Source organism: Agromyces sp. NPDC056523 (assembly GCF_042794545.1).
In the GTDB taxonomy this organism is placed as follows: Bacteria; Actinomycetota; Actinomycetes; order Actinomycetales; family Microbacteriaceae; genus Agromyces.
The window spans coordinates 166,682-279,782 of the sequence record NZ_JBHTTM010000005.1; the positions used below are offsets into that span (position 1 = coordinate 166,682).

The 113,101-nt window shown below is 71.8% G+C and carries 102 protein-coding genes and 1 tRNA gene (2 of these 103 cut by a window edge); 73 read left to right on the forward strand and 30 right to left on the reverse strand.

Going from position 1 to position 113,101, the window contains the following annotated elements; genetic code table 11:
- Positions 1-551 carry the start of a DEAD/DEAH box helicase gene (locus tag ACFQ58_RS16165; RefSeq protein ID WP_376952190.1) on the reverse strand. It extends 952 nt beyond the left edge of the window, so the window shows 551 of its 1,503 coding nt (coding positions 1-551); the start codon lies at positions 549-551; its stop codon lies beyond the left edge, outside the window.
- Positions 552-718: 167 nt separating this feature from the next.
- Here ACFQ58_RS16165 and ACFQ58_RS16170 point away from each other — a divergent pair, with 167 nt between their 5' ends.
- Positions 719-1,435: a ferritin-like fold-containing protein gene (locus tag ACFQ58_RS16170; RefSeq protein ID WP_376952191.1), complete on the forward strand. Its 717-nt coding sequence runs from the start codon at positions 719-721 to the stop codon at positions 1,433-1,435.
- A gap of 51 nt (positions 1,436-1,486) precedes the next feature.
- Here the strand turns inward: ACFQ58_RS16170 and ACFQ58_RS16175 are convergent, their stop codons facing one another.
- The gene (locus ACFQ58_RS16175) at positions 1,487-1,792 is read right to left on the reverse strand and encodes a hypothetical protein (RefSeq protein WP_376952192.1); all 306 of its coding nucleotides are present in this window, start codon (positions 1,790-1,792) and stop codon (positions 1,487-1,489) included.
- Positions 1,792-2,016 (reverse strand): DUF3107 domain-containing protein, encoded by a 225-nt coding sequence (locus tag ACFQ58_RS16180; protein WP_376952193.1) that lies wholly within the window; start codon positions 2,014-2,016, stop codon positions 1,792-1,794. Before ACFQ58_RS16180 ends, ACFQ58_RS16175 begins: the two co-directional genes overlap by 1 nt.
- 93 nt (positions 2,017-2,109) lie before the next feature.
- On the opposite strand from ACFQ58_RS16180, the gene ACFQ58_RS16185 reads away from it, so the two are divergent.
- Both ACFQ58_RS16185 and ACFQ58_RS16190 read left to right on the forward strand, forming a co-directional pair.
- On the forward strand, positions 2,110-5,199 hold the full coding sequence (locus tag ACFQ58_RS16185; protein ID WP_376952194.1) for a PD-(D/E)XK nuclease family protein: 3,090 nt from the start codon (positions 2,110-2,112) through the stop codon (positions 5,197-5,199).
- Entirely contained in the window at positions 5,196-8,570 is a 3,375-nt protein-coding gene (locus tag ACFQ58_RS16190) for an ATP-dependent DNA helicase (RefSeq protein WP_376952195.1), read from the forward strand. Before ACFQ58_RS16185 ends, ACFQ58_RS16190 begins: the two co-directional genes overlap by 4 nt.
- Before the next feature lie 13 nt (positions 8,571-8,583).
- Here ACFQ58_RS16190 and ACFQ58_RS16195 read toward each other — a convergent pair whose 3' ends face one another.
- A complete protein-coding gene (locus tag ACFQ58_RS16195) occupies positions 8,584-9,786 on the reverse strand; it encodes a phosphotransferase (protein ID WP_376952196.1) in 1,203 nt (400 codons plus the stop codon).
- 85 nt (positions 9,787-9,871) lie between these two features.
- Here ACFQ58_RS16195 and nudC point away from each other — a divergent pair, with 85 nt between their 5' ends.
- Both nudC and ACFQ58_RS16205 read left to right on the forward strand, forming a co-directional pair.
- Positions 9,872-10,840: an NAD(+) diphosphatase gene (nudC, locus tag ACFQ58_RS16200; protein ID WP_376952197.1), complete on the forward strand. Its 969-nt coding sequence runs from the start codon at positions 9,872-9,874 to the stop codon at positions 10,838-10,840.
- Positions 10,837-12,645 (forward strand): ATP-dependent helicase, encoded by a 1,809-nt coding sequence (locus tag ACFQ58_RS16205; protein WP_376952291.1) that lies wholly within the window; start codon positions 10,837-10,839, stop codon positions 12,643-12,645. Before nudC ends, ACFQ58_RS16205 begins: the two co-directional genes overlap by 4 nt.
- 772 nt (positions 12,646-13,417) lie before the next feature.
- On the opposite strand, the gene ACFQ58_RS16210 is transcribed toward ACFQ58_RS16205, so the two are convergent.
- Complete coding sequence (locus ACFQ58_RS16210) at positions 13,418-14,818, reverse strand: zinc-dependent metalloprotease (protein ID WP_376952292.1); 1,401 nt, start codon at positions 14,816-14,818, stop codon at positions 13,418-13,420.
- Positions 14,819-15,031: 213 nt separating this feature from the next.
- On the opposite strand from ACFQ58_RS16210, the gene ACFQ58_RS16215 reads away from it, so the two are divergent.
- From ACFQ58_RS16215 to ACFQ58_RS16235, 5 genes are all read left to right on the forward strand, one after another.
- On the forward strand, positions 15,032-16,165 hold the full coding sequence (locus tag ACFQ58_RS16215; protein WP_376952198.1) for a PDZ domain-containing protein: 1,134 nt from the start codon (positions 15,032-15,034) through the stop codon (positions 16,163-16,165).
- A gap of 130 nt (positions 16,166-16,295) precedes the next feature.
- On the forward strand, positions 16,296-19,205 hold the full coding sequence (locus tag ACFQ58_RS16220; protein ID WP_376952199.1) for a UPF0182 family protein: 2,910 nt from the start codon (positions 16,296-16,298) through the stop codon (positions 19,203-19,205).
- 13 nt (positions 19,206-19,218) lie between these two features.
- Positions 19,219-20,088: a class I SAM-dependent methyltransferase gene (locus tag ACFQ58_RS16225; protein WP_376952200.1), complete on the forward strand. Its 870-nt coding sequence runs from the start codon at positions 19,219-19,221 to the stop codon at positions 20,086-20,088.
- Between the two features lie 48 nt (positions 20,089-20,136).
- A tRNA-Met gene (locus tag ACFQ58_RS16230) sits at positions 20,137-20,213 on the forward strand.
- A gap of 94 nt (positions 20,214-20,307) precedes the next feature.
- Complete coding sequence (locus ACFQ58_RS16235; protein WP_376952201.1) at positions 20,308-20,940, forward strand: cyclodeaminase/cyclohydrolase family protein; 633 nt, start codon at positions 20,308-20,310, stop codon at positions 20,938-20,940.
- Between the two features lie 61 nt (positions 20,941-21,001).
- Here the strand turns inward: ACFQ58_RS16235 and ACFQ58_RS16240 are convergent, their stop codons facing one another.
- On the reverse strand, positions 21,002-22,084 hold the full coding sequence (locus tag ACFQ58_RS16240; RefSeq protein WP_376952202.1) for a DUF2652 domain-containing protein: 1,083 nt from the start codon (positions 22,082-22,084) through the stop codon (positions 21,002-21,004).
- Between the two features lie 143 nt (positions 22,085-22,227).
- Here ACFQ58_RS16240 and ACFQ58_RS16245 point away from each other — a divergent pair, with 143 nt between their 5' ends.
- Complete coding sequence (locus ACFQ58_RS16245) at positions 22,228-23,064, forward strand: carbon-nitrogen hydrolase family protein (RefSeq protein ID WP_376952203.1); 837 nt, start codon at positions 22,228-22,230, stop codon at positions 23,062-23,064.
- Here ACFQ58_RS16245 and ACFQ58_RS16250 read toward each other — a convergent pair.
- Positions 23,030-24,265: an aminotransferase class I/II-fold pyridoxal phosphate-dependent enzyme gene (locus ACFQ58_RS16250; RefSeq protein ID WP_376952204.1), complete on the reverse strand. Its 1,236-nt coding sequence runs from the start codon at positions 24,263-24,265 to the stop codon at positions 23,030-23,032. The genes ACFQ58_RS16245 and ACFQ58_RS16250 overlap by 35 nt on opposite strands.
- A gap of 144 nt (positions 24,266-24,409) precedes the next feature.
- Between ACFQ58_RS16250 and ACFQ58_RS16255 the strand changes: the two genes are divergently transcribed.
- The 5 genes from ACFQ58_RS16255 (at position 24,410) to ACFQ58_RS16275 (ending at position 30,357) form a co-directional block, all read left to right on the forward strand.
- Positions 24,410-26,092, forward strand: coding sequence for a trypsin-like peptidase domain-containing protein (locus ACFQ58_RS16255; protein WP_376952205.1), 1,683 nt, complete (start codon positions 24,410-24,412; stop codon positions 26,090-26,092).
- Positions 26,093-26,254: 162 nt separating this feature from the next.
- On the forward strand, positions 26,255-27,310 hold the full coding sequence (locus tag ACFQ58_RS16260) for a glycosyltransferase family 2 protein (RefSeq protein WP_376952206.1): 1,056 nt from the start codon (positions 26,255-26,257) through the stop codon (positions 27,308-27,310).
- Positions 27,311-27,312: 2 nt separating this feature from the next.
- Positions 27,313-28,125, forward strand: coding sequence for a CDP-alcohol phosphatidyltransferase family protein (locus ACFQ58_RS16265; RefSeq protein WP_376952207.1), 813 nt, complete (start codon positions 27,313-27,315; stop codon positions 28,123-28,125).
- Positions 28,126-28,177: 52 nt separating this feature from the next.
- A complete protein-coding gene (locus ACFQ58_RS16270) occupies positions 28,178-29,023 on the forward strand; it encodes a glycosyltransferase family 2 protein (RefSeq protein ID WP_376952293.1) in 846 nt (281 codons plus the stop codon).
- A 41-nt stretch (positions 29,024-29,064) separates the two neighbouring features.
- Entirely contained in the window at positions 29,065-30,357 is a 1,293-nt protein-coding gene (locus ACFQ58_RS16275; RefSeq protein WP_376952209.1) for a CDP-glycerol glycerophosphotransferase family protein, read from the forward strand.
- 1 nt (position 30,358) lies between these two features.
- Here the strand turns inward: ACFQ58_RS16275 and ACFQ58_RS16280 are convergent, their stop codons facing one another.
- From ACFQ58_RS16280 to ACFQ58_RS16295, 4 genes are all read right to left on the reverse strand, one after another.
- Positions 30,359-31,315: a hypothetical protein gene (locus ACFQ58_RS16280; RefSeq protein WP_376952210.1), complete on the reverse strand. Its 957-nt coding sequence runs from the start codon at positions 31,313-31,315 to the stop codon at positions 30,359-30,361.
- Between the two features lie 82 nt (positions 31,316-31,397).
- Positions 31,398-32,138, reverse strand: coding sequence for an ABC transporter ATP-binding protein (locus ACFQ58_RS16285; RefSeq protein ID WP_376952211.1), 741 nt, complete (start codon positions 32,136-32,138; stop codon positions 31,398-31,400).
- Positions 32,138-32,935 carry an ABC transporter permease gene (locus ACFQ58_RS16290; protein WP_376952294.1) on the reverse strand — a complete coding sequence of 266 codons (798 nt, stop codon included), beginning with the start codon at positions 32,933-32,935 and terminating at the stop codon, positions 32,138-32,140. Before ACFQ58_RS16290 ends, ACFQ58_RS16285 begins: the two co-directional genes overlap by 1 nt.
- Before the next feature lie 97 nt (positions 32,936-33,032).
- Positions 33,033-33,725, reverse strand: a complete 693-nt coding sequence (locus ACFQ58_RS16295) for an NTP transferase domain-containing protein (protein ID WP_376952212.1) — start codon at positions 33,723-33,725, stop codon at positions 33,033-33,035.
- A 574-nt stretch (positions 33,726-34,299) separates the two neighbouring features.
- On the opposite strand from ACFQ58_RS16295, the gene ACFQ58_RS16300 reads away from it, so the two are divergent.
- The 3 genes from ACFQ58_RS16300 to ACFQ58_RS16310 are packed head-to-tail and all read left to right on the forward strand — an operon-like array spanning position 34,300 to position 37,794.
- Positions 34,300-35,934, forward strand: coding sequence for an ATP-binding cassette domain-containing protein (locus ACFQ58_RS16300; protein WP_376952213.1), 1,635 nt, complete (start codon positions 34,300-34,302; stop codon positions 35,932-35,934).
- A complete protein-coding gene (locus ACFQ58_RS16305) occupies positions 35,910-37,484 on the forward strand; it encodes a hypothetical protein (RefSeq protein ID WP_376952214.1) in 1,575 nt (524 codons plus the stop codon). Before ACFQ58_RS16300 ends, ACFQ58_RS16305 begins: the two co-directional genes overlap by 25 nt.
- Before the next feature lie 22 nt (positions 37,485-37,506).
- Positions 37,507-37,794, forward strand: a complete 288-nt coding sequence (locus ACFQ58_RS16310; protein WP_376952215.1) for a DUF3039 domain-containing protein — start codon at positions 37,507-37,509, stop codon at positions 37,792-37,794.
- A gap of 16 nt (positions 37,795-37,810) precedes the next feature.
- Here ACFQ58_RS16310 and ACFQ58_RS16315 read toward each other — a convergent pair whose 3' ends face one another.
- On the reverse strand, positions 37,811-39,130 hold the full coding sequence (locus ACFQ58_RS16315) for a nicotinate phosphoribosyltransferase (RefSeq protein WP_376952216.1): 1,320 nt from the start codon (positions 39,128-39,130) through the stop codon (positions 37,811-37,813).
- A gap of 10 nt (positions 39,131-39,140) precedes the next feature.
- Positions 39,141-40,055, reverse strand: coding sequence for a DMT family transporter (locus tag ACFQ58_RS16320; protein ID WP_376952217.1), 915 nt, complete (start codon positions 40,053-40,055; stop codon positions 39,141-39,143).
- A 67-nt stretch (positions 40,056-40,122) separates the two neighbouring features.
- On the opposite strand from ACFQ58_RS16320, the gene ACFQ58_RS16325 reads away from it, so the two are divergent.
- The 8 genes from ACFQ58_RS16325 to ACFQ58_RS16360 all read left to right on the forward strand — a co-directional run bounded on the left by ACFQ58_RS16325 (position 40,123) and on the right by ACFQ58_RS16360 (position 47,267).
- Positions 40,123-40,998 (forward strand): LysR family transcriptional regulator, encoded by an 876-nt coding sequence (locus ACFQ58_RS16325; protein WP_376952218.1) that lies wholly within the window; start codon positions 40,123-40,125, stop codon positions 40,996-40,998.
- A gap of 16 nt (positions 40,999-41,014) precedes the next feature.
- Positions 41,015-41,869 carry a glutamate racemase gene (gene murI / locus ACFQ58_RS16330; protein ID WP_376952219.1) on the forward strand — a complete coding sequence of 285 codons (855 nt, stop codon included), beginning with the start codon at positions 41,015-41,017 and terminating at the stop codon, positions 41,867-41,869.
- On the forward strand, positions 41,866-42,630 hold the full coding sequence (gene rph / locus ACFQ58_RS16335) for a ribonuclease PH (protein WP_376952220.1): 765 nt from the start codon (positions 41,866-41,868) through the stop codon (positions 42,628-42,630). Before murI ends, rph begins: the two co-directional genes overlap by 4 nt.
- An 11-nt stretch (positions 42,631-42,641) precedes the next feature.
- Complete coding sequence (gene rdgB, locus ACFQ58_RS16340; protein WP_376952221.1) at positions 42,642-43,274, forward strand: RdgB/HAM1 family non-canonical purine NTP pyrophosphatase; 633 nt, start codon at positions 42,642-42,644, stop codon at positions 43,272-43,274.
- Positions 43,275-43,401: 127 nt separating this feature from the next.
- The gene (locus tag ACFQ58_RS16345; RefSeq protein ID WP_376952222.1) at positions 43,402-44,316 is read left to right on the forward strand and encodes an ABC transporter ATP-binding protein; all 915 of its coding nucleotides are present in this window, start codon (positions 43,402-43,404) and stop codon (positions 44,314-44,316) included.
- Between the two features lie 29 nt (positions 44,317-44,345).
- Positions 44,346-45,188 carry an ABC transporter permease subunit gene (locus ACFQ58_RS16350; RefSeq protein WP_376952223.1) on the forward strand — a complete coding sequence of 281 codons (843 nt, stop codon included), beginning with the start codon at positions 44,346-44,348 and terminating at the stop codon, positions 45,186-45,188.
- Entirely contained in the window at positions 45,188-46,528 is a 1,341-nt protein-coding gene (locus tag ACFQ58_RS16355; protein WP_376952224.1) for a sensor histidine kinase, read from the forward strand. The genes ACFQ58_RS16350 and ACFQ58_RS16355 overlap by 1 nt, the downstream gene beginning before the upstream one ends.
- Positions 46,521-47,267 carry a response regulator gene (locus ACFQ58_RS16360; protein WP_376952225.1) on the forward strand — a complete coding sequence of 249 codons (747 nt, stop codon included), beginning with the start codon at positions 46,521-46,523 and terminating at the stop codon, positions 47,265-47,267. Before ACFQ58_RS16355 ends, ACFQ58_RS16360 begins: the two co-directional genes overlap by 8 nt.
- Here the strand turns inward: ACFQ58_RS16360 and sigJ are convergent.
- Entirely contained in the window at positions 47,231-48,178 is a 948-nt protein-coding gene (gene sigJ / locus ACFQ58_RS16365; protein WP_376952226.1) for an RNA polymerase sigma factor SigJ, read from the reverse strand. The two genes, ACFQ58_RS16360 and sigJ, sit on opposite strands and share 37 nt — an antisense overlap.
- A 77-nt stretch (positions 48,179-48,255) precedes the next feature.
- On the opposite strand from sigJ, the gene ACFQ58_RS16370 reads away from it, so the two are divergent.
- Together ACFQ58_RS16370 and ACFQ58_RS16375 are read left to right on the forward strand one after the other, a co-directional pair.
- Positions 48,256-49,191, forward strand: a complete 936-nt coding sequence (locus tag ACFQ58_RS16370) for an NAD-dependent epimerase/dehydratase family protein (protein WP_376952227.1) — start codon at positions 48,256-48,258, stop codon at positions 49,189-49,191.
- Positions 49,192-49,251: 60 nt separating this feature from the next.
- Positions 49,252-50,175 carry a cation diffusion facilitator family transporter gene (locus ACFQ58_RS16375; protein ID WP_376952228.1) on the forward strand — a complete coding sequence of 308 codons (924 nt, stop codon included), beginning with the start codon at positions 49,252-49,254 and terminating at the stop codon, positions 50,173-50,175.
- A gap of 12 nt (positions 50,176-50,187) precedes the next feature.
- Here ACFQ58_RS16375 and ACFQ58_RS16380 read toward each other — a convergent pair whose 3' ends face one another.
- The 5 genes from ACFQ58_RS16380 to ACFQ58_RS16400 all read right to left on the reverse strand — a co-directional run bounded on the left by ACFQ58_RS16380 (position 50,188) and on the right by ACFQ58_RS16400 (position 55,548).
- Positions 50,188-51,357 (reverse strand): epoxide hydrolase family protein, encoded by a 1,170-nt coding sequence (locus ACFQ58_RS16380; protein ID WP_376952229.1) that lies wholly within the window; start codon positions 51,355-51,357, stop codon positions 50,188-50,190.
- 128 nt (positions 51,358-51,485) lie between these two features.
- Entirely contained in the window at positions 51,486-52,166 is a 681-nt protein-coding gene (locus tag ACFQ58_RS16385; protein ID WP_376952230.1) for a helix-turn-helix domain-containing protein, read from the reverse strand.
- Positions 52,167-52,214: 48 nt separating this feature from the next.
- Positions 52,215-53,039, reverse strand: coding sequence for a DedA family protein (locus ACFQ58_RS16390; protein WP_376952295.1), 825 nt, complete (start codon positions 53,037-53,039; stop codon positions 52,215-52,217).
- Positions 53,040-53,192: 153 nt separating this feature from the next.
- Positions 53,193-53,897, reverse strand: a complete 705-nt coding sequence (locus ACFQ58_RS16395) for a response regulator (protein WP_376952231.1) — start codon at positions 53,895-53,897, stop codon at positions 53,193-53,195.
- Positions 53,890-55,548, reverse strand: coding sequence for an ATP-binding protein (locus tag ACFQ58_RS16400; protein ID WP_376952232.1), 1,659 nt, complete (start codon positions 55,546-55,548; stop codon positions 53,890-53,892). Before ACFQ58_RS16400 ends, ACFQ58_RS16395 begins: the two co-directional genes overlap by 8 nt.
- A 178-nt stretch (positions 55,549-55,726) precedes the next feature.
- Between ACFQ58_RS16400 and ACFQ58_RS16405 the strand changes: the two genes are divergently transcribed.
- The 4 genes from ACFQ58_RS16405 to merB all read left to right on the forward strand — a co-directional run bounded on the left by ACFQ58_RS16405 (position 55,727) and on the right by merB (position 59,714).
- On the forward strand, positions 55,727-57,148 hold the full coding sequence (locus ACFQ58_RS16405) for a cation:dicarboxylate symporter family transporter (RefSeq protein WP_376952233.1): 1,422 nt from the start codon (positions 55,727-55,729) through the stop codon (positions 57,146-57,148).
- A gap of 135 nt (positions 57,149-57,283) precedes the next feature.
- Positions 57,284-58,153, forward strand: a complete 870-nt coding sequence (locus ACFQ58_RS16410) for a M23 family metallopeptidase (protein ID WP_376952234.1) — start codon at positions 57,284-57,286, stop codon at positions 58,151-58,153.
- 48 nt (positions 58,154-58,201) lie between these two features.
- Entirely contained in the window at positions 58,202-58,993 is a 792-nt protein-coding gene (locus ACFQ58_RS16415; protein ID WP_376952235.1) for a ZIP family metal transporter, read from the forward strand.
- Positions 58,994-59,048: 55 nt separating this feature from the next.
- Positions 59,049-59,714, forward strand: a complete 666-nt coding sequence (merB, locus tag ACFQ58_RS16420) for an organomercurial lyase (RefSeq protein WP_376952236.1) — start codon at positions 59,049-59,051, stop codon at positions 59,712-59,714.
- A gap of 113 nt (positions 59,715-59,827) precedes the next feature.
- Here the strand turns inward: merB and ACFQ58_RS16425 are convergent, their stop codons facing one another.
- Entirely contained in the window at positions 59,828-60,850 is a 1,023-nt protein-coding gene (locus tag ACFQ58_RS16425; RefSeq protein WP_376952237.1) for a VOC family protein, read from the reverse strand.
- Between the two features lie 158 nt (positions 60,851-61,008).
- Between ACFQ58_RS16425 and ACFQ58_RS16430 the strand changes: the two genes are divergently transcribed.
- From ACFQ58_RS16430 to ACFQ58_RS16475, 10 genes are all read left to right on the forward strand, one after another.
- Positions 61,009-61,773, forward strand: coding sequence for an IclR family transcriptional regulator (locus ACFQ58_RS16430; protein WP_376952238.1), 765 nt, complete (start codon positions 61,009-61,011; stop codon positions 61,771-61,773).
- Between the two features lie 106 nt (positions 61,774-61,879).
- Positions 61,880-63,073 carry a 4-hydroxybenzoate 3-monooxygenase gene (locus ACFQ58_RS16435; protein ID WP_376952239.1) on the forward strand — a complete coding sequence of 398 codons (1,194 nt, stop codon included), beginning with the start codon at positions 61,880-61,882 and terminating at the stop codon, positions 63,071-63,073.
- A 2-nt stretch (positions 63,074-63,075) separates the two neighbouring features.
- Positions 63,076-63,873 (forward strand): protocatechuate 3,4-dioxygenase subunit beta, encoded by a 798-nt coding sequence (gene pcaH, locus ACFQ58_RS16440; protein WP_376952240.1) that lies wholly within the window; start codon positions 63,076-63,078, stop codon positions 63,871-63,873.
- Complete coding sequence (gene pcaG / locus ACFQ58_RS16445) at positions 63,866-64,531, forward strand: protocatechuate 3,4-dioxygenase subunit alpha (RefSeq protein ID WP_376952241.1); 666 nt, start codon at positions 63,866-63,868, stop codon at positions 64,529-64,531. Before pcaH ends, pcaG begins: the two co-directional genes overlap by 8 nt.
- 13 nt (positions 64,532-64,544) lie before the next feature.
- Positions 64,545-65,726: a lyase family protein gene (locus tag ACFQ58_RS16450; RefSeq protein WP_376952242.1), complete on the forward strand. Its 1,182-nt coding sequence runs from the start codon at positions 64,545-64,547 to the stop codon at positions 65,724-65,726.
- Entirely contained in the window at positions 65,723-66,964 is a 1,242-nt protein-coding gene (pcaC, locus tag ACFQ58_RS16455; protein WP_376952243.1) for a 4-carboxymuconolactone decarboxylase, read from the forward strand. Before ACFQ58_RS16450 ends, pcaC begins: the two co-directional genes overlap by 4 nt.
- Positions 66,965-66,977: 13 nt before the next feature.
- Positions 66,978-67,757 (forward strand): CoA transferase subunit A, encoded by a 780-nt coding sequence (locus ACFQ58_RS16460; RefSeq protein WP_376952244.1) that lies wholly within the window; start codon positions 66,978-66,980, stop codon positions 67,755-67,757.
- On the forward strand, positions 67,757-68,413 hold the full coding sequence (locus ACFQ58_RS16465) for a CoA transferase subunit B (RefSeq protein WP_376952245.1): 657 nt from the start codon (positions 67,757-67,759) through the stop codon (positions 68,411-68,413). Before ACFQ58_RS16460 ends, ACFQ58_RS16465 begins: the two co-directional genes overlap by 1 nt.
- Positions 68,410-69,624 (forward strand): acetyl-CoA C-acetyltransferase, encoded by a 1,215-nt coding sequence (locus tag ACFQ58_RS16470; RefSeq protein ID WP_376952246.1) that lies wholly within the window; start codon positions 68,410-68,412, stop codon positions 69,622-69,624. The genes ACFQ58_RS16465 and ACFQ58_RS16470 overlap by 4 nt, the downstream gene beginning before the upstream one ends.
- Before the next feature lie 104 nt (positions 69,625-69,728).
- Positions 69,729-70,739, forward strand: coding sequence for a hypothetical protein (locus tag ACFQ58_RS16475; RefSeq protein ID WP_376952247.1), 1,011 nt, complete (start codon positions 69,729-69,731; stop codon positions 70,737-70,739).
- 21 nt (positions 70,740-70,760) lie between these two features.
- Here the strand turns inward: ACFQ58_RS16475 and ACFQ58_RS16480 are convergent, their stop codons facing one another.
- Positions 70,761-71,273, reverse strand: a complete 513-nt coding sequence (locus ACFQ58_RS16480) for a TetR/AcrR family transcriptional regulator (protein ID WP_376952248.1) — start codon at positions 71,271-71,273, stop codon at positions 70,761-70,763.
- A 60-nt stretch (positions 71,274-71,333) separates the two neighbouring features.
- Between ACFQ58_RS16480 and ACFQ58_RS16485 the strand changes: the two genes are divergently transcribed.
- A complete protein-coding gene (locus ACFQ58_RS16485; protein ID WP_376952249.1) occupies positions 71,334-71,684 on the forward strand; it encodes a VOC family protein in 351 nt (116 codons plus the stop codon).
- A gap of 64 nt (positions 71,685-71,748) precedes the next feature.
- On the opposite strand, the gene ACFQ58_RS16490 is transcribed toward ACFQ58_RS16485, so the two are convergent.
- Positions 71,749-72,096 (reverse strand): cupin, encoded by a 348-nt coding sequence (locus tag ACFQ58_RS16490; protein ID WP_376952250.1) that lies wholly within the window; start codon positions 72,094-72,096, stop codon positions 71,749-71,751.
- A gap of 222 nt (positions 72,097-72,318) precedes the next feature.
- Between ACFQ58_RS16490 and ACFQ58_RS16495 the strand changes: the two genes are divergently transcribed.
- The 7 genes from ACFQ58_RS16495 (at position 72,319) to ACFQ58_RS16525 (ending at position 80,037) form a co-directional block, all read left to right on the forward strand.
- Positions 72,319-73,077 (forward strand): SDR family oxidoreductase, encoded by a 759-nt coding sequence (locus ACFQ58_RS16495; protein WP_376952251.1) that lies wholly within the window; start codon positions 72,319-72,321, stop codon positions 73,075-73,077.
- 45 nt (positions 73,078-73,122) lie between these two features.
- A complete protein-coding gene (locus tag ACFQ58_RS16500) occupies positions 73,123-74,649 on the forward strand; it encodes an MFS transporter (RefSeq protein ID WP_376952252.1) in 1,527 nt (508 codons plus the stop codon).
- A 115-nt stretch (positions 74,650-74,764) separates the two neighbouring features.
- A complete protein-coding gene (locus ACFQ58_RS16505; protein WP_376952253.1) occupies positions 74,765-75,763 on the forward strand; it encodes a fumarylacetoacetate hydrolase family protein in 999 nt (332 codons plus the stop codon).
- Complete coding sequence (locus tag ACFQ58_RS16510) at positions 75,760-76,827, forward strand: cyclase family protein (RefSeq protein ID WP_376952254.1); 1,068 nt, start codon at positions 75,760-75,762, stop codon at positions 76,825-76,827. The genes ACFQ58_RS16505 and ACFQ58_RS16510 overlap by 4 nt, the downstream gene beginning before the upstream one ends.
- 29 nt (positions 76,828-76,856) lie before the next feature.
- Entirely contained in the window at positions 76,857-77,990 is a 1,134-nt protein-coding gene (locus tag ACFQ58_RS16515; protein WP_376952255.1) for an FAD-dependent oxidoreductase, read from the forward strand.
- Positions 77,987-79,057, forward strand: a complete 1,071-nt coding sequence (locus tag ACFQ58_RS16520) for an amidohydrolase family protein (RefSeq protein WP_376952256.1) — start codon at positions 77,987-77,989, stop codon at positions 79,055-79,057. Before ACFQ58_RS16515 ends, ACFQ58_RS16520 begins: the two co-directional genes overlap by 4 nt.
- Positions 79,054-80,037, forward strand: coding sequence for a fumarylacetoacetate hydrolase family protein (locus ACFQ58_RS16525; RefSeq protein ID WP_376952257.1), 984 nt, complete (start codon positions 79,054-79,056; stop codon positions 80,035-80,037). The genes ACFQ58_RS16520 and ACFQ58_RS16525 overlap by 4 nt, the downstream gene beginning before the upstream one ends.
- Before the next feature lie 23 nt (positions 80,038-80,060).
- On the opposite strand, the gene ACFQ58_RS16530 is transcribed toward ACFQ58_RS16525, so the two are convergent.
- The 3 genes from ACFQ58_RS16530 to ACFQ58_RS16540 all read right to left on the reverse strand — a co-directional run bounded on the left by ACFQ58_RS16530 (position 80,061) and on the right by ACFQ58_RS16540 (position 83,885).
- Entirely contained in the window at positions 80,061-80,996 is a 936-nt protein-coding gene (locus tag ACFQ58_RS16530; RefSeq protein ID WP_376952258.1) for a LysR family transcriptional regulator, read from the reverse strand.
- 94 nt (positions 80,997-81,090) lie between these two features.
- Entirely contained in the window at positions 81,091-82,542 is a 1,452-nt protein-coding gene (locus tag ACFQ58_RS16535; RefSeq protein WP_376952259.1) for a hypothetical protein, read from the reverse strand.
- 74 nt (positions 82,543-82,616) lie between these two features.
- The gene (locus ACFQ58_RS16540; protein ID WP_376952260.1) at positions 82,617-83,885 is read right to left on the reverse strand and encodes an ROK family protein; all 1,269 of its coding nucleotides are present in this window, start codon (positions 83,883-83,885) and stop codon (positions 82,617-82,619) included.
- A 121-nt stretch (positions 83,886-84,006) separates the two neighbouring features.
- On the opposite strand from ACFQ58_RS16540, the gene ACFQ58_RS16545 reads away from it, so the two are divergent.
- From ACFQ58_RS16545 to ACFQ58_RS16585, 9 genes are all read left to right on the forward strand, one after another.
- Positions 84,007-85,044, forward strand: a complete 1,038-nt coding sequence (locus tag ACFQ58_RS16545) for a Gfo/Idh/MocA family protein (protein ID WP_376952261.1) — start codon at positions 84,007-84,009, stop codon at positions 85,042-85,044.
- Positions 85,041-85,841 (forward strand): hypothetical protein, encoded by an 801-nt coding sequence (locus tag ACFQ58_RS16550; RefSeq protein WP_376952262.1) that lies wholly within the window; start codon positions 85,041-85,043, stop codon positions 85,839-85,841. Before ACFQ58_RS16545 ends, ACFQ58_RS16550 begins: the two co-directional genes overlap by 4 nt.
- A gap of 129 nt (positions 85,842-85,970) precedes the next feature.
- Entirely contained in the window at positions 85,971-87,464 is a 1,494-nt protein-coding gene (locus ACFQ58_RS16555) for an MFS transporter (protein ID WP_376952263.1), read from the forward strand.
- A gap of 20 nt (positions 87,465-87,484) precedes the next feature.
- Positions 87,485-89,080, forward strand: a complete 1,596-nt coding sequence (locus ACFQ58_RS16560) for a GMC oxidoreductase (RefSeq protein WP_376952264.1) — start codon at positions 87,485-87,487, stop codon at positions 89,078-89,080.
- 35 nt (positions 89,081-89,115) lie between these two features.
- A complete protein-coding gene (locus tag ACFQ58_RS16565) occupies positions 89,116-90,417 on the forward strand; it encodes a DUF6379 domain-containing protein (RefSeq protein WP_376952265.1) in 1,302 nt (433 codons plus the stop codon).
- Positions 90,418-90,462: 45 nt separating this feature from the next.
- Positions 90,463-91,938: a DUF6379 domain-containing protein gene (locus tag ACFQ58_RS16570; RefSeq protein ID WP_376952266.1), complete on the forward strand. Its 1,476-nt coding sequence runs from the start codon at positions 90,463-90,465 to the stop codon at positions 91,936-91,938.
- Positions 91,935-92,870 carry an alpha/beta hydrolase gene (locus ACFQ58_RS16575; RefSeq protein ID WP_376952267.1) on the forward strand — a complete coding sequence of 312 codons (936 nt, stop codon included), beginning with the start codon at positions 91,935-91,937 and terminating at the stop codon, positions 92,868-92,870. The genes ACFQ58_RS16570 and ACFQ58_RS16575 overlap by 4 nt, the downstream gene beginning before the upstream one ends.
- Entirely contained in the window at positions 92,867-94,333 is a 1,467-nt protein-coding gene (locus tag ACFQ58_RS16580; protein ID WP_376952268.1) for a family 43 glycosylhydrolase, read from the forward strand. Before ACFQ58_RS16575 ends, ACFQ58_RS16580 begins: the two co-directional genes overlap by 4 nt.
- 153 nt (positions 94,334-94,486) lie before the next feature.
- Positions 94,487-94,765 carry an arginase family protein gene (locus ACFQ58_RS16585; protein WP_376952269.1) on the forward strand — a complete coding sequence of 93 codons (279 nt, stop codon included), beginning with the start codon at positions 94,487-94,489 and terminating at the stop codon, positions 94,763-94,765.
- 108 nt (positions 94,766-94,873) lie between these two features.
- On the opposite strand, the gene ACFQ58_RS16590 is transcribed toward ACFQ58_RS16585, so the two are convergent.
- Complete coding sequence (locus ACFQ58_RS16590; protein WP_376952270.1) at positions 94,874-96,184, reverse strand: ABC transporter substrate-binding protein; 1,311 nt, start codon at positions 96,182-96,184, stop codon at positions 94,874-94,876.
- A gap of 144 nt (positions 96,185-96,328) precedes the next feature.
- The gene (locus ACFQ58_RS16595; protein WP_376952271.1) at positions 96,329-99,565 is read right to left on the reverse strand and encodes a glycosyl hydrolase; all 3,237 of its coding nucleotides are present in this window, start codon (positions 99,563-99,565) and stop codon (positions 96,329-96,331) included.
- A 155-nt stretch (positions 99,566-99,720) separates the two neighbouring features.
- On the opposite strand from ACFQ58_RS16595, the gene ACFQ58_RS16600 reads away from it, so the two are divergent.
- The 12 genes from ACFQ58_RS16600 (at position 99,721) to ACFQ58_RS16655 (ending at position 110,937) form a co-directional block, all read left to right on the forward strand.
- Positions 99,721-100,683, forward strand: a complete 963-nt coding sequence (locus tag ACFQ58_RS16600; RefSeq protein WP_376952272.1) for a carbohydrate ABC transporter permease — start codon at positions 99,721-99,723, stop codon at positions 100,681-100,683.
- Positions 100,684-100,687: 4 nt separating this feature from the next.
- Entirely contained in the window at positions 100,688-101,524 is an 837-nt protein-coding gene (locus ACFQ58_RS16605) for a carbohydrate ABC transporter permease (protein ID WP_376952273.1), read from the forward strand.
- Between the two features lie 134 nt (positions 101,525-101,658).
- Positions 101,659-102,453: a TIM barrel protein gene (locus ACFQ58_RS16610; protein ID WP_376952274.1), complete on the forward strand. Its 795-nt coding sequence runs from the start codon at positions 101,659-101,661 to the stop codon at positions 102,451-102,453.
- Entirely contained in the window at positions 102,450-104,015 is a 1,566-nt protein-coding gene (locus tag ACFQ58_RS16615; protein ID WP_376952275.1) for a GMC oxidoreductase, read from the forward strand. Before ACFQ58_RS16610 ends, ACFQ58_RS16615 begins: the two co-directional genes overlap by 4 nt.
- A gap of 38 nt (positions 104,016-104,053) precedes the next feature.
- A complete protein-coding gene (locus ACFQ58_RS16620) occupies positions 104,054-104,461 on the forward strand; it encodes a DUF6379 domain-containing protein (RefSeq protein WP_376952276.1) in 408 nt (135 codons plus the stop codon).
- Positions 104,458-105,561 carry a sugar phosphate isomerase/epimerase family protein gene (locus tag ACFQ58_RS16625; protein ID WP_376952277.1) on the forward strand — a complete coding sequence of 368 codons (1,104 nt, stop codon included), beginning with the start codon at positions 104,458-104,460 and terminating at the stop codon, positions 105,559-105,561. The genes ACFQ58_RS16620 and ACFQ58_RS16625 overlap by 4 nt, the downstream gene beginning before the upstream one ends.
- Positions 105,558-106,592 carry a sugar phosphate isomerase/epimerase family protein gene (locus ACFQ58_RS16630; RefSeq protein WP_376952278.1) on the forward strand — a complete coding sequence of 345 codons (1,035 nt, stop codon included), beginning with the start codon at positions 105,558-105,560 and terminating at the stop codon, positions 106,590-106,592. The genes ACFQ58_RS16625 and ACFQ58_RS16630 overlap by 4 nt, the downstream gene beginning before the upstream one ends.
- Positions 106,585-107,367 (forward strand): nuclear transport factor 2 family protein, encoded by a 783-nt coding sequence (locus ACFQ58_RS16635; RefSeq protein ID WP_376952279.1) that lies wholly within the window; start codon positions 106,585-106,587, stop codon positions 107,365-107,367. The genes ACFQ58_RS16630 and ACFQ58_RS16635 overlap by 8 nt, the downstream gene beginning before the upstream one ends.
- A gap of 13 nt (positions 107,368-107,380) precedes the next feature.
- The gene (locus ACFQ58_RS16640) at positions 107,381-107,797 is read left to right on the forward strand and encodes a DUF6379 domain-containing protein (RefSeq protein ID WP_376952280.1); all 417 of its coding nucleotides are present in this window, start codon (positions 107,381-107,383) and stop codon (positions 107,795-107,797) included.
- Positions 107,798-107,835: 38 nt separating this feature from the next.
- Complete coding sequence (locus ACFQ58_RS16645; protein WP_376952296.1) at positions 107,836-109,002, forward strand: Gfo/Idh/MocA family protein; 1,167 nt, start codon at positions 107,836-107,838, stop codon at positions 109,000-109,002.
- Between the two features lie 10 nt (positions 109,003-109,012).
- The gene (locus tag ACFQ58_RS16650; RefSeq protein ID WP_376952281.1) at positions 109,013-110,020 is read left to right on the forward strand and encodes a sugar phosphate isomerase/epimerase family protein; all 1,008 of its coding nucleotides are present in this window, start codon (positions 109,013-109,015) and stop codon (positions 110,018-110,020) included.
- A 47-nt stretch (positions 110,021-110,067) separates the two neighbouring features.
- Positions 110,068-110,937 (forward strand): ThuA domain-containing protein, encoded by an 870-nt coding sequence (locus tag ACFQ58_RS16655; protein WP_376952282.1) that lies wholly within the window; start codon positions 110,068-110,070, stop codon positions 110,935-110,937.
- Between the two features lie 6 nt (positions 110,938-110,943).
- On the opposite strand, the gene ACFQ58_RS16660 is transcribed toward ACFQ58_RS16655, so the two are convergent.
- Complete coding sequence (locus tag ACFQ58_RS16660) at positions 110,944-111,411, reverse strand: MarR family winged helix-turn-helix transcriptional regulator (RefSeq protein ID WP_376952283.1); 468 nt, start codon at positions 111,409-111,411, stop codon at positions 110,944-110,946.
- 21 nt (positions 111,412-111,432) lie between these two features.
- Here ACFQ58_RS16660 and ACFQ58_RS16665 point away from each other — a divergent pair, with 21 nt between their 5' ends.
- Entirely contained in the window at positions 111,433-111,699 is a 267-nt protein-coding gene (locus ACFQ58_RS16665; RefSeq protein ID WP_376952284.1) for a hypothetical protein, read from the forward strand.
- A 39-nt stretch (positions 111,700-111,738) separates the two neighbouring features.
- On the opposite strand, the gene ACFQ58_RS16670 is transcribed toward ACFQ58_RS16665, so the two are convergent.
- Positions 111,739-112,854 carry an alpha/beta hydrolase fold domain-containing protein gene (locus ACFQ58_RS16670; RefSeq protein ID WP_376952285.1) on the reverse strand — a complete coding sequence of 372 codons (1,116 nt, stop codon included), beginning with the start codon at positions 112,852-112,854 and terminating at the stop codon, positions 111,739-111,741.
- Positions 112,855-112,967: 113 nt separating this feature from the next.
- Positions 112,968-113,101 carry the 3' portion of an ASCH domain-containing protein gene (locus ACFQ58_RS16675; protein ID WP_376952286.1) on the reverse strand. The gene runs 403 nt beyond the window's last position, so 134 of the gene's 537 nt are visible here — the last part of the coding sequence; its start codon lies beyond the right edge, outside the window; it ends in the stop codon at positions 112,968-112,970.

Below are 113,101 nucleotides of genomic sequence, written 5' to 3' on the forward strand. Positions count from 1 at the left end.
GCCGAGAACAGCATCGTGTGCCGGATCGCGGGGATCTTGGAGAAGATCTTCTCGATGTCGGGCAGGAAGCCCAGGTCGAGCATCTTGTCGGCCTCGTCGAGCACGACTTCGCGCACACCCGCGAGCGAGAGGACGCGCTGGTTCGCGAGGTCGATGAGCCGGCCGGGCGTGCCGACCACGATCTGGGCGCCGGCCTTCAGCTGCTCGATCTGGCCCTCGTACGCCTTGCCACCATAGATCGACACGACCGTGGTGGGGCGGTTGGATGTCGCGAGTTCGAGGTCCTCGGTGACCTGGACGCACAGCTCGCGCGTCGGCACCACGACGAGCGCCTGCACTCCGGGCTCGGGCGCGTCGCCCAGGCGCTGGATGAGCGGCAGGCCGAACCCGAAGGTCTTTCCCGTGCCGGTCTTGGCCTGGCCGATGATGTCCTGGCCGGTGAGGGCCAGCGGGATGGTCTGCTCCTGGATGGGGAAGGCATCGACGATGCCCTTCCCGGCGAGGGCCTCGACGATGTCGGGCGCGATGCCGAGTTCGGTGAACGTGGTCACGTGATCTGCCTGTCGGTGATGCGGAATGAGAGGTGCGCCCTGTTCCGATCCCAGGCGCACGGCCGCGGTTCCATCGCCCGCGTGCCCCACCAGCCTATCCGAGCCCGCTGGGAAGCCCCGGGAGCGGGGTCGCACCATGTCCCGGCGGGCCCTCTATGCTGTGGTCCGTGGTGAACTGGTCCAAGCCGCGCCTGCCGCGGCCCGAGACGCCGCGGATGCGTCCCCGCATTGCGCCGACCCAGCTCACCCGTATCGACTTCACCGAGGTCGTGCCCGACCCCGTCGCGTTCCTCGGCCAGGCGGCCTACATCCAGCTCGAGTTCTTCGAGAGCCTCGCGAAGGCCGTCGCGACCGCGCCCGACCTCACGTCGAAGGAGGGGCTGAGCGCCGCGGCCGGCGTCGCGCTGCGCCAGCACCACGACCTCATCGCCGAGCTGCGCCGGCTCGACGCCGAGCCGGCCGAGGTGATGGCGCCGTTCGCGCCCGCGACCGACCGCTTCCGGCAGGCGACGTCGGGCGCCGACTGGACCGAGCTGCTGCTCGGCATCCACATCACCTCGGGCATGCTCGACGACTACTTCGCGCGGCTCTCCGAGGGGCTGCCGCCCGACCTGGGTACCCGGGTGCGCGGCATCCTCGCCCCGCAGGCCGCCGCCGAGGTCGTCGTCCAGGAACTCCAGCACGCGATCGCCGACGACCCGACGCTCGCGGATCGGCTCGCGCTGTGGGGCCGGAGCCTCGTGGGCGACACGCTGCTCATCGCGCACTCCGCCCTCCGCGCCTCGGAGTCCAGCGGGGCGCTCGGGGCCGACGTCGAGCCGGTGTTCACCGAGCTCATCGCCGCGCACACGCGCCGCATGGACGCGCTCGGACTCACGGCCTGAGCCGCGCCCGGCGCGCGCCGGTCGGTTGCCGGGTCGGCACGGCTCGCGGCGTCAGCGGTGGGCCAGGCCGAACTTCGAGAGTCGCGCGAACGTCTCGGCATCCTGCCGCTCGCGTCGCGGACCGACGAACAGTGCCGTCCCGGCCGCCGCGGCCGCGGCCGCGGCGAGGGAGATGAGCCAGATCCATCCGCCGTCCCAGGCGAGGCCGAGCCAGGTCAGCGCGACCCATGCGACCGCGGCCGCGGCCGCGCCGACGGCTGGGACGAGGACGACGCCGTGCGTGCGGCGGCGCGGGAGGGCGTAGCGGGCGGCGAGTCCGAGGATGGCGCCGCCGAGCGTGACGAAGAGGAGTTCCATCAGCCGACGAACCCGATCCGGCGGGCCTCCTCGGTGCCGATCTCGACGTACGCGAGCGCTGCAGCGGGAACCACGTAGATCGTGCCCTTGCTGTCGGACAGCCGCAGCACCGGGCTCTGGCCCGAGAGCGCCGCGGCGACGGCCTGCTCGACCTCCGCCGCCGTCTGCGAGGTCTCGAACGAGAGCTCGCGGGGGGAGTTCTGGATGCCGATGCGAAGGTCCACTGTGCGCCTTTCTGTCGTTGACAGAACCCTACGACACGCGCGGGTCGGGGCCCGTCGCGTTCACTGTCGGCGGACACGGATACCGTGGGCGGCATGCAGCTCGAGGCATCCCCCGTCGCCCCCGTCCTCGACCTCGTGGGCAGCGGGCACGCGGCGGTCTTCGGGGCACCGGGCTCGGGCAAGACGCGGCTCGCGATCGAGCTCGTCGCCGAGCGCGTCGCCGGCGGGCTCGATCCGTCCGAGGTCCTCGTGCTCGCGGCCACGCGGCGCACGGCCGCGAGCCTGCGCGACGCGCTGGCCGTCCGTCTCGGCATCACGACGCGCGGCGCGCTCGCGCGCACCGCGAGCGCGGTCGCGTACGACCTGGTCCGCGCTCGCACCGGGCGCGCGGTCACGCTGCTCACCGGCGCCGAGCACGACCAGGTCATCGGCGAACTGCTCGATGCGCAGGCCGTCGACGGTGACGGGCCCGAGTGGCCCGACGGGCTGTCCGCCGAGGTGCGAGCCCTTCGCGGGTTCCGCGCCGAGCTGCGCGACCTCATGATGCGCGCGGTCGAGCTCGGCGTCGGGCCCGACGAGCTCGCCGCGGCCGGTCGCCGGGCCGGCCGGCCCGAGTGGGTCGCGGCCGCGCGGTTCCTCGCCGAGTACGCCGAGGTCAAGGAACAACTGCGGCCGACGCAGTTCGACTCCGCCGAGCTCGGCGCCTACGCGGCGGCTGTGGTACGCGGCAGCGTCGACGATCCCGCCGACGCGTCGGCGCTCGGCGCGCTCGCCAGACTGCGCCTCATCGTCGTCGACGATGCTCAAGAGGCGACCGAGGCGAGCGCGGCGCTGCTCGCCGCCTTCGCGGCCCGCGGCGTCGAGGTGGTCGCGTTCGGCGATCCCGACGTCGCGAGCAACGGCTTCCGCGGCGGGCGCGCCGACCTGCTCGGCTCGCTGCCGTCCGTGCTCGGCGGCGAGGTGCGACGCGTCGAGCTTCCCGTGGTCCACCGCGGCCGGGCCGCGCACCGGCGACTCGTCTCGCAGGTCGTCGCCCACGTGGGCACGGCGCTCGGTGGAACCCATCGTTCGGCGCCGACCGCGCTCGAGCAGCATGACGACGACCTCGAGCCCGTCATCGGCATCGAGGCGGCGTCCGCGGCCGCCGAGGGCGCCCAGGTCGCCGCGGTGCTGCGCGAACGGCACCTGCTCGACGGCGTCCCGTGGTCGGCGATGGCGGTGGTGATGCGGTCCGGCGCCGAGATCCCGGCCTTCGCGCGTGCGCTCGCCGCGGCTGACGTGCCCGTCACCGGCGGCACCGCCCGCACGGCGCTGCGTGACGCGCCCGGGTCGGCGGCCCTCCTCGAGGCCGCCGCGCACGTCCTCGGCATCGAACCCCTCTCTGCCGAGTCGGCGACCGCCCTGCTCACGGGGCCGCTGGGTCGCCTCGACCGCGTGGGGCTGCGTCGGCTCCGCCTCGGGCTGCGCCACGAGGAGCTCGCCGCCGAAGGCGCACGCAGCGCCGACGAACTGCTCGTCGACGCGCTCGGCGCTGCCGGCGGGTTCGCCACCCTCGACTCGCCGTCCGGCCGTCGTGCGAGTCGCCTCGCCGCCCTGCTCGACGCGGCGCGCCGGTCGGCCGAGCGCGGCGCGACCGTCGAGGAACTGCTGTGGCTGCTGTGGCACGACAGCGGCCTCGAGGCCGAATGGGCCGCGCAGGCCGCTGGGAGCGGCGTCCTGGCCGACGAGGCCAACCGCTCGCTCGACGCGGTCGTCGCCCTGTTCGCCGCCGGGCGCCGCTTCGTCGAGCGCGAACCGGGCGCCCCGGCGCGTCGGTTCGTCGACGAGCTACGGCAGAACGCGCTGCCCGAGGACTCCCTGGCACCCGAGCGCGGGGCCGACGTCGTCGTGCTCGCCACCCCGCCCGCGCTCATCGGCCGCGAGTTCGACGTCGTCGTCGTCGCCGGGCTGCAAGACGGGGTCTGGCCGAACCTCCGCCCGCGCGGCACGCTCCTCCACGCGGGCGCGCTGGGCCGCGCGATCGCGGCGCTCCGAGCGGGCGCGCCGATGCCCGAGCCCGAGAGCGCCGCATCGGTGCGGGCGTCGACGCGAGCCGACGAGCTGCGCCTGTTCGCACTCGCGGTCTCGCGCGCCCGCAGGCAGGTCGTGCTGGCCTGCACGGCGACCGACGATGAGCAGCCGTCGATCCTCATGGGGTTCGCGCCGGCGCGACCCGTGCCTCGGCGCCGGCGGCCGCTCCACCTTCGCGGCATGGTCGGAGCGCTCCGCCGCGACGCCGCCGTCGGCGACCGGGAGGCTGCGGCGGCACTCGCCCTCCTCGCCGAGCACGGCGTGACCGGAGCGCATCCCGACGAGTGGTACGGGCTCGCCGCTCCGACGACCACCGCGCCGCTCGTCGACCTCGACGGCGATCCCGAGGCGCTCGTGGCGGTCTCGCCGTCGCAGATCGACCGCGTCGAGGAGTCGCCGCTCGGCTGGTTCGTCGATCACGTGGCGCAGCCGCCGTCGGGACTCGCTGCGTCGATCGGCACCATCGTGCACGCCGTCGTCGAAGAGGCGGCCGCGAACGACGGCGAGTTCGACGTCGAGACGCTCTGGGCCTCCGTCGAGCGGCGATGGCGCGACCTCCGGTTCGACGCCGGCTGGGTCGCCGAGCGCGAACGACGCGGAGCGCGCCGCATGACCGAGGGCGCGGCCGACTACCTGCGCAACGCCGCCGACGACCGCGTCGTCGTGCTCGGTGCCGAAGGCCGGTTCACGCTCGTGAGCGGCCGCACGCGCATCACGGGAACCATCGACCGCGTCGAGGCGTCGCCTGACGGCACGACGGTCATCGTCGACCTGAAGACCGGTCGCACACCTCCGACCGCCGCGCAGACCGCCGCGCACCCGCAGCTCGCGGCCTACCAGCTCGCAGCCCGGGCCGACGCGCTTCCGAACGCGGGCCGGCTCGGCGGGGCGAAGCTCGTCTATGTGGCCCGACCGGTCGGTGGTCGCCTGTACACCGAGCGTGCCCAGCAGCCGTTCGACGACGAGGCCGAGGCACTCTTCCGCGAGCGCCTCGACCAGGTCGGCCGGATCATGGCGGCCTCGAGCTTCGAGTCGCCCGTCGAGCTGCCGCACGGCTCGCGGTTCGGCGATTGGGCCTACCGCGTGCACCTCGTCCCGGCGGTGTCGGCATGACCGCGCGCGCCCGAACGGTCGAGGGGGTGCGCATCGGCGCCGACGAGATCGCGCAACGACTCGGGTTGCACGCGCCCACGCCTGAGCAGCGGGCGGTGATCGAGGCCGATCCGTGCGGGCAGAGCCTCGTCGTCGCGGGCGCCGGCAGCGGCAAGACCGAGACGATGGCCAACCGCGTGGTGTGGCTGCTGGCCAACGGGTTCGTCGACGTCTCCGAGGTGCTCGGACTCACGTTCACCCGCAAGGCGGCGGGCGAGCTCGCCGACCGCGTCCGCGAGCGCGTCGGGCAACTGGTGGCCGAGGGCGTCGCCGACGTGGTGCTCGACCCGCTCGAGTCTGCGACCGTCTCGACCTACAACGCGTTCGCCGGCGCGATCTACCGCGAGCACGCGCTCCGGATCGGACGTGAGCCCGACGCTGCGATCCTCGGCGAGGCGGCCGCCTGGCAGCTCGCCCGCAGCATCGTCGCGGCCTCTGCCGACGACCGCCTCGTCGAACTCGACGCCTCGCTCGATCGGGTCACGGGCGCGGTGCTCGGCCTCAGTCGTGCGCTCGCCGAGAACGTGACCGACAGCCGCGACGTGCGCGCGTTCGCTCGCGACTTCCTGGCGATGGCCGACCTGCCGATCGAGGCGCCGCGCAAGCGCACGCCGTTCGAGAGCTTCGTGTCGGCGCTGGGCGTGGTCGACGCGCTCCCGCCGCTGCTCGACCTCGCCGACGCCTACGCGGCGGCGAAGCAGCAGCGCGGGCTCGTCGAGTTCTCCGACCAGGTCGCGCTCGCCCTGCAGATCTGCACCGCGCATCCCGAGGTCGTCGACGAGCATCGCGAGCGGTTCGCGACCGTCCTGCTCGACGAGTACCAGGACACGAGCGTCGTGCAGACGCGACTGCTCGCACTGCTCTTCGCGAACCATCCGGTCATGGCGGTCGGCGACCCCGACCAGTCCATCTACGGATGGCGCGGCGCGAGCGCAGCCAACCTCGCCCGGTTCTCGTCCGACTTCGCGCCCTCCTCGACGGCGGTGGCGTACGACCTGTCGACGAGCTGGCGCAATCCGGTCGTCGTGCTCGGCGCCGCCAATGCGCTCATCGCCCCGCTCGACGCCGGGATCCCGAAAGCGCCGCTGCGTCCGTCGCCTTTCGCCGGCCCGGGCCGGCTCGACGTGCGATGGCACGAGACCATCGACGACGAGGCGGCCGCGGTGGCGGCGTGGTTCGCCGACCGGATGCGGCCCGGCGGGCCGACCGGCGCGCTGCTCTGCCGCACGTTCGCCCACGTCGACCTGTTCGCGGCCGCGCTGCGCGAACGCGGGGTCCCCGTGCACGTGCTCGGCGTGGCCGGCCTGCTCGACCAGCCGGTGATCGCCGACCTCGTCTGCGCGCTGCGCGTGGTGCACGACCCGACCGCCGGCTCCGAGCTCCTCCGACTGCTCGGCGGCGCGCGCTGGAGCATCGGCCCGGCCGATCTCGCGGCGCTCGGCGGGCTTGCACGCTGGCTCGCCGAGCGCGACCTCGCGACCCGTCGGCTCGCCGACGCGGTCAGGCAGGGCATCCGGGGCTCGATCGCACCCGACGAGTCGCCGTCGATCGTCGACGCGCTCGACTTCCTGCTCACCGCGCCCGACGAGCATCGTGCGCTGGCGCGGTTCACGGCCGGGGGCCTGGCGCGGTTCCGCCGAGCCGGGGCGCAGCTGCAGTCCCTGCGCCGTCGCGCGGGACTGGGGCTCGTCGACTTCGTGACGCTCGTCCAGCAGGAGCTCCTGCTCGACATCGAGGTCGCCGCGAACCCCGCGCAACCGCTCGGCGCAGCCAGCCTCGAGACCTTCGGCGACCTGGTCGGCGCGTTCGTCGACACGGCCGAGCACGCCACGCTCGGCGGGTTCCTCGGATGGCTCACCGAGGCCGAGCAACGCGACCGACTGAGCCCTCGCCAGGACGACCCCGAACCGGGTGCGGTGCAGGTCCTCTCGATCCACGGCTCCAAGGGCCTGGAATGGGATGTCGTCGCGATCCCGCGCATGGTCGAGGGAGAGCTGCCCTCGACGCCGCGGAGTGCGAAGGGCTGGCTGGCGTTCGGGATGCTGCCCGACGAGTTCCGCGGCGACCGCGACGAGATCCCCGAGCTGGCGTGGCGGGGCGTCCAGAGCCAGGCCGAGTTCGACGAGGCCGTGCGGGCCTTCGCCGCCGAGAACCGCGAGCGGCACGCCGACGAGGAACGGAGGCTCGCCTACGTCGGCGTCACGCGTGCCCGGTCCGAGCTGCTGCTGACCGGATCGTGGTGGGCGACGCAGAAGGCGCCGCGGCAGCCCAGTACGTTCCTGCGCGAGCTCGTTCCGATCGGCCTCGTCGACGCGGACATGCTTCCGGCCGCGTCCGAGCATGACGAGAATCCGCGCGCGGCCGAGGCCCCCCGTGTGACCTGGCCCCTCGACCCGCTCGGCGTTCGGCGGCCGGCCGTGCTCCGCGCGGCCGATGCCGTCCGCGAGGCGGCTTCCGGCCCGAGCGGGGTCGAGATCGGGCCGGCACTGGCCGACGACCTGCGGATGCTGCTCGAGGAACGCCGCCGTCGCGCCGAAGGCGGAGCGGCCGCCGGCGTCCCCACCCGCGTGCCCGCCTCGCGCTTCAAGGACTACGTCGACGACCCCGGCGCGGTCGCCGCCGAACTCGCACGGCCCATGCCGCAGCGGCCCTACCGGGCGACGCGCATCGGAACGCTCTTCCACGCCTGGGTCGAGCAACGATCGACCGCCGGCGTCGGCGCAGGAGGTTCGGTGCCGGTCGACGGCGCCTCGGCCGACCTCGACGCGCTCGACCTCGCATTCGACCTCACGGCCGACGAACTGGTCGACGACCCCGTGGAATCGCGGCTGGAACGACTGCGCGCCACGTTCGCGTCATCCGAATGGGCCGACCGCCGGCCGATCGCGGTCGAGCTCGAACTGCACCTGCCCCTCGACGAGCACGTCTTCGTGTGCAAGCTCGACGCGGTGTACGACGTCGATCCGGCGTCCGAAACGGGCCGGCGCGGCATCCGCTTTCAGGTCGTGGACTGGAAGACCGGTGCCGCGCCGCGCGACGAGCTCGAGCTCGAGCTGCGCCAGACCCAGCTCGCGCTCTACCGGCTCGCCTATGCGCGCTGGGCCGGCGTGCCCGCGAACGCGATCGACGCCGTCTTCTACTACGTCGAGGATGACCGGGTGCTGCGCCCCGGCGTGCTCTACGACGAGGATGCGATCCGGCGCGCGTGGGCCACGGTCGCGCCGCGAGCCGCCGCGGGCGCACGGGCGACCGATGCACCCGCGTCCGGTGCCGGCGTGGCCGTTCCCGACGTGCCCGAGGCCGTGCGAAGCGCGGTCACCGGCGGATCGTGAGGCGGCGCTGCCGTCAGGCCGTGCGGTCGCGTGCGCCGCTCGCCGGCGGTGACGCGTCGCCCCAGTCGGTCAGGTCGAGCGTTATCGGCGTGGTCGCATCCATGGGAGGCGAACCCGCAGGCGCATCGCCGCCATCGGCTCGGTCGGCCTCGAGGTGCCGTCGCAGCTCCTCGACGTCGTAGCTGTCGGTGAGCATCGTCGACCCGGCGTCCCGGCCGACGACGTCGCGCGGCGTCTCGTCGAGCAGGCGCTCGACCTCGTCGACCGCGAGGATCGGTCCCGTGTCGCTGGTCAGCGATTCGGACGCATGGTCGTGCACGCTCGCGACGAGTCCGTCGAGCAGGCCGACCGCATCGTCGATGACCGCGTCGTCGCGGGTGTCGATGCCGTGCAGCAGCCACCGTGCGAGCTCGAGTTCCGCGTGCAGCAGGGCGCGGCGCGCGAGCTCCGCGTCGGCGCCTCCCGATCGAGCGGTCACGTAGGCCGCCAGCGCCGCTTCCGCAGCGGGGCCGGTGGACGTGAGTATCCAGTGGAGGTCGCGCGCGGGATCGTCCTGCGCGAGCCCGGCCCAGCCCACGATCCCCGTGACGTGGTCGCCCTCGACGAGGACGGACTCGGCACCGAGCTGGCCGTTGACGACGGTCGGCGCGAACCGCCACAGCGTGTCGTCGTCGGTCGCCTCCTCCCATCGGCGCACCAGGGCGGCGGGGAGGCGGTTCGTGTCCGCCGCGCGATCGATGACGGCCACCGCCGATTCGCGCACCTCGGCGGCGGTGCGTCGCGGCAGGCCGGCCTCGCCGATGAAGCCCGGTGGCAGGGAGTGGACCGCGGCGATCGCCCGGCCGATGTCGGCGGCGAGCGCCGGATTCGCCGTCAGCTCGTCGGCCGACCGCACCGCGCCCGGGATGAACTCGGTCACCACCGCGCGCGTGGGTCCGATCGGCGCCTGCCCGACGAACACGGGCATGGCGAACGGCAGCCGCGATCGGATACCCGGCGTGAGCGCCCTCAGGGCGACGAGGTCGGCCGACTGCTCCGACTCGGCGGTCTGGGTGCGCGGGGCGCGGATCAACAGGCGCCGCCCGTCGGTGGAATGGAGCTCGACGGCGTCGAACGCGCCCCCCGCATCACGGCTGTGCGCCCGGGCCGCCCGCACCTCGAGTCCGGCCACCGCGGCCGTGGCCAACGCGGCTAGAGTGAGTGGGGGTCTGGCCATGGCACACAGCCTAAGCAGGTGTTCCCGCCTGCCCGGCGACCGCCACGCCTTCCCGACGACTCCGGCAGCAAGCGAGAGGTGCCCTGTGCTCGAACCCGACGCGCCGCCGCTAGCGCGCGAGCACCTCGACCGCGATGCGGTCAGCCGCGCGGTGGCGGGTCGCGAGGCCGCGTTCGATGCCGACCCGAACGCCCGTGTGCTGGTCGTGCGCGACGGTAAGGTCCTCCTCGGCGACGCGGCAGGTTCGCGTGTGCTCGGGCTGTGCCATCCGTCATCGCTGCCGGCGCCGGCCCTGCGGTGCTACCTCGGTCGCACGCTCGGCGATGGGGCGGATGGCGCGGGCGACCCGTTGCCCGCCGGCAGCCCGCTCGAGGCGTGGGTGCTCGATGACGGATCGGGTGCCGACCTCGCCGACCACGCCGGCTGGGCGGGCCTGCGCACGGTCGCGACGCAGCTCGACGATCGCGACGCCGGGCTCGCCATCCAGGCCGTCGCGCTCGCGAACTGGCACGGCACGCACGCCTTCTGCGCGCGCTGCGGCAGCCCGACCGAGGTGGTGACCTCGGGGTGGGCGCGCCGCTGCCTCGCCGAGGATGCCCTACGGTTCCCGCGCACCGACCCGGCGGTCATCGTGCTCGTCACCGACGACGACGACCGGGTGCTGCTCGGCTCGAACGCGATGTGGCAGCAGGACCGCTTCTCGGTGCTCGCGGGCTTCGTCGAGCCGGGGGAGTCGCTCGAGTCGGCCGTGGTCCGCGAGATCGCAGAGGAGACCGGGCTCGTCGTCGATCGCGTCGAGTACCTCGGGTCGCAGCCGTGGCCGTTCCCGGCGAGCCTGATGTGCGCGTTCCGGGCCCGCGTCGCCGACGGGGCCTCCGTCACGGCCGTGCCCGACGGCGAGGAGATCCTCGAGCTGCGCTGGTTCGACCGCGACGAGCTCTCTGCAGCGCTGGGACTGGTCGGGCTGCCCGGCGAGACGTCGATCGCGAGGTGGATGCTCGAGCGCTGGTACGGCGGACCGCTGTCGTCGTCGCTGCCGTGGTCGACCTCATGACCGAGGCCGATCCACTGCTCGCCGCGCTCGACGACGAGCAGCGCATCGTCGCCGAGGCGCTGAACGGCCCGGTGTGCGTCCTCGCGGGTGCCGGCACGGGCAAGACGCGTGCGATCACGCACCGCATCGCGTATGGCGTGGCGTCGGGGGCGTACGACCCGGCGCGCGTGATGGCGCTCACGTTCACCACCCGCGCCGCGGCCGAGCTCCGCGCGCGGCTCCGCGCACTCGGCGCGGGCGGAGTCCAGGCGCGCACCTTCCACGCGGCCGCGCTCGCCCAGCTCAACCACTTCTGGCCGATCGTCGTCGGCGGTCCGGCGCCGCGCGTGCTCGAGTTCAAGGGCCGGCTGCTCGGCCTCGCGGCCGAGCGCTGCCGGCTGAAGGTCGACACCGCGACGCTGCGGGATGTCGCGGCCGAGATCGAGGTGCGCAAGGTCACCGGCCTCTCGATGGACGAGTACCGGGCGCGCGTCGCCAGTCGCGGCGCGCCGGGCACGCTCGGCGCCGAGCAGCTGCTCGTGCTGATCGAGGCGTACGAGACGCTCAAGGACGAGCGCCGCATGATCGACTTCGAGGACGTGCTGCTCGCCACCGCGGGTATGATCGAGTCTGAACCGGCCGTCGCCATGCAGGTGCGCGAGGGCTACCGGCACTTCGTGGTCGACGAGTACCAGGACGTCTCGCCTGCGCAACAGCAGCTGCTCGACCTGTGGCTCGGCGGCCGCGACGAGGTGTGCGTGGTCGGCGATGCGAGCCAGACCATCTACTCCTTCGCGGGCGCGTCGGCCGAGTACCTCCTCGGCTTCGAGCGACGGCACCCCGAGGCCACGCTGGTGCGCCTCGAGCGCAACTACCGGTCGACGCCCGAGATCGTCGACGTCGCCAACCGGCTCATGCGCGGACGACCGGGCGCGCTGCGGCTCGTCGCGTCGCCGCCCGACGGGGGCGACCCGGCGGTTGCGGATGGCGCGGCCGCGCCGTCCCCGCGACCGGCGGCCGACCGCGCGGCGCACGGCGTCCAGCCCGTGGTCGTCGCCTTCCCCGACGAGCTGACCGAGGCTCGCGGTGTCGCCACCCGGATCCGTGCCCGCATCGACGCGGGCGTTCCGGCCGAGGCGATCGCCGTGCTGCTGCGGGTGAACTCGCAGTCCGCGCTCCTCGAGCAGGCGCTCGGCGAGGTCGCCGTTCCCGCGCGCGTGCGGGGTGCCCAGAGGTTCTTCGACCGCGCCGAGGTGCGCCAGGCGGTGCATGCGATCCGCGCGCAGGCGCTCGCCGCCACCGAGGAGCCCGTGTTCAAGGCCGTGAGCGACGTGCTCCGCTCGCTGGACTGGTCGGTCGAGCCGCCGCCCGGGCCGGGCGCGGTCCGCGACCGGTGGGAGTCGCTCAACGCGATCGCACGACTGGTCGATGACCTGCCGCCGGGGACGACGCTGCGCGCGTTCGCCGACGACCTCCGAGCGCGCGCCGAGGCGCAGCACGAGCCGGCGATCGCCGCGGTCACCCTCGCGACGCTGCACTCGGCGAAGGGGCTGGAGTGGGATGAGGTGCACCTCGTGGGCCTCACCGAGGGCATGCTGCCGATCGCGTACGCGACCGGGCTCGAAGCCATCGACGAGGAGCGGCGCCTGCTGTACGTCGGACTCACGCGGGCACGCCGACGGCTGACGCTGAGCTGGGCGGCGCGGGCCGCCGCGCATCGAGGCGAGCGGGAGCCGTCGCGGTTCCTGCGAGAGCTCGACATCCGCACTCCGGGTGCGTCCCGATCGGCCGGGGTGCCGGTGGCGGCGAGCCGGCCGCGCCGCTGAACCGGGCGGTCGCTGCGTCGAGCACCGTGCGGCTCGTGCGCGCGAGGTCGTCGACGACGGATGCCGCGAGCGCGAGCGCCTCGTGCTCGGCGCGCGGCGACCGGGGCGGCCGTGCGGTCACGGCGAGCTGCGCCGCGATCGCCGGCCATGCTGCATCCGCGTCGCGCCGCCAGAGGTGCACGCAGCGGAGGCACGGGCCGCGCCCGGGTCGCACGAGCGGCCCGACCTCGACCCCGCCGCCGTCGACGACGACCGCGAGGTGGGGGACGTCTGCGGAGAGCCAGGGCAGGTGCAGGGCCGGCGCGATGACCCACGCGCCGACGAGGACGGCGACGTCCACGTCGGCGGGATCCGCCGACACCGCGTCGACCGCGCGGTGCCCGAGCCTGGTCAGGAGCGATGCGAGCTCGCCGACGAGCTCGGGCTCGCCGGCGAGCGCCACCCGGGCACTCGCCGGCTGGGTCGGCTCGACGGCGAACGCCGCCTCCAGGCGCTCGAGCAACACATCCACCTCGGCCTCCGACGCGCCCAGCGCCGTGCCGATCGTGCGCAGCGTCGAGACGGAGGCCCCGGACGCGAGCGCGCGGAGCACCCCGAGCTCAGCAGGGCCGGGATCCGGCAGCACCGCGACGGGGCGGACGCCGCCGAGCTGCAGTTCGCGCGGCGAGCGCCAGACGAGGGGGAGTGCGGGATCCAGTCGCGGCGTCATGCCGGAAGCATGCCGCAGCCGCGCGCCGTGTGTCGGGCTCCGTCCACAGGCCGGACGACCGGGTCAGGACGGGCGGTCGCCGGGCGCCTCGTCGTCGGGCGCCTCGTCGTCGAGCGAGTCCGCATCAGGCGCGTCAGGCGCGTCCGGGCCGTCGGTCTCCTCGCCGTCGGCATCCGCGCTCGGGGTGTCGCCGCGCAGCAGTGCCTCGAGCGCCTCGTCGAACTCGGCGTCGGCCTCGCCGGCCGCCTGTCCGCCGGCGGCGAGCCGCGCCGCGAGCGGAGCCGGGTCGTCGAGGTCGACCGCGGTCGGCAGCAGGTCGGGGTGCGCCCACAGGGCATCGCGTGCGGCGACGCCCACGGCGTCGGTGACCGCGCGCCACATCGCGGCGGCGTCGCGCATGCGGCGCGGACGCAGCTCGAGCCCGACGAGCGTCGCGAGTGCGGACTCGGCGGGGCCGCCGGTGGCGCGCCGGCGGCGGATGGTCTCGGCGACGGCGTCGGACTTCGGCAGGCGGGACGTGGCATCGGCCGTCACGACGTCGACCCAGCCCTCGACGAGCGCGAGCATCGTCTCGAGCCGGGCGAGCGCCGCCTCCTGCTCGGTGCTCTTCGGGCGCAGCAGCGCGCCGTTCGCGACCGCGTCGCGCAGTTCGTCGGTGTTGGACGGGTCGAAGCCCTCGGCGAGCTGCTCGAGCCGCTCGACGTCGACGTCGATACCGCGGGCGAACGCCGTGATCGCGGTGATGAGGTGCAGTCGCAGCCACCGCGCGTGCCGGAAGAGCCGCGCGTGCGCGAGTTCGCGCACCGCGAGGTAGAGCTCGACCTGGTCGGCGGGGATGTCGAGCCCCTCGCCGAACTCCGCGATGTTCTGCGGCAGCAGCGCGGCGCGACCGTCTTCGAGCAGCGGGATGCCGACATCGCCGCCCGAGACGACCTCGGTCGAGAGCTGGCCGACGACCTGCCCGAGCTGCATGGCGAACATCGCGCCGCCGATGCCCCGCATCATCCGGCTTGCGCCCTGGACCATCGAGCGCAGCTCTTCGGGCGCCTGCTCGCTCATGACCCGCGTGAGCGAGTCGGCGATGCTGAGCGCCACGGGCTCGGCGAGCTGCGACCAGATCGGCATGGTGGCCGCCGCCCACGATCGGCGGGTCAGCAGTTCGGGTGTGCCCGGGAGTGCCGAGACGTCCACGACCTCGTCGAGCCAGAGCGCCGCGAGGTCGAATGCGGTGTCGAGCCGGTCGGATTCGGCGGGCGCGAGCTGACGCTGCCCCGACGACGCCCGCTGCTCGGCCTGGCGGAGCGCGAGCGACCAGTCGATGCCCTCGTCGGCCGAGCGCTGCATGGCCTGCTGCAGCTGGCTGAAGATCGCCGCGAGGCTGGCCGGATCGCTGGGCAACCCGGCCGCATCGGCAAGCTTCGACGCGTCGATGCCGCCCGATCCGGACAGCAGTTCGCGGAGCATGTCGCGGAACTCGTCCTCGGGGTTCCGATCGCGTTCCTCGTCGCCTTCGGCCACTCGGGCCACCTCCCTCGTTCGGCATTCCACGCTACCGCCGCGGCCCGGCTTCCTCCTTGGGAAATGGCCTAGGCTGACGTTCCGGGTGTCCGCCCGTCGCGAACAGCGCCGGCCCCGGAAGGGGCTGCAATCCGGCACACCCGGAGAGGATGTCGCGGCATGTCGTTGTTCGGGCCCGAGACCGATGGCGCCTCAGCGGGCTTCGGCACGACGGACTCCGTCTCCGAGCGGCGACGTTCGCGTCGCGAGCGCATCGGCTGGATCGCGGTCGCGGTCGCGGTCGCCATCGCGCTGGTCTTCGCGCTGCTGCCGTCGCCGTACGTGATCCAGCAGCCGGGCCCGATCTACGACACGCTCGGCACGTCCGAGATCGAGGGCGAGGATGTCCCGCTCATCGACATCCCCGACGAGGAGACGTTTGCCACCGACGGCTCGCTCGACCTGTTGACCGTGGCGGCCGTCGGGCGGCCGGGCCGCACGCCGGGATGGCTCGACGTCGCCGCCGCGTGGTTCGACCCCCGCCGCGCGGTCGTGCCGGTCGAGACGCTGTTCCCGCCCGGGCTCAGCGAAGACGACCGGAACGCGCAGAACGAGGCGCAGATGGTCGACTCGCAGCAGGACGCGATCGCGGCGGCGCTCGTCGAGCTGGGATACGACTTCCCGCGCGACGTCACGGTGGTGGGCGTCGGCGAGGGGACGCCTGCCGAGGGCGTGCTCGAACCCGACGACGTGATCCTCTCGGTCGACGGTGAACCCGTGCACTCGGTCGACGAGCTGCGCTCGGCGCTGCGCGAGCACGGCACCGAGACGCCCGCGCAGCTCGAGGTGCGCCGAGGTGACGAGACGCTGACGGTCGAGGTGACGCCCGAGGCGGTCGACGGGCAGGCGGTGCTCGGCGTCGGCGTCCGGATGGAGTACGAGTTCCCGATCGACGTCGAGATCCGCCTCGACGACGTCGGCGGTCCGAGCGCCGGCATGATGTTCGCGCTGGGCATCGTCGACAAGCTCACGCCCGGCGCGATGACCGGTGGCGACCAGGTGGCCGGCACGGGCACGATCGACTCGGATGGCGCGGTCGGCGGCATCGGCGGCATCCGGCAGAAGCTCTGGGCGGCCCACGACGACGGTGCCGACCTCTTCCTCGCTCCGCAGGCGAACTGCGACGAGGTCGTCGGCAACGTGCCCGAGGGACTCGACGTGTTCGCGGTCACCACGCTCGACGAGGCGCGCACCATCGTCGAGGCCGCCGCCGAGGACGGCGACCTCGCGTCCTTCGCCCGCTGCGAGGCGTGACCTGAGCGTTATCCGGCGCCCAGCCGGCCCGCAGCCTTTCCATATGAGCCGACCCTAGGATGGGGAATCGACCCCGCCACGACCCCGAATGAGGCCGAGAGTGTCCACAGCACAGCCGCAAGAGCCGAGGATGCCGCGCCGCCGTGCGCCGATCGCGATCACGATCGGCATCGTGGGTGCACTCGTCGTCGCCTTCTTCGTGTTCGCCGGCATCTACGCCGACGTGCTCTGGTACCAGCAGCTCGGGTTCGTCGAGGTGCTCGCGACCGAGTGGATCGCCCGCATCGTGCTGTTCGTGATCGGCTTCCTCGCGATGGCGCTGCCGGTGTGGATCTCGATCCAGATCGCGTACCGCACCCGGCCGGTGTACGCGAAGCTCAACTCGCAGCTCGATCGCTACCAGGAGATCTTCGAGCCGCTGCGTCGCCTCGCGATGTACGGCATCCCCATCGTCCTCGGCGTGTTCGCCGGCGTCTCGACGGCGAGCCGCTGGGATTCCGTCCTGGTGTGGCTGAACCGCACGCCGTTCGGTTCCGCTGATGCGCAGTTCGGCCTCGACGTGGGCTTCTACGTCTTCGAGCTGCCGTTCTACCGCTCGATCGTGGGGTTCGCCTCGGCGGTCGTGCTGCTGTCGGGCCTGCTCGTCATCGCGACCAACTACCTCTACGGCGCCATCCGGATCAGCGGCCGGGAGGTCGTGATCTCCAAGGCCGCGCGTATCCAGATCGCGATCACGGCGGGTCTCTACCTGCTGCTGCAGGCCGTGAGCATCTGGCTCGACCAGTACGCCACGGTGACCGAGGCCGGATCGCTCATCACCGGTGCGTCGTACACCGACGTCAACGCGACCATCCCCGGCCGGCAGATCCTGGCGGTCATCGCGGCGGTCGTGGCGGTGCTGTTCCTCATCACCGCCATCCTCGGCCGGTGGCGGCTGCCGCTCATCGGCGCCGTGCTGCTCATCGTGTCGAGCCTGCTCATCGGCTCGCTCTACCCGTGGATCGTGCAGCGCTTCCAGGTCGACCCGAGCGCCCGTGCCCTCGAGTCCGAGTACATCGGGCGGAACATCGACGCGACGCGCGACGCGTTCGGCGTCTCCGACATCGAAGAGGTGCAGTACGAGGCCGAGACCGATGCCGAGCCCGGCGCGCTTCGCGCGGATGCCGAGACCACCGCGAGCATCCGGCTCATGGACCCGGCCGTCATCAGCCCGGCGTTCCGCCAGCTCGAGCAGTTCCGGCAGTACTACCAGTTCCCCGAGACGCTCGACGTCGACCGCTACGAGATCGACGGCACCACCCAGGACACCGTCGTCGCCATCCGCGACCTGAACCTCGAAGGCCTGGGCGACGCCCAGACGTGGTTCAACAGCCACCTCGTCTACACGCACGGCTACGGCCTCGTGGCGGCAGCGGGCAACCAGCGTTCGAGCGACGGCCAGCCGGTGTTCATCCAGTCGGGCATCCCGTCGACGGGCAACCTCCCCGAGTTCGAGCCGCGCGTGTACTTCGGCGAGAACTCGCCCGACTACTCGATCGTCGGCGCACCCGAGGGCGAGCAGGCCATCGAGCTGGACTTCCCCGCCGGTGGTGAGGGCGAACCGCAGCAGACCACGTTCGGTGGCAACGGCGGTCCGCAGCTCGACAACCTCTTCACCAAGCTGGTCTACGCGCTGAAGTTCCAGTCCGAGCAGATCTTCCTCTCCGACCAGGTCAACGACGAGTCGCAGATCCTCTACGACCGCTCGCCCATCGAGCGAGTCCAGAAGGTCGCGCCGTTCCTCACGCTCGACAGTGACACCTACCCGTCGGTCGTCGACGGCCGCGTCGTCTGGATCGTCGACGGCTACACCCTCTCCGACCAGTACCCGTATTCGAACAAGGTGAGCTACAGCGAGGCCATCTCCGACAGCGAGGGCGTGCAGCAGCCGCTCGCGTTCGACGAGGTCAACTACGTCCGCAACTCGGTGAAGGCGACGGTCGACGCGTACGACGGCTCCGTCACCCTCTACGCGTGGGACACCGAGGACCCGATCCTGCAGACGTGGGGGAAGATCTTCCCCGACGCCATCCAGGACATGAGCGAGATGTCCGGCGAGCTCATGAGCCACGTGCGCTACCCGGCCGACCTCTTCAAGATGCAGCGCGCGGTGCTCGGTCGCTACCACGTGACCGAGTCCGACGCGTTCTACTCGCGCGAAGACGCGTGGACGACGCCCAAGGACCCGACCCAGGGCTCGGCGAGCACGCTCCTGCAGCCGCCGTACTACCTGACGATGCAGATGCCGGGCCAGGAGGCGCCGACCTACTCGATCTACTCGACCTTCATCCCCGAGGCGCGTGGCACGCAGAGCCGCAACGTGCTCCGCGGTTATCTCGCCGTCGACTCCAACGCGGGAGCGGAGGACGGTGAGCGGGCTGAGGGCTACGGCAAGCTGAGGTTGCTCTCCCTGCCAGAGGACGACAACGTGCCCGGTCCCGGCCAGGTGCAGAACACGTTCAACTCCGATCCGACCGTGTCGCAGTCGCTGAACCTGTTGAAGCAGGGGCAGTCCGACGTGATCAACGGCAACCTGCTCACGGTGCCCGTCGGCGGCGGCCTCCTGTACGTGCAGCCCGTGTACGTCCGGTCGACCGGTGAGACGAGCTATCCGGTGCTGCAGAAGGTGCTCGTGGCCTTCGGCGACCAGATCGCCTTCCAGGACACCCTCGACGAGGCGCTGAACGTGCTGTTCGGCGGCGACTCGGGTGCGGCCGCTGGCGACGAGGAGGTCGAGCCGACCGAGCCCGGCCAGACGCCCGACGAGGGCGGCGAGCAGCCGGCCACCGACGACACCGAGCTGCAGGCCCTGCTGAATCGGGCCCGCCAGGTGATCGAGGACAAGCAGCAGGCGCTGCAGGACGGCGACTGGGCGGCCTACGGCCAGGCCGACGCCGAACTCGCCGAGATCATCTCCGAGCTCATCGTGCTCGCCGACGAGGGCAGCGCGGAGGCGCCGGCGACCGAGCCGCCCGCCACCGAGGCGCCGTCCGGGAACTGACGGTCGGCCGGCCGTGGACCGCGACCGCGACCTCACGAGCGGCGACTGGCTCGACGCGAACCGGGCGAACTGGGACGAGCGCGTGCCCGTGCACGTCGCGTCGCCGTTCTACGACCGTGGCAACCTGCGCGCGGGCGGCAGCCAGCTCGACCCGATCGCGGCCGCCGGAATCGCGGGGCTGTTCCCCGACGGTCTCGACGGCGTGCGCGTGCTGCACCTGCAGTGCCACTTCGGCTCCGACACGCTCTCGCTCGTGAATGTCGGGGCGACGGCCGTCGGCCTCGACTTCTCCCGGCCGGCGGTCGAAGAGGCCCGGCGGATGGCGGCCGAGCTCCGTGTGGCCGAGCGCGCCCGCTTCATCGAGGCGAACGTGTACGACGCGCGGCACCGACTGCCCGAGCCCGAGTCGTTCGACCTCGTCTTCACGACGTGGGGCACGATCGGCTGGCTCCCGGATGTCGCGGAATGGGCGCGCATCATCGCCTGGTTCCTCAAGCCCGGCGGTCGGCTGTACTTCGCGGACGGGCACCCCGCGGCGTTCGTGTTCGACGGCGACGGCGGACCGGGCGGACTGCCGGTCTTCTCGTACCCGTACACCTCGGCCGACGTGATCGAGTTCGACGACCCGAGCGACTACGCCGACCCCGAGGCGAGGATCGCGAGCTCACGGACGGTGGAATGGATCCACCCGCTCGGCGAGGTGCTCGGCGCGATGCGCGAGGCCGGTCTCACCGTCGAGAGGTTCGCCGAGCACCACGAGGTGCCCTGGCAGATCTTCCCGATCGCCGTGCCGAAGGGCGACGGCATGTACGGTTGGCCCGCCGAGCCGTGGCTGCCGCTGTCGTACGAGGTCGTCGCCGTGCGTGACTCGCCCGGGCGGTGAGCTCGATTCGACCGCCCTCGGAACGCGTGCTAGTGTTATCTCTTGTGCCGCGGGGTGGAGCAGTTCGGTAGCTCGCTGGGCTCATAACCCAGAGGTCGTAGGTTCAAATCCTGCCCCCGCAACCAATCAGAGGCCGGTATCGGAGAAATCCGATACCGGCCTCTTCTTGTCCTTGCATGTGACCGTGATCTGCGTCCGCCGTCGGTCTACCCTCGACTCATGGTGGCAAGACTGACGGCCGATGAGCCCATTTCCGAGTGGCTGCACGCGCTGGCGTCCACCGGCCCCAATCCGGGCGGTGGGGCGGCGGCCGCGCTGATGGCAGGGATGGCGGCCGCGCTGGCCGAGATGGTGGTCGCTCACCGCGCGCCCGACGGATCGCCCGACGGGGAAGTCCGGCGCCGGTCGCTGGAGGCGTTCTCGGCCGCCATTCGCGAGGCCGCCCCGGCGATGGCCGACCGGGACACCGCCGCATCGGCCGGCTTCGCCGCCGCGAACGGACGGACCAGTGCCGAGGCTCGATCGGCCGCGAGGCGCGAGGCGAGCCTCGCCGCCGCGGAGTCGTCCGTGGCGCTTGGGCGGTTCGCGGCAGGCCTCGTCCCGGTGCTGCGGGAACTGGTCGACGACACGAGCACGCTGCTCCTCGCCGACGTCGGCGTCGCCGCCGCCACCCTCGCGGCGAGCACCCGGGCGGCCGCCCTCAACGTGTGCACCGACCTGCTCCTCGCCCAGGACGCCGGAAGCGGCCGATCGGACCTGCTCGACGCGTTCGAGGAGCTCGAGGCCACGACGGTCGACCTCCAGGCCATCGTCGATCGGGTGCGTGCGCGGATCCATCCATCGCGCGCCTGATCACGCGGCCTCGGCGGACGCCGGTCGCCGGGCCAGCACTGGCCCAGGACGGGCACAGGGTTCAGTGCATCGACTCGGTCTCGAGCTGCTGCTCGAGGCGAGCCGCGCTAGCGCGAAGCGAGGCGTCGAGCCGGGATGCGACGGCGCGCATCACGATGCGCTCCCGAGCGGTCTCGGGTGAGCCGATCCGATAGTGGATGATCGTCCCGCCGTCCGGAGTGGGCTCCAGCTCGGTCGTGGTGACGAGTCGGACGGGCCCCAGCGGAGTCGGCATCGTGGATCGAAGCGTCACGTAGTCATATGGGTGCCAGTCGAGCACCTCCTCGACGATCGTCGAGGTTCCGTGCTCGCAGTGGGTGATCGTACCGACCCCCCGACGATTCCCGACGGACTGCGCGTGCAGCGCCGAGAGACCCTCCTGCCATACGAGCCGCCGACCCGGAGCGGTGGCGAACTCCCATGCCACCGACGCCGGCGCCGACGTCGCCAGGTCGATGTGGCTGCGCTCGTCCCGCTCGTCGACCCTCACCCGGATTCGGTCCTCCTCCTCGCGCCACCGTCGCTCGAGGTCGTGCACCCACACGGCCACCGTCCCGAGGTCCTCGTAGCGCTCGTCGGCGCGCAGCATGCCCAGGGCGTCGACGTCGACGTCCATCGCGTCGACGCACTGCTGACTGAACACCGCGTACGCCGCGATCCCGGTCGATGCGACGATTCCGTTTTTCAGCAGGCGGTGCACGAGGATGACGGCGGGTCCGAGGAGCTCGTCATTCCCGGCGACGTGCTGACGAAGGATCGCACCGTGGTGCACGACGAACTTCAGGTTGAGGTCGGGGATGTGCGCGCAGGCGTTGCACGGGCACGAGGTCGCCTGACGGATATCGCGCCGCCGGCGCCGGAAGCGGAAGTAGCACTGCTCGACCGTGTCCAGGAGCAGCGAGCCGTCGATCTGCTCGCCGGGCGCGACCGCGAACACGGCGTCGCCCTCGAGCTTCGCGAGCCGGAAGGACGGTCGCAGCGTGTCGATGATCGCCCCGATCAGGTCGGCCAGGATGTCCTGGGCGTGGTCGAGCTCGACACCCGACAGGTAGCCGGTGTAGCCGGAGATGTCCGCGATCAGCAGGCAGGCCGGTTCCGTCGCCATCGGCATCCCGCGCCTTCCGAGGGTGCACGCGTCCTCCGGGCCGACGTGCCGCCTCTGTCGCGAATGTACTCCGTGCACGCCCCCGCCGCATGGTGTCGGCACGGTCGGTGATCTCGTGTCGGGGCCGCCCTAGGCTGGGTCGCATGCAGACGGATGGCACGGAGCTCGCGGTCGCGGCCGCGCAGTTCGCACCCCGCGACGATGCCGCCGCGAACCTGGCCTCGATCGAGCGTCTCGCCGATCGCGCCGCCGCACGCGGCGCGCGCGTCGTCGTGTTCCCGGAGTACTCGAGCTGGTTCACGCCGACGCCCGGCGAGGAGTGGCTCGCCGCGGCGCAATCCGTCGAGGGGCCGTTCACGCGCGCGTTGCGGGCCATCGCCGACCGGCTCGACCTCCACGTCGTCGCCGGCATGATCGAGCGGCTCGAGGGGGAGCAGCGGGTCGCGAACACGGTCGTCGCGATCGCGCCGGGTGAGGGGATCGTCGCGCGGTACCGCAAGCTGCATCTCTACGACGCCTTCGGCCAGCGCGAGTCGGAGTGGGTGGCCCCGGGCGAGATCGGCGATCCCGAGACCTTCGCGGTCGGCGACATCCGCTTCGGGCTGCAGACCTGCTACGACGTGCGGTTCCCCGAGGTGACGCGTCGCATCGTCGACGCGGGCGCCGACGTGATCTGCATGCCCGCCGAGTGGGTGCGCGGTCCGCTCAAGGAGGCGCACTGGCGCACGCTCACGACGGCGCGCGCGCTTGAGAACACGGCGTACGTCGTCGCGGCCGACCACGCGCCACCCGTCGGCGCGGGCAACAGCATGATCGTCGACCCCATGGGCGTCGAGCTCGCGACGATCGGCGAGCAGGAGGAGGTCGCGGTCGCCTGGCTCTCCACGGAGCGGATCGCGGCGGTGCGGCGGCTCAACCCGGCGCTCGCGCTGCGGCGTTTCGCGGTCACGGAGCGGTCGGTGCCTCCTCGCGAGGGCTGATCGCGGCAAGTCGCGCCGAGGCCTTCTCGAGCACCTCGCGGCGCTTGCAGAACGCGAAGCGGATGAGGCCGCGCACGGAGTCGCGCCGGTCGGGGTGGACGAACGCGGTCACGGGCACGCCCACCACGCCGGCGCGGTGAGGCAGTTCGCGACAGAACGCCGGCCCGTCGGGCTCGCCGAGGGCCGCGGCATCCGCCACCACGAAGTAGCCGGAGGACGGCACCGACGTCGCGAAGCCGGCCGCGTCGAGGCCGGCGACGAGCAGGTCGCGCTTTGCGGCGAGCGACGCGGAGGCCTCGGCGAAGAACCGGTCGGGCAGGTCGAGCCCCGCGGCGATCGCGGGCTGGAACGGCGCGCCGTTGACGAAGGTGAGGTACTGCTTCACCGCGAGCACGGCGGTCACGAGCGCGGCGGGGCCGGTGACCCAGCCGATCTTCCATCCCGTCGTGTTGAACGTCTTGCCGCCCGACGAGATCGACAGCGTGCGGCCCCACCCGCCGGGCAGCGTCGCGATGGGGGTGTGCTCGCCGTCGAAGACGAGGTGCTCGTACACCTCGTCGGTGACGATGAGCGCGTCGTGCCGGTGGGCGAGCTCGACGACCAGCTCGAGCGTGGCACGGTCGAGCACCGCGCCGGTGGGATTGTGCGGCGAGTTGACGAGGATGATCCGGGTGCGATCGGTCACGGCGGCGCGCAGCTCGTCGTGGTCTGGCCGCCAGTCGGGGAAGTGCAACGGTACCGTGCGGTGGATGCCGCCGGCACGCGCGATGAGGGCGCCGTACGCGTCGTACGAGGGCTCGAACGTGACCACCTCGTCGCCGTCATCGACGAATGCGAGGAGCGTGGCCGCGAGCGCCTCGGTCGCGCCGGCCGTCACCAGCACCTCGCGCATCGGATCGACCGAGAGGCCGTACCAGCGGTGCTGGTGCCGGGCGATGGCCTCGCGCAGCACGGTCATCCCCGGCCCCGGCGGGTACTGGTTCATCCCGTTCGCGATGGCCTCGCGCGCGGCTTCGAGCACCTCGCGCGGACCATCCTCATCGGGGAAGCCCTGGCCCAGGTTGATCGCGCCGGTCGACACGGCGAGGGCGGTCATCTCGGCGAACACGGTCGCGGCGACGGTGCCGTCGGCGGCGAGCAGGCCGGCGCCCTCTGCGGTGCGCTGCCAGGGTGCGAGGTGGCGGGAGCGGGCGGGTTCCACGCTCACACCGTACGTCACGGTGGGTTCGTTACGCTTGCGTGGGCGCCCGGGCGGTTCCCGGCACCGGCATAGGTCCGTCATAGAAACCGCCGACGCGCCGCACAGCTTGCAGCGCGATGCTGGCTTCGCTGGAAGGGAGCGACCATGACCGACACCACCACCGGCGGGCACGACCAGGAGTCCGAGGCCCGCGTGGAGACCACCACCCCCGAGCCCGCGGAGCCGCGCACCGAGGCGCCGCAGCCCGCCGCCTCGGCGCCCGCGCAGGCCCCGGAGCCCGCGCCCGCCTCGGCGCCCGTTGCGTCGACGACGCCGGCGCCGTCCGAGGCGCAGAACGAGGCCCCGACCCCCGAGAGCGCGCCCCGGCCGACCGGCACGGTCTACACGCCGGGCCAGGCGCCCCAGCCGTACGTGGCACCGGGCTACAGCCACGAGCCCGCCGCCACGCCGGCTTCGGGTCAGCCGGCGCAGGCGGCTCAGACCGCGCCGACCGCTCCGGTCGCCGGCGCCCCGGCGCCCGCATCCCCCGTCGCCCCGGCGGCATCGGGCGGCTCGGGCACCATCCCGCCGGCGTTCGGCGGCCCCGCCGCGTCATCCGCCACCCCCGCACCGGCCAAGCCGCGTCGCGTGGGCCTCGGCGTCGCCGCGGCCATCGTGGCGGCGGCCCTCATCGGCGGCGCCTCGGGCGCCGGCGTCACGGCCCTGGTCGTCGGCGGAGACGACGCCACGACCACGCAGACTTCGGCGGGCGCCGAGCGCATCGTCGTGAACGACACTGAGTCGGTCAACCAGGTCAGCGCGGTCGCCGCGTCGGCGAGCCCCAGCGTCGTGACCATCGAGGTCGCGGGCGCCCAGGGCGAGGGTCAGGGCACCGGCTCGGGCATCATCCTGTCCGAGGACGGCTACGTGCTCACGAACACGCACGTCGTCACGCTCGACGGCGCCACGGGCGACCCCACCATCCAGGTGAAGACCGACGACGGCCGGCTGTACGAGGCCGAGCTGATCGGCACCGATCCGCTCAGCGACCTCGCCGTGATCAAGCTCGTCGACGCGTCCGACCTCACGCCCATCGAGTTCGCCGACTCCGACGAGCTCAACGTGGGCGACACGGCCATCGCGATCGGCGCGCCGCTCGGCCTGGCGGGTACCGTGACCGACGGCATCATCAGCGCGCTGAACCGCAGCATCGACGTCGAGTCCTCGGCCGCGCCCACGACGCCCGACGATGGCCAGGACGAGGGCGACGAGTCCCAGCAGAGCCCGTTCGACTTCTGGAACTTCGACGGCCAGGAGGGCAGCGGCCAGCAGTCGCAGAGCGGCGGCCTCATCTCCATCCCGGTGATCCAGACGGATGCCGCGATCAACCCGGGCAACTCGGGCGGCGCGCTGCTCGACTCCGACGGCAAGCTCATCGGCGTGAACGTCGCGATCCTCTCGACCGGCGACTCGGGCCAGGCCGGCAACATCGGCGTCGGCTTCGCGGTGCCCTCGAACCTCGCGGAGCGCGTGGCCAACGAGATCATCGAGAACGGGGCGGCGACGCACGGCCTGCTCGGCGCGACGGTCACCTCGGCGCAGGAGAGCGGCGAGAGCGACACGGTCGGCGCACTGATCTCCGAGGTGTCGCCTGGCGGCGCGGCCGAGTCTGCGGGCCTGCAGTCCGGCGACGTCGTGACGGCCCTGAACGGCGTCCCGATCAGCGACCAGACCGACCTGACGGCGCAGGTCCGTGCGCTCGCCGGCGGCGCGGACGCCGAGGTCACGTACACGCGGGACGGCGAGTCGCAGACGGTGACCGTCACGCTCGGCACCTTCGAGGGCTGAGCCGCTCGGTCGCCTCAGCTCCCACCGGACGGGACCGGACCCTGCGGGGTCCGGTCCCGTCCGCGTACCCGGCCGCGACGGCCGTGCGACGCGGCGGCGCGGGCGGGGGCGCACGGGAGCCCGGCTGCTAGGCTCGATCGACCCAGTGCACGAGTGAGGACCATGCCCGAGCAGCACCATCCGGCGGACCTGTCGCCGCCGATCGGCGTCTCCTATGTCATGCCCGTGCTGAACGATGCGTCGCACGTGCGTGCGGCGGTCGGTTCCATCCTCGAGCAGCAGTACGACGGCCCGGTCGAGGTGCTCATCGCGCTCGGCCCGTCGATCGACGGCACGGCCGAGCTCGTGGCCGACCTGGCGGCGCGCGATTCCCGCGTCCGCGTGCTCGACAACGAGGTCGGGTCGACGCCGGCGGGACTGAACCTCGGCATCCGCGCGGCATCCCACCCGGTGGTGGTCCGCGTCGACTCGCACTCGATGCTGCCGCCCGACTACGCGCAGATCGCGGTGGAGACCCTCGTCCGCACGGGTGCCGACAACGTCGGCGGCATCATGGACGCGCGCGGCGAGACGCCCTTCGAGCGCGCGGTGGCGCTGGCCTACACGACCCGTGTCGGGCTCGGCGGCTCGGCGTTCCACGTCGGCGGAGAAGAGGGACCCGCCGACACGGTCTACCTCGGCGTGTTCCGCCGCAGCGCACTCGAGCGCGTGGGCCTGTTCGACGAGAGCATCAAGCGCGGCCAGGACTGGGAGCTCAACCGCCGCCTGCGCGACACCGGCGGCGTCGTGTGGTTCACGCCGAAGCTCGCGGTGACCTACCGACCCCGCTCGAGCGTCGAGCGCCTCGCGCGCCAGATGTTCTCCACGGGGCTGTGGCGCGGCGAGCTCGCGCGCCGCTTCCCCGCCGACAACGGCATCCGCTACTTCGTCCCGCCGGCGATGGTCGTCGGCGTCGCGCTCGGCCTCCTGCTCGGCATCGGCGGACTCGTGCAACTCGCCGTCGGTGCGGTGCCGTGGATGCTCGCCGGCTTCGCCGTCCCGCTCGTCTACGTGCTCTTCGTCGTGTTCGCCACCCTCGTGTACGCTCGCGGTCGTGGTGCGGCCACGATGGCGTGGTTCCTCGCGGTGCTGCCCTGCATCCACGTGGCCTGGGGCACGGGCTTCGTGCTCGGCTACCTCTCGCTCACGAGCAACATCGCGAGTCACACGGGAAGGTGAGCATGACCCAGACCGAGCCCGAACGCGGCAGGCCGTCGACGATCGCCGAGCTGCGCGCGGTCACGCAGCCGCCCGAGGTGCGCGGCCGACGCAACGCCGAGCACTGGACCGCGTCGCTGTACCTGCGGAACCTGTCGCCGTACCTCACGTGGGTGCTGTTGCGCACCCGCATCTCGGCGAACGGCGTGACCGGACTCATGATCCTCGTCGGCTGGTCGACGGCCGCCGCGCTGCTCATCCCGGGCATCTGGGGGGCACTGCTCGCGGTGGTGCTCGGCCAGCTCCAGATGCTCGTCGACTGCTGCGACGGCGAGGTCGCGCGGTGGCGGCGCACGTCGAGCCCGGCCGGCGTCTTCCTCGACAAGGTGGGGCACTACTCGACCGAGGCGCTCATCCCGCTCGCCCTCGGCATCCGCGCCGCGGCCTACCCGCTGGAGTTCCCCGAGGACTTCCTGTGGACCACGATCGGCGCGATGCTCGCGCTCGTCATCGTGCTGAACAAGGCGCTGAACGACATGGTGCACGTCGCCCGGGCGAACGCCGGCCTGCCGAAGCTCGCCGACACGCACGGCGAGACCGCCCCGCGCGGCGGCCTCATCGCGAAGCTCCGCCGGGCGGCCCGCTTCGTGCCGTTCCACCGGCTGTACCACTCGGTCGAGCTGACCCTCATCGCCTTCGCCGCGGCCGTCGTCGGCCTCTTCGCGGGCCAGCCCCTCGTCGACCGCTTCGTCGTGACCGCGCTGCTGCCGCTCGCGGTGCTCGCGCTCCTCGGTCACTTCGTCGCGATCATGGCATCCCGCCGTGTCCGCGCCTGACGCGCCGACCGACGCCGTGACGCCGCCCCGGGTGGGTGTGGTCGTCCTGACGATGGGGCGACGTCCCGCGGACCTCGCCCGCGGCATCCGCAGCGTGCTCGACCAGGTCGGCGTCGAGGTCGACGTCGCCTGCGTCGGCAACGGCTGGGATCCCCGCATGGCCGACCCGCCCCTGCCGCCCGAGGTGCGCACGGTGCACCTGCCCGAGAACCTCGGCATCCCGGCCGGGCGCAACCGCGGCGTGCCGCACGTGGCCGGCGACGTCCTCTTCTTCCTCGACGACGACGCGTTCCTGCCGAGCGCGACCTTCCTGGCCCACGGATGCCGCCTGCTCGCCGAACACCCCGACCTCGGGCTCGTGCAGCCCCGCGTCGTCGACCCCACCGGTCTCACGGCGCCGCGCCGGTGGATCCCGCGCATCCGCAAGGGCGACCCCGCGCATTCGAGCGACGTCTTCTCATGCTGGGAGGGTGCCGTGCTCATGCCCCGCCCGGTGCTCGAGGCGACGGGCGGATGGGCCGACCCCTTCTTCTACGCGCACGAGGGGGTCGAGCTGGCGTGGCGCGTCTGGGACACAGGGCATCGCGCCTGGTACGCCGGCGACCTCGAGGCCGCGCATCCGGTCATCGATCCCGCCCGCCACGAGTACTACTACCGCCTCAACGCCCGCAACCGCGTCTGGCTCGCGCGGCGCAACCTCCCGGCCGTCCTCGTGCCGGTCTACGTGGGCTCCTGGACGGCGATCCAGGTCCTGCGCTGGTACCGCGATCCGGCGGCGCTGCGGGCCTGGTTCGGCGGATGGCGCGCGGGATGGCGCGAGGACCCGGGCCCCCGTCGCCCGCTGCACTGGCGCACGATATGGCGGATGGCGCGCGCCGGCCGCCCACCCGTGATCTGAGGCGCCCCGCGCCGGCCTCCATCGACGGCTACCCTTGGACGGTGGGTTTGAGGAGAGACGCGCGCCGCGCCGTGAAGCTGGTCCGGAACGTCGTCAAGTCGCGCAACGAACAGCGCCGGCTGGCCGGCATCCAGCCGCCTGAGCCGCACCGCTTCCGGATCGGCGTCTACTTCGCCGACGGCAAGGTCAACCTCTACCAGCTGCGCCAGTGGTACAAGCCGCTCGCGACCCTCTCCCAGCGCCATCCGGTGCTGATCCTCAGCCGCGCGTCAGGTGCCGCGCTGGCGCTGCGCGACGAGTCGCCGATCCCGGTCGCCTACGTCCGCCGGGTCGCCGACCTCGAACGGGTGATCCACGAGCAGGACCTGCACGTCATCTTCTACGTGAACCAGAACGCGAAGAACTTCCAGATGATGCGCTACGGCCGCCGCTGGCACGTGTTCATCAACCACGGCGAGTCCGACAAGATGTACATGACCACGAACCAGTTCAAGGCCTACGACTACGCGCTCATCGCGGGGGATGCCGCGCGGGCCCGCCTCGAGAAGGTGCTCTGGGACTACGACTTCGACCGGCGCGCCATCCCGATCGGTCGCCCTCAGGCCGACCACTACCTCGACGGGCGGCCGCTGCCGTATCCGCAGGACCATCGCGAGGTCGTGCTGTACGCGCCCACGTGGGAGGGCGATCGCAGCGCCGCGGCGTACGGTTCGATCGCTTCGCACGGCGTCGAACTGGTGCGCGCGCTCGTCGCATCCGGACGGCATCGCGTGATCTACCGCCCGCACCCGCGCTCCGGCGTGGTCGACCACGAGTACGGCGCCGCCAATCGCGAGATCATGCGCCTGCTCGAGCAGGCCAACGCCGCCGACGCGGGTGCTCAGCACATCATCGACACCGGCCCCGACCTGGGGTGGCAGCTCGCGGCCGCCGACGTCGCGATCGTCGACATCTCGGCGATGGTCTACGACCGCCTGGCCGCCGGCCGGCCGCTCCTCGTCACGCGCCCCGTCGAGCGCGAGGCGCAGATCGACACCGGCGGCTACCTGTCGGCATGCGAATGGCTCGACGCCGCCGACGGCGAGGCGATGGCGGCGCGCGTCAGCGAGGTCGCGCACGACGAGGCCGCGCTCGAACGGCTCGGCTACTGGGTCGAGCGCTACTTTGGCGACACGACCCCCGGCGTCACGACGGCGCGGTTCCACGCCGCGGTCGACGGCCTCATGGCCGAGTGGGAGCGCTTCGCCGCGATGCACGCGACGGACCCCGTGATCGACGAGCACGACGCCGAGGGCGAGGCGGCCGAGCAGTCCGACGACGTCGACGTCGACTGAGTCAGCTCGCGCGCCCGTCGCTCGTGCCGGCGGCTCCGTCGTCGACGGCCGCAGTGTCGTCACGTTCGACTTCGCCGCGGCGTCGGCCGAGCGCGCGCCCCGCAGTCCGGATGCTGCGACCCGGCAATGACAGCAGCGTCTCACCGAAGGCACCGCCGCGCCGGATCGCGCGAGCCGCGACCGGCTCGGCCGGTCCGCGGGGTTCGAGCTCGACCGGGAGGATGCGGGGAGCCCCGCCGAACGCCAGCCGCGACTGCTGCAGCACCCGGCGGCCGAGCACATGGTTGCCGATGCCGCCGATCGCCGCGCCGATGCCGAAGGGGATCGCGCGCCCGATGATGCCCGCGCCGCCGCGCACCGCGAACTGGCGGATGAAGAGGTGCCGGAGCCGGTCGACGACGGTTCCCATGACGGCCTTCGGCAGGCCGCTCGTGATGACCTCGCCCCAATAGGCGTTCCGGGCCACGCCCACGCCGCTCGCCTGCGCGGCGAACTGGCGGACGAGGTCGACGCCCTCGCGGCCCATCATGAGCGTCATGACGAGGGCCCTGGCACGCTCGGGGTTCTCGATGTGGAGCCCGTGCACCTCGGCGACGGACTGGGCGAACAGCGCGGTGGCCTCGAGGAAGCCCGCCGTCTCCACCCCGGAGAGCGCGAGCGTGACGCCCGTGCCGATGCCCGGCACCACGGCGGTCGCGCCGACCGCGGCGCCGCCGGTGGTCACCGCGGTCAGGTAGCGCCGCTCGAGGATGCGGATGAGCTCGTCGGGCGTGGCCGTCGGATGGTGACGGCGGATGCTGCGCAGGTGCGCCACGACGATCGGACGCTGGATGGACAGGAGCCGGTCGAACGTGCGCTCGAGGCCCGCGGCCCGCTCCGTGGCATCCGTTGCGGCCTCGTCGCCCTCCTGCGGCGCGCTCGGCCCCATCGACGTGATGCGGTGGACGCGATCGGACATGCCGTCGATCCTAGGCGGAGCGGTTGGGAAGGTCCGCCGGACGCGGCATCCGGGCCGGGGGCTTGACGCGCGCGGCCGTGAGCTACTTCGCAGTGCCGTACTCGGCGTTGTAGCGCTCGAGGACGTCGTCGATCGGGGCGTCCAGCACGAGCTTCCCCTTGTCGAGGTAGAGGCCGCGCGTGCAGAACCGGCGGAGGTCGCGCTCGTTGTGCGACACGAAGAACAGGGTGCGCCCGCCCGCGAGCAGCTCCTCGATGCGGCGGTAGCACTTCTCGCGGAACGCCTTGTCGCCCACGGCGAGCACCTCGTCGACGAGGAGGATCGACTCCTCGAGCTGCGAGATCACGGCGAACGCGATGCGCACCTTCATGCCGCTCGAGAGGTGCTTGTACGGCGTGTCGAGGAAGTCGCCGATCTCGGCGAACTCGATGATCCCGTCGAACTTCGCGTCGATCTGCGGCCGCGTCATGCCGTGCAGCCCCGCCGTCAGGTACACGTTGTCGCGCACCGTCAGGTCGTCGACGAATCCGCCCGTGATCTCGATGAGCGGGGCGACCCCGCCGTTGACGATGACCTCGCCCTCGTCGGGCAGCATGACCCCGGCGACGAGCTTCAGCAGCGTCGACTTGCCCTGGCCGTTGCGGCCCACGACGCCGATCGCCTCGCCCGGGCGCACGTCGATCGAGACCTCGCGCAGGGCCCAGAACTCGTCGGGCCGGATGCGACGGCGTCGTGACAGCAGGTCCTTGAACGATCGACGCCCTCGTCGGTTGCGACGGAACCGGATGCCGAGACCACTGGTCCGGATGGCGGCCTCTGGCATCAGATCTCCTTCAGCACATGGCGCTCAGAGCTGCGGAAGACCCAGAGCCCGACGGCGAGGAACGCGAACGACATCGCCGCGGCGACCCCGACCGCGAACCAGTCGAGCTCGTCGGGGAAGAAGGCCGAGCGGTAGAGGCCGAAGATGCCGGTCAGCGGATTGAACGACGCCCAGAAGTGGAGGTCGTCGGGGAGGTTCGTGGTGCCGTAGACGATCGGGGAGGCGTAGAACAGGAACCGCAGCACCAGCTTGGTCGCGCGCTCGAGGTCGCGGAAGAACACCACGAGCGGGGCGACGATCAGGCCGACGCCCGCCGTGAGCGCCGCCTGCAGCAGGATCGCCAGCGGAAAGAGGGCGAGCCCCCATCCGACGCCGGCGCCGAAGAGCGCGGCGAACAGCGCGAGCACCGGCAGCGACAGGAGGAACTCGATGCCCTTCGAGAGCACGATGCGGTTGACCCAGATGGTGCGCGGCAGCTTGGTCGAGCGGACGAGCTTGGCATCCTTCAGGAACGCGCGCGTCGAGTCGGAGACCGCGCCGTTGAACCACATCCACGGCAGCAGCGCCGAGAGCAGGAACACGATGTACGGCTCGGTCCCGACCGGCCGCTGGAAGACCTGCGTGAACACGAACCAGTAGATGCCCGCCATCACGAGCGGATCGAGGATCGACCAGAGGTACCCGAGCGCCGACGTCGAGTAGCGGACCTTCAGGTCGCGTGTCGTGAGGAGCCACAACGAGTGCCGGTACCCGGCCCACGGCGTCCGCGAGAACGGATGCGAGTCCGCGTAGCTCATCACGCTCAACATCGTAGAGGCCCGCCGTGCCGGGCCCGGACATGCGAGAAGCGGATGCCTCGTGGCATCCGCTCCTCGTGCTGTGGTACTCCGCAGATCACACGAAGTGGTTCGCGCGCTCCAGGTCTTCGGCGAAGTCGATCTCGACCGCGTAGAGGTCGGAGACGTCCATCGGCTCGACGAGGAGGCCGTTCTGCTCGATCGCCAGCTCGAGGCCGCGCTCGAAGTAGTCCTGCGCGCCGACCCGCTGCAGGTGCGCGAGGAAGACGGCCTTGTCGCGGCTCGAGATGTAGTTGATGCCCACGGCCTCGCCGAGGCCGCCCTTGACGGTCTTGGAGAGCTCCTTGATGTAGCCCTCGGCGCTCGTGGTGTACTTCACCTCTTCGTCGGACACCTTGGCGGTGTTGACGGTCACGAACGACTGGTCGCGCGCGATGAAGGGCAGCGCACGGTCGAGGATGCGCGGGTCGAACACGACGTCGCCGTTCATCCACAGCACGCCGCCCGGCTGCGAGGCCTGCAGCGCGCGCATCAGCGACTTCGAGGTGTTCGTCTGGTCGTACTCCTCGTTGTAGACGAAGGACGCCTGCGGGAACGCCTCGATGATGTGCTCGAGCTTGTAGCCGACGACGATCGTCACGCCGGCATTGCGGCCGAAGGCGTGCTCGACGTTGTCGAACTGCTGGCGCATGATGGTGCGGCCGTCGCTGAGCTCGGTCAACGGTTTGGGGAGGGAACGCCCGAGCCGGCTCCCCATGCCGGCTGCGAGGATCACGATCTGCGTGGTCACTGCATCTCCTTCGTCGATCGGATGCCGCGACGACCTCGTTTCAGACGAGTTCGCCGGGGGTTCATCCGCAAGTTCACTTCTGGACACGCCGTTATGCCGGTTCTCAGGATACCCGAGGGGGTTCGCCGACGCCGAACCGGTTGACAAGCCGTAGCCCGATCGTGATGCGATGCCCAGTGTCTGCGCAGCCCGTCGACCGGGTGCGTGGCCTCCGCGGCGCGCGGATCGAGGCGTTCTCCAGCGTCCGGAGCGGGGTGGTTGGTAGGTTGTCCGGGTGACTTCCGTTTCGCCATCGCGCCCTGACGACGAGACTCCCGAAGGCACCGGCACGGGGGTGCCCGCCGATCGGGGGGATGCGGACGCGCCTGCGACCGCTCGTTCGTCCGGTGAGCGGGCCCCGCGAGCGCGGTCGCCGCGCACGTCGTCGAAGGGAGCGTCGACCAGGTCGACGGCTTCGAAGTCGACCGCAGCGAAGCCGGGCGGTTCGAAGTCGGGCGGTTCGAAGTCGGCGGCCTCGAGCTCGCCGGAGCCGTCGGCCCCGGAGTCGACCTCGTCCGCGTCGACTCCCAAGCCCGTGAGGCCGGCCACGACGAAATCCGGTTCGCGTCCACCGCGTGCCGCTTCCGACAAGGCCGCCGCCGAGCCGGCCGACGCCGACCTCGCCGAGGGCGTGGAGGTCGAGGGCGCCGAGTCGCGTCCGGCCTCGAAGCGCAGCACCGCCTCGCGCGCCGCGTCGTCGTCCGCCGCGGCCGCGCGCGGCGAGGCCGCGAAGTCCGCCCGGACTCCCTCGGCGTCTGCGGCGAAGTCGCGTGCTCGCAGCGCCGACGCACGCAAGAAGGCCGCGCCCTCGCGCCAGCGCGTCGCTGCGGCCATCACGACCGACACCACGGCCGCCGAGCGCAGCCCGCGCCGGCCCGACGGGGAGCCGAATTCGGGCGCGGCAGCGGCCCCGGCTGTTGCGGCTGCGGCTGCGGCGCCCGCGGCCCCTGCTCCCGCGCCGATCACCCCGGTCGACGATCCGGCCGACACCGCGGTGCTCGAGCCGCCGGCCACGCCGGTGCGACCCGCGGCGACCGTGACCGTCGAGCCGGCCGCCGAGGAGGCCATGGCTCCCGCGGTCGCGCCGGGAGCGACGCCCGAGCCCGAGCTCGCCGCCGAGCCGAAGGCCGAGCCCGCCGACCTGCCGGAGCCGGTCACGGCTCCCGAGCCGGCGCCCCGAGCCGAACCGGCTTCCACGCCCGCCGTGGCCGCCGCCGTCACCGCTGCGGCTGCGGCTGCCACGACGGCCGCAGCGCCGGCGGTCGCCGAACCCGCCCCCGCACGCACCGACGGCGACCGCGCCGTCGGCGCCGAACGCGGCGTCGCCGTGATCGCCGTCACCGCGCCGAAGGCGGCGCCGCGCAAGAAGCGCACGCTCCGCGTGGCGCGCCAGGCGCCGCCCGCCGACGCGCCCCGCGTGCTGACGATCGAAGGGCTCGTGAAGCGCTACGGCGACACGACGGCCGTCGACGGCATCACGCTCGACGTCCGGGCCGGCTCGTTCTACGGCATCGTCGGCCCGAACGGCGCGGGCAAGACGACCACGCTGTCGATGGTGACCGGCCTGCTCCGTCCCGACGCGGGCGCCGTGCACGTCCACGGCGTCGACGTGTGGAAGCAGCCGCTCGCGGCCAAGCGGATCACGGGCGTGCTGCCCGACCGGCTGCGCCTCTTCGACCGGCTCACCGGTGCCGAGCTGCTGTACTACGCGGGCTCGCTGCGCGGCCTCGACCACGCCGCCGTGCGCGAGCGGAGCGCCGACCTCGCCGCCGCCTTCGGCCTCGAGGATGCGCTCGACCGCCTCGTCGCCGACTACTCCGCCGGCATGACGAAGAAGATCGCGCTCGCGTGCGCGATGATCCACTCGCCGCGGGTGCTCGTGCTCGACGAGCCGTTCGAGTCGGTCGACCCGGTCTCGGCGGCGAACCTGACCGACATCCTCGAGCGGTACGTCGGCGGCGGCGGCACCGTCCTGCTCTCCAGCCACGGCATGGACCTCATCGAGCGCGTGTGCGACTCGGCCGCGATCATCGTGGGCGGTCGCGTGCTCGCCGCGGGCACGCTCGACGAGGTGCGTGGCGGGCAGACCCTGGAGGACCGATTCGTCGAGCTCGCCGGCGGACGCAAGGCGGCGGAGGGCATGGAATGGTTGCACAGCTTCTCCGACTGAAGCTGCGGCTGCTCGGGAACATCTTCCGGCGCAGCACGTGGCAGGTCGTGGGGATCGTGGTGGGCCTGATCTACGGGCTCGGATTCGCGATCCTCGCCTTCGCGCTGCTCGTCGGCCTGCGTGGGGCGGAGGACGTCGAGCTGATCCGCGACGGCATCGTCGTCGCGGGCGCGGCCACGGTGCTGGGATTCCTCCTCGTCCCGCTGGTCTTCGGCGTCGACGACACGATGGATCCGAGGCGCTTCGCGCTGTTCGGCATGCCGAACCGCACGCTCGCGCTGGGACTCGCGCTCGCTGCGGCCATCGGCGTACCGGCGCTCGCACTCGTGATCGCCCTCAGCGGCACCGTGGTGACGTGGTCGCGCGGGGCGGGCGAGACCCTGCTCGCACTGCTGGCCGCACCGCTCGCCTTCGCGACCTGCCTGCTCGGGGCCCGGCTGACCGCGGGCCTCGCGGGCATGCTCCTCGAGACCCGCCGCTCGCGCGATGTCGCCGGCGTCATCGGCGTGCTGCTCGTGGTCATGGCCGCGCCGGTGATCGTCGCGCTCACCACGGTCGACTGGGCGACCTCGGGTCGCCGCGCGATCGGCGCGATCGCGGGCGCCCTGTCGTGGACGCCGCTCGGCGCGGCCTTCGCGGTCCCGGGCGATGCCGCCGCGGGAGCCTGGGGCGCCGCCATCCTGAAGCTCGTGATCGCCGTCGCGACCGTGTGGGTCGCATGGATGGCCTGGCGGGCGTTGGTCGCCCGGATGCTCGTGACGCCAGGGCGCGAGGCCGCCGCACGCAGCTACCACGGCCTCGGATGGTTCGGCCGGATGCCGCACGGCGCGACCGGCGCGATCGCCGCGCGCAGCATCACGTACTGGTTCCGCGACGCGCGCTACTGGGTGGCGCTGCTGATGGTGCCGATCACGCCCATCCTCGTGGCGGTCCCGCTGGGGATCGCGGGGGTTCCGGCGCTGTACCTCGGCCTCATCCCCGTCCCGCTCGTGTGCCTCCTGCTCGGCTGGAGCCTGCACAACGACACGGCGTACGACAGCACGGCCGTGTGGTTGCACGTGGCCTCCGGCGTGCGCGGCACCTCCGATCGCATCGGACGACTCGTGCCGGTGCTCATCTCGGGCATCCTCGTGATCGGCCTGGGCAGTGCGATCACGGTGTTCGTGCTCGACGACTGGCGGCTGCTGCCCTCGCTGCTCGGCGTGAGCACGGCGCTGCTGCTCGGGGGCCTCGGGCTCGGCTCGATCACGTCGGCGGCAATGCCGTACCCGGTGGTCAAGCCGGGCGACAGCCCGTTCCAGGCGCCGCAGTCGACCGGAGCGGTGACGGCGCTCGTGCAGTCCTTCACGATGTTCGGCTCGATCCTCGTCGCCGGACCCGCGCTCGCGTTCGCGGTACTCGGCATGTTCGACGATCCGGCGTGGCATGCGGCCTCCCTCGCGGCCGGCATCGGGTTCGGCCTGGTGGTGCTCGCGCTCGGCATCTGGGGCGGCGGGCGCGTGTTCGAACGCCGCGGACCCGAGATCCTCGCAGCAGCCGTTCGCGCGTGAGTCCCGGCGTAGACTCGACCGCATGATCCGACCCGTGCAGGCGAGCATCGCCGACCCCGATGCGCCCGGCGGCGGCACCTCCGTGCTCGACCGCGAACTCGAGAAGCTCCTCGAAGAGGAGAACATCGAGCCCGGAGACCACGAGCGGTTCTCCCACTACGTCAAGAAGGAGCAGATCCTCGAGTCGGCCATCACCGGCAAGCCGGTGAAGGCGTTGTGCGGCAAGAAGTGGACGCCCGGGCGCGACCCGGAGAAGTTCCCGGTGTGCCCGACGTGCAAGGAGATCTACGAGCGGCTCAAGCAGGGCTGACGCCCGGCGTGATCGCTCAGCGGTAGGTCGTCGGGATCACCGGCTCGCCGCGGCCGAGGCGGAACGCCTCGATCGGCAGTTCCTGCATGACCTCGGCACGGTGGGCGCGCGCAGCCTCGACGCCCGCATGGCCGGTGTACGCGGCATCCGCCCGGCCCTCGTGCATGAGCCGGACCATGAGCGGGCGCAGCTCGTCGCCGGCCTCGAAGTCGGCCTCGCCCTCGGGTCCGTCGCCGACGAAGACGATCTCCTCGCGTGCGGTGCGCGTGGAGTCGAGCCGGCGGGCCGCGTTCTTGCGGCCGCCGACGCTCAGCTTGTTCGACGACGCCTTGGCGACGTCCACCCACTCGCCGTCCACGCCGCGCCGCGCGACGAGCTTGAACACCATCCCCGCGGCAGGGGACCCCGAGCCCGTGACCACGGACGTGCCCACGCCGTACGCGTCGACGGGAGCCCCGGAGAGGGCGGCGATCGTGTACTCGTCGAGGTCGCTCGTGACGGTGATGCGGGTGGTGACGGCGCCGAGGTCGTCGAGCTGCGCGCGCACGTCGGCCACGACGGTCGGCAGGTCGCCCGAGTCGATGCGCACCGCCCCGAGCTCGGTGCCGGCCACGCGGACCGCGGTCTCGACGCCCGCCGTGATGTCGTAGGTGTCGACGAGCAGCGTAGTGCCCGGACCCATGGCATTGACCTGGGCACGGAACGCGGCCTCCTCGCTGTCGTGCAGGAGCGTGAACGCGTGCGCGGCCGTGCCCATCGTCGGGATGCCCCACGCCCGCCCGGCCTCGAGGTTGCTGGTCGCGTCGAAGCCGGCGATGTAGGCCGCACGCGCCGCGGCGATCGCCGCGCCTTCGTTGGTGCGCCGCGAGCCCATCTCGGCGATGGGGCGGCCGAGCGCGACCGAGACCATGCGCGCTGCCGCGCTCGCGACCGACGAGTCGGCGTTGAGCACCGAGAGCACGACCGTCTCGAGCATGACGGCCTCGGCGAACGACGCCTGGATGGTCAGCAGCGGCGAGCCCGGGAAGTACGCCTCGCCCTCGCGGTAGCCCCACACGTCGCCGCGGAAGCGGTAGTCGGCGAGCCAGTCGAGCGTCGCGTCGCGCACCACGTGCTGCTCGCGCAGGAACTCCAGCTCGGCGTCCTCGAAGCGGAACCGCTCGATGAGCTCGAGTAGCCGGCCGGTGCCCGCCACGACGCCGTATCGCCGGCCCGCGGGCAGGCGGCGGGCGAATGCCTCGAACAGGCTCTCGCGGTGGGCGGTGCCGTCCAGCAGGGCGGCGTCCACCATCGTGAGCTCGTATCGGTCGGTGAGGAGCGCAGCTGAGCCGGTCACGCCGCTCAGCCTAATGCGCGGGTTCCGGATGGCGCGGAGCCGGCGTTGCGGCCGTGGCGACGGGCTCGGGCGCCGCCGATCCGCGCGGCGCCACGCCGACGGCGACCGCGTTCGCGACTGTGATCAGCGCGAGTCCCGCGACCTGCCACGGTGACAGGGTCTCGCCGAGTACGACCAGCCCCGCGATGGCCGCAGCGGCCGGGTGCACGCTCTGCAGCACGCCGAACCGCTGGCGCGGCATCCGGCGCAGCACCACCAGGTCGATGGAGTAGGGGAGTGCGGACGACAGCACCGCGGCCGCGGCGCCGATCGCGAGGACCAGCACGATCTCGTGCGGCGCGAGCGAGACCAGCGCGAGCACGAGGATCGGCGAGGTGAGGACGGCGGCGACGAGGCTCGCGATCGCAGTGCCCTGCAGGCCGGGCAGCGTGCGTCCGGCACGCTGGCTGAGCAGGATGTAGGCCGCCCACGCGGCAGCGGCGGTCAGGGCGAGCACGATGCCGAGCGGATCGATGCCCGGCACGCTGCCCGTCAGCAGGACGACGCCCGTGCCGGCGAGCACCGCGCACGCGAGGTCGAGCCGCCGACGCGAGGCGAGGAGCGCGAGGGCGAGCGGGCCGAGGAACTCGAGCGTCACTGCCGGGCCGAGGCCGATGCGCTCGACGGCCGCGTAGACCGAGAGGTTCATGACGACGAGGACGGCGCCGAGGGCGATCGCCGGGCGCGCTGCCGCCCACCCGAGACCGCGCACTCGCGGTCGCGTCACGCCGAGCAGGATCACCGCGGTGAAGGCCTGCCGCAGCGCCACCACGCCGGCCGGCCCGACGAACGGGAAGATCGTCGCGCCCAGCGCCGCGCCGACCGGCACCGAGGCAGCACCGACCACGACGGCAGCGGCGTCGAGGCTGTTCCGTTGGCGGATCATGCGTCCACGGTAGGTCGAGACCGTTGCGATGAGAAATGCAATCCGAGCGCATCGATACGCTTGACGCATGGATGTCGAGCTCCGCCACCTCCGAGTCCTCATCGCCGTCGACGAGGAACGCTCGTTCACCGCCGCGGCCGACCGATTGCGGATGTCGCAGGCCGCCGTGTCGCGCGCGCTCGCCGCACTCGAGCACGAGGTCGGCACCGCGCTCATGCACCGCACGACGCGCCGCGTCGAGCCGACGGAGGCCGGGACCGCGCTCGCCGGGACCGCGCGCCGGGTGCTCGGTGAGCTCGACCGCGCGCTCGCCGACCTGCGCGGCGAGCCCAGCGTCATCCGTTTCGGCTACGCCTGGGCGGCCCTCGGCGCGCACACGACCCCGGTGCTACGTGCGTGGAACCGCGCACACCCCGACAGCCCGATGCGGCTCGTGCGCATCAACTCGCGCGACGCCGGGCTCGTCGACGGCCGCGTGGACCTCGCCGTGCTGCGCCATCCGCTCGATCGCACCGACCTCGAGGGCGAGGTGGTCGGGCTCGAGCGCCGGGTCGTCGCGATGCCCGTCGACCACCCCCTCGCCGAGCGTGACGGGGTCGGCCTCGTCGAGCTGGTGCCGTTCGTGGTCGCCGTCGACCGGCGCGCGGGCACGACGACGCCGGCGCTGTGGCAGGCGGTCGGCGCCGACGTTCCGCCGATGACCGACACCGCCGACGTCGAGGAGTGGCTCGACCTCATCGCCGCGGGCGAGGCAGTCGGCGTCACCTCCGAGGCCACCGCGCACCACTATCCGCGGCCGGGTGTGGTGTTCGCGCCCATCACCGATGCGCCGCCGATGGAGGTTCGGCTCGCGTGGCACCGGAACCACCGGCACCCCGCGGTGGGGCGCGTCGCGCGCGCCATCCGGGCGGCACTCGCCGAGCCATCCGCCCCGACGCCCTGATCTAGGCTGGATGACCGTGACGGATGCACCGATCGGGATCTTCGACTCCGGCGTCGGCGGACTCACCGTCGCCCGCGCGGTGCGCGACCAGCTCCCGAACGAGGCGATCCTCTACGTCGGCGACCTCGAGCACTCGCCGTACGGGCCGAAGCCCATCGCCGACGTGCGCCGCTATGCCCTTGCCGTGCTCGACGACCTCGTCGCCCAGGGCGTGAAGATGCTGGTGATCGCGTGCAACACGGCGTCGTCGGCCATGCTCCGCGATGCGCGCGAGCGCTACGACGTGCCCGTCGTCGAGGTGATCCAGCCCGCGGTGCGTCGCGCCGTCGCGACCACGCGCACGGGCCGGGTCGGCGTGATCGGCACGGCCGGCACCATCCAGTCGCGCGCCTACGACGACGCCTTCGCGGCCGCGCCCCACCTGGAACTGTCCTCGGCCGCCTGCCCGCGGTTCGTCGAGTTCGTCGAAGCCGGCGTGACGACCGGGCCCGAGGTGCTCGCCGTCGCCGAGGAGTACCTCGCGCCACTGCGGTCGGCAGGCGTCGACACGCTGGTGCTCGGCTGCACGCACTACCCCTTCCTCAAGGGCGCGATCTCGTACGTCATGGGGGAGGGCGTCGGGCTCGTGTCGAGCGATGTCGAGACCGCGAACGACGTCTACCGCGTGCTGGTCTCGCAAGGGCTCGAGCGACGGACGCCCGCCCCGCCGGCCCACCGCTTCGAGGCGACCGGCGACTCGACCGACGCGTTCCTCGACCTCGCCAATCGCCTCATCGGCCCCGACATCGAGCGCGTCGAGCTCGTGCAGACCGGCGCCATCACCCTGCCCCACCGCTTCGCGGACCGATCGCACCGACAGGAGACCGCATGACCGAGCAGCCCGCCCCCGACCTCGTGCGCGCCGACGGGCGCACCCCCAGCGACCTGCGCGACATCGTGATCGAACGCGGATGGAGCGCCCACGCCGAGGGCAGCGCGCTCATCTCGTTCGGGCGCACCAAGGTGCTGTGCACCGCGAGCTTCACGAACGGCGTGCCCCGCTGGATGACGGGCAAGGGCACGGGCTGGATCACCGCCGAGTACGCGATGCTCCCTCGCTCGACGAACACGCGCAACGACCGCGAGTCGGTCAAGGGCCGCATCGGCGGTCGCACGCACGAGATCAGCCGGCTCATCGGCCGGAGCCTGCGCGCCGTCGTCGACATGAAGTCGCTCGGCGAGAACACCATCCAGATCGACTGCGACGTGCTGCAGGCCGACGGCGGCACGCGCACCGCGGCCATCACCGGCGCGTACGTCGCGCTCGCCGACGCGATCGAGTGGGCGCGGGGCAAGAAGTTCATCGGCCAGAAGTCCACGCCCCTCATCGACACCGTCGCGGCGGTGTCGGTCGGCATCATCGACGGCACGCCGATGCTCGACCTCGCCTACGTCGAGGACGTGCGCGCCGAGACCGACATGAACGTCGTCGCCACCGGCCGCGGCCTCTTCGTCGAGGTGCAGGGCACGGCCGAGGGGGTGCCGTTCGACCGCCGCGAGCTCGACCAGCTGCTCGACCTCGCGCTCGCCGGCACGACCGAGCTCGCCGGGGTGCAGCGGGCCGCGCTCGAAGCATCGCTCACGGGCGAGTGAGGGCCGAGCGGATGTCGCGTCCCCCGCTCGAAGTCGTCCTCGCCACGCACAACGCGCACAAGGTCGCCGAGTTCCAGCACATCCTCGGCGAGCACGTGCCCGGCATCACCGTGCTGCCCTACGACGGGCCCGAGCCGGTCGAGGACGGCACGTCGTTCGACGAGAACGCCTTCATCAAGGCGCGCGCCGCGGCATCCCACACGGGGCGCATCGCGCTCGCCGACGACTCGGGGATCGCGGTCGACGTGATGGGCGGCTCGCCGGGCATCTTCTCGGCGCGCTGGGCCGGCCCCGGCCGTGGTGCCGAGGCCAACCTCGAGCTGTTGCTCGCCCAACTGGCCGACATCGCCGACCCGCACCGCACGGCTCACTTCCACTGCACGATCGCGCTGGTCGTGCCGGATGCCGCGGGCGAGACGCCGTACGAGTTCGCCGCGGTCGGCACGTGGCCGGGGCGGATCGCCACGCAACGGGCGGGCGTGAACGGCTTCGGGTACGACCCGATCTTCCTGCCCGACGACTTCGCGGTGTCGGCCGCCGAACTGGCGCCCGAGGTGAAGAACGCGCACAGCCATCGGGCGCGGGCGTTCGGGGCGCTCCTGCCCGAGCTCGAGCGGATCGCGGCGGAGCGCGAGCGAGGCTGACGCCCCGGGGCTCCGCCCCGCGACCCCGACCCCGACCACGGGACTCGTCCCACGGTACGAGCCGGACCGGCGAGAACGGCACCGTCGTCGGACGACGCGCGGTTCGCGCACTCCTAGCTTCATCCACATGATCGAAGCAACCCACCTCACCAAGCGCTTCGGCGACGCCATCGCCGTCGACGACCTGTCATTCACCGTGCGGCCCGGCGTGGTCACCGGATTCCTCGGGCCGAACGGCGCGGGCAAGTCCACGACCATGCGCGCGATCGCCGGCCTGATCCGCCCCACCTCGGGGACGACCCGCGTCAACGGGCGGCCGATCGCCGCGCACCCCGCGCCGATCACCGAGCTCGGGACGCTCCTCGGCCCCGGCCTGGCGCACCCGGGACGGACCGCACGGAGCCACCTGCTGGGCCTGGCGGCGACGCACGGCATCGGACGCGCTCGCGTCGACGAGGTCCTGCAGCTGACCGGCATCGACGCCGTCGCCCGACGGCGCGTCGGCACCTTCTCGATGGGCATGCACCAGCGTCTCGGACTCGCCGCGGCGATGCTCGGCGACCCGCGCACGCTCATGCTCGACGAACCCATCAACGGACTCGATCCCGACGGGATCGTCTGGGTCCGCCGGTTCCTGCGCGACCTCGCGGCCCAGGGACGCACCGTGTTCCTCTCGTCGCACCTGATGAGCGAGATGGCGCAGACCGCCGACCACCTCGTCGTGATCGGCCGCGGACGCCTCATCGCGGATGCGCCGGTGACCGAGATCCTCACCGGGGTCGGCGCCACGCGCGTCATCGTGAAGACTCCTGACGCCGGCCGGCTCGCCACCGCGCTCGCCGCACCGGGCGTCTCCGTCGCGACGGCCGCGCCTGGCGAGCTCGAGGTCACCGGCCTCGATGCGCCCGCGATCGCCGAGATCGCGCGCGACCACGGCGTGCTGCTCCACGAGCTCACCAGGCACACCGCCTCGCTCGAGGAGGCCTACCTCTCACTGACGGATTCCGCGCTCGAGTACGCGTCCGTCTCACCCGCGGCGTGAGCCGCACCGGACCTCGAAGGAGACCTCTCATGACCGTCTGCACCGTTCCCACCGCGACGCCCCGTCGTGGCGAACCCCGCCTCACCGTCCGCCGCGTGATCGGCGCCGAGTGGATCAAGGCCGCGACCGTCCGCTCCACCTACTGGACGATCGGCGCGGCGATCGCGACCGTGCTGCTGTTCGCCGGCGGCATCCTGTTCGTCGTCACGCTCGCACCCGCGAGCCAGGTGCCCGACCCCGCCGCCGTGCTCGAGCAGAACTACGGACCGGTGCCGAGTGTCGGCGTGCTCGGCTACGCGTTCATGTTCGCCTATGCGATCGTCGCCATCCTCGGCCTGCTCGTCATCGGACCGGAGCGCTCGACGGGCCTGCTCGCCGCGACACTCGCGGTCGCGCCCCGCCGCGTGCCGGTGCTCGGCGCGAAGCTCGTCGTCTCGGCCGCCATCGGCGCCGTGACGGGCCTGGTCGGCGCCATCGGCGCGTTCCTCATGGTCCAGCCGCAGCTCGCGCCGCTCGGGCTCGGCTCGACGCTCGTCGACCCCGACGTGCTGCAGGTGCTCGCCGGCGGAGCCGTCTTCCTCGCCCTCGTGGCGGTGTTCTCGACGGCGGTCGCCTCGCTCTTCCGCAGCACGGCGGCGGGCATGGGCGCCGTCCTCGGGCTGCTCCTCGTCGCGCCCGTGATCCTTCCGCTCGTGCCCGGAATCGGCGCGGAAGCAGCCGGATGGCTGCCCAGCTCCGCCGGTATGATGCTGTTCCAATCCGCGGCCCAGGCCGGCTGGCAGCCGATCCTCACCGGCGGGCTCGTCCTCCTCGGGTGGACCGTCGGCGCCGTGGCCCTGGGTGGAGCGCGGTTCATGAGACGAGACGTGTGATGGCCGAGCGGGCACGCACCATCGGCCGGGCGACGAGCCCGGCCGATGGCCGCGCCGTGTCCGACCTGTCGGCCGTCCCGGCCCCGGGCCCGCTGCGCCGGGTCTTCGCGGCCCGCCCATGGCTGGTCGACATCTCGGTGTCGCTCGTCTTCACGACCATCGTCGTGGCGACGCTGGTCTCCGACGTCATCGCCGAGGGCACGACGGTGACGCCCTGGCAGGTGGCGAGCATCGGCGGCACGGCGATCGCGCTGCTGTTCCGACGGCGCGCACCGATCACCGTGCTCGTCGTCGTCGTGGTCCTCACCACCGTGCTGGGATTCTCGGCCGAGTCCAACCTCGTGCTCGCCGTACCGATCGCCCTGTACGCCGTCGCGGCCTTCCGGTCCCCGCTGGTCGGATGGATCGCGGCGGCGATCGCGTTCGCCGTCACCGTGGCGAGCCTGTTCCTGTGGCTGCCGATCCTGTCCGATCGGCTTGGTGCGCCACAGGCGTTCGACATCCCGATCGTGCTGCTCACGATCGCGATGGCCGACGTGGTGGGCGTCCTGCTCGGCACCAACACCTGGCAGCGCACTGAGCGCGTCCGCGTGCTCACCGAGCGGGCCGAGCATCTCGCGCGCGAGCGCGACAGCCGTGCCCGCTTCGCGGCCCTCGCCGAGCGGAGCCGGATCGCGCGGGAGATGCACGATGTCGTCGCGCACAGCCTGTCGGTCATGATCGCGCTGGCGGATGGCGCGTCCGCATCGATGGAGCGGGACCCTGCGTCCGCTCGACGCGCGCTGGACCGGCTCTCCGACACCGGACGCGACGCACTGCGCGACATGCGTCAGGTGCTCTCGGTGCTCGGCGACGACTCCGACGAGCCGGAGTCGTTGCGGCCCGCTCCGGGACGCGAGGACGTCGCCGAGTTGGTCGACCGATTCCGGGACGCGGGGCTCCCCGTCCGGTACACCGTGCGCGGCGCGTCGACGCCGGATCCGCAGGTCGACCTCGCGGTGTACCGCATCGTGCAGGAGGCGTTGACCAACGCACTGCGCTACGCCGCGGGGGCCCGTCACGTCGAGGTCGAGGTCGACGCACGCGCCGATGCGACCGTCGTCACGGTCGCCGACGACGGCGGTCGGGCCGACGGGACCGTCGCGGCCGCGCCATCCGAACCGCCCCGGAAGCCGCAGCAGGTCGGCGCGGGCCGTGGCCTCATCGGCATGCGCGAGCGCGCGGCCGTGTTCGGCGGCACGATCGAGGCGGGGCCGCTCGCCACCGGCGGATGGCGCGTGCGCGCGGAGCTCCCGAACGCGACGAGCGGGACCGCCGAGCCGAGGAGCACGGATGGGTGAGCTGTCGCCCGCGGTCCGGGTCCTGCTCGTCGACGACCAGCCGCTCATCCGGTTGGGCTTCCGGATGGTGCTCGAGAGCGAGCCCGACCTGCAGGTCGTCGGCGAGGCCGACGACGGGGCCGAGGCCGTCGAGCTCGCGGCGGCCCTCCTGCCCGACGTGGTCGTCATGGACGTCCGCATGCCGCGCCTGGACGGCATCGCCGCGACGGAGCGCATCTCCGAACGGCTCCCCGACGTGCGCGTGCTGATCCTCACGACCTTCGACCTGGACGAGTACGCGTTCGCCGGATTGCGCGCGGGCGCGAGCGGGTTCCTCCTGAAGAACGCCCGTCCCGCCGACCTCGTGCAGGCGATCCGGACGGTCGCGGGCGGCGACGCGATCGTCGAGCCGCGTGTCACCCGCCGGCTGCTCGACCTCTTCGGCGCCCAGCTCCCCGGCGCGTCGGCCCATGGCGACGAATCGCCGCGATCGCCGGCTGCGCCGGCGCGCGCACCCGGCCCGGCGCGCGATCCGGCCGCCGACCCGCGACTCGCCGCGCTGACCGAGCGCGAACTCGAGGTCTTCACTGCGATCGCGCGCGGCCTCAGCAACGCCGAGATCTCGACCGCCCTCTACCTCTCGGAGTCCACCGTCAAGACGCATGTGGGGCACATCCTGCTGAAGCTCGACCTGCGGGATCGCGTGCACGCGGTGATGCTCGGCTACGAGACCGGCGTCGTGGTGCCCGGCGGCGGCTGAGGAGGCGCGCCTCGTGCCATCAGCGCATCGAGGTCGCCGACCGGCCCGAGGTGGCGCAGCTTGTCGGGGTTCAGCTGGTTGCCGATCACGGCGACCCGTCCGGCGCCCACGTGGACCATCAGCACGCTCAGGGTCGCCCCGCCCGTCGAGATGCGCAGCGCCGCCTCGCCGTTGGCCTGCGTCCGCTCCATCCTGACCGGCAGGCTCTCGCCGCGCCTGACGAGGCCTGCGAGGAACCGCGCGACGGCGAGCGGCCCGTGGATCGGCTGGCGGATGGCCGGTGCCTTGCCGCCGCCGTCCCCGTAGAACACGACGTCGTCCGCGAGCGTGCGCGCGAGCGCATCGACGTCGCCGGCGGAGAGGGCCGCGAAGAAGCGCTCGAGGAGCGTGGCGTCCCGGCGGGCGTCCGCCTCGAACCGCGGCCGTCCCTCGGCGATCCGCGCCCGAGCGCGGTGCATCACCTGTCGGCAGCCCGGCTCCGACCGCTCGACGATCGCCGCGATCGTCGGGTAGTCCATGTCGAACACCTCGCGAAGCAGGAACACCGCGCGTTCGACCGGGCCGAGCCGCTCCAGCACCGTCAGGAAGGCGAACGAGAGCGTCTCGTCGTGCTCGATCCGGTGCGCCGGATCGGCGTCCGCGTCGGGCAGCGGCTCGGGCAGCCACGAGCCCAGGTAGACCTCGCGGTTCCGTCGCGCCGACCGGAGCGCGTCGATCGCGAGCCGCGTCGTGACCGTGGTCGCGAACGCCGCGGGACGCCGGATGACCTCGCCCGCGTCCGTGCGTTCGTGCAGGCGCAGGTACGCGTCCTGGACGACGTCCTCCGCCTCCGTCACGCTGCCGAGCATGCGGTAGGCGATGGAGAACATCAGCGGCCGGAGGTCCGCCAGGGCGTCGCCGGGCTCCGTCATGATCCGAGGATGGCACAGGCTGTCACACCGTGCGGTGCCCATCCGTCGGAGGAGGTGAGACGAGAGGAAGGATGCACATGCGAGTCTTCATCGCCGGCGCCACGGGGGCGGTCGGATCACGCCTGGTCCCGCTCCTGGTCGCGGCCGGCCACCGGGTGGTGGGAACGTCCCGGAGCGAGGCGCGGCTCAGCGCCGTCGAGCGGGCCGGTGCGACGGGAGTGGTGATGGACCCCCTCGACGCGGCATCCGTCCGAAGGGCCGTCCTCGAGGCGGAGCCGGAGGTCATCGTGCACGAGCTGACGGCGTTGGGCGGCCCCATGCCGGACTTCCGGCACTTCGACGAGGGGTTCGCCATGACGAACGAACTCCGGACCCGCGGGACGGACCACCTGCTCGCGGCAGCATCCGCCGTCGGCGGGGTGCGGTTCATCGCGCAGAGCTTCACCGGGTGGCCGAACGAGCGCACCGGCGGAGCCGTCAAGACCGAGGAGGACCCGCTCGACCCGACACCGACGAGGCCGTCGCAGCAGACGTCGTCGGCGATCCGGTACGTCGAGACCGCCACGACCGCCGCCGGCGGACTCGCGTTGCGGTACGGCGGCCTCTACGGCCCGGGCCAGCTGCTCGGCCGCGGCGGCCAGATCGTCGAGATGGTCCGATCGCGCCGGCTCCCGGTCGTCGGCGGGGGTGCGGGTGTCTGGTCGTTCTGCCACATCGACGACGCGGCGTCCGCGACGGCCGCCGCGGTGACGCGCGGCGCGCCGGGGGTCTACAACGTCGTCGACGACGAACCCGCGGCGGTGTCGGTCTGGCTGCCGGAACTCGCACGGGTCCTGGATGCGAAGCCGCCGCTTCGGCTGCCCGGCTGGCTCGCGCGGCCGCTCCTCGGCGAGCACGGACTGGCGCTGATGACCACCGTCCGCGGATCCTCGAACGCCAAGGCCAAGCGCGAACTCGGCTGGCAGCCGCGCTACGAGACCTGGCGGCGCGGCTTCCGCGAGGGGCTCGGCTGAGAACGGGACTCATTCCCGTCAGGCGCCGCGCCGCGACATCCGGCCTACGCTGGAATGGACATGGGACACGCACACGACCACGGCTCGCCGTCGGCCGACCGCAGGCGGCTCGGCATCGCCATCGCGATCATCGGGGCCTTCCTCGTCGTGCAGGTGGTCGGCGGCCTGCTGAGCGGATCGCTCGCGCTGCTGGCCGACGCCGGCCACATGACGAGCGACCTCCTCGGGCTCGTCATCGCGCTCGGCGCGGCGCTGGTGGCCGCGCGTCCCGCGAACGACCGGCAGACCTACGGGTTCCGCCGCTTCGAGGTGTTCGGTGCGCTCGCCAACGGCGTGATCCTCATCGTGGTGGCCGTGACCGTGTCGGCGGGAGCGATCGGGCGACTCGTCTCGGGCGCCGAGGGCGAGGCGCACGAGGTGGCGGGCGGGCTGATGCTCGCCGTCGCACTCGCAGGCCTCGCCGCGAACATCGCCGCGATGCTCGTGCTGCGCAGCGGCGCGAAGGGATCGATGAACGTCCGCGGGGCGTACCTCGAGGTGCTCGGCGACACGATCGGGTCGGTGCTCGTCATCGCGGCGGCCGTCGTGATCCTGACCACCGGATGGAACGCCGCCGACGCCATCGCGTCGCTCGCGATCGCGGCGCTCATCGTGCCTCGCGCGCTGCTCCTCCTGCGCGACGTGATGCGCGTGCTCAGCCAGTCGACGCCCGCAGAGACGGATGTCGCGGAGATCCGCGAACACATCCTGCGCACCCGCGGCGTGGTCGCCGTGCACGACGTGCACGTGTGGGCGATCACGACCGGGACGCACGTGTTCAGCGCGCACGTCGAGGTCGAGCCCGTCGTGTTCGCCCGGGAACAGGTCGGGGCACTGCTCGACGAGCTCGGCGGATGCCTCAGCGACCACTTCGACGTCGAGCACTCGACGTTCCAGCTCGAGCCCTCGGGCCGCGGGCAGCACGAGCACGCGACGCACGCGTAGCGTCGGGCCGTGTCAGGCGGTGAGCAGTCCCGCGAAGTACCGGCGGAGGTCGCCCACGAGGTGCTCCGGCGCCTCCATCGCCGGGAAGTGGCCGCCGCGCGGATGCTCGCTCCAGAACGCCAGCCGCCCATCGGGATCGAGGATGCGCCGCATGAGCGGCTCGTCGCCGAACGCCGCCATGCCCTGCGGGCGATCGTGGTGGCGACCCCACGCGGCCTGCGCGTGCGCCGCCTCGTAGAGCAGGTTCGCCTCGCCGTCTCCGTTGCGGCCGAACCACGCCACGGTGACGAGGGTGAGCAGTGCATCGAGGTCGACCGCGTCCTCGGGGAGTTCGCGTTCGGAGTCGGTCCACTCCCGGAACTTCTCCACGATCCACGTCGCCTGGGCGATCGGCGAATCGGTGAGGCCGTACGCGACGCTGAGCGGCCGTGTCGTCTGCAGCGCCAGATAGCCGAAGTCCTCCGTCCGGGCGTCCTTCAGGCGTTCGTGCCGCTCGTGCTCGTCGGCGGTGAGGTGGTCGGTCGGCGGTGTGTACTGCGTCGCGATCGCTCCCGCATCCGTCGCCGCGATCGAGCCCAGCACACGGTCGCCGGCGTCGAGGCAGAGCTGCTCGATGACGCCGGCGCCGACGTCCTCGCCGAACACCGCGTACCGGTCGTAGCCGAGCGCCTGCATGAGCTTGTCGAACGCGTGCGCGGTGCGGATGATGTCCCAGCCGTGACTCCTGAGCGGGGTCGAGAACCCGCAGCCCGGGATCGAGGGTGCGACGACGTGGAACGCCGGCGTGGCGCCATCCGTCGACCCTGCGTCCATCGCACCCCGACCTGCGTCGGGATCGGCGAGCATCGGGATGACGGCGGCGAACTCGACCGCGGATGACGGGTAGCCGTGCACGAGCAGCAGCGGCACGGCGGCGTCATCCGCAGCGCGGACGTGGAAGCCGTGGATCGGTTGCCCCTCGACGACGGCGGTGAACTGCGGGAGGCGGTTGAGCTTCGCCTCCTCCTCGCGCCAGTCGTACTGCGTGCGCCAGTACTGGGCGAGCCGCTTCGCATACGGTACGGGCGTCCCGCGCTCCCACGACCCGGTGAGGTCGGCGGGCCACCGCGTTCGCTCGAGCCGATCGTCCAGGTCGGCGAGCTCGGCGTCGGGGATCGCGATCGTGGTCGGTCGGATGTCCATGTCACTCAGTCCTCTCGGAGCGTGCCTGCGCTCGGGCGCTCCGATCGGTCACCGGAGTGTCCGACCCAGAAGCGAAGCGGATGACTCGCCGCGCGTCTAGAACGGAAGCGACATCCGGCCGCGCCGCGTCAGACGGGCTCGCCGCGGTGCTGCGACTGGCCCGGGGTGTATCCGGTGAGCCGCTTGACGTCGCGCGTCAGGTGCGACTGGTCGGCGTACCCGAGGTCGTACGTGACGGCGGCGATCGCCTCGCCCGCTCGGAGCCGGTTGACCGCCTCGCGCGCCCGTGAGATCTGCCGGACGTGGTGGGGACTCAACCCGGTGACCTTTGCGAAGTGCCGTTGGACCGAACGTGCGGAGACCTCCACCGGCCGGCCGATGAGGACCGACTCGACGATCCGGTCGTGCGCGAGCAGCCCGTGGGCGGCGAACGCCTCCACGAGGTCATCGACCGTCTCGTAGTCAGGGAACGGCCACCGGGCGTCCGCCAGGTCGAACGCGGCCCGCTGCGGCATCTCGAGCGCGATCGTGCGATCGCACATCTCGCCGGACGGGCAGTGCGTGAAGTAGCAGCCCTGGACGAAGCGGACGCCGATGTTGCGGTTGCCGGCGGTGTACGGCACCGCTGTCGGACGCGACGACGGCCCGCTCAGGAGCACGCGGCGCCCGCCGTCGGCGAGCTCTGAGAAGATCATGTCCCAGCAGGCGTCCGCCGCGGCGAGGTAGGTGCCGTCGCTCGTGTCGACGGTCCTCCAGACGACGTCGACGAATGCGGAGCGTGAGGCTTTCTCTTCGTAGAGGAAGCTCATGCGGCCGAGTGTAGGCCCGGGAGGCGGGGCGCCGCACCCGCGACGGGATCAGCGCTCGGCGGGCGGCCCGTCGTCGCCGTGACCGTGACCGTGGCCGTGACCGTCGTGACCGTGGTCGCCGTCGAGGTGCGGGGGACGGTCGAACACGTCGGGGTCGAGCACGAGCTCCTCGGCTTCGTGCTCGTCGGTGACGATGTCGGCGCCGGCCTCCTCGGCCTTCTTCGCCTTGCGGCGCTCGCTGAAGTAGTGCCACGCGGTGATCAGCGCGGTGCCGCCCACGGCGATCAGCAGGATGACGTCGATGTAGTCGCGGACGAGGTCGGCGACCGGCGGGATGAAGCTGACGAGGTAGCCGAACATGGTGAGGCCGAAGCCCCAGATGACGGCGCCGATGAAGTTGTAGAGCGAGTAGCGCGCGCGGTGCATGTGGCCGACGCCGGCCGCGACGGGCGCGAACGTGCGCACGATCGGCACGAAGCGGGCGAGGATGATCGTCAGGCCGCCGAAGCGCTCGAAGAAGGCGTTGGTCCGCTCGACGTTCTTGACGCTGAAGAGGCCGCTCTCCTTGCGTTCGAACACCTTCGGGCCGCCGCGATGCCCGATCTCGTAGCCCACCTCGCCGCCGATGAACGCCGACAGCCCGATGAGCAGTGCGACGAGCCAGACCGACACGCCGAAGACGCCGTTGGGCGGCACGACCTCGGGGTTCGACAGCAGGCCCGAGATGATCAGCAGCGTGTCGCCCGGCAGCAGGAAGCCGACGAGCAGGCCCGTCTCGGCGAACACGATGAAGCACACGACCAGCAGCGCCCATGGACCGGCCGCCTGGATGATCGACTCGGGGTCGAGCCACGGGATGAGCGCGGTATGGATCACGTCGGGGTGCTCCTGTCGTCGGGCACGGCCGTGGCCGGGTCGCGGGCGGCGTGGTGTCCGTGCAGTCTATCGAGCGGACTTCGCGCGGGGGTGGGGCCCGCCCCCCAATCCGCCCAGCGGATGATTCGGGTCGCGGGGCGCTGGCGCAGCTCAGCGTCGCCGGTACTCCACCTCGGGTCGGCCGGGCGTGCCGTAGCGGTTCGCGCGCTCGACCGCGCCGGTGTCGGCGAGGTGCTCGAGGTAGCGGCGGGCGGTGACGCGCGAGAGGTCGAGGCGGACCGCCAGCTCGGTCGCGGAAAGGCCGCCCGCGGGGGCATCACGGACGGCGGCACGCACCCGGTCGAGCGTCTCGCGTGTGAGTCCCTTCGGCAGGTCGGCGCCCGACGACGTGCGGAGCGCCGCGAAAGACGCGTCGACCTCCTGCTGGTCGGTGACGATCGCCGTTCCGACCCTCGTGCGGTACTCGCGGTAGGCGTTGAGCTTCTCGGCGAACGCGGCGAAGGCGAACGGCTTGATGAGGTACTGCACGATGCCGAGCGCGACCGCGGAGCGCACCACTGCGGCATCGCGCACGGCGGTCACCGCGATGACGTCGATCTCGATGCCCGCCGCGCGCAGCGACCGGCACAGCTCGATCCCCGTCGTGTCGGGGAGGTTCACGTCGAGGAGGATCAGGTCGACGCCGGGGATCGACCCGTCGGGCTGGCGGGCGTCCCGCAGCAGCCGCACTGCCTCGGCTCCGGTGTGCGCGATGCCGACGGGCTCGAAGCCGGCGACCCGGCCGACGTACGCCGCGTGGGCCTCGGCCGTGACGGGCTCGTCCTCGACGACGAGCACGCGGATGGCGTCAGCCATCCGGAACTCCGGGCGCGGGCGCGGGCGCGGTCGACGCGCTCGGCAGCGGGAGGACGACCTCGAATCGCGAGCCCTCGACGCGGAGGTCGCCGCCGAGGCGCGCGACGGACTGGCGCACGAGCGCGAGCCCGATGCCGTGGCCGTGCGACGGGCCCGCCGCGCCATCAGCCTCGCCCGGCTTCGACGTGACGCCGAGATCGAACACGCGCTCGCCGGCGCGCGGACCCGGCCCGCTGTCGGCGACGGCGACCACGAGCCGTCCGTCGCGTGTGGAGATCGAGACGTCGACCGCGGGCGAGGGCGTCGCCGCGGCCGCATCGAGCGCGTTGTCGATGAGGTTCCCGACGATCGTGATCGTCTCGCGCGGGTCGATGCCGGTCGCGGCGAGCCGTTCGGGCAGGTCGACCTCGAAGCGGATGCCGCGCTCGCCCGCCTGCGCGGCCTTGCCGAGCAGGAGCGCCAGCAGCACCGGTTCTTCCACGGCCGACAGCAGCCGATCGGCGAGCGCCTGGCTGAGCGCGAGCTCGCTCGAGGCGAGCTCGACCGCCTCGTCGGGTCGTCCGAGCTCGATGAGGGCGATGATCGTGTGCAGGCGGTTCGCGAACTCATGCGCCTGCGAGCGCAGCGCGTCGGAGAGCGTGGTCATGGTCGCCAGCTCGCCGGTGAGCTCCTGGAGCCGCGTGTGGTCGCGCAAGGTCGTGACCGTGCCGACGCGGCGCGCGTGGGGGTCGCCGGGCCGCAGCCGCGAGACGATCACGTCGCGATCGACGACGAGCACGTGCGTGGGCGTGATGACGATCTCGTCGACGACGGCGTCGGTGCGCGCCAGCACCTCGGCGACGGATGGTGCGAGCCCGAGCCCGTCGAGGGCGGCGGGCGCAGCATCCCTCGACGTCGGCTTCGGAAGGCTGAGCAGCTCGGCAGCCCGGTCGTTCGCGAGCACCACGCGATTGCGGTCGTCCTGCAGCACGAGCCCTTCGCCGATCGAGTGGAGCACGCCCTCGTAGTAGGCGAACATGCGGCTCATCTCCTCGGCGCCGCGCCCCCATGTCACGCGGCGGAGGTACCGGCTCAGCAGCCCGGCCCCGAGTGCGCCGAGCGCGATCATGACGGCCGCGGCGGCGATCACGGTCGCGATCCGGGCGCCGAGCGCGACCTGCGTGTTCGACACCGTGATCCCCGCCGAGACGAGCGCGACGACGTCGCCCGATGCGTCCTCGATCGGCACGACCGAGCGCACCGACGGCCCGAGCGTGCCCGTGTAGGTCTCGCTGAACGGCTCGCCCGCGAGCGCCCGATCGATGTTGCCGAGGAACGGCCGGCCGATCTGCGCCGGGTCGGCATGCGTGTACCGCGTGCGGTCGGGGGCCATGATCGTGATGAAGTCGACCCCGGCCTCGCGCATGACGTCGACGGCGTAGGGCTGCAGCTCCGCGGTCGGGTCGTCGGACTGCACGCCGTCGATCACGAACGGGTCGTTCGCGATCGTCTGCGCGATCGCCATCGACTTCACGGCCGCATCGCGCTCGACGTCGGCGCGCGCGTCGGCCCAGATGAGCGCCACGGCGATCACGGCGAGCACCACGATCACGGCCAGCTGCAGGGCGAACAGCTTGGCGGCGATGCTCCATCCGCGCACCCATCCCACCATGTCCACCTCGCAACGTCGCTGTCCGCTCTCACGATACGTCTCGTCGGCGACCCTGCCGCTGGTCGTCCCGCGAACAGTATGAACACAAGCGGATGGCGCGAGATCCGCTCGCGCATCCTGGCCCGACACCCCGAATCGTCGCCACCGGCGATGACCGACCAAGGAAGCAGGGACGGCAATGGCGCTCCAGTCTCGCGTCGACGGCTCGAAGGCCCGACGGAGGATCGACTCCTCGCACTACCTCTACATCGCGGTGATCGCGGCGGTCGTCGCCGGCATCGCCGTGGGCCTCGCGGCCCCCGAGTTCGCGGTCGGCCTGAAGCCGATCGGCGACGCGTTCGTCCTGCTGATCAAGATGATGATCGCCCCGATCATCTTCTGCACGATCGTTTTGGGCGTCGGCTCGATCGCGAAGGCCGCGACGGTCGGCAAGGTCGGCGGGCTGGCACTGCTGTACTTCATGGTGATGTCGACGTTCGCGCTCGGCATCGGCCTCGTCGTCGGCAACCTCATCCACCCCGGCGAGGGCCTGAACATCGCCGGCGCCTCGTACGACGCCGGCTCGGGCGAGGCGAAGACCACCGAGGAGTTCATCCTCGGCATCATCCCGACCTCGCTGCTCGCGGCCCTCACCGACGGCAACATCCTGCAGGTGCTGTTCGTCGCGCTGCTCGTCGGCTTCGCGCTGCAGAAGATGGGTGCGAAGGGCGCGCCGATCCTCGGCGCCATCCGCCAGATCCAGGCGCTCGTGTTCCGCATCCTCGCGATGATCATGTGGATCGCCCCGATCGGCGCGTTCGGCGCGATCGCCGCCGTCGTCGGCAACACCGGCGTCGCCGCCATCATCTCGCTCGGCACGCTGATGATCGCGTTCTACATCACCTGCGTGCTGTTCATCGTGGTCGTGCTCGGGTCGCTGCTCTGGGCCGTCGCGCGGGTCAACATCTTCTCGATGATGCGCTACCTCGGCCGCGAGTACCTGCTCATCGTCTCGACGTCGTCGAGCGAGGTCGCGCTGCCGCGCCTCATCGCGAAGATGGAGCACGCGGGCGTCTCCAAGCCGGTCGCCGGCATCACCATCCCCACCGGGTACTCGTTCAACCTCGACGGCACGGCGATCTACCTGACCATGGCGTCGCTGTTCATCGCGTCGGCCATGGGCACGCCGCTGTCGATCGGCGAACAGATCGGCCTGCTGCTGTTCATGATGGTCGCCTCGAAGGGCGCGGCCGGCGTCACCGGCGCGGGCCTCGCGACGCTGGCCGGCGGGCTGCAGGCGCACCGGCCCGACCTGGTCGACGGCGTCGGCGTCATCGTCGGGATCGACCGCTTCATGTCCGAGGCTCGGGCGCTCACCAACTTCACCGGGAACGCCGTCGCCACGCTGCTCGTGGGCACGTGGACCAGGCAGCTCGACCGGGCCCAGCTGCGGTCGGTGCTGGCCGGCGAACGGCCGTTCGACGAGAGCACCATGAGCGTCGACGACCACCTGTCGACCGACGAGCGTGCCGAGGTCGAGCGCGAGCAGCGGCCCTCGACCGAGGCGATCGCCGCGATCGTCGGCGAACTGGACCACGAGAAGGAGGCGGCGCGCCGGTGACCCGGTGACTCCGAGGCGGGCGTCGCGATGCGATGATTTCGCATCGGCGACGCCCGCCCGCCGCCGCCCCGCCGGGGGCGTCGACGCGTATTCCCCCCGCGCGGGGGACACGCCGAACCCGAGGGTTGCTCTACCATGCTGCTGCGGCCACGTCGATCGGGCGGGCCGCGTCGCGAACTGGGGGGTATCGCGGTGGTGGAATGGCAGGACTTCTACCGCGCCGGCGGGAATGCGTTCGGAAAGCTCGGGCCCTTCTATGGTCCGGGTGGGCACCGCGGGCGGGACTTCGTGCATGACGCGGGGACCGCCGTGCCGGCGTATTTGCGCGGCACGGTGGTGAAGATCCAAACATCGACGGCCATCGGGCGATGCGTCGTCGTCCGCCTGGACGAGGGTCGGTTCGCCGGGTGGGCCCATCTTCGCGAGATCGAGGTCTCCATCAACGACACCGTGCGCCCCGGCGACACCATCGCGCGCGTGGCCGGGGCGAACGACTCGCCGGGCTCGTCATGGGACGGGGCCCATTCCCACACGACGCTCGGACCGAACGAGGACTCGATCTTCAGTGGGGCCGTCGAGAACCCGATGAATTTGATCACCCCGGCGCTCATCGCGGCCGGAGCACGAGGGGAGGAAGACATGTTCAGTGACATCGACCGGAACCGCTTGAACAACGTCTGGGCCGGGCTGTTCAAGGGCGCCTCGGTCGAGGTCGACGAGGGCGTCGTGAAGAGGTTCGCATATGGCGTGCTGCCCATCGTCGCCCACAACCAGACGCTTATCGCGCAGCAGTCGGCACGCATCGCGGCCCTCGAGGAGGCGCTCTCGCAGCTCGCGCAAGGCACGGGTGTGCAGCTCGACCAAGGTCGGATCGACGACGTCGTCAACGCCGTGAACGACGCGCGCAAGAAGGACTTCCGACGTCCGGTGGTCGAGGACCTCGACAGCGTCGACGGCATCGAGGTGATGAACGCCGGCGAATCCGGCGAACCCGCCGACGGCTGAGGCGTCAATCCCTTCTTCCGGCGCACGCCGGCAGCCCATACTGCACCCATGGGTGCGGCATGGCTCTTCGGGATCGTGGCGTCGGGGTCGCTGGTGATCGGCGCGCTGATCGGCGTGCGGTGGCAGCTGCCGAAGCGACTGCTCGCGATCATGCTCTCGTTCGCGGCAGGCGCGCTCATCACGGCGCTGACCTTCGAGCTGTTCGAGGATGCGTACGAGCGCGGCGGCATCGTGCGTGCGGCGGGCGGGCTGCTCGTCGGCGCACTCGTGTTCACGGTCCTCAGCGCCCTGCTCGATCGGTGGGCGCAGGCGGGATCGCATCCCCGGCCGAGTGACGAGGTGCCGGGCAGCGTCAAGCTCGACACGGATGCCGCGGCCGCCGACCGGGCGCCGACGTCGGCGTCCACACGCGGCACGGCCGGTCTGGCGCTGCTGGCGGCGGTCACGCTCGACGGGACGCCCGAGAACCTCGCGCTGGGCGTCTCGCTCGGGGAGGCCGCGGGCGGCCTCGCCCTGCTCGCCGCGATCTTCGTCTCCAACCTGCCCGAGGCGCTCGTCGGCGCCTCGTCGATGAAGACGCAGGGCCGCTCGTCGGCCTCCATCGTGGGCATGTGGACGCTCGCCGCCGCGCTGACGGCGATCGCCGTGCCGCTCGGGGCGGGACCGCTCGCGAACACCGACGCCGAGACCATCTCGCTGCCCCTGGCCTTCGCGGCGGGCGCGGTGATCGCGTCGCTCGCCGACACGCTCATGCCCGAGGCGTTCGAGCACGGCGGCCCGGCGGTCGCGCTCAGCACCGCGGCCGGCTTCGTGCTGTCGTTCGTGCTGTCGCTGGCGTGAGCGGGCCCCGTCCGGGGGCTGGTCGCCGTGGCGCGTGGTGCGGAAGACTCGGCTCGTGAACGATCGCGATGAGGCGGTCCGCCTCGCCGTCTACCGGGCGCTCGCCGCAACCGGACGCCTGCCCGGGATCGACGAGCTCGCCGTCACGACCTCGCTCGAGCCATCCGAGGTCGAGGAATCGCTCGAGGCGCTCGCCGCGGCGCGGCACGTCGTGTTCGACGCCGACCACCGCATCGTGCTCGCGCACCCGTTCGCGACGCGCAACTTCGCCTTCTCGGTCATGGGCGAGCGGACGCTGTGGTGGGGCGGATGCGCGTGGGACGCGTTCGCGATCCCGCACCTGGTTCCCGACGAGCCGTCCGCGCTCATCGCGACGACGTGCCCGGCCTGCGGCACGCCGCACTCGTGGACCGTCACGCGGCTCGAGGCGCCGGATGCCCCGCAGGTCGCGCACTTCCTGACACCCGTCGCGCACATCTGGGACGACGTGGTGCACGCGTGCGAGCACCAGCGCATCTTCTGCTCGACCGACCACGTCGACGACTGGCTCCAGCGCACGGGCAACCAGCGCGGGTACGTCATGGATCTCGCGACGCTGTGGCACCTCGCCGCGCACTGGTACGAGGGACGGCTCGACTCGCCGTACCGCAGGCGGGAGCCGGTCGAGGCACGTGAGTACTTCGCGAGTGTCGGCCTGACCGGGCCGTTCTGGGGAAACTGAGCCAGCTGGCGGCATGACACGACGGATGCCGCGGGCTCCACACCCGCGGCATCCGCCGTCTCGCGCTGCGCCCGGCCCGACCGGAGAGGAGACCGGCCGGGCCGCGCACGTCTCTAGCCGCGCCCCTGCACGGCGTAGGGGTTGATGAGCGCTTCCTCGGTTCCCGGGACGATGCCCTCCTCGGTCGCGGTGGGCTTGCCGGGGTCCGGCGGGAAGGACTCGGTCATCGACATCGGCATGGCGCCGTTGCGGTAGAGGTTGTTGGAGCCGGTCGACGGCTTCCACTCGCCGGGCTCCCAGTCGGGGACGTAGTTGCGGTAGCCGCCGGTGTTCCACTCGATGCGCATGCCGCTCGGGTCGCGGAAGTAGAGGAAGCTCTGCTCCCCGACGCCGTGGATCGAGGGGCCGTACTCGATGTGGGTGCCGCGCTCCATGAGCACGTCGGCCGCCTGGAGCAGCTCCTCGCGGGAGTCGACCCAGAACGCGTAGTGGTTGACGCGGCCGCCACGATCGGAGCTGTCGAGCACGACGCCGAGGTCGTGCGACTTCTCGTTCGTGGTGATCACGCCGAAGACGGTGACGGGCGCCTCGTCGAGGGTCGTGTAGGCCATGATGCGGAAGCCGAGCACGTCGCGGTACCACTCGGTGAACGCGCGCACGTCGGATGCCGCGACCGTGACGTGGTCGAGCTGGCGCGGGCCGACGGCGTGCTGCGTGCGCTTCTCGGGCCGGTCGGGGAACACCGACTTGAACTCCTCGGGCGCGACGTACTTCTCGACCTCCCAGAAGAGCTCCATCGTGTGGCCCCACGGACCGGTGAACCGGTAGGAGCGGCCGTGGCCGTGGCTCTCATCGATCCACTCTCCGGTGACGCCGGCGTCCTCGATGCGCTTGGCGGCCTCATCGAGCGCCTCGGGGCTCGAGGTGCGCCACGCCATGACGTTGAGGGCCGGCTCGGGGCCTTGGGCGATCACGAGCGAGTAGTTGTAGTAGTCGCCCCAGGAGCGCAGGTAGACCTTGCCGTTCGCGCGCGACTGGACCCGAAGCCCGACCTGCTCCTCGTAGAAGCGGACGGAGGCCTCGACGTCGGGCGCCGCGATCTCGAGGTAGGAGAGGTGGGAGAGGAGTTTGATCATCGTCGATCCTTCAGTCGGGTGCGGTGATGACGACCGCGTGGTTCGGGTGCCGACGAACGGCACGTTTCCACTGTCGGCGGTCGCGGGGTATCAGGGAAGCCGAATCTCTTGATGGCGGCCATCGGCCTGATGGATGGCGCTTGCCGTACGATGTGCGCATGTCGGGCGGTGGCGCGGACTCGCGGTCGGTCGCGGAGAAGCTCTTCGCGATCGCCGACGCCTTCGTCGGACGCGAATCGCTCGGCCTGTCCGAGATCGCGACCCGCGCGCGACTGCCGCTGTCGACCGCGCACCGGCTCGTGGGGGAGTGGGTCGCGTGGGGCGGACTCGTGCGCGGCGACGACGGGCGCTACCGCGTGGGCATGCGCCTCTGGCAGCTCGGCGTGCGGCAGCCGACGGCGCTGCGCCTGCGCCGGATCGCGATGCCGTACCTCGAGGACCTGCTCGAGGCGACCGGCGAGCACGTGCACCTCGCCGTGCGCGACGGCCTCGGGGCGATCTACCTCGAGCGGCTGTCCGGGTCGGGTGCGGTCCCGGTCATCTCCGACGTCGGCTCGCGACTGCCGCTGCACGCGACCGGAGTGGGACTGGTCCTGCTCGCGCACGCACCCATCGAGGTGTTCGACGAGGTGCTCGCGTCGGGCCCGCGCAAGTACCTGCCCAACACGCTCACGGAGGAACGCGACCTGCGCCGCCGGCTCGCCGAGATCCGATCGTTCGGGATCTCGAGGTCGGTCGAGGAGCTCACCCCGGGCGCGTTCTCGATCGCCGCGGCCGTGCGAGACGCCACCGGCGAGGTCGTCGCGGCGGTGTCGATCATCGCGCACGTCGACCGCCTGGCCGAGCCGCAGTTCGCCCTCGGCGTGCGGATGGCCGCTCGAGGTATCTCCTCGGCACTGGGATATCGACTCCAGGGTGAGTAATCGCCTCTCCCGTGGCTTCTTCCGCTGAGTGGAAGTGCCGGTCCGGATGCCGACGAATCGCTGCAAGCTCGTCGAATCCTTCCCCAGTGACGTGAGAGGCGTACACGTGCGACAGTCCACCTCCGTGGCCATCATCGGCGCAGGCCCCGCCGGCCTGATGCTCGGCCACCTCCTCGGGCAGGCCGACGTGCCGTTCGTGATCCTCGAGGCGCAGACCCGCGAGCACGTGCTCGGCCGCATCCGCGCCGGCGTGCTCGAGCAGGGCTCGGTCGACCTCCTCGCGGAGCACGGCCTCGACGCCGACTTGCGCGAGCGCGGCCTCACCCACCACGGCATCTACCTGCAGTACGAGGGCCAGCGCCACCACGTCGACTTCGTCGACCTCGTCGGCCGCACCGTCACGGTCTACGGCCAGCAGGCGCTGGTGAAGCACCTGCTCGCCGAGCACGACCGCATCGGCTCGAACGTCGTCTTCGAGGCGAAGGACGTCGAGCCCGTCGGCGTCACCGGATCTCGGCCCACCGTCATCTACACGAAGGACGGCGCCACCGAGGAGCTCGAGTGCGACTTCGTCGTCGGCGCCGACGGCTACCACGGCGTATGCCGGCGCAGCATCCCCGACGGCGGCATCGAGGTCTTCGAGCGCTCGTACCCGTTCGGCTGGCTCGGGATCCTGGCCGACGTGCCGCCCTCGACCGACGACCTCATCTACGCGCTGCACCGCGACGGCTTCGGCATGCACTCGATGCGCTCGCTCGAGGCCTCGCGCCTCTACGTGCAGGTCGCGCCCGACGAGTCGATCGACGACTGGAGCGACGCCCGGATCTGGGACTCGCTGCAGACCCGCCTCGGCGTCGATGGGTGGGAGCTACGGGAGGGCCCGATCACCGAGAAGTCGATCACCCCGATGCGCAGCTTCGTGGTCTCGACGATGCAGTACGGGCGGATGTTCCTGGCCGGCGACGCCGGGCACATCGTGCCGCCGACCGGCGCGAAGGGCCTGAATTCGGCGATCGCCGACGTCGCGCTGCTCGCCCGCGCCATCCTCGACCAGCGCGCCGGCGACGACACCGGACTGCGGCGCTACAGCGAGCGAGCGCTCGCCCGCCAGTGGAAGGTGCAGCACTTCTCGCAGTGGATGACCGAGATGCTGCACGTGCACCACGAGGTGCCGGATGCCTCGGCCCGCGCGTTCCGCTACCGCAGCCAGGTCGGCCAGCTCGAGTACGTCACCGGCTCGCATGCCGCCCTCCAGAGCCTCGCCGAGCAGTACGCCGGCCTTCCCTTCACCACGGAGTGACCATGCACCCGCCCGCATCACAGCCCGAGACCACGCAGCGGCAGATCAGCGACGAGATCGCCGACCGACAGCGGAACGAGGCGGATGTCGCGACCTCCGCCGGCCGACCGCTCGCCGCGCACCCGCGACGCGACTTCGCGCCGTACCGCTCGACGACCCTGCGTCACCCGACGCACGAGCTCGTGCGCGCCGACCCCGAGGAGATCGAGCTCGTCTCGCCGGCGTTCGGCCACACCGACGTCGCGGCCGAGGAGGCCGACATGACGATCCAGCACGCCGGGGAGCCGCTGGGCGAGCGGATCATCCTGACGGGCCGGATCCTCGACGGCGACGGCCGTCCGGTGCGCAACCAGCTCGTCGAGATCTGGCAAGCGAACGCCTCCGGACGCTACGTGCACAAGCGCGACCAGCACCCGGCGCCCCTCGACCCGAACTTCACGGGCGTCGGCCGCCTCGTCACGGGCGACGACGGCTCGTACCGGCTCACCACGATCAAGCCCGGCGCATACCCGTGGAAGAACCATCGCAACGCCTGGCGCCCCGCGCACATCCACTTCTCGTTCTTCGGCTCGGCGTTCACGCAGCGGCTCGTGACGCAGATGTACTTCCCGGGCGACCCGCTCTTCGCGCTCGACCCGATCTACCAGTCGATCATCGACCCGGCCGCGCGCGAGCGACTCGTCGCGCAGTACGACCACGACGTGAGCGAGCCCGAATGGGCGATCGGCTACCGGTGGGACGTGGTGCTCACCGGCCCGAAGTCGACCTGGATGGAACCGGAGGATGCCGACCATGCCTGACCGGAACCCCGCGGGACGCGCTGACCGGACCGGCGTCGGCGAGGCGTTCGACGCCACCGACCTGCCCGGTGCCCACGCGCAGCCCGACGTGCACCGCGGCAGCCTCGGCCTGACGCCGTCGCAGACGGTCGGACCGTTCTTCGGCTACGCGCTGCCATACGTCGGCGGTTCCGACGTGCGCGCGCCCTGGCAGCCCGACGCCATCCGCCTGCACGGCACGGTGTTCGACGGCGCCGGCGACCCCATCCCTGACGCGTTCGTCGAGATCTGGGGGGCGGATGCCGCTGGGCGGGCGTCGACGGAGCGCGGCTCCTTCGCGCGCGACCAGCACGGCTTCGCGGGCTTCGGCCGTGCGGCCGTCGACCGCGACGGCCACTACTCGTTCACGACCGTGAAGCCCGGAGCCATGCGCGACGGATCGGCGCCGTACCTGCTCGTCACCGTGTTCGCGCGCGGCGTGCTGCAGCACCTGTTCACGCGCGCCTACTTCGGAGACGAGGCCGAGGCGAACGCCGCCGACCCCCTGCTCGGGCGCATCGACGACGCCCGTCGCGGCACCCTCATCGCCGAGCCCGACGCCCCGCGCTCGTACCGCTTCGACATCCGCCTTCAAGGCGAGGGCGAGACGGTGTTCCTCGACTACGGCACCGAGGTCTGACGAGGATGGTGGCATGACCGACTGGGGACTCGTGGATCCCGGCGCTGCCGATGCGTCCGGCACCGACGACGACGCGGTGCTCGCCGCGATGGTCGAGGTCGAGCGGGCGCTCCTGCTCGTCTGGGCGAGCGAGCTCGACGAGTTCCTCGAGGCGCAGGCCGACGCGCTCGACGCCGCGGCGCTCGACCGGGATGTGCTGCGCGCCGGGGTGCAGCGCGACGGCGTGCCGGTGGTCGCCCTCGTGCCGTTGCTGCGCGCGCAGCTCGAGGCCGCCGGCCTCGCGCCCGGTCGGCTGCACCTCGGCGCCACGAGCCAGGACGTGGTCGACACCGCGCTCATGCTCGTCGCGCACGATGCACTCGCCGTGTCGCGCTCGTCGCTCCTCGACGCCGGGCGGCGGCTGACCGCCCTCGCGCACGCCGCGCGGCAGAGCCCGCGCATCGCACGGTCGCTCGCACGGCACGGCGAGACGTCGACGCTCGGCGTGCTCGCGGCGGGCTGGCTCGACGGCGTGACGTCGGCGATCCAGGCGATCGACGCGACCACGTTCCCCGTGCAGTTCGGCGGTGCCGTGGGCACGGGTGCGGCGGCGGATGCCGCGGCCGGCCGCCCCGGCGCGTCCGACGACGTCCGTTCCGAGCTGGCGTCCCGGCTCGGCCTCGCCGATCCCGGACGTGCCTGGCACACCGAGCGCACGCCCGTGCTCGCCGTCGCGTCGACCGCCGCGACCGTCGTCGCCGCGCTCGGTCGCATCGCGGGCGATGCCACCTTCCTCTCGCGCGAGGAGGTCGGCGAGGTGCGTCTTGCGAGCGCCGGAGGCTCGTCCGCGATGCCGCACAAGCGCAACCCCGTCGACGCCGTGGTGATCACCGCCGCCGCCGTCGAGTCGTCGGGCCTGTTGCAGGTCATCGCGAGTGCCGCGATCGCCGGCGACGAGCGCTCGGCCGGTCGCTGGCACGCCGAGTGGGCGGCGTTGCGCCGGCTCGCGCGCCTCGCGCGGTCCGCGTCGACGGCGGCGGTCCGGCTCGTGGACGGCCTCGAGTTCGACGCGGACCGAGCGGCCGCGATCCTCGACGGGGCCGGGCCTGCGGGCGCGCGGCCCGACGTCGAGGTCCTGTCCGCGGCATCCGACCGCATCGTCGACCGCGCGACCACGCGCTTCACCCGCCTCACCGGATCGGAGGGCACCCGATGACCGTTCCCAGACTGCTCGGCTCGTTCGCGCCCGGTGCGGCGCCGGCCGCCGCCAACCCGCTGCTCGTGCTGCTGCCCTCGCTGGGCACGACGTCCGCGCTGTGGGACGGCGTCGTCACGCGGCTGCGCGCCGACGAGCGCACGGCAGGCCTGCGGATCCTCCGCATCGACCTGCCCGGACACGGTGCCAGCCCGGCGATCGCCGACGCGATCACGATCGGCGAGCTGGCCGACGCGGTGCTCGCCGTCGTCGACGAGGCCGGTGGCGGCGCGTTCCACGTCGCCGGCGTCTCGCTCGGCGGGGCCATCGCGCTCGAACTGGCCGTGACGCACCCCGATCGCGTGCGCAGCCTCGTGATGAGCTGCAGCGGCGCACGCATCGGCAGCGCGCAGGGCTGGGCCGACCGCGCCGCCTCGGTCCGTGCCAGCGGCACCGCCTCGCTCGTGACCGGCAGCGCCTCGCGGTGGTTCGCCCCCGGCTTCCTCGAACGCGAGGGCGGCGGGCCCGGCGCCCGCTCGCTCACCACGCTCGTCGACGTGGACGACGAGTCGTACGCCCGCTGCGCGGAGACGCTCGCCGACTTCGACCGCACCGCCGACCTCGGCGGCCTGCGGATGCCGACCCTCGCGATCAGCGGCGGCCTCGACGCCGTCACGACGCCGGCGTCGATGGAGGACTTCGCCGACGCCGTCCCCGGCGCGCGGCACGTCGCCCTCGACGGCGCATCGCATCTCGCCGTGCTCGAGGAGCCCGCGGCGGCCGCCGAGCTGATCGCGCAGCACTTGGATCGCGCCGAGCGCGGCGGCGCGGCATCCGTCGCCCGCGACCGGGGCATGCGGGTGCGCCGCGACGTGCTCGGCGACGCGCACGTCGACCGCGCCATCGCCGCGACCACGCCCGAGACGGCAGCATTCCAGGACTTCGTCACGCGGTACGCCTGGGGCGACATCTGGGCGCGGCCCAGCTTGAGCCGGCGCGAACGGTCCATCGCTACCCTCGCGAGCCTCACGACCGGCGGCCACGAGAACGAGATCGCGATGCACGTGCGCGCCGCGCGCCGCAACGGCCTCACCCGCGACGAGATCGCCGAGGTGCTCCTGCACACCGCGCTCTACGCCGGCCTGCCCGCGTCGAACTCGGCGCTCGCGATCATGCGCGCGGTGTTCGCCGAACAGGATGCCGCGACCTCGGCTCCCGACGGCCCGGCCGCGCCGGACACCCCAGACCAGACCCCCTGACCCTCGGAGAACCATGGACAAGACCTTCGCGTCGGCCGCAGAGGCCGTCGCCGACATCCCATCGGGCGCCTCGCTCGCCGTGGGCGGCTTCGGCCTGTCTGGCGTGCCGATCACCCTCATCCGCGCGCTGCTCGAGCGCGACGTCCACGACCTCGAGGTCGTCTCGAACAACTGCGGCGTGGACGGGTGGGGGCTCGGGCTGCTGCTCGCCGAGGGTCGCATCCGCCGCATCATCGCGTCGTACATCGGCGAGAACAAGGAGTTCGCGCGCCAGTACCTCTCGGGCGAGGTCGAGGTCGAGCTGACGCCGCAGGGCACGCTCGCCGAGCGCCTGCGCGCGGGCGGCGTGGGCATCCCCGCGTTCTACACCGCCACGGGCGCCGGCACCGCGGTCTCCGACGGCGGGATGCCGCTCCGGTACGCGCCCGACAGATCGGTCGCGCTCACGAGCGAGCCGAAGGAGATGCGACCGTTCGACTCGTTCGGCAAGAACCGGGAGTACGTCCTCGAGCGCGCCATCCGCACCGACTACGGCCTCGTGCGCGCCGCGGTCGGCGACCGCCACGGCAACCTGCGGTTCGAGAAGTCCACCCGCAATTTCAACCCGCTCGCCGGGATGGCGGGCCGCGTGACCCTGGCCGAGGTCGACGAGCTCGTCGAACCGGGCGAGCTCGGGCCTGACGACATCCACCTGCCCGGCATCTACGTCGACCGCGTCGTGCAGCTCACGCCGGAACAGGCCGCCGACCTGCCCATCGAGAAGGTCACCACCCGCCCCAGGAAGGACGCCTGATGCCGCTCACCCGCGACGAGATGGCCGCGCGCGCGGCCCGCGAGCTCGAGGACGGCACGTACGTCAACCTCGGCATCGGCCTGCCGACGCTCATCCCGAACCACCTGCCCGACGACGTCGAGGTCGTGCTGCACTCCGAGAACGGCATCCTCGGCGTCGGCCCCTACCCGTGGGAGGGCGAGGAGGACGCCAAGCTCATCAACGCCGGCAAGGAGACCGTCACGGTGCTGCCCGGCGCGGCCTACTTCGACTCGTCGGCGAGCTTCGGGATGATCCGGGGCGGGCGCATCACGACGGCCGTGCTCGGGGCGATGCAGGTCTCGGCGCACGGCGACATCGCCAACTGGGCGGTGCCCGGAAAGATGGTCAAGGGCATGGGCGGCGCCATGGACCTCGTCAACGGCGCCGAGCGCGTGATCGTGGTCATGGAGCACGTCGCGAAGGACGGCTCGGCCAAGCTCGTGCAGGAGTGCACGCTGCCCCTGACCGGCCGCCGCTGCGTCGACCGGGTCATCACCGACCTCGCGGTGTTCGACGTGACCGCCGACGGGTTCGTGCTCGTCGAGCTCGCGCCCGGCGTTACGGTCGAGCAGGTGACGGATGCCACGGGCGCGCCGTTCACCGTCGCCGACGAGCTCGGCCCGGGCGCCGCATGACCGAGCTCCGCGAGGTCGTCGTCTGCTCGCCCCTGCGCACGCCGGTCGGACGGATGGGCGGCGCGCTCGCGACGGTGCCCGCGCTCGAGCTCGCGACGACCGTGCTCACCGCGCTCCTCGAGCGCACCGGCGTCGACCCCGCGGCGATCGATGGGGTCATCGCCGCGCAGGGATATCCGACCATGGAGGCGCCCGCGATCGGCCGGGTCGTCGCGCTCGACGCGGGCTTGCCGGTCACCACCACCGGGTACCAGCTCGATCGCCGGTGCGGCTCCGGCCTGCAGGCCGTGCTCAACGCCGCGATGGAGGTGCAGACCGGCGTGGCCGACGCGATCGTCGCGCTCGGCGTGGAGTCGATGTCGAACGCGCCGTTCTACTCGGTCGAGGGCCGCCGCGGCATCGCGGGTGCCGGGCTGATGCTGCACGACGCCCTCTCGCGCGGACGCGAGACGGTCGGCGGCCGACGTTTCCCGTCGCCCGACGGCAACGTCGGTTCCGCCGAGTTGCTGCGCGCCGAGTACCGGATCTCGCGCGAGGCGCAGGACGCCTTCGCGCTGCAGTCGCACCGCCGCGCCGTCGCGGCGCAGGAGTCGGGCGCGTTCGACGCCGAGCTCGTGCCCGCCGAGGTGCCAGGGCGTAGCGGCACGGTGGTCGTCGACCGGGACGAGCACCCTCGTGCGGACACGTCGCTCGAGGCGCTCGGCGGGTTGCGCGCCATCCTCGGTCGCAGCGACCCGGAGGCGACCGTGACGGCCGGCAACTCGAGCGGCCAGAACGACGCGGCGGCGGCCTGCATCGTGACGACGCCCGAGCACGCCGCGGAGCTGGGCCTGAGCCCGATGCTGCGACTCGTCTCGTGGGCGGTCGCGGGCAACGACCCGCTGCGGTTCGGCGTCGCGCCCGTGCCGGCCGCGAACCTCGCGCTGTCGCGTGCGGGCCTGTCCTTCGACGACCTCGACGTGATCGAGCTCAACGAGGCGTTCGCCGTGCAGGTGCTCGCGTGCCTCGCCGACTGGGGCATCGACGCGGACGATCCTCGACTGAACCCGCGCGGGAGCGGCATCTCGATCGGGCACCCGATCGGCGCCACCGGCATCCGCATGCTCGCGACCCTCGCGCACGAGCTGCCCGACCTCGACGGCGGGCTCGCGCTCGAGACCATGTGCATCGGCGGCGGCCAGGCGCTCGCCGCGGTCTTCGCGCGGGCGTGAGCGCGCAGGATGCTCCGTCGGTGAACCCGAGGCGGCCGCGCCTCGTTTCCCCGATACGGCACGGACGCGTCGCGTTCGTGCGTTCGGATCTGGGGAGGATCGCGATGTCACGACGAATGAGCCGCACGCTGGCCGCAACGCTCGCGGCGATACTGGCAGCAGGACTCGGGATGTCCGGTGGTGCGGCGATGGCCGCATCGGGGGCGAAGCTGAAGCAGTTCCGAGTGCCGACCGACGCCAGCCAGCCTCGGGACATCACCAACGGATCGGACGGCAATCGCTGGTTCACCGAAGGAACCGAGTTCGACGCCGCGCCCGCGAAGATCGGTCGCATCACCCCGGCCGGCGAGATCACGGAGTTCGCGCCCGGCGTGGAGGACGGATGCAACCTCTGCATCCTGACGGACATCGAACGCGGGCAGGGCGACCTCCTCTACGTCACCTCCAACGACCCGACACTGATGCGGTTCGACGTCGGAACGCAGGCCTTCGCCACGCCGGTGGCGATGCCGAACAACATCGCACTCGGCGGCAGCCTCGCCGTGCACGGCGACTCGGTCTGGATCACCGACTTCAACAACGACGTGGTGTGGCGCTACGACACCGTCACCGGCACGTTCGCGTCGTTCGCGGCGAACAACCCCTCGGACGTCGCCGTGGACGCCGCGGGAAACGCGTGGTTCACCGAACCCCAGGCCAACATCGAGAGCAGCAACATCGGGCGCATCGACGCCGTCACCGGAACGGTCACCCGGACCGTCGTCACACCGGCGGCACGGGCCATCACGGTCTCCCCGGTCGACGGCAAGGTCTGGTTCTCCGTCCGGTTCACGACCCACGGCGTCGGCTTCGTCGACCCTGCGAACGGGAATGCGGTCACGTTCTTCCCCGTCGCGAACACCGGCCCGAACGGCATCGCCGCCGGGGCCGACGGCAGCATCTGGTTCACTCAGGAGATCACGGGCAACGCCGCCAGCATCACGAACGCCGGCGTCATCACCGAGGGCAGGGCCGTCAAGGGCAGCGAGCCCGCCGGGATCACCGTGGCGCCCGACGGCGACCCGTGGTACGCCATGCGTGAGGCGGACAAGATCGGCACGTTGCTGCTGCCCTAGCGAACCGCCGACACTGCCGCGTCAGGCGGCCGTGAGCCGGCCGAGGGCGTCGCGAACGGCCGTGGCGTCGGCGCCGTGCGCCACCGCACCGACGGCGGCTCGCCAGGCTGCGGCGAGCATCGCGCCGAGCTCTGCGGACGGCGGTGCGCAGAGGTCGGCCAGCGCACCCGCGACGGGGTCGGGCTCCTCGCCGATCGGCGGCTCCGCGAGCATCCAGGCGTAGCCGGCCCGGGTCGCGAAATCGAAGCCGACGGCGAGCGCCGCGCCCAGCCGCACGCTCGCCGACCCGGTCGGGAGGGCCGCCGCTGCGCCCTCCATCCGGTCGAGCACGCGCCGCTCTACATCGGCGCGCACGAACGCGTAGATCCCGAGCTTGCCGTCGAAGTGGTGGTACAGGGCCCCGGTCGTGACTTCCGCTTCACGCGCGAGGTCGGCGACGGTCACGTCGTCGAAGGGTCGCGAGCCGAATTCGCGGGCCGCGGCGAGCACGAGGCGTCCCTTCGGGGACGTCGAGACCGGAACCCACTCGCGCATGGAACCATAATGCCGTTATGCTGAGGGTAAGTCACGTTACGACACACGGAAGGCTGCGCGATGAAGCTCGAATTCCTGCTGGCGCCCACGTCCCACCTGGCCGCCTCTTTGGCCCTCTACCGCGACACGTTCGGAGCCGAGGAGATCTGGCGCGAGGGTGACTCCACCGTCTCGCTCGGCCTGCCCGGGACCGACGTGCAGCTCATGCTCGACGCCAACGATCCCGACGCCCCGGCCGGTCCGGTGTTCGTGGTCGACAGCGTGGAGCGGTTCCACGCCGACGCGCCGGCCGGACTCGACGTGGTGGCCGAGCCCGCGGACATCCCCGGAGGACGCCTTGCGACGTACCGCGATCCCAACGGACTCGTGATCTACGTCATGGATCAGTCGACCGACGCCCCGGTCGGCTGACGCGCGGGGCCTCGTCACCGCAGCGGCATCGGCGAGGGCGGCCGGGCGGCCAGGCGGCGTGAGCTCAGCGTGCCCGCTCGGGCCCTCCGGTGGGGTCGATGCTGGTCACGGTTGTGAGCAGGAACACGGAGTCCTCGAGCGCGAGCACCGAGTGCCGGTCGTGGGTCAGCACGTCGAGCCGGCCCTCGTCGATCACGGCGACGTCCTGTCCGGTCACCCGGACCCGTCCCTCCAGGACCTGGATGCTCGCGGCGGCGGGTGCGTTGTGCTCCCCGAGCTCCACGCCGTCGCGCAGCGCGATGATCGTCTGGCGCATGGGTCCGTCGCGGAGGATCAATTCGGCGCTCCGGCCGTGCTCGTCGGCGAGCGCGACATCCATGTGCCTCCGAGCGAGTGCGACGAGGTCGGCCATGGGAGTCCTCCGTCCGAAAGGCGTGTCGTCCAGTATGCCAACCGCGGGTCGGCGCCGCCTCAGTCGGCGACGAGCGTGCCGCCGTCGATGACTGCCTCCTGCCTGCCCACAGCGTACGGATGGCGCACGCCGACCGGTCATCGTGATCCGTGATGCGACGCATCATGCGGGGCCCCGCACGACACGATGGAACCTCGGACGTTCGCAGGGAAGGGGCCGCCGATGGGCTCGCACGAGGGACGCACGTACGTCGTCACGGGCGCGGCATCCGGGATCGGCGCGGCGACCGCCGCCGCACTCGCCGAAGCGGGTGCGCGCGTGATCGCCGCGGACCTGGAGTGGGACGGCGCGCCGCCATCCAGTCGCGTCGAACGCGTCGACCTCGACGTCGCCGACCATGACGCGTGGGTCGCGCTGGCCGCCCGACTCGCATCCGAGGGCGACGAGCCATCCGTGGACGGCCTCGTCAACGCCGCCGGCATCACCCGGCGCGCCCGCCTCCACGACGCCACGGCCACCGACTTCGCGGCGGCGTTCGCGGTCAACGCCACGGGCCCGGCGCTCGGCATCCAGGCGCTCGCACCCCTGATGCGCGACGGCGCCTCGATCGTGAACGTCGGGTCGGCCGCGGGCACGATGGCGCATTACGGCATCGCGTACGGCGCGAGCAAGTGGGCGCTGCGCGGCATCACGAAGACCGCCGCGATGCAGCTCGGGCCACGCGGCATCCGGGTCAACCTGGTCAGCCCCGGCTTCATCGAGACGCCCATGACCGCGAGCGCGCCGGCCGCGTTCCGCGACGTGAACCTCGCGGCGACGCCGCTCGGCCGCACGGGCACGCCCGCCGACGTCGCGGCCGTGATCGCGCACCTGCTCTCGCCCGATGCCGCGTATGTCACGGGCGCGGAGATCGCCGTCGACGGCGGCCTCACGGGCCACGGCGGCGGGCTGCCGATCGCGCGGGCGCTCGCGGGCGACTGACCAAAGTCACTTCAGGCGCTCCGATCCCGTGCTACCAACGCCTGCATGGGGGATACGACGACCGGTACGACGGCAGCAACGAAGCGGTACGCGCAGGGCGCACTGATCGCGACCTCGGTCTCGGCGTTGGTGGTGAATGCGAACACGTCGGCGGTCTCGATCCTGATCCCGGCGATCTCCGAGGACACGGGCACCCCGACCGACACGCTGCAGTGGGCGGTGACCGGCTATTCGCTCGTGGGCGCCGCGGTGATCGTGACCTCGGGGTCGCTCGGCGACGTGTTCGGGAGACGCAAGATCTTCCTCGGCGGCCTGTTCCTGTTCATCGCGTCGTGCGTGCTGATCGCGCTCTCGCAGGAGGGTTTCGGCGTGATCGCCGGCCGCTGCATCCAGGGTGCCGCGGGCGCGACGATCCTCGCCTGCGGCATGAGCCTGCTGTCGGCGTCGAACACGGGCAAGGCGCAGTTGCGGGCCGTGACACTGTGGGGCGCGGCGTCGGCGATCGGTGCTGCCGCCGGGCCGCTCGTCGGCGGCCTGCTCGCGTCGACCCTCGGCTGGCAGGGACTGTTCTGGATCGACGCGGCGATCGCGGCGGCCTGCGTGCCGCTGACGTTCGCGGCGGTCCAGGAGTCCCGCGATCCCAGCCGCCCGAGGTCGATCGACTGGACGGGGACGGTGCTCATCGCGGCCATCCTCGCGCCGCTCATCTTCGCGCTCACGAATGGGAGCGCCTGGGGCTGGGTGTCGCTGCCGACGCTCTCCTGCTTCGCCATCACGATCCTCGCGACGATCGGATTCGTCCTCGTCGAGCGGCGCGTGAAGGCGCCGCTGCTCGACCTCGGCCTGCTCCGCAACAAGATCCTCGTCGGCGCGACGCTGTCGATCCTGCTCGGATCGGGCACGGTGAACGCGATCATGTACGTCGTCAGCCTGTACTTCCAGGATCCGGCGACGCTCGACATGGATGCGTTCCAGGCGGGCCTGGCGACCCTGCCGGTGGCGGCGGCCGCCGTCGTGATCGCTCCGCTCATCACGCCGATCGTCGGGAAGATCGGCGCGCGCACGACGATCGCGGTCGGATTCATCATCATGACCGTGTCGTTCATCGCGCTCGCCTTCGTGCAGGCGAGCTGGGCGTACGCGCTGTTCGTGCTCCCGCTCATCGGCGTCGCGGCCGGCATGAGCCTCCAGAACGGCCCGTGCTCGTCGATCTCGACGGCGTGCGTCGAGCCGGGCGAGGTCGGCGCCGCGTCGGGCGTCTCGAACATGGCCCGCTACGTGGGTGCCGCCGTCATGACGGCGATCGTCGCGTCGGTGTACAGCTCGGTCACGGCGAACCAGGTGGCGGACGGCGCCTCGCAGGCCGACGCGCTCGCCCGCGCCTTCTCGTGGTCGTCGATCGCGATGGGCATCTGGTGCGCGCTCGGCATCGCGCTCGCGCTGCTCGTCGCGCGCCACGTCACCCGCAGGCCGACCGAATTCGAAGCCGCGGCGGCCGCGGCCTCGACCTCGCACACGCTCACGCCGCCCGCCGACGTGGTCGGAGCCGGCGCGGGCGCCACCCAGCGCTGAGCGCATCAGCGGTCGTGATGGACTCCATCATCGATCGCCCCTTCACTGATACCGGCCGACGGGTTTGACTGGGTTCACGCCGCTCATGGCTGCGCGCGTGATTGGAGACCCACCCGTGACATCGTCGTCCGTCGGCCTGGCCGCCCCCTACGCGATCGTCCGCTTCCGCCCCGGCGGGAGCGCGGCCGATGCCGAGCCGCTGCTCGGACTCGTCGCGGGCGACCGGGTGCGCGAGGTCGGCCCCGACGAGCTCGGCGCACCCGACCTCAACGCGTTCCTCGCGGAAGCGCCCGCGTCGTGGGACCGGCTGCGCCGGGTCGCCGAGCAGGCGGACGGCACGTGGCATCCGCTCGCCGACGTCACGCTCACGGCGCCCGTCACGCCGCGCCAGGTGCTGCAGACCGGTGCGAACTACCGCACGCACGTCATCGACCTCGTCGCGGCCGGCCGTGCGAAGAACGACCCGCGTCCGATCGAGGAGCTGCGGGAGTGGGCGGCCGAGATGATGGACCGCCGCGCGCGCGAGGGTACGCCGTACTTCTTCATCGGCCTGCCCGCGGCCGTGGTCGGCGACGACGTCGACCTGGTGCTGCCCGGCTACAGCGACCAGCACGACTGGGAGCTCGAGCTCGCCGTCGTGATCGGCAAGACGGCCTATCGCGTCGACCGCGAGCACGCCCTCGAGCACGTCGCCGGCTACACGATCGTCAACGACATCACGACCCGCGACCTCGTCTTCCGCGAGGACATGAAGGAGATCGGCACCGACTGGTACCGCGGCAAGAACGCCCCGGGCTTCCTGCCGACCGGCCCCTTCCTCGTACCGGCCGAGTTCGTACCGGACGCCGGTGACCTGCACCTCGAGCTCACGCTCAACGGCGACACGATGCAGGATGCCACGACCTCCGACCTGCTGTTCGACCTGCCTGCGCTCATCGCCGGTGCCTCGCAGAACATGCCTCTGCTGCCCGGCGACCTGCTGCTCACCGGCAGCCCTGCGGGCAACGGCATCGTCCACGGGCGCATGCTCCGGGACGGCGACGTGATGGTGGGCGCGATCGAGGGGCTCGGCGCGCAGACCGTGCGCGCGGTCGCCGAGGCGGAGTCGCGATGAGCACCCCGGACGCGAGGGTTGGGGAGGCGCCCCGGCGCCGTCTCGAAACCCGGCCCACCCCCACCGAGAACCCCGCCGAGCTCGATCGCACGAACCCCTCGCGCCACGTCGCCGAGGCGGCCGAGGCGTACCGCAACTGGGGTCGATGGGGCGAGGACGACCGCCTCGGTACGCTCAACTTCATCGGCGACGCCGAGCGCGCCCGAGCCGCCGGCCTGGTGCGACGGGGTGCGAGCTTCTCGCTCTCGCAGCCGTTCGACATGAACGGCCCGCAGCAGGGCTGGCGTCGCCGCACGAACCCCGTCCACACCATGCTCGACACGGGCACCGACGCCGCGGCCGGCACGCAGGGCTTCCCGCACGGGCTCGGCGGCGCCGACGACGTCATCGCCATGCCGCTGCAGTGCTCCACGCAGTGGGACGGCCTCGGCCACATCTTCGACCACGGCGTCGCATGGAACGGGCGGCCCGCCGGCCAGGTCGTCACGAGCGACGGTGACCTCGTCACGGGCATCGAGCACGCGGCATCCGCCATCGTCGGCCGCGGCGTGCTGCTCGACGTCGGCCGGTACCTGCGGCCCGAGGCCTCCGAGGACGGCCCCGCGGGTGAACTCCCCGAGGGGTATGCGATCACCACCGCCGACCTCGAGGCCTGCATCGACGCGCAAGGGGCGACGAGCGCGGTCGGTCGGGGCGATCTCGTGCTCGTGCGCACCGGCCGCTACGCACGCGCCCTCCGCGACGGCTGGAACGGCTACGCCGGCGGCCCGAGCGCGGGGCTCTCGTTCATCACGGCCGGATGGCTCCACCGCACCGAGATCGCGGCCATCGCGACCGACACCTGGGGCTTCGAGGTGCGCCCGAACGAGTTCGACGACGCCTTCCAGCCGCTGCACCAGGTCGTGATCCCCAACATGGGGCTCGCGATCGGCGAGATGTGGGACCTCGAGTCGCTCGCCGCCGACTGCGCCGAGGACGGCGTCTACGAGTTCCTGCTCGTCGCCCCGCCGCTGCCGATCACCGGCGCCGTCGGCTCGCCCGTCAACCCCATCGCCCTGAAGTAAGCCCTGAGAACCCAACGGAGGGATCCCTGATGTCCGCTGTCTCCCGCGTCGCGATCGTCGGTTCCGGCGTCGCCGGCACCGCCGCCGCCATCCTGCTCGCCGAGGGCGGCGTCGAGGTCGACGTCTTCGAGAAGAAGCCCGACCTGTCGGCCCTCGGCTCCGGCATCACGCTGCAGGGCAATGCGCTGCGCGTGTTCGACCAGCTCGGCGTCTGGGACCGGGTGAAGGAGGCAGGGTACAGCTTCGACCAGACCGGCCTGCGAGCCCCCGGCCCTGACGCGCCGTTCATCGCGCAGATCCCGGACGCGAGGACGGGCGGCCCAGAGTACCCGGCGGTCGCGGGCATGTACCGCCCCGACCTCGCCCGGATCCTCGCCGACCGCGCCACCGAGCTGGGCGCGCGCATCCACTACGGCACGACGGTGACGAGCTTCACGCAGGATGACGAGGGCGTCGACGTGGCGCTGTCCGACGGGTCGACGGGTCACTACGACCTGCTGATCGGCGCCGACGGCCTCAACTCCGACATCCGGAGGCAGCTCGGCATCGAGGTCGAGCCCGAGCGCACGGGAATGGGCATCTGGCGCGCCTTCGTGCCGCGCCCGAAGGACGTCACGCAGACCGACCTGTACTACGGCGGTCCGGTGTACATCGCCGGCTACACGCCGACGAGCGAGGAGATGATGTACGCCTTCCTCGTCGAGCCCGCGCAGGATCGACACCTGTCCTCGCCTGAGGAGGGCGTCGAGGTGATGAAGGGCCTGTCGCAGGCGTACGGCGGCCCGTGGAACGAGATCCGCGCGTCACTCGACGAGGCGTCGCGCGTGAACTACACGTGGTTCACGCAGCACGTCGTTCCCGACGCGTGGAACCGCGGCCGGGCCGTCATCATCGGCGAGGCGGCGCACAGCTGCCCACCCACGATCGCCCAGGGGGCGGCGCAGGCCGCGGAGGATGCGCTCGTGCTCTCCGAGCTGCTGCTGTCGCGCGACCAGGTGGACCAGTCGCTCTGGGACGAGTTCCACGCCCGACGCCTGCCGCGCGCGACCGAGGTCGTCGAGGCCTCCGTGCAGCTCGGCCAGTGGCAGATCGACCACGTGCAGGATGCCGACGTGCCGGGCCTCATGCGGAGCGTCGCGATGCTCGTGAGCCAGCCCGCATGAGCGGCGCCGTGACCGAGCGCGTCGGGCCCGTCGTCGATGTGCACGCGCACCTGCTGCTTCCCGCACTGCAGCAGGCCGTCGCCGAGCGCGACCCCGAGGGCTTTGCCGCCGCGCAGGCCCTCGAGGCGAGGCGCAACGGGCCAGCGAGCCTTGCGGCCTCGGGGCGCATGATCGGCGAGCGGATGCCGCTGCTCACCTCGCTCGACGCCCGCCTCGCCGAGATGGACCGACAGGGCGTCGACGTGCAGGTCGTGTCGCCGTCGCCGAGCCACTACTACCCGTGGGCGAATGAGGAGGTCGCGACCTGGGCGGCCCGCGAAGCGAACCGAGCCATCGCCGAGCACGTGGCCGGCGCCCCCGACCGCCTGATCGGCCTCGGCCTCGTGCCGCTCCAGCACCCGGACCTCCTCGTGGCGGCCCTCGAGGACGCCGTCGTCGGCCACGGCCTCGCGGGCGTCGAGCTCTCCTCGTTCGCTGGCGACGTCGAGCTCTCCGACGAGCGCCTCGAGCCGTTCTGGACGCGTGCCGTGGAGCTCGATGCGATCGTGTTCCTGCACCCCTTCGGCTGCAGCCTCGACGAGCGCCTCGACCGCTTCTACCTCTCGAACACGGTCGGCCAGCCGGTCGAGAACGCGGTCGCGCTGTCGCACCTCATCTTCGCGGGCGTGCTCGACCGGCATCCGGACCTGAAGCTCGTCGCGGCGCACGGCGGCGGGTACCTGCCGACGTTCCTCGGTCGCTCCGACCACGCGTGGCAGGTGCGGCCCGAGGCGCACGGATGTCGCGACCTGCCGTCGTCGTACCTGCGGCGCCTGCGCTTCGACTCCCTCGTGCACGCTCCGGGCGCGCTGCGCGCCCTCGTCGACGTCACGGGCGCCGACCGCGTGCTCGTCGGGAGCGACTACCCGTTCGACATGGGGGTCGACGACCCCGTCGACCGGGTCCGCGAGGCGGCACTCGGCGATGCGGACGAGCGCGCCGTGCTGTCGGGCAACGCCATCGACCTCCTCGGCTCGCGGCTGCCGAAGGGCCGTGTGCGCGCGGTCGCCGCCGGGGGAGTCGCATGAGGATCGCGCGCTGGACCCACTCGGGCGCGATCGGCGAGGGCTTCGTGATCGGCGAGGGCGTCGTGCCGTTCCCGCGCGCGCTGACCGTCGCCGACGTGCTCGCCGCCGGGCTCGCCGAGCTGCCGGTGCTCGCCGCGGAGATCGAGGGCGACCCCGAGGCATCCGCCCTGCCACTGGACCAAGTCGAGCTGCTCGCGCCGCTCGTGCCGGCGAGCGTGCGCGACTTCGTCGCGTTCGAGGAGCACGTCGAGGGAGTCACCGCCTCGGTCGACGGCGCCAGCCAGGTCGTGCCCGAGTGGTACACGTACCCGACGTTCTACTTCACGAACCCGCACTCGATCATCGCGACCGGTGACGAGGTGCGGCCGCCGGCGACCGAGCGGCTCGACTTCGAGCTCGAGGTGGGCGCCGTGATCGGCGGCATGCCGGGCTCGGACGGGCGGGACCTCACGCCGGCCGACGGGGCGGCTCACATCTTCGGCTACACGATCTTCAACGACTGGTCGGCACGCGACGTGCAGGGGCGCGAGATGAAGGTGCGGCTCGGCCCTGCCAAGGGCAAGGACTTCGCGACGACGCTCGGGCCGTGGATCACGACCGCCGACGAGTTCGCCGGCCTGGTCGACGACGAGGGGTTCCTCGCCATCCGCGTGGAAGTGTTCGTCAACGGCGAGCGCATCGGCCACGACCTGCTGTCGAACATGGGCTGGCCGTTCGGCGAACTCGTCGCCTACGCCTCGCGCGACACGCGCGTCGTGCCGGGCGACGTGCTCGGTTCGGGCACGGCGGGCAACGGCGGATGCCTCGCGGAGCTGTGGGGGCGCGCGGGCGAGCTGACGCCGCCGCCGCTCGCCGCCGGCGACGAGGTCGTGATGCGCGTGGAGGGGATCGGCGAGGTCCGCAACACCATCGGCCGCGCCCTGCCGGTTCCCGACATCCCGCCTGCGCGCCAGCGGTCGCGTGCGCGCGAGCGGGGCTGATCGCGCAGCCGCGCGATCCGCGGTCAGGCGGCCGCTTCGCCCAGCCCGGCCGACGCCTCGACGAACAGCCCGCGCAGCCACTCGTGCTCGGGGTCGCGACGGTGCACCGGATGCCACCACATCGCGTTGTGGATCGGCGTCGCGTCGAACGGCGGCTCGTAGACGCGCACGCCCGCCGCATTGCGCGCGTACTCGGCCAGGCTCGCCTGCACCAGCGCGAGGCGGTTGGTGCCGACCACGAACATCGGGTTGAGCAGGAAGCTCTCGACGACGGCCTCGACGTGCGGTTCGATGCCGAGCTGCTGGATCTGGCGCGTCGCCGACGTGAATGCCGAGCGCGACATATAGGTGAACACCCACGGCAACCGGGCGGCGTGCTCGAGCGTGAGCTCATCCCCGATCTCGGTATTGCCCTCGTCGGCGACGACCACCCAGCGATCGTTCCAGAGGTCGGTGTACGGCAGGTCGGTCAGGAACCCGTGCGGCATGAGCAGGGCGTCGGCACCGCGCAGGCGGTTGACGGCATCCTCGACGATCTGCTGGTTGTGGATCATGAACCGGAACCGCACCCCGGGCGCCCGCTCGGCCGCGAGCGCTGCCACGCGCCGGCCGGTCGTCGCGAAGCTGTAGTCGGAGCCGTAGATCGCGAACTCCCGCGTGGACTGGCTCGGGTCCCATTCGGCCGAGCTCTCGAAGACGCGTCGCGCGGCGTCGAGTGCCGCTGCCGTGTGCTCGGTGAGGCGGGATGCGAGCGGAGTGAGCTCGTACGTGTTGCCGGTGCGCGCGAGGATCGGGTCGTTGAAGTGCGTGCGCAGCCGCGCGAGCGACGCGCTGAGCGCCGGCTGGCTGAGGTGCAGGCGCTCGGCGGCGCGAGTGACGCTCCGCTCGGTGAGCAGCGCGTCGAGCGAGACGAGCAGGTTCAGGTCGAGTCGGGAGAGGGGAGCCTGTGAATCGGACACGTCGTTGTGCTCCATCGCTGGGTGGGTCCCCAGTCTATCGGTGTCATCGATCCCCGGCGCTAGCGCATCGCGCCGCCTGATGGCAGCCCGGGTGTCACATCACGCTGGTCGGTGCCGCCGTCGTGGCGCCCTCGGCCAACGCCGCCGTCGCGAGGGCGAGGTGGCGGCGCGTCATGTCGCCCGGCGTCGCGACCTCCGGATCGAGCCATTCGTGGCCGCCCCACTCGCTCGCGAGCGTGCCCCCGAAGCCCGACCCGGCCAGCAGTGCGCCGAGGTCGCGGATCGGCTGCGACACGCGAGCGTCGGCGTCGTCGAGGTCCCAGAACTTGAGGTGGAAGGCGCCGATGAGGGGCAGGATGTCGCGCAGCACTGCGGCGTCGGAGCGTCCGAAGCGCACGATGAGGTTCATGTACATCGCGTGCACCGCCGGCGGGACGGCGCCCGACCGGAGGTGCTCGACGACCGCGGCGGCCGTCGCCGGTTCGCGCCACTCGTCCGCGAGACGCGCGAGCAGTTCGCGGGGAAGGCAGGCCGCGGCCATCCGCTCGAGGTAGGTCGTCGGCAACGCCGGCATGAGCATGCTGATGTCGACGAGCACGCGCAGGCGAGGATCGTCGAGGGCGGCGATGGTCTCGATCGCCGACGCCGCGGCGGGGGAGTCGGGCGTCTGCTGCCCCTGGATCTCCTCGTACAGGACGAGGTCGAGGTCATGCAGGACCGGAAGCAGCTGACGCAGCAGCGGGGCACCCGCCTGCCCGATCGGGAGTCGGACGCCATCGGCACCGACGCGCTGTGCAGCGCGAAGCTGGGGCACGAGGAACGCCAGCCGTTCCGCGTCGGAGCGTCGCTGCGACGGGCCGACCCAGTCGTCCAGGCTCGCCCCGACGATGCTCACGCGTCCGCCCGTGGCATCCAGCCGGCGCCGCAGCTCGTCGACCTCGGCGTCGTCGGGCTCGGGGAAGGAGCGCCAGAGCTGGCCGGGCTCGAGTTCGATGACGCTCGCGATGCCGTCGGCGACGATATCCACCGCGATGTCGGGCGCCGCGCGCTCGGCGCGGATGACCTCGGGCGTCCAGTTGAAGGCGCTCGCGGCGAGCGTCCACTGCCCGGGCAGGGCCGGCGAGCCATCCGGCTCGATGCGATCGGCCGCCTGCGAGACACGGTTCGAACCGCGCGCGCCCGGTGCGCTGGCATCACGCCCCGTCGCGACATCCGCCACGAGGGCGCGCTCGGCATGGAACGGCAGGACCAGCGGCCCGTCCGGACCCGCCTGCAGGTACGGGATCGTGAGCCGGAACGACACCGAGACGTCGTGCCTGCCCCCAGACAGCGCGAGCGGCGCCTCGACGACGAGCCGATCTTGGAGGAACCACCATTCGTCGTGGGTCCGGATCCGCAGGCCCGCCACCTCGGCGCCGTCGATCCGCACTTCGAGCCCGGAGACGCTCGTGAGCGGCAGCGAGCGGATCCACGGCAGGCTCAGGCGCACGCCGATGCCGTCGGGTGTGGTCACGAGCGCATCGTCGAGCAGGATGGGCAGGCTCATGGTCGGGCGCACTCCTTCGTGTCTCAGTTGAGACGAAAAGGTACACCCTTAAGTCGAAAACAGGAAGAAGTGGTTCAGGATGCCGCGGGCATGACGTCGCGGATCAGCGGCCGACCCTCGGCGAACCATCGCGGGAACGTCGCCTCGAACAGCTGCTCGCGCACCATCTCGGCGCCACCGCGCAGGGGTTCCTTCTCGTCGCCGTGCGAGCGCACGATGCTGAGGTCGCGCGTCGCCAGCGGCAGCGAGAGCTCGTAGACGCGCTGTCGCACCTCAGCGAGGAACACCTCGCCGGCGGACGACACGGCGCCGCCGACGACGATGACACCGGGGTTGAACATGTTGACGAGCGCGGCGATCGACTCGCCGACGAGCCGGGCCGAACGCTGGATCAGCGAGATCGCGAGTGCGTCGCCGTCGACGGCGGCCAGCGCGATCGCCTCGGGGGTGATCGGTTCGCCGCGTTCGACGACCTTGACGAGCGCACCGTGCCCGCCCTCCTGCACGGCGGCCTCGGCGTCGCGCACCAGCGCCCAGCCGCCGGCCTCGGCCTCGAGGCATCCGATCTTGCCGCAGCGGCACTGCGCCTCGGAGTCGCGGACGCGCACGTGCCCGATGTCGCCGGCGGCGCCGTTGGTGCCCCGGTGGATGCGGCCCCGCGAGAGCAGGCCCGCGCCGATGCCGGTGCCCACCTTGCAGAAGATCAGGTCGGGGAGTTCGTCCTCCCGTCGGGCGCGCTCGCTGAACGCGAGGAGGTTCACGTCGTTGTCGACCCAGGTGGGCGCGCCGAACCGCTCCTCGAACCGGCGCCGCATGTCGAAGCCGTTCCAGCCGGGCATGATCGGCGGGGCGACCGGGCGACCGCTCTCGAAGTCCACGGGGCCGGGGATGCCGACGGCGATGCCCCAGACCGGCACGTCCTCGTGACGGGCGAGGATCTCGTCGAGCATCTCGAGGGCCTTGTCGATCGTCTCGGCCGGACCGCGCGCGATGTCCCACGGCGTGTGGCTGTGGTCGATGACGTCGCCGAGCAGGGAGGCGATCCCCACGCGGATGTGCAGGGCGCCGAACGCGCACACGATGATGCGGCCCTGCTCGGATCGGAATCGCAGCGTGCGTGGCGCGCGCCCGCCGGACGAAGGGCCGAACTCGCCGTCGGCGAGGAAGCCCATGTCGATCGCCTGGTCGACGCGTTGCGTCACGACGCCGCGCCCCAGCCCGGTCACCCGGCCGATCTCGGGGCGGGTGGTCGCCTCACCCGTGCGGACGAGGTTCACGATGCGCAGCAGGCTCGTGACCTCGTCGGTCTGTGCCCCGAATCGGAGCGTGGACTCGCGTGTCATGCACCGATTCTGGCACAAGACGCGTCATCCACTGTCGATTTCGGCGTAACTATGGACAGCCACCGCGGTCACTTTTGTATAGTCAAGACCGAAGTCGACGGTGACGAGCCGAGGAGATCGCATGGCATGGGGAGTCGGGATGATCGGCGCGGGGCCCGGGGCTGCCGCATTGCACCTGCCCACCCTGGCGCGCCTCGACGACCTGTTCCGCGTCGTCCACATCGCCGATGCCGGCAGCGGGCGCGCTGCCGAGCTGGCCGCGCAGGCCGGCGCGGCCAGCTCCAGCGGCACCGCCGAACTCCTCGCGGATCCGTCCGTCGACGTGGTCGCGATCTGCAGCCCGCCCTCCGAGCACGCCCGCCAGATCCTCGACAGCCTGGCGGCCGGCGTTCGCGGCATCCTCTGCGAGAAGCCCCTCGCCACGACGGAAGAGGACGCGCAAGCGGTCGTCGACGCGTGCCGTGAGGCGGGCGTGCCGCTGCTCGTCGCGACCAACCACCTCTACGACGAAGCTTGGGATCGAGCCAAGCGCCACCTCGTCGCGCTGGGATCCGACGTCCGCACGATCACCGCCACGGTCGCCCTGCCGCCCAACGGCCGGTTCCATGGGGTCGTGAGCGAGCCGGCCGCCGGCCCGACGCCGCCGCGCGGCGCTCCCGACCTGACGGACCCCGCGATCGCGTCGGCCGTGATCCGTCAGTTGGTGATCGGGCTCGCCGTGCACGACCTTCCGGCGGTGCGCGACCTCGCACCCGAGCTCGAGGGCGTCGACTTCGCCGCACTCGTGCCGCCGATCGGGTACACCCTGGGATTCCGGTCGAGCGGCGTGCGCGTGCTGCTCACCGCCGTGATGCTGCCCGACGGGCCCGACCCGGTGTGGCGGCTCAGCGTCGGGACGGCGACCGACCGGGTCGACGTCGAGTTCCCGCCCGCGTTCGTGCACGCCGGCAGCGCGACCGTCCGAGTGCGGCACGGCGACCTGAGCTCGACGACGTACCGTCGCGACCTCGAGGACGGGTACGTGCGCGAGTGGCGTGCGCTGGCCGCGATGCTCGACGGTTCCGGGACGGCCGAACTCCACGAGGTGCTCGACGACGCGTTGTTCGCGATCCGATTGGCGGATGGTGCCGCCGCGGTCCGCGAGGGAGTCACGTCGTGACCGCCGCCGTTCCGGTCCTCACCGACCTCCACGCGTACCGTGTCGCGGTCGCGGAGTTGCCCGCGAGCGCCCGGCTCACCGCGGACCCGGCCGGAGCGATCGTGGTCGTCGACGGCGCCACCGCGTGGTGGGACGCCGCAGCGAGGGCGATCGACGCGCCAGCTGCCGCCATCGTCGTCGACGCGCCGATCGAGGTTCCCCTGGACGCGGTCCGCGCGCTCGCCGCTCCCGACGCCGTGCCGATCCTCGTCCACCGTCCCCGCGTCCGACACGACCTGGTGGCCGTGGCGCTCGAGCATCGCGGTGAGGCGCCTCCTCCTCGCGTCGTCGTCGCGGAGGGTCGGGCGAGCGTCGACCACCTGCCCGCGCTCGTCCGCGACGCGATCGGATGGATTCGCGCGTTCGGCGGCGGGCCGGTCGACGTCGCATCCGGCGCGGGCGCATCGGTCGGCGTGAGCGCCCTGCTGCGATCCCGGTCCGACGGGCGCGTGGTCGGCTCGCTCATCGCCGCCGCGATCCGCCCCGACGGCGAGTGGCTCCGCATCCAGGCCCTGGGGGAGACGACGACGGAGTTCGAGCTCGACGCCGCGCTCGGCCGGTGCGAGCTGGCCACGAGTACGAGCCGCGGTCGGCTGGTCGCCCCGACCCGCTTCGAGAGCGGCGAACGGGCCGTGCTCCGCCGTGCGATGGCGGCATCGCTCGAGTCGAGCGATGTCGTCGGCGATCTCGCAGGGCTGATCGACGATGAAGAGACCGCGGCGATCGCGTTCGGGCTGACTTCCGCCAACTTTAGTTGATATTTGACTAAAGCCGGTCTAGAATCGACATGACGTTGGGGCCCTCCGGGGTCCGATCCGAACCGTGATGCTGCGGGGAGGGCACATCCGGTCGCGTCGACGGCCCGATCGTTCGGGCGAACCCCACTGATGCCGCTTTCCCCGATCAGGCTCCGCCTCCTCATCGCGTCGCTCCTGACCGTTTCCATCCTCGGTGCGCTCGACCACACGATCGTGGCGACCTCACTCGCGACCGTCGCCGGCGAGCTCGGCGCCCTCCAGCACATGGGTTGGGTCGTCGTCGGCTACACCCTGGCGAGCACCGTCCTCATGCCCGTGATCGGCAAGGTCGGCGACCTCGTCGGCCCACGCCTCGTGTTCCTGACCTCGCTCGCCGTTTTCCTCGTGTCCTCACTCGCCTGCGGATTCGCGCAGGACATGACCCAGCTCGTCATCGCGCGCGTCGCGCAGGGCGTCAGCTCGGCAGGGCTGCACCTCATGTCGCAGACGATCGTCGCGCACGTCACCACGCCGCGCGATCGCCCGAAGTACATGAGCATCGTCGGCGCGGCGTTCCCGATCGCGATCCTCGTCGGGCCGGTACTCGGTGGTGCGATCACCGACTACTGGGGCTGGCAGTGGGTGTTCTGGATCAACCTGCCGTTCGGGCTGGCCGCACTCGCGCTGGCAGTGTTCGCCGTCCCGCACATCGAGCCCGGCGCCCGACGCCGGTTCGACCTCGCCGGCGCGGTCGCCTTCACCATCGCCTTCGTCTCGCTCGTGCTCGCCGTCACCTGGATCGGCGACCCCGACGCAGCATCCGCCGCCGTGGTCGCCTTCGCGCTCTCGGGCATCGCGTTCGCGGCGTTCTTCGCGATCGAGCTGCGAGTCGACGAGCCGATCGTGCCGCTGCGGTTCTTCGCGAACCGCACGATCTCGGCGGGCGTCGCCCTGTCGGCCATCATCGGCATCGGCCTGTTCTCGGTGACGGCGTACCTGCCGACCTACTTCCAGATGGCCTACCGCACCTCGGCCACGGTGTCGGGGCTGGTTCCGATCGCGACGGTCTTCGGCATGCTCGTCTCGAACCTCGCGACCGGATGGCTCGTCAGCCGCACCGGCCATTACCGCGTCTACCCGATCATCGGCACAGCGCTCGGGGCGGCTGGCCTGCTCGTCATGTCGATGCTGCCCGTGGGCACGCCACTCTGGGTGCCCATGGTCGTCATGAGCATCGTCGGCATCGGCACGGGGGCGTTCATGAGCCTCATCGTCGCGGTCGTGCAGGATGCCGCGCCGCGCCACGAGACGGGCACCATCACGGCGACCGTCAACTTGGTGCGCCAGATGGGCTCGACGGTCGCGACCGCGGTGATCGGCGGCGTGATCGGCGCGGGCGTCGCCGCCGCGCTGCCCGCGAGCCTCGATGCCGCCACGCTCACGCCGCAGCTCGTGCACGGCTCATCGGCCGCGGTACAGGCCGAGGTCGCCCAGATCTACGGCGAGGTGCTCGCGCCGGTGTTCCTCGCGCTCGCCGTCACGTACGCCCTCGGAATCGTCGCCGCCGTCCTGCTTCCGGCGGGCCGGCTGTCCGACGAACTCGAACCCGCGGCCGAAGCCGCACCAGAACCCCTCACCGCGTGAGACTCGAAGAGGAGACCCGCATGTCCCACCACCCCACCATCGCCGTCGTCGGCAGCGGACCGATCGGCTCGGCCTACGCCCGCCTGCTGCTCGAAGGACTCCCCGACGCCCGCGTCGTCATGTTCGAAGCCGGCCCGCAGCTGACCGCGCGACCCGGCGAGAGCGTCCGCAACATCGCGGACCCCGACGAGAAGGCCCGCGCTCGCGAGATGTCGCAGGGCCCGCAGGCCGGCGACCACCGCGAGTCGCTCGGCATCCCCGCCGCCACGGTCGTCGAGGGCATGTTCACGGCCCGCCAGGGCACGCACCTCCTCGACTTCGGCGGAGAGGGATCCGCGCACGCCCCGACGTTCCCGGCCGCGGCCGGCGCGACCAACGTCGGCGGCCAGGGCGCCCACTGGACGTGCGCGATCCCGCGGCCGGCGTTCAGCGAGAAGGTCGACTTCATCGCCGACGACGAGTGGGCCGACCTGATCGACACCGCCGAGGGGCTGCTGCACAAGCAGAGCGCCGCATTCGCCGACTCGTCGGTCGGTCGCGCCATCCGCTCGCTGCTGTCGGAGGAGTTCAACGGCGAGCTGCCCGAGGGCTACGGCCCCAGCACGCTGCCCGTCGCCGGCGACCCCCTGCCCGACGGCACGATGCGCTGGGCCGGCGCCGACGCGGTGCTCGGTCCGCTCATCGAGTCCGGCGACCCGCTCGCCGAGCGGTTCGAGCTGCGCGACCTCGCGCTCGTGCGCCGCGTCGAACGCGACGGCGACCGGATCACGGGCGTCACCGTGGAGGACCTCCGCACGAAGGAGACCTCGTTCGTGGCCGCCGACCTCGTCGTGGTGGCCGCCGACGCGTTCCGCTCACCGCAGCTGCTGTGGGCGTCTGGCATCCGCCCGGCCGCGCTCGGCCACTACCTCACCGAGCACCCGGTGGTGATCTCCACCGTCGCCCTCGACGCGGGGAAGATGGGGCGGTTCGCGACCGAGGAGCAGCTCGACGCCGAACTCGCACGCCGCGCGACCAACGCGGCCGACCCGGTCGCCGCGGTCAACCGCATCCCGTTCTCGGAGCCCAGGCACCCCTTCTCGCTGCAGGTCATGTACGCCGAGAACCCGCCGTTCCAGCTCGACCCGGCGCACCCGCATGCCGGCAACCGCTGGGGCTACGTGAACATGGGCTATGGGATGCGGAAGTTCCCGCGCTTCGAGGACGCCGTCACGTTCGACGACGCCGAGCTCGACTACCGCGGCTTCCCGAACATGACGATCGAGTACGAGCTCACCGAGCGCGAGCTCACCGAGATCGAGGCCGCGACCGAGCGGCTGCGCCGCGCTGGGGACGCGCTCGGCACGTTCGTCGCGGAGCCGCGGCTCATGCCGAACGGCTCGAGCCTGCACTACCAGGGCACCATGCGCATGGGCGCGAGCGACGACGGCACGTCCGTCGCCGACCCCTGGTCACGCGTGTGGGGCGTCGACGGCCTCGTCGTCGGCGGCAACGCACTCATCCCCACGCCGACCACCATGAACCCGACGCTCATGAGCGTGGCGATCGCGGTGCGCGGGGCGCGCAAGGCCGTCGAGACGCTCGCGGCCCGCACCGAGGCATCCGTCGGCGCCTGAACCGAGACCACCCCAGACAAGGAGAGCGAGCGACGATGCTGCTCGAGCGAGACCTCATCCAGTCCACCGGCTTCCGCAACGTGCGGGACGGCGATCGCGTCACCGGCTTCCAGTTCCGCGTGCGCATGCCGTCGTACCGCGGCATGGCCGCCTCCCTCATCGACGGCATCGCGGTGCGCGTCGGCGACCTCGTCGACGTCGGTCCAGAGGTGCCGTTCTGGACCTTCGGAGGCCGCACCTTCACGCTCGCCGAGCTGTGGGACCTCGACGGCGTGCGCTGGCCGCTCGAGGACGCGGCCGTGGTCACGGTGCCGTTCGAGGGCGGGTTGCCGGAGGGCACGCACGAGGTCTCCGTCGAGCTGCGGCTGCGCATGTCGTACATCCCGGAGGAGCACCAGCCGAGCACCTACCGGGTGAGCCGGCACATCACGCTCTCGCCGGACGGCGACGGCGGGCCGTTCCAGTACGGCGTGTCGCTCTACAGCTACATGACCGACTACGGCACGGTGCTCGACCTCGAGACGGCGCTCGCCCACGTCGCCGACGTCGGCGCGACCGGCGTCGAGATCCTCGGCGAGGGCCACATCGCGGGCTACCCCGAGCCATCCGCGGAATGGATCGACCGCTGGTTCGCGCTCCTCGACCAGTACGGGCTCGAGCCGACGAACTACGGCTCGTGGATCGACACCCGCCTGCACTCGAGCGGGCCGAACGCCCGTCGGCTCACCGCCGAGGAAGGCGCGGGCATGCTGCAACGGGACCTGCGGCTGGCGAAGCGCCTCGGCTTCCGGTTCGTCCGGCCCAAGATCGGGGTCGTCTCGAGCGACCTCGTGCCCGATCCCATCTGGACCGAGTCGGTGGAGCGCTCGCTCGATCTCGCGGCCGAGCTCGACGTCGTCATCTGCCCCGAGATCCACTCGCCGACGCCGATCAAGCACCCGGTCGTCGACGACTACATCGACCTCATCGAGCGCACCGGCACGAAGCACTTCGGGCTGCTGCTCGACACCGGCATCTTCCAGGATCGCCCCATCCCGCTGCGGCCGGGTGAGCTGCCCGGGCAGCGGCCGGCGTTCCTCGACGGCATCGGCGTGGACTCCGCCGACATCGCCGACATCGCGAAGTACGTCGTGTTCATCCAGGCGAAGTTCCACGACATCGACGAGCACCTCGAGGACCAGCAGATCCCGTGGGAGCCCGTGCTCCGCGCGCTCAAGGACGCCGGCTACACGGGCTACCTCTCGAGCGAGTACGAGGGCGAGCGCACGCCGTGGCGCTCGATCGAACAGGTGCGACGCCAGCACTCGCTCATCCGCCGCATCGCCGCAGGGCTCTGAGCCGCGGCATCCGCCTCACGAACCACCCAGGACAGGACACCGACCATGCCGAACGGACTCATCCAGGCGGACAGCCTGCACACCCACCCCGAGGGCCTCGCGCTCTCGCTCACGCTCCCGTGGTACCGCAGCCTCTGGCTCTCGTCGGTCTCGACCCTGCGGCTCACGATCGACGGCGAGGAGGTGCCCGCGGGCGACCTCGCGTTCGAGCTCGACGGCGAGCGCTACGCGCTCGACGAGCTGCCGCAGCAGAGCGAGGTGCTCTGGTACCTGCAGGCGCACCCGCTGCTCATCGTGCGGCGCGAACAGCCTGTCGCGCTCGGCGAGACCCACGACGTGGAGGTCTTCGGCGAGCTGCGGCTGCCGTACATGCAGATCGCACCCGGCGCCAACGGCGGGCCGGGCATGTACGTGCCGAACGTCGTGCGGCAGTCGCTCACGCTGACCGTCACCGACCGCGACGCACCGGCGCCGGCGTTGGTGACGGATGTGGCTGCGCCGCCGCCCGCCGAAGACGCCGACCCGTTCAAGCTCGGCCTCACGCTCTACTCCGCGAGCGCCGAGTTCCGCGCCGGCTGGTACGACTTCTCGGGCCTGCTCGACCGCGTGGCCGAGCTCGGGATCGGACCGGGCATCGAGATCGTCGCCTCGCAGGTGCTGCCGACCTATCCGATCGTGTCGGACGACTTCGTGCGCACCTGGCGCGACGCGTTCGACCGGCACGGCTTCGACGCGAGCTCGTTCGGCGCGAACCTCGACATGGGCCGCCGCCGCGATCGCGACATGACGCCCGATGAGGAGTTCGAGTTCACCGAGACGCTGTTCCGAGGCGCGGCGAAGCTGGGCTTCCCGCTCGTGCGCATCCAGAGCGCGAAGCCCGAGCTGCTGCGTCGCCTGCTCCCGATCGCCGAGCAGCTCGACCTCAAGCTCGCGTACGAGATCCACGCGCCCATGGGCCCGAACGCCGAGCCGATCCTGAAGGTGCGGGAGGTGTACGAGGAGCTCGACTCGCCGCTGCTGGGCTTCGTCGCCGACTTCTCGTCGACCATGCACGCCATGTCGCCGACGCTGCTGCGCGCCGTCCGTCGTGCTGGCCTCGACGACCAGGCGGTCGACCGCCTGCAGGCGATCTGGGCGACCGACGCGCCCATGCGCGAGCGGCAGGAGGAGTTCATCGGCTACCTCCGCGGTCGCGACTTCGACCCGGGCAGGCTCGGCTCCTTCGCGCACCTGGCGTTCAACATGCACGGCCACGTCGACCCGCGCGAGTGGGCCGACATCATGCCGCAGATCCTGCACGTGCACGCGAAGTTCTACGACATCGACGAGCGCGGCCAGGAGCCCGCAATCGACTACCCCGAGCTCGTGCGCGTCTTCGTCGAGGGCGGCTACCGCGGCTACTGGTCGAGCGAGTGGGAGGGCCACGCGTTCGCCGAACTCGGCGAGGTCGACCCGCTGCTGCTCGTCCGGCGCCAGCACGACCTGATCCGCGCGAGCATGCGGGCGGTGCAGCCGGCATGACCGGCACCGAGGCGCTGGAGACCGACACCGCGGGTGTGCCAGATTTCCGCCGGATGCCGGTGCCCGAAGCCATTCGGTGGCTGGCCGAGCACGGAGAGCCGGCCGATCCCCGGCCCGACATCGACACGGCGTCGCTCGTGCGACGGTTCCCGCACCTCGCGGGCGTCGCGACCGAAGACCGTACGGTGGAGGGGCGCCGCGGTCCGGTCCCGATCCGTATCTACAGCGATGCGGCGGCAACGCCCACGGGCCGCGCGCTCGTATGGGTGCACGGGGGCGCCTTCATCGGCGGCCACCTCGACATGCCCGAGTCGAACTGGGTCGCGCGAGAACTCGCCGCACGTGGCATCCCGGTCGTGTCGATCGACTATGCGAAGTGCCTCGGCGACGTGCACTACCCCGTCCCGTCCGACGATGTGCTCGCCGCGTGGCGGTACGTACGCAATGCCGCAGCGGAGCTCGTCGCCGTCGAGCCGCAGTCGCTCGTGCTCGGCGGTGCCAGCGCGGGCAGCACACTCACCGCGAGCGCCGTCACGCGACTGCGCGACGCGGGCGAACCGCTGCCGGCGGGGCTCGTGCTCGTCTACCCGGTCCTGCACCCGAACGGTCCGGCGGGCTCGGCGACGGTCGACCTCGGTTCACCGCACGGTCAGCTCGCCCTCAACTATGCGGGGACGGACGAGACCCTCACCGATTCGCAGGCGTTCGCGGGGCTCGGCGACGGACACGAGTTCCCGCCGACGCTCATCGTCGTGTGCGAGCTCGACGACCTGCGGACGTCGGGCGAGCGGTTCGCCGAGACGGTCGCGGCCGCCGGCGTCGACGTGCACCTCCGCCTCGAGGCCGGCGCCCGGCACGGCCACATCGACCAGCCCGGCGACCAGGGTGCGCTGCGAACGATCGACGCGGTGGCCGCGTGGATCGGCCGATGACCACTTTCACCAACCCGGTGCTGGCGGGCGACCGACCCGATCCGGCCGTCATCCGCGTCGGCGACGAGTACTGGCTCACCTACTCCTCGTTCGAATCGGCCCCGGGCTTGCCGCTGTACCGTTCGACCGACCTCGTGAACTGGACGTTCGAGGGTTCGGCGCTGCCGGAACCGCTCGGCAGCACCTTCGCCGTCGACATCGCCGAGCACGACGGACGGTTCTTCATCTACATCCCGTTCATCCCGACGCCGTGGTCGGCGCTCGCGGACGCCTCGATCTTCGTGATCCACGCACCGTCGATGCGCGGTCCGTGGTCCCAGCCGATCGACCTCGGCATCCGCGGCGCCATCGACCCGGGTCACGTCGTCGGCGAGGACGGCACGCGCTACCTGCTGGTGAACGGCATCCGGATGGTACGGCTCACGGATGACGGCCTCGCGACGGTCGGCGACCTCGAGCAGGTCTACGACGGATGGCGCTACCCCGACGACTGGGTGACCGAGGCGTACGCGCTCGAGGGGCCCAAACTGCTCCGTCGCGGCGAGTGGTTCTACCTCGTCAGTGCGGTCGGTGGCACCGCGGGCCCGCCTACCGGCCACATGGTGATCGTCGCGCGATCCCGTTCGGTGCACGGACCGTGGGAGAACTATCCGGCCAACCCCATCGCCCGCACGCGTGATGCGTCGGAGCGCTGGTGGTCGCGTGGCCACGCGACGATCCTGCGGGGGCCGGGCGAAGCGTGGTGGATGCTGTCGCACGGGTACGAGAACGGGTTCCGCACGCTCGGCCGGCAGGTCCTGCTCGAGCCGATCTCGTGGACCGATGACGGCTGGCCGGTGGCGGCAGCACGCGACATCGGTGCGGCGCAGCCGGCGCCGGTGGATGCCGCGCCGCAGGGCCCGTCCGTGGGATTCGCCCTCGACGCGACGGCGTTCCGCCTCGGCGACCGGTGGGCGTTCCACGCGCCGTCGCCCGGTGAGGCGGACCGGCTGCGCCTCGACGGCAGCGATCTCGTGCTGCAGGCGAAGGGCGCCGACCCGGCGGACACGTCGCCGCTCTGCCTGGTGACCGGCGACCACTCGTACGAGATCGAGGTGGACGTGGAGCTCGGGCCGGGCCCGGTCGAGGGCGGCCTGCTCCTGTTCTTCAACGACCAGCTGTTCTGCGGCATGGGACTCGATGGTGAGCGGATGCTGAGCTACTCGGGCGGTCATCGCACGCACTGGCGCGAGCCCGCGCCGTCAGCTCGGCGGCTGCGGCTGCGGATCCGCAACGAGGAGCACATCGTCACGTCGTGGTACGCCCTGCCTGGCGGGGAGTGGGTCCGGCACGGCCTCCGGTACGAGACCTCGGGGTACCACGCGAACACGATGGGCGACCTGCTGAGCCTGCGTCCCGCCATCTATTCGGCGGGCGAGGGTCACGTGACCTTCCGCGGCCTGCGGTACCGGCCGCTCGGGTGACCCGCCGGACACCGATTTCGAGGGGAACGGTGTCGCCAGCACCGGTTCGGTGCGTAGCTTGGACGTACCGTCCAGCCTGTCAGGAGCCGCGACCCGCCCGAGCAGCGGCTCGTCGACGACGGATCAGTCGCGCTGGTCCCGGTCGGCGCGGGCATGGCCGGGCAACTGCGCGCGGCCATCGCCGGGCGGCCCGTCTACGTGCACGTCGACTGCGAGCTGCTCGATCCGGGAATCGTGCCGACCGACTACTCGATACCCGACGGCATGACCCTCGACCAGCTCTTCGCGTGCGCCGAGGTGATCGCCGAGCACGAGGTCGTCGGCATCCAGATCGCCGAACTGGAGACCGATGAGACGCCCGACGGCGGGTCGGACGGGCCCGCACGCCGGATGGTGGCCTCCGTCGAGCCGATCTTCGCGACCGTCACCTGACTCGCCGCTCGGCCTACCAGGAGCGAGGACGGAACGCGGATCGCCGCCCGGGGCACGTGCCCCGAGCGGCGATCCGTCGGTGGTGATCAGGACGTGGTGCGACGCCGATCAACCCCAGGCGGCGTCCATCTCCTCGAGGACCTGGTCGACCGTGTTCTGGCCGGTCAGGAGGCCCTGGACGCCGACGCCGAGGGTGTCGTACACAGCCGGGTTCGGCCAGGTCGCGTTCGGCAGGCCGGTGTAGGCGCCCGACTCGAGCAGCTCGCCGATCGGCTGGTAGACCGGCAGCAGGGAGTCCGCGCTTGCCCCGGTGATCGGCACGGCGCCGAAGAGGTCGGCGAAGGTCTTCGCCTGCTCGGGCTCGGCGGCCCAGTCGAGGAACTCCTGCGCCGCAGCCTTGGTACCGTCCTCCGCGGCGGCGTTGATGCCCCACGCGTAGTTGGCCGAGGCGAGCGCGATCGGGTCCTGCCCCTCAGCAGGCGGGAAGGCCTGGACGTCGGTCTCGAGCCCCGCGCCGGCGTTGATCGACGTCGCCGCCGAACCGGGAACGGGTGCGCTCAGCGAAGAGCCGCCACCGAGGCCGTTGGTGATCGAGTCGAACGTGCCACCGGCGGCGCCGTCCTGGAAGCAGCCCTCCTCGTTCATCGTGACGATGTCCTCGAGGGTCTGCTTCCAGCCGTCGCTGTCGGCGAACGTCACGTCGCCCGCCGCGCGCTGCTCGTTCCAGTCGGGCGTCTCGGCGTACACGCGCGTACCGGAGACGATCTGGGCCAGGAGGCCCGTGTTGAACGGCACCCCACCGGCGACGACGGCGAAGCTCTTCCCGCCGTCTCGTGCCGTGGTGCAGGCCTCGAGCAGGTCGTCGAACGTCGACGGGAACTCGTCCACGCCGACCTCCTCACCGGCGGCCGGGTTGTAGACGAAGCCGGAGACCGAGAGCGAGTTCGGCTGCGCGTAGATCTCGCCGTCTACCTCGTACAGGGACTCGGTGCCCTCGGGAATGACGCCGGCCGAGGTGTCATCGAGCGGCTCGAGGAAGCCGGCCTCGGCGAGCGAGATCACAGAGATGGGCTGCCCGGTGCCCGGCGCGACGATCATGACGTCGGCCGCGTTGCCACCTTGGAGCTGCGTCGTGAGCTGCGTGTTGTACGCGTCGCCCGGGTAGGGGATGACCTCGACGTCGACGCCGGTCTCCTCGGTGTACTGCTCGAGGAGCTGCGCGTACGCCGTGTCCTGGTCGTTGGTCTGCGGCACCATGACGCTAAAGCTGTCGGCGGCCGCGGAGTCGCCTCCGGAGTCGCCGCCATCATCGCCGCCACCGGCAGCGCAGCCGGAGAGGATCAGGGCGCCGGCGACCGGCGCCACGAGGAGCGACCATCGCAGTGGCTTGGTCGCGGGGTGCTGTGCGTGCTGAGGCATTTCGGCCCTTTCCTGACGTCGTTGTCGCCAGCCTGGGTGCTGGCGCGGCTCTACGGCCGCAGGTTCAGCCTGACACACATCCGCCCGATTCTGACATTAGTAGTGGTTATGCGGCACAATAGTCCCGCTGATCACGCCTTCCGCTCACTCGGAGCGGCGGCCCCGGGCGACCAGCGAGACGGGCCCCTCGAGCCCGGCCGCGAGCGGCGATGCCGTCGGTTCGAAGACGCGGGTCATCGGGTCGAGGAGCTCGCCGCTCGGCGCGGTCGCCTCCGCGATGAGCCGGTTGCGCCAGGGTGTTGCCACGTCGATCTCGAGCCTGTTGCGGCCTTGTCGCAGCGCGGCGGTGACGTCGACCCGGAGCGGCGCCGTCCACGCGATGCCGCACTCGGCACCGTTCACGGTCACCCGGGCGATGTCGTGCACTCCGCCGAGGTCCACCTCGAGCTGTTCCGCGTCGAGCTGATGCGGTTCGAACTCGACCTCGAGCCGGTAGCTCCCGATCCCCGAGAAACCGCGCCCGGGTCCATCGAGATCGGTCCACAACCGGGGTGCGGGTGAGAAGGATGTCTCCGCGTGGCCCGGCAGGGCCACGGTCCACGTTCCCTCGAGCGGCGTGATCACGGTTCGCTCGTCGTCGACCGGCGCGGACGGCGTCGCGGCGTCGAGCACGAACACCGATCCGAATGGGGGGAGCGAGACCATGTACTCGGCGCGATCATCCGGCGTCGCCCTCGCAACCGTCTCCCAAGGCACCGTGCGCACGGCGACCGGGTCCCACCCCACGAGCGGCGGGGCGTCACGATCGACGGCCAGCCGCAGCTCCACGCATTCCGCGGCCGGATTCGCCAGGAACGTCAGGCGGCGGCCCTCGACGATCCGTCCGACCCGCCTGACGGGCGGGCCGTCGATGGACAGCGCCGGGCGGAGGCCGAGCTCCACGAGACCCGCCGCGAGATCCGCGGTGGCGATGACGCGTCCCCGTGTCCGCGCTGCGCCCCAGATCCGGTCGCCGGCGGCCTCGAAGGCGTCCGCGTCGTCCGCAAGAGACGGCGTCGCGAGGGGACGGTGCCCGACGATCGTGGCGCCCGCGTCGAGCAGGCGCTCGAGGGCGAGCAGCGTCGGGAGCGTCATCCGCTCGCTCGACCCGCCGAGGTACAGCACGCGGTACCTCGCGCCCTCGGCGGCGACCGACCCGTCGACCACGCGCAGCACGTCGCGCACCGCGTCGGCCCCGACGTAGTCGAAGTCGAACCCGTCCGGAACCGCGGTGTCGAGATCATGCTCGAAGAGGCCCGTCACCGGCGCCTCCTCGCCGACGAACACCGCGACGTCGACGTCGGCCCGGCCCATGGCGAGGAGCGCGGAGCAGCGCGCGAGATAGTCGATCCACGGACCAGCCATCGACGCCCACGTCTCGTTCGCGGTGAACGCCTGTCCGAGGAACGGCGCGAGGGCGATGCCCGGCAGCGGCGCCGCGAGCGGTTGATGCGGCGAGGTGTGGATGCAGAAGCGCGTCACGCCGAGCGCGAGTTGCAGGTCGGCGATGTGCTTGAGCGTCCGCGGCGTCCACGACCACGGTCGGTCGAACGACGTGAACGCCTCCGCGCCGACGCGATCGCGGCCGTAGACGTGCGCGACCGATGCAGCGCCCTTGAGGTCGGCCACGTACGTCGGCATCGGTCCGTCGTCGGGATCGAAGGTCCACATGGCGCCCATCGGCACGTCGGCGTGCGCGCGCATCGCGAGGTCGTCGCCGAGCTGCGGCCTGCCGTCTTCGAGCGCCTCGGCGTAGTACGTCATGCCGCGGCGGTGCGCCTCGTCGGCGAGCGTGCCGTAATACTCGCGGGCCAGCAGGTCGGCGAGAGTGCGGCGGTAGTCGTACAGGAACCGGTCCGACGCCTCCGCGCTCGCGACGAGATAGCCGGCCAGCGTGGGCAGCATCGCCGTCGGGTCGTAGCCGCGCCGGCGTGTCACCTCCTCGAGGATTCGGTCGGTCCAGTTCTGCGGCCCCGCCTCGATGCTGTCGCTGAGCAGGGCGGTGAAGGCGGGTGATGCGGATGACTCGCCGTCACGCTCGACACCGAAGCGCCGGAGGTGCGTGGCGAGGTACCGGCGCACGCGCTCGCCGTCGAGCTTGTCGACCTCGAGGCCCGTCGAGTCGGCCGGCGCCGGGCCGTTGGTCTGGCCGGTGAGCGACGCGCCGAGTCGCAGGATGGTCCAGCGGCCGGGTGGGGCGTGCCACCGGAGCACGCCGTCGCGGACGTGTTGCGTCACGTCGACGATCGATGCGGGATCGACGACGCCCCAGACGGCGAGCGGATCGGTCGGAACAGCGAAGTAGTCGGGCACCACGCCGAATCCCGCCTTGGCCTCGGCGACGTGCACCCGCCCACCGGTCCGAAGCGCGAACTCGGATACCGCGAACGCGTCCGACTTCCGGAGCACGGGCGGCAGCCGCACGCCCTCCGCGACGGGCGGGAGCGCATCCGCCGCGCTTCCGGCCGACAGCAGCAACCGGAAGCGCCGTGCGGTGACGGCGGGGAAGCTCAGGGTACGCGCGGGGATCGCCGACGTCGGCAGTTCCGTGACGTCCCGGTACACGTCACCGTCGTCGCTCGCCTGCAGCACCGCCGTTGCGGGCGGCGCCGCGCCGAACCCTCGCGGTCCCGGCAGTCCGACCACGACGGAACGCACGGTGACGGGTTCGTCGAACTCCTGCTCGATCCACGCCGACGACCAGCCATCCGGGTCGCGGGGGAGCCTCAGCGTCGGACCGAACGCGCCGTCGGTCAGGCACGAGCTGTCTCCGAGAGCGGCCGAGCCGTGGACGCGCGAGGGCTGCAGCACCTCATACGCAGGATCGGCCGGGAAGGCGAGCACCCGCCAGTCCGTCGACCAGCCGGGCGCGTCGGATGCCGCTGCCCACCGCGGGCAGTCCTGGTACAGCCCCGCCACGGAGGGCAAGGGCGGCAGCCCGACCTCGACTGGATCCGCTCCGGTGCCGGTGAACGTCACCTCCGACCAGACAACCTTCTTCATCGCGTCGGCGGGCTCGACCCACGGCCCGCCGGAAGCGCTCCATCCCGACGACGTCGCGACGGCGAGCTCCATGCCGAGTTCCGTCGCGACGCGCACGGCGGTCTCGACGCTCTGCACCCACTCCGTGCTGCCCGGGCGAACGGGAGCGGGCACCACGAGCGGGCCGCCCATCCCGCCGTCGAACAGCTGCGCGCCGCGCACGCCGACCGCGTGCAGCCAGCGCAGGTCGCGTTCCACGCCCGCCGGGTCGACGTTCCCGTCCATCCAGTGCCACCACGCGCGGGGACGCGCCTCGTCGGGCGGGTCGACGAAGGCGCTCCAGAGCGGGTCGGCGTCCATGGGTCTGAATCCTTCCATCGCTTCTTCGCCGCTGCCCGCCTCGCGCACTTATACGCGATATCGCGATAACTAATGTGTGTTTCCGACGCAAGCGTGGGACCCTTTTTCGAGAGCGTTCGATGCCCGAAGCGCTTGACGACGATGTCAGGAAGCAGATGACCGTGACGATCCAACAGGACAGCACCCGCACCATCACCGTGCCGCCCTCCGCGCGGAACACCCCGCCGCCACGGCGACGCGGCCGCCGGCCGCTGCTGCAGTTCGGCCACTGGTGGTGGGCGCTGCCCGCCGTGCTCGTCGTCATCGGCGTCCACTACGTGGCCACGCTGACCGGCGGCTTCTTCGCCTTCACGGACTGGACCGGCCTCGGCGACTGGGACTTCATCGGCCTCGACAACTTCGTGCGGATCTTCAACGACCCGCAGCTGCTCGGCTCGGTGTGGAACACGCTGTTCCTCGCGTTCGGTTCGGTCATCCTCACGAACGTTCTCGGCCTGCTGTACGCGCTCGCGATCAACCGCATGCTGAAGACGCGCTACCTGCTCCGCACCCTGTTGTTCATGCCGGTGGTGCTGAGCCCGCTCGCCGTCGCGTACGTGTGGAAGTTCATCTTCCAGTTCGACGGACCGCTCAACGGGTTCCTCGGGCTCATCGGGCTCGAGGAGTTCCAGAAGGTGTGGCTCGCCGACCCGACGTGGTCGATCTGGGCCATCCTCATCACGGTCGTCTGGCAGCAGACCGGCTTCGTCATGGTCATCTACCTCGCGGGCCTCGCGAGCGTCCCGATCGAGGTCGAAGAGGCCGCGGCGCTGGATGGCGCGGGGCTCTGGGGTCGCTTCCGGCACGTCGTCGTTCCCGCCATCCGTCCGTCGATCGCCATCGCGACGACGCTCGGCATCATCCAGGGCCTGCGGATCTTCGACCAGATCCTGGCTCTGACCGGCGGCGGACCCGCGGGTGCGACCGAGACGCTGGCGACGCAGGTCTACAAGCAGGCGTTCTCGCTGGGGCAGTTCGGCTTCGGCTCGGCGCTCGCGCTCGTGCTGACGCTGATCATCCTCGTGTTCGCCATCTTCCAGCAGTACATCACCCGCGACCGCTCGGTCGGGAAGGTCTGAGGCCATGTTCCGCTACACCAAGCTCACCGCGTTCCGTGAGGCGATCGTCTGGCTGGTCACGCTGCTCGGCCTCCTCCCGTTCTACCTGCTCATCGTCACCGCGCTGAAGGACGACCAGGAGGTGCTGACGACGAGCGCGATGGCGCCGCCGTCGTCGATCGACTTCGGCGCGTTCGTCGAGGTGCTGACCACCGGCGGTCGGAACAGCATCCCGATGAGCATCCTCAACAGCGTGATCATCACCGTCGGCGCGATCGCGGGCCTCGTCCTGCTCGGCTCGATCACGGCGTACGTCATCGCCCGGCGCACGCAGGCGTGGAGCAACGTCACCTACTACCTCGTGCTCATCGCGATCATCCTTCCCGCCCAGCTCGGGACGGTGCCGCTCTACATCGGCGCACGCGCGGTCGGGCTGACGGGCAATGCGCTCGGAATGATCCTGCTCTGGATCGGCATCCTGCTGCCGCTGTCGATCTTCCTCTACGCGAGCTTCTTCCGCGGGCTGACCACCGAGTACGAGGAGGCTGCCGTCATCGACGGCGCGACGCCCACGCAGGCGTTCTTCCGGGTCGTGCTCCCGCTGATGTCACCGGCGACGGGCACCGTCGCGATCCTCGCCGGGCTCATCGTGTGGAACGACTTCTTCAACTCGCTGATCTTCCTCGGCGGCTCGGAGACGCAGACCCTGCCGGTCGCGATGTACACGTACGTCGGAGGCCTGGTCTCGGCGTGGAACAAGATCTTCGCGGTCGTCATCATCTCGATGATCCCGATCCTGCTGTTCTACATGTTCGCCCAGAAGCGCTTCATCCAGGGCTTCGCCGGCGGCCTCAAGGGCTAGGAGGTCCGGACGCCGCCGTCGCGGACATCCATCGATTCGAGAACGGCCGGATCGTCGAGCACTGGGACGTGCTGCAACAGGTTCCCGTGCATGCCGTTCACGACCACCCGATGTTCTGACCCCAGGAGACGCACGTGTACCAGCTCGCACCCAACATCGAACTCCTCTTCACCGAGTCCGGCGACTACCACGACCGCGTGCGCGCCGCAGCGGCCGCAGGCTTCACCGCCGTCGAGATGTGGGGACCCACCGGCGTGGACGCCCCGGCGAAGCCCAAGGACCTCCCGGCGCTCAAGGCCGCGCTCGTCGAGACCGGCACGCAGCTGACGGCGCAGCTCTCGGAGCCGCGTACCCAGTTCATGATCCCGCCCAAGGACCACTCGGAGTTCTATCGCAAGCTCGACGAGGGCGTCGGGATCGCCCACGACCTCGGTTGCCCCCGCATCGTCGTCGGCAGCGGCACGGGCTTCGGCGGCGCGAAGCGCCAGACGCAGCTCGACGAGCTCGTCGAGATCTACCGGAAGGCGATCGCGCAGATCGAGGGATCCGGCATCACGCTGGCGCTCGAGCCGGTCAACATCCGTGTCGACCACCCGGGCGCCCTGCTCGACCGCACGAGCGAGGCGGTGTACGTCGCGCGCGGCGTCGACTCCCCGTTCTTCGGCGTGCTGTACGACATCTACCACTCGGCCGTCGAGGGCGAGGATATGGCGGCCGAGCTCGCCAACGGCGGCGACCTCGTCAAGTACGTGCAGCTCGCCGACACGCCGGGCCGCGGCGAGCCCGGTTCGGGATCGCTCGACTGGCCCGGCACGCTCGAGACCCTGCGCGCGTCAGGCTACGACGGCCCGATCGGGCTCGAGTACTACCCGACACAGGAGTCCGTGGCCTCCGTCGCCCTCATCCGGGAACTGGCGGCGTCGGCATGAGCGCGGCAGCCCAGTCCCGGTATCCCGACGCCGTCGACGTCGCGATCGTCGGCAGCGGCCCGACCGGTGCGGCCTACGCACGCATACTGAGCGAGGAGGCGCCCGGCGTCACGATCGCCATGTTCGAGGTCGGCCCGACGGTCTCCGACCCGCCCGGCGCGCACGTGAAGAACATCGAGGATCCCGACGTCCGGGCCGCGGCGCAGCGCGCGTCGGAGGGGCCGGGCGCCGGAGGCGACACGGTGAACTCGCCCGGCGCCGTCAAGAGCGGTGAGCGTCGCGCGCGCCCCGGAACGTTCCTCCTCGAGGACGGCTACGCGTTCCCGGGGGAGGACGGCCTCCCCGTCGTCGCGATGTCGAGCAACGTCGGCGGCATGTCGGCGCACTGGACCGGCGCCTGTCCTCGACCGGGCGGCAGCGAGCGCATCGCGTTCCTGGCCGACCTCGACGGGCTGCTCGACGAGGCCGACCGCCTCCTCGGCGTGACGACCGACGCCTTCGACTGCGCCCCGTTCACGGGCCTCGTGCGCGAGCGCCTCGCAGCCGCGGTCGACGCGGGCCGCGAGCCCGCCGCGCGCGTGCAACGGATGCCGCTCGCCGTGCACCGCCGGCCCGACGGCCGCCTGGTGTGGTCCGGCTCCGACGTCGTGCTCGGCGAGGCGACTCGCGCGAACCCCGACTTCCACCTGTACGACGAGTCGCTCGTCACGCGCGTGCTCGTCGACGACGGCCGCGCGGCGGGCGTGCGCGTGCGCGACCTGCGCACGGGCGACGAGCACGAGGTGCGCGCCCGCGCGGTGGTCGTCGCGGCGGACGCGCTGCGCACGCCCCAGCTGCTCTGGGCCAGCGGAATCCGCCCCGATGCCCTGGGCCGGTATCTCAACGACCAGACCCAGGTCGTGTACGCCTCGCGCATCCGCGACGTCGATCCCGGCGATGGCGCGGAGCATGCCGCTCCCGCGGAGGGCGGCCTCAGCGAGCAGAGCGGCGTGAGCTGGGTGCCCTACACCGACGCGCAGCCGTTCCACGGGCAGATCATGCAGCTCGACGCGTCGCCGATCCCGCTCGCCGAGGACGACCCGATCGTGCCGGGTTCGATCGTCGGCCTCGGCCTCTTCTGCGCGAAGGACCTGCGGCGCGACGACCGCGTCGCGTTCGACGACGACGAGGTCGACGCGTACGGCATGCCGGCGATGCGGATCCACTACCGCCTGACCGAGCGCGACCACGAGGTCCTCGACCAGGCGCGCGACGAGATCGTGCGCCTCGGCGCCGCGGTCGGCGAGCCGCTCGACCCGCGCCCGTTCACGATGCCGCTTGGTGCGTCCCTGCACTACCAGGGCACGACGCGCATGGGGGAGCGCAACGACGGCGAGAGCGTGTGCAACCCGGACAGCGAGCTCTGGGACGTGCCCGGCGTCTTCGTCGCCGGCAACAACGTCATCCCGACCGCGACCGCATGCAATCCCACGCTCACCAGCGTCGCGCTCGCGGTCCGCGGCGCCCGGCAGGTGGCGCGGGAAATCGCCGCGGATCTTGCTTCTGTCGAAAAAGAACATTAGAGTGAAGGAATGAGGACAAAGATGTCGAGGAGGCTTTCGTGATCTCCGATCGCATGATCGAGGCGGGCACGCTGACGACGGATGGCGCGCGCGCCGCCGTCGAGGTCCGCATCCCGTGGTACCGCGCCCTCCCGGGCTCGTGCATCGCCGGCGCGGCGCTCAGCGTCGACGGCGTCGCCGCACCCGCCGAGTCGCTCCGGTGGACCATGAACGGCCGCGAGTTCACGTTCGACGAACTCGTCGACGAGACCGGCGAATGGTGGTTCCCCACCGATTCGGCCGTGCTCTCGGGCGACATCCCGGTGGCAGCGGATGGCGCGGAACACGAGGTCCGCGTCGACCTCACGCTCTACATCCCCTACATCGTCATCGGCGAGAACGAGGTGCTCCACATCGAGGAGCACGACACCAAGACCATGACGGCACGAGAGGCGGTGGCCGCATGAGCCCCCAGCTCGGCACGCCTATCCAGGGCGTCACCCTCTACAGCTTCACGCGGGCGTTCCACGGCCGCGAGTACGACCTCGAGGGCCTGATCCGCAAGGTGGCCGCCGACGGCTACGGCCCCGGCCTCGAGATCATCGGCTTCTCGAGCTTCCGCGGGTTCCCCGACGTCGACGACCGGTTCGCGGGCGAGTTCCGCGACCTCGTCGACGAAGTCGGCCTCGTCACCACGTCGCTCGCCGTGAACGCCGACATCGGCATCCATCGCGACCGCCTGCTCACCCAGGACGAGCTCATCGAGTACATGCGCCGCCAGATCGAGGCGGCGGCCAAGCTCGGCTTCCCGATCGCACGCGTGCAGATCTCGCTCACGCCCGACTCGATGGAACAGCTCGCGCCGATCGCGGAGCGCTACGGCGTGACGCTCGCCCTCGAGGTGCACGCCGACCAGTACGCCTCGCATCCGCGCATCCTCGCGCTGCGCGACCGCTACGAGCAGGTCGGCTCGCCGTTCCTCGGGTTCACCATGGATTGGGGCGCCACCGTCACCGGCTTCGCGCCGTCGCTGCTCGAGGCGTATCGCCGCCGTGGCGCGTCCGATGAGCTGCTCGCACAGGTCGTCGACCTCTGGAACGGGTTCTACGAGCAGGGCCCGCCCGCCGACCAGGCCGAGCACGGCCAGCGGTTCGGTGCGTTCATCGGCCTGGCCGCCCAGAACGGACGGCCCGATCTCGGCATCGACTTCGGCATCAACGGCACGGGCCTCTTCGGCCCGGCGCGCGTCGATGACTGGCTCGAGATCATGCCGTGGATCCGCCACGTGCACGGCAAGTTCTTCGGCATCGACGAGCGCGGCGAGGAGCCCTCGGTTCCCGTCCGCGACCTCATCCGGCTCCTCGTCGAGCAGGGCTACTCGGGCGCCGTCTCAAGCGAGTACGAGGGATGGCACTGGAACCACTGGCAGAGCCCCTTCGACATCATCGCGGCCGAGCAGGCCGTGCAGCGCTCGGCCGCAGAGACCGCGGGCTCCCGCATGATCACGGATGCCGCGGAGGCGCGCCGGATCCTCGACACCCATCTCGGAAAGGCGGTCCAGGCATGACCGACACCAACGGCATCGCCGGCACCGGCATCAAGCTGGGCACCACTCTTTACTCCATGACGAGCGAGTTCGCGGCTGGGCTGTACACGCCCGAGACGCTGATCAAGGCGGTGCACGACGAAGGGATCGGCCCGGGCGTCGAGTTCAACATCGCCCAGCTGCTGCGCACGTATCCCGACGTGGACGCCGACTTCGTCCGGCTCTGGTTCGACTCCCTCGAGAAGTACGGTCTCGAGGCGAGCGCCGTCGGCACCAACCTCGACATGGGACGCCGCAAGGATCGCGACATGACGCCTGACGAGGAGCACGACTTCCTCGCCCGGCAGCTCGAGACCGCGCACACGCTCGGCTTCAAGAAGGTCGTCATCCGGTCGCACGGCAAGGAGCTGCTGCGCAGCCTCCTGCCGTTGGCGGAGAAGTACGACCAGTACCTCGGCTACGAGATCCACGCCCCCTCCGGGCCGAACGACCCCGCGGTGCTGCAGATGCGTGAGATGTATGACGAGCTGCAGAGCGAGCGGCTCGGCTTCACGGCCGACTTCTCGTCGACCATGCACAGCCTCTCGCCGATGCTGCTGCGCACGCTGAGCCGGATGGGCATGGACGAGAAGCACTTCCCGGTCATGGCGGAGATCTGGCACGAGCCGACCCCGATGCACGTGCGCAACCAGAAGTTCGAGGACTACCTCACCGGGGAGGGCGTCGATCCGCTCACGTTCGGGCCGTTCACGCGTCTCGCGTTCAACATGCACGGTCTCGTGCCGCCGGAGGAATGGCTCGACATCATGCCGCAGATCTTCCACGTGCACGCGAAGTTCTACGACATCGACGCGAACGGCGACGAGCCGGCGATGGACATCCCGCGCATCGTGAAGCAGTTCGTCGACGGCGGCTACACGGGCTACCTCTCCAGCGAGTGGGAGGGGCACGCGTTCGCCGACCTCGGCGAAGCGGACCCGATCGACCTCGTGAAGAAGCAGCACGCGCTCATGCGGCGCGCCATCGAGCAGGAGGCCGCCGCCCGTGTCTGAGCAGCTCACCGAGGCATCCGTCGCCGAACTGCAGGCCGAGATCGAACGGCTTCGCACCGAGGTCGCCGAGGCCGCCCGGCTCGCGCGAAGCGCCCACGATCGCGGCGCCGTCGAGAACCTCTTCAACCGGTACATGCACCTGCACAACGCCTTCCAGGACGAGCAGATCATCCCGCTGTGGGTGAAGCGCGGCACGCCGGGCATCCGCGCGCGGTACACGAACGCGGGCCAGTACACCGACTACGACAGCGTCATCCGCTACCACCAGGGGCGGCCGACGCCGACCGGCAAGCTGATCCTGCACGCGACGACCACGCCCGTCATCGAGGTCGCCGCCGACGGCGAGACCGCGAAGGGCGTCTGGATCATGGCCGGCACCGAGTCGGGCCTGACCGACCCGGAGGTCGCGAACGCCTTCCCCGACATGTACTCGCCCGGCGAGGTCCAGGGCAAGAAGGTCTGGGCGCACTGGGTGTGGTGCAAGTACGCGATCGATTTCCTCCGCCAGGACGGCGAGTGGAAGATCTGGAAGTTCCGCTGCTACGAGCTCGCCCGCGCCCCGTTCCACGAGGACTGGATCAGCTTCGGCGAGAAGAACCAGGCCGCCTTCGACCTCGACCTCATGTACTTCGGCGACGACGGCAAGCCCGTCTTCATGCCGCCGGCCGACGAGCCGGTGCCGACCGAGTACCACCCGTACCACCCCTCGACCCGTCAAACGCTCGAGCCGGTGCCGCCCGTGCCGCACGAGACGTTCACCGACACCTTCAAGTAAGGCAGGCAACACGATGGCCACTCATGATTCGCTCTTCTCCGAGAAGGACGTCCGGCGGCTCGAGAACGGCATCGCCGTCTCGGTGCAGCTGCCCTGGTACCGCAGCCTCTGGCTCTCGGCCGTCGACGACGTCGCCGTGACCGTCAACGGCGAGGCGATCCCGACCGATCGGCTGCGCTTCGCGCTGCAGGGCCGCGAGTACCGCGTCGAGGAACTGCCCGACCAATGGGACACGCTCTGGTTCGTCGCCGACCGCCCCGACGTGCTGATCGACCTCGGCCGCGTCCCCGAGCAGGGCGAGACGCTCACCGTCGAGGTGGTGCTGACCATGCGCCTGCTCTACATGCAGATCATGCCGGGCGTCGACGGCGGCCCCGGTCGCTACGTCACGAACCGGGTCCCGGTCGAGCGTGAGGTCGTGCTCGCATGAACGCGTCCGCCGGCGACCGGCCCCGCCTGCGCGTCGCCATGATCGGCTACGGCTTCATGGGCGCGGCGCACTCGGTCGGCTGGCGGCAGGCGCCGCGGGTGTTCGACCTGCCCGCCGACGTCGAGATGTCGGTCGTCGTCGGGCGCAACGCTCAGGCGGTGGCGGATGCCGCGTCCAAGTGGGGCTGGGCCGAGTCGGCGACCGACTGGCGCGAAGTCATCGCGCGCGACGACATCGACCTCGTCGACATCGTCACGCCGGGCGACTCGCACGCCGAGATCGCGATCGCCGCGCTCGACGCGGGCAAGCACGTGCTCTGCGAGAAGCCGCTGGCGAACACGGTCGCTGAGGCCGAGGCGATGGCGGATGCCGCGGCGCGAGCGGCGGCACGCGGCATCCGGACCATGGTGGGGTTCACCTACCGGCGCGTGCCGGCCGTGACCTTCCTGCGCGACCTCATCGCGCAGGGTGCGATCGGCCGGATCGCGCAGGTGCGCGCGAGCTACCGCCAGGACTGGCTCGTCGACCCCGAGATGCCGCTCGCATGGCGCCTGCAGAAGGAGCACGCCGGTTCGGGCGCGCTCGGCGACATCGGCGCGCACGCGATCGACCTCGCGCAGTTCGTCACCGGCCTCAAGCTCGAGAAGGTCTCGGGCGTGCTCGAGACCATCGTGAAGGAGCGTCCGCTGCTCGGCTCGGGTTCCGGGCTGTCGGGCACCGCGGCCGAGGGCTACGGGCAGGTCACGGTCGACGACCTGGCCATCTTCACCGGCCGGTTCGAGAACGGCGTGCTGGGCTCGTTCGAAGCGACGCGCTTCGCGACCGGGCGCAAGAACGCGCTGTCGATCGAGGTGTCGGGCGACAAGGGCGCGCTCGCCTTCGATCTCGAGGACCTCAACACGCTGTCGTTCTACGACCGCACCAAGCCGAACCAGACCCAGGGCTTCACGCGGATCCTCGTGACCGAGCCCGATCACCCGTACATCGGAGGATGGTGGCCCGCAGGCCACATGCTGGGCTACGAGCACGGCTTCTCGCACCAGGTGAAGGACCTCGTCGAGGCGATCACCGAGGGCCACGACCCGCACCCGACGTTCGCCGAGGGCCTGCAGGTGCAGCGCGTGCTCGCGGCCGTCGAGCACAGCTCCGAGAACGAGTCCGCTTGGGTCCCGGTGGGATCCGACAACCTGGCAGCCGCGAAGTAGGAGCACCTCGATGCCACGACCGATCACGCTGTTCACCGGCCAGTGGGCCGACCTGCCCTTCGAGGAGGTCGCACGCCTCGCCGGCGAGTGGGGCTACGACGGCCTCGAGCTCGCCTGCTGGGGCGACCACCTCGACGTCTCCCGATGGGACGACGCCGAGTACGTGCAGGGCCGACGCGACATCCTCGAGCGGAACGGGCTGAACGTGTGGACGATCTCGAACCACTTGGCCGGGCAGGCGGTGTGCGACGACCCGATCGACGAGCGGCACCGCGACATCCTGAACACTCGCGTGTGGGGCGACGGCGACCCCGAGGGGGTGCGGCTGCGTGCGGCCGACGAGCTGAAGATGACGGCGCGGATGGCGGCCGCCCTCGGTGTGACGACCGTCACCGGCTTCACGGGCTCGTCGATCTGGAAGGCCGTGGCGATGTTCCCGCCGGCATCGGACGAGTTCATCGACGCGGGCTACCGCGACTTCGCCGAGCGGTTCCATCCGATCCTCGACGTGTTCGAGGAGGTCGGCGTGCGGTTCGCGCACGAGGTGCACCCCTCGGAGATCGCGTACGACTACTGGACGACGAAGCGCACGCTCGAGGCGATCGGCCATCGGGAGTCGTTCGGCCTGAACTGGGACCCGTCGCACATGGTGTGGCAGGACCTCGACCCGGTCGGGTTCCTCTGGGACTTCCAGGACCGGATCTACCACGTGCACTGCAAGGACGCGAAGCGCCGCCTCGACAACGGGCGCAACGGGCGCCTGTCGTCGCACCTCGCGTGGGCCGATCCGCGTCGCGGCTGGGACTTCATCTCGACCGGGCACGGCGACGTGCCGTGGGAGAACGCGTTCCGCATGCTCAACGCGATCGGCTACGACGGCCCGCTCTCGGTCGAGTGGGAGGACGCCGGCATGGACCGCCTCGTGGGCGCGCCCGAGGCGCTCGAGTTCGTGCGCGGGCTCTCGAAGTACGAGCCGTCGGGCGCGGCGTTCGACGCGGCCTTCTCGACCAAGGCCTGAACGCCGAGACCGAACCGACCACGACGAGAGATCGAGGAACCGCCGAGATGGCCGACGTCCTGAACGTGCTCATCCTGTCCGGGCACATGACCCGGGAGCACGACAACGAGTTCCGCAGCTTCCGCGCCCACAACCAGTGGCTCACGACGCTGCTCGAGGACACCGGGCGGTTCCGCGTCCGGGTCGTCGAGGATCCGCGAGGCATCGGGGCCGAGATCATCGACAAGTACGACGTCGTCATCGTCGTGTTCGAGGGCCGGGACGGGTACCACGAGAAGGCGGTGGGGTTCGGGGCGGAGACCGACGCGGCCCTGCTGAAGTTCGTCCACGAGGACGGCAAGGGCATCGTGTGGTTCCACGGGTCCGCCGCGCAGGAGGACGACTGGGGGTACCCCGAGGAGTACAACGTCATGCGCGGCGCGAAGCTCAGCGTTCCGACGGGGCTGCGTCCGCGGCCGTGGGGCGAGGCGCTGCTGCACACGACCGAGCCGCGCCATGCCATCACCGACGGCATCAGCGCGACCTGGACGGTGACCGGCGACGACATCCTGACGGGAGTGCAGGTCTACGACGGCGCGCAGGTCCTGCTCACGGTGTTCGACGACCTCGAGTCGTACGAGAAGGCGGCGGTGTGGCCCATGTCGCACTACCCGGTGGCGATCCCGCCCGAGGGCGTCGCCGCACTGCCCGGCATGAACACCCACCAGCCCATCGCCTGGATCAACGAGTACGGCGACGGGCGCAGCTTCACGATCACCATCGGCCACGACATCGACACGTTCCGGCGCATCGAGTTCATCCGCATGTTCCCCAGGGGCGTCGAGTGGGCGGCGACCGGGGAGATCACCCTCCAGGGGCCGGATCGCCGGGGCGAGCGTCGGTTCATTCCGTGGCCGTACTACGACCACGAGGGCTGAGGAACCCTACTCGGCGCTCGAGAGGGGCGAGATGCGCTGCAGGATGGCGCTGAGCCGCGCGTGCAGGTCGACGAGCTCGTCCATGTCGACGCCGAGGGCGTCGACCACCTTCCCGGGCACCGCCGTGGCGTCCCGGCGAAGCGCGTTGCCGCTCGGGGTCAGGCGAAGGGCGAGCTGGCGTTCATCCTCGGTGGAGCGTTCGCGCGTCACGTACCCGGCGGCCTCGAGCCGCTTCACCAGCGGCGAGAGGGTGGCGGGCTCGAGGCGGAGCACGGTCGAGATCTCCTTGAGCGACCGGGGCTCGCGTTCCCAGAGCGTCAGCATGACGAGGTACTGCGGATGGGTCAGCCCGAGCGGCTCGAGGATCGGCTTGTAGGCGGCGATCACGGACCGGGACGTTACGGCCAACGCGAAGCACAACTGCCGTTCGAGCAGGAGGAGGTCGTCCGCCTCGGTGTCGGCAAGGGTCGTCATTCAGTTAGTATACTAATCATCATGGCACGAAGGAAACCGGAAGGCGATGGGGTCCTGGCGAACCCGTTCGAGGGCAAGCGAGGGTTCTTCAACCGACTCAACCGTGTCGTCTACACGTTCACGGGGCCGGCACAGGTGGGAATCGGGCGCCCCGAGGCGCCGTACGAACCGCCGGCCGACCCGCGGTGCCCGATCTGCGGTGGCCCGATGGACCAGCATCGCGTCGACCGTTCGGGCGAGCGCACCCAGTTGTACTGCCCGGCTCCGGGAGCGCCCGGCTCGGTCTGAGGGCTCCGCTCGAGCCTGAAATCAGCAAGGCCCCGCGTTTCACACCCTTCGCGGCGACCAGCGTCCGAGCAGGTGCTCGGCGACCGCGTCGACCGTCAGCTGTGCCATCGGCTCCGCCGGCCGGCTCATCGAGCTGTGCGCGGCGCCCGGCGTCATGCGCACGACGGCGGGCACGTCGGCGGCGCGCAGGCGTTCGGCGAAGTCCTCGCCCGAGGTGCGGATCGTGTCGATCTCCTCGGTGATCACGAGTGTCGGCGGAAGGCCGGTGAGGTCGCCGTTCGCGGGGAACGCGTACGGGTCGTCGAGCACGCTGCGGCGTCCGGCGTAGTTCCACGCCATGTGCGTCAGGTCCTCGGGGGAGATCACGGCGCTGCTCGTCGAGGCGCGCATGCGCTCGAGCGTGTCGGCGGCCACCGGCGCGCCGGACGGGTGGAGGAACGGCGTGACGAGCACGAGGCCCGCCGGCCTGGTCTCGCTTGCGATGCGGGAGTCGCGCAGGCGCTTGGCGACGCCCGCGGCGAGACTGCCGCCGATGCTGGACCCGCCGAGGTGGAGCGCGTCGGATGCCACGCCGAGCTCCGTCGTGTGCGCCGCGGCCCAGCGCCATCCGGCCAGCACGTCATCGGATGGCACGGGGTAGTGCACGCCGCGCACGGCATGCCGGTAGTCGACGGACACGACCGAGACGCCGCGGTGCGCGAGCTCGAGTGAGGCCCAGTGCGCGTCGGGGCGGTCGAGGTCACCGCTGATGAAGGCGCCGCCGTGCACCCAGACGAGTCCGATGCCGGTGGGATGCGGCGGCCGGTACGTGCGCGCCCGCACCGGGCCGTGCGTGCCGGCGAAGGCGACATCCTGCGTCGTCACGTCGGCGAGCTGCGGGAACCGTGCCAGCAGCGCGGCGGGCGAGGAGACGAGTTCGGTCGCGGGCAGGGTGCCCGCGAGCTCGGCGATGCGGAGCAGGTCGACGAAGGGCGGGATGCCCGCGACGGCGGTGCGCCCGGCGATACGGACGAGCAGGTCGGGCGCGACGCGGCGGAGGACTGCGGCGACGAGACCGGTCGCCGTGGCCCGCGCCGAAGGCCGCGGAAGGGGGAGTCGCTCGCCCAGCTGGTTCGATGGGCGAGGGGGCTCGGCGGTTCTCGCCTCCTGGGTCACTCCGCCACCTTCCGGGTCGTCCTCGCCCGGGCGGCAGGATCCGCATGTCGGGCGTCAGGGGCGCGACCTCGTTGCGGCGGGGACGAGAGATCGCCTGTCTGGATGCTACGCGCTCAGGCCGGTTCCGGCGCGTCTTCAGTACGTTCAGCGTCACGTTCGGCGTCAGCGTCGTCCCGCCAGGCAACCTCGAAGCGCTCGAACACGATCTCGTGCGCCTCGGTCCACTCGAAGCCGAGCGGCGGTGCGA

Bases quoted from the DNA above. Each gene is read 5' to 3' on its own strand.
- ACFQ58_RS16175 (WP_376952192.1), bottom strand. From the start codon at position 1,792: ATGGAACTCCTCTTCGTCACGCTCGGCGGCGCCATCCTCGGACTCGCC.
- ACFQ58_RS16185 (WP_376952194.1), top strand. From the start codon at position 2,110: ATGCAGCTCGAGGCATCCCCCGTCGCCCCCGTCCTCGACCTCGTGGGC.
- ACFQ58_RS16190 (WP_376952195.1), top strand. From the start codon at position 5,196: ATGACCGCGCGCGCCCGAACGGTCGAGGGGGTGCGCATCGGCGCCGAC.
- ACFQ58_RS16195 (WP_376952196.1), bottom strand. From the start codon at position 9,786: ATGGCCAGACCCCCACTCACTCTAGCCGCGTTGGCCACGGCCGCGGTG.
- ACFQ58_RS16205 (WP_376952291.1), top strand. From the start codon at position 10,837: ATGACCGAGGCCGATCCACTGCTCGCCGCGCTCGACGACGAGCAGCGC.
- ACFQ58_RS16210 (WP_376952292.1), bottom strand. From the start codon at position 14,818: ATGCTCCGCGAACTGCTGTCCGGATCGGGCGGCATCGACGCGTCGAAG.
- ACFQ58_RS16215 (WP_376952198.1), top strand. From the start codon at position 15,032: ATGTCGTTGTTCGGGCCCGAGACCGATGGCGCCTCAGCGGGCTTCGGC.
- ACFQ58_RS16220 (WP_376952199.1), top strand. From the start codon at position 16,296: ATGCCGCGCCGCCGTGCGCCGATCGCGATCACGATCGGCATCGTGGGT.
- ACFQ58_RS16235 (WP_376952201.1), top strand. From the start codon at position 20,308: ATGGTGGCAAGACTGACGGCCGATGAGCCCATTTCCGAGTGGCTGCAC.
- ACFQ58_RS16240 (WP_376952202.1), bottom strand. From the start codon at position 22,084: ATGGCGACGGAACCGGCCTGCCTGCTGATCGCGGACATCTCCGGCTAC.
- ACFQ58_RS16245 (WP_376952203.1), top strand. From the start codon at position 22,228: ATGCAGACGGATGGCACGGAGCTCGCGGTCGCGGCCGCGCAGTTCGCA.
- ACFQ58_RS16255 (WP_376952205.1), top strand. From the start codon at position 24,410: ATGACCGACACCACCACCGGCGGGCACGACCAGGAGTCCGAGGCCCGC.
- ACFQ58_RS16260 (WP_376952206.1), top strand. From the start codon at position 26,255: ATGCCCGAGCAGCACCATCCGGCGGACCTGTCGCCGCCGATCGGCGTC.
- ACFQ58_RS16265 (WP_376952207.1), top strand. From the start codon at position 27,313: ATGACCCAGACCGAGCCCGAACGCGGCAGGCCGTCGACGATCGCCGAG.
- ACFQ58_RS16270 (WP_376952293.1), top strand. From the start codon at position 28,178: ATGGGGCGACGTCCCGCGGACCTCGCCCGCGGCATCCGCAGCGTGCTC.
- ACFQ58_RS16280 (WP_376952210.1), bottom strand. From the start codon at position 31,315: ATGTCCGATCGCGTCCACCGCATCACGTCGATGGGGCCGAGCGCGCCG.
- ACFQ58_RS16285 (WP_376952211.1), bottom strand. From the start codon at position 32,138: ATGCCAGAGGCCGCCATCCGGACCAGTGGTCTCGGCATCCGGTTCCGT.
- ACFQ58_RS16290 (WP_376952294.1), bottom strand. From the start codon at position 32,935: ATGAGCTACGCGGACTCGCATCCGTTCTCGCGGACGCCGTGGGCCGGG.
- ACFQ58_RS16305 (WP_376952214.1), top strand. From the start codon at position 35,910: ATGGTTGCACAGCTTCTCCGACTGAAGCTGCGGCTGCTCGGGAACATC.
- ACFQ58_RS16310 (WP_376952215.1), top strand. From the start codon at position 37,507: ATGATCCGACCCGTGCAGGCGAGCATCGCCGACCCCGATGCGCCCGGC.
- ACFQ58_RS16320 (WP_376952217.1), bottom strand. From the start codon at position 40,055: ATGATCCGCCAACGGAACAGCCTCGACGCCGCTGCCGTCGTGGTCGGT.
- ACFQ58_RS16325 (WP_376952218.1), top strand. From the start codon at position 40,123: ATGGATGTCGAGCTCCGCCACCTCCGAGTCCTCATCGCCGTCGACGAG.
- rph (WP_376952220.1), top strand. From the start codon at position 41,866: ATGACCGAGCAGCCCGCCCCCGACCTCGTGCGCGCCGACGGGCGCACC.
- rdgB (WP_376952221.1), top strand. From the start codon at position 42,642: ATGTCGCGTCCCCCGCTCGAAGTCGTCCTCGCCACGCACAACGCGCAC.
- ACFQ58_RS16345 (WP_376952222.1), top strand. From the start codon at position 43,402: ATGATCGAAGCAACCCACCTCACCAAGCGCTTCGGCGACGCCATCGCC.
- ACFQ58_RS16350 (WP_376952223.1), top strand. From the start codon at position 44,346: ATGACCGTCTGCACCGTTCCCACCGCGACGCCCCGTCGTGGCGAACCC.
- ACFQ58_RS16355 (WP_376952224.1), top strand. From the start codon at position 45,188: ATGGCCGAGCGGGCACGCACCATCGGCCGGGCGACGAGCCCGGCCGAT.
- ACFQ58_RS16360 (WP_376952225.1), top strand. From the start codon at position 46,521: ATGGGTGAGCTGTCGCCCGCGGTCCGGGTCCTGCTCGTCGACGACCAG.
- sigJ (WP_376952226.1), bottom strand. From the start codon at position 48,178: ATGACGGAGCCCGGCGACGCCCTGGCGGACCTCCGGCCGCTGATGTTC.
- ACFQ58_RS16370 (WP_376952227.1), top strand. From the start codon at position 48,256: ATGCGAGTCTTCATCGCCGGCGCCACGGGGGCGGTCGGATCACGCCTG.
- ACFQ58_RS16375 (WP_376952228.1), top strand. From the start codon at position 49,252: ATGGGACACGCACACGACCACGGCTCGCCGTCGGCCGACCGCAGGCGG.
- ACFQ58_RS16380 (WP_376952229.1), bottom strand. From the start codon at position 51,357: ATGGACATCCGACCGACCACGATCGCGATCCCCGACGCCGAGCTCGCC.
- ACFQ58_RS16385 (WP_376952230.1), bottom strand. From the start codon at position 52,166: ATGAGCTTCCTCTACGAAGAGAAAGCCTCACGCTCCGCATTCGTCGAC.
- ACFQ58_RS16395 (WP_376952231.1), bottom strand. From the start codon at position 53,897: ATGGCTGACGCCATCCGCGTGCTCGTCGTCGAGGACGAGCCCGTCACG.
- ACFQ58_RS16400 (WP_376952232.1), bottom strand. From the start codon at position 55,548: ATGGTGGGATGGGTGCGCGGATGGAGCATCGCCGCCAAGCTGTTCGCC.
- ACFQ58_RS16405 (WP_376952233.1), top strand. From the start codon at position 55,727: ATGGCGCTCCAGTCTCGCGTCGACGGCTCGAAGGCCCGACGGAGGATC.
- ACFQ58_RS16410 (WP_376952234.1), top strand. From the start codon at position 57,284: ATGCTGCTGCGGCCACGTCGATCGGGCGGGCCGCGTCGCGAACTGGGG.
- ACFQ58_RS16415 (WP_376952235.1), top strand. From the start codon at position 58,202: ATGGGTGCGGCATGGCTCTTCGGGATCGTGGCGTCGGGGTCGCTGGTG.
- ACFQ58_RS16425 (WP_376952237.1), bottom strand. From the start codon at position 60,850: ATGATCAAACTCCTCTCCCACCTCTCCTACCTCGAGATCGCGGCGCCC.
- ACFQ58_RS16430 (WP_376952238.1), top strand. From the start codon at position 61,009: ATGTCGGGCGGTGGCGCGGACTCGCGGTCGGTCGCGGAGAAGCTCTTC.
- pcaH (WP_376952240.1), top strand. From the start codon at position 63,076: ATGCACCCGCCCGCATCACAGCCCGAGACCACGCAGCGGCAGATCAGC.
- pcaG (WP_376952241.1), top strand. From the start codon at position 63,866: ATGCCTGACCGGAACCCCGCGGGACGCGCTGACCGGACCGGCGTCGGC.
- ACFQ58_RS16450 (WP_376952242.1), top strand. From the start codon at position 64,545: ATGACCGACTGGGGACTCGTGGATCCCGGCGCTGCCGATGCGTCCGGC.
- pcaC (WP_376952243.1), top strand. From the start codon at position 65,723: ATGACCGTTCCCAGACTGCTCGGCTCGTTCGCGCCCGGTGCGGCGCCG.
- ACFQ58_RS16460 (WP_376952244.1), top strand. From the start codon at position 66,978: ATGGACAAGACCTTCGCGTCGGCCGCAGAGGCCGTCGCCGACATCCCA.
- ACFQ58_RS16465 (WP_376952245.1), top strand. From the start codon at position 67,757: ATGCCGCTCACCCGCGACGAGATGGCCGCGCGCGCGGCCCGCGAGCTC.
- ACFQ58_RS16470 (WP_376952246.1), top strand. From the start codon at position 68,410: ATGACCGAGCTCCGCGAGGTCGTCGTCTGCTCGCCCCTGCGCACGCCG.
- ACFQ58_RS16475 (WP_376952247.1), top strand. From the start codon at position 69,729: ATGTCACGACGAATGAGCCGCACGCTGGCCGCAACGCTCGCGGCGATA.
- ACFQ58_RS16480 (WP_376952248.1), bottom strand. From the start codon at position 71,273: ATGCGCGAGTGGGTTCCGGTCTCGACGTCCCCGAAGGGACGCCTCGTG.
- ACFQ58_RS16485 (WP_376952249.1), top strand. From the start codon at position 71,334: ATGAAGCTCGAATTCCTGCTGGCGCCCACGTCCCACCTGGCCGCCTCT.
- ACFQ58_RS16490 (WP_376952250.1), bottom strand. From the start codon at position 72,096: ATGGCCGACCTCGTCGCACTCGCTCGGAGGCACATGGATGTCGCGCTC.
- ACFQ58_RS16495 (WP_376952251.1), top strand. From the start codon at position 72,319: ATGGGCTCGCACGAGGGACGCACGTACGTCGTCACGGGCGCGGCATCC.
- ACFQ58_RS16500 (WP_376952252.1), top strand. From the start codon at position 73,123: ATGGGGGATACGACGACCGGTACGACGGCAGCAACGAAGCGGTACGCG.
- ACFQ58_RS16510 (WP_376952254.1), top strand. From the start codon at position 75,760: ATGAGCACCCCGGACGCGAGGGTTGGGGAGGCGCCCCGGCGCCGTCTC.
- ACFQ58_RS16515 (WP_376952255.1), top strand. From the start codon at position 76,857: ATGTCCGCTGTCTCCCGCGTCGCGATCGTCGGTTCCGGCGTCGCCGGC.
- ACFQ58_RS16520 (WP_376952256.1), top strand. From the start codon at position 77,987: ATGAGCGGCGCCGTGACCGAGCGCGTCGGGCCCGTCGTCGATGTGCAC.
- ACFQ58_RS16525 (WP_376952257.1), top strand. From the start codon at position 79,054: ATGAGGATCGCGCGCTGGACCCACTCGGGCGCGATCGGCGAGGGCTTC.
- ACFQ58_RS16535 (WP_376952259.1), bottom strand. From the start codon at position 82,542: ATGAGCCTGCCCATCCTGCTCGACGATGCGCTCGTGACCACACCCGAC.
- ACFQ58_RS16540 (WP_376952260.1), bottom strand. From the start codon at position 83,885: ATGACACGCGAGTCCACGCTCCGATTCGGGGCACAGACCGACGAGGTC.
- ACFQ58_RS16545 (WP_376952261.1), top strand. From the start codon at position 84,007: ATGGCATGGGGAGTCGGGATGATCGGCGCGGGGCCCGGGGCTGCCGCA.
- ACFQ58_RS16555 (WP_376952263.1), top strand. From the start codon at position 85,971: ATGCCGCTTTCCCCGATCAGGCTCCGCCTCCTCATCGCGTCGCTCCTG.
- ACFQ58_RS16560 (WP_376952264.1), top strand. From the start codon at position 87,485: ATGTCCCACCACCCCACCATCGCCGTCGTCGGCAGCGGACCGATCGGC.
- ACFQ58_RS16565 (WP_376952265.1), top strand. From the start codon at position 89,116: ATGCTGCTCGAGCGAGACCTCATCCAGTCCACCGGCTTCCGCAACGTG.
- ACFQ58_RS16570 (WP_376952266.1), top strand. From the start codon at position 90,463: ATGCCGAACGGACTCATCCAGGCGGACAGCCTGCACACCCACCCCGAG.
- ACFQ58_RS16575 (WP_376952267.1), top strand. From the start codon at position 91,935: ATGACCGGCACCGAGGCGCTGGAGACCGACACCGCGGGTGTGCCAGAT.
- ACFQ58_RS16580 (WP_376952268.1), top strand. From the start codon at position 92,867: ATGACCACTTTCACCAACCCGGTGCTGGCGGGCGACCGACCCGATCCG.
- ACFQ58_RS16585 (WP_376952269.1), top strand. From the start codon at position 94,487: ATGGCCGGGCAACTGCGCGCGGCCATCGCCGGGCGGCCCGTCTACGTG.
- ACFQ58_RS16590 (WP_376952270.1), bottom strand. From the start codon at position 96,184: ATGCCTCAGCACGCACAGCACCCCGCGACCAAGCCACTGCGATGGTCG.
- ACFQ58_RS16595 (WP_376952271.1), bottom strand. From the start codon at position 99,565: ATGGACGCCGACCCGCTCTGGAGCGCCTTCGTCGACCCGCCCGACGAG.
- ACFQ58_RS16600 (WP_376952272.1), top strand. From the start codon at position 99,721: ATGACCGTGACGATCCAACAGGACAGCACCCGCACCATCACCGTGCCG.
- ACFQ58_RS16605 (WP_376952273.1), top strand. From the start codon at position 100,688: ATGTTCCGCTACACCAAGCTCACCGCGTTCCGTGAGGCGATCGTCTGG.
- ACFQ58_RS16615 (WP_376952275.1), top strand. From the start codon at position 102,450: ATGAGCGCGGCAGCCCAGTCCCGGTATCCCGACGCCGTCGACGTCGCG.
- ACFQ58_RS16625 (WP_376952277.1), top strand. From the start codon at position 104,458: ATGAGCCCCCAGCTCGGCACGCCTATCCAGGGCGTCACCCTCTACAGC.
- ACFQ58_RS16630 (WP_376952278.1), top strand. From the start codon at position 105,558: ATGACCGACACCAACGGCATCGCCGGCACCGGCATCAAGCTGGGCACC.
- ACFQ58_RS16640 (WP_376952280.1), top strand. From the start codon at position 107,381: ATGGCCACTCATGATTCGCTCTTCTCCGAGAAGGACGTCCGGCGGCTC.
- ACFQ58_RS16645 (WP_376952296.1), top strand. From the start codon at position 107,836: ATGATCGGCTACGGCTTCATGGGCGCGGCGCACTCGGTCGGCTGGCGG.
- ACFQ58_RS16650 (WP_376952281.1), top strand. From the start codon at position 109,013: ATGCCACGACCGATCACGCTGTTCACCGGCCAGTGGGCCGACCTGCCC.
- ACFQ58_RS16655 (WP_376952282.1), top strand. From the start codon at position 110,068: ATGGCCGACGTCCTGAACGTGCTCATCCTGTCCGGGCACATGACCCGG.
- ACFQ58_RS16660 (WP_376952283.1), bottom strand. From the start codon at position 111,411: ATGACGACCCTTGCCGACACCGAGGCGGACGACCTCCTCCTGCTCGAA.
- ACFQ58_RS16665 (WP_376952284.1), top strand. From the start codon at position 111,433: ATGGCACGAAGGAAACCGGAAGGCGATGGGGTCCTGGCGAACCCGTTC.